General features: G+C 40.0%; 112 protein-coding genes, 4 pseudogenes and 1 riboswitch (1 of these 117 running past the window's edge). Of the genes and pseudogenes, 77 read left to right on the top strand and 39 right to left on the bottom strand.

What is annotated here, in order from left to right; translation table 11 throughout:
* The 10 genes from pgfS to I1J71_RS01425 all read left to right on the top strand — a co-directional run.
* Positions 1-319: the 3' end of a glycosyltransferase PgfS gene (pgfS, locus tag I1J71_RS01470; RefSeq protein WP_195183467.1), read on the top strand. It extends 641 nt beyond the left edge of the window; 319 of the gene's 960 nt are visible here — the last part of the coding sequence; the start codon falls outside the window, past its left edge; its stop codon occupies positions 317-319.
* Positions 320-341: 22 nt separating this feature from the next.
* Positions 342-3,305 (top strand): glycosyltransferase PgfM1, encoded by a 2,964-nt coding sequence (gene pgfM1 / locus I1J71_RS01465; protein WP_195183466.1) that lies wholly within the window; start codon positions 342-344, stop codon positions 3,303-3,305.
* 165 nt (positions 3,306-3,470) lie between these two features.
* A complete protein-coding gene (locus I1J71_RS01460) occupies positions 3,471-3,674 on the top strand; it encodes a helix-turn-helix transcriptional regulator (RefSeq protein WP_000916944.1) in 204 nt (67 codons plus the stop codon).
* Positions 3,674-3,877 (top strand): hypothetical protein, encoded by a 204-nt coding sequence (locus I1J71_RS01455; protein ID WP_006154979.1) that lies wholly within the window; start codon positions 3,674-3,676, stop codon positions 3,875-3,877. Before I1J71_RS01460 ends, I1J71_RS01455 begins: the two co-directional genes overlap by 1 nt.
* Positions 3,874-4,224, top strand: coding sequence for a PspC domain-containing protein (locus I1J71_RS01450; RefSeq protein WP_195183465.1), 351 nt, complete (start codon positions 3,874-3,876; stop codon positions 4,222-4,224). The genes I1J71_RS01455 and I1J71_RS01450 overlap by 4 nt, the downstream gene beginning before the upstream one ends.
* Positions 4,225-4,238: 14 nt before the next feature.
* Complete coding sequence (locus I1J71_RS01445) at positions 4,239-4,940, top strand: DUF3169 family protein (RefSeq protein WP_195183464.1); 702 nt, start codon at positions 4,239-4,241, stop codon at positions 4,938-4,940.
* Between the two features lie 9 nt (positions 4,941-4,949).
* A complete protein-coding gene (locus tag I1J71_RS01440; RefSeq protein ID WP_195183463.1) occupies positions 4,950-5,591 on the top strand; it encodes a CPBP family intramembrane glutamic endopeptidase in 642 nt (213 codons plus the stop codon).
* Between the two features lie 18 nt (positions 5,592-5,609).
* Positions 5,610-5,825 carry a hypothetical protein gene (locus I1J71_RS01435; protein ID WP_049496767.1) on the top strand — a complete coding sequence of 72 codons (216 nt, stop codon included), beginning with the start codon at positions 5,610-5,612 and terminating at the stop codon, positions 5,823-5,825.
* 137 nt (positions 5,826-5,962) lie between these two features.
* Positions 5,963-7,726 carry an aspartate--tRNA ligase gene (gene aspS / locus I1J71_RS01430; protein WP_195183462.1) on the top strand — a complete coding sequence of 588 codons (1,764 nt, stop codon included), beginning with the start codon at positions 5,963-5,965 and terminating at the stop codon, positions 7,724-7,726.
* A complete protein-coding gene (locus I1J71_RS01425) occupies positions 7,704-8,645 on the top strand; it encodes a YitT family protein (RefSeq protein WP_006149650.1) in 942 nt (313 codons plus the stop codon). The genes aspS and I1J71_RS01425 overlap by 23 nt, the downstream gene beginning before the upstream one ends.
* A 54-nt stretch (positions 8,646-8,699) precedes the next feature.
* Here the strand turns inward: I1J71_RS01425 and I1J71_RS01420 are convergent, their stop codons facing one another.
* From I1J71_RS01420 to I1J71_RS01400, 5 genes are all read right to left on the bottom strand, one after another.
* On the bottom strand, positions 8,700-9,686 hold the full coding sequence (locus I1J71_RS01420) for a LacI family DNA-binding transcriptional regulator (protein WP_195183461.1): 987 nt from the start codon (positions 9,684-9,686) through the stop codon (positions 8,700-8,702).
* A 9-nt stretch (positions 9,687-9,695) separates the two neighbouring features.
* Positions 9,696-10,496 (bottom strand): DUF1189 domain-containing protein, encoded by an 801-nt coding sequence (locus tag I1J71_RS01415; RefSeq protein WP_195183460.1) that lies wholly within the window; start codon positions 10,494-10,496, stop codon positions 9,696-9,698.
* A 205-nt stretch (positions 10,497-10,701) separates the two neighbouring features.
* A complete protein-coding gene (locus tag I1J71_RS01410) occupies positions 10,702-11,544 on the bottom strand; it encodes a sugar ABC transporter permease (protein WP_195183459.1) in 843 nt (280 codons plus the stop codon).
* 1 nt (position 11,545) lies between these two features.
* Positions 11,546-12,835, bottom strand: a complete 1,290-nt coding sequence (locus I1J71_RS01405; RefSeq protein ID WP_004250464.1) for a carbohydrate ABC transporter permease — start codon at positions 12,833-12,835, stop codon at positions 11,546-11,548.
* Between the two features lie 138 nt (positions 12,836-12,973).
* Positions 12,974-14,242, bottom strand: a complete 1,269-nt coding sequence (locus I1J71_RS01400; RefSeq protein ID WP_045613885.1) for an extracellular solute-binding protein — start codon at positions 14,240-14,242, stop codon at positions 12,974-12,976.
* A 417-nt stretch (positions 14,243-14,659) separates the two neighbouring features.
* On the opposite strand from I1J71_RS01400, the gene malQ reads away from it, so the two are divergent.
* Together malQ and glgP are read left to right on the top strand one after the other, a co-directional pair.
* Positions 14,660-16,177, top strand: coding sequence for a 4-alpha-glucanotransferase (gene malQ / locus I1J71_RS01395; RefSeq protein ID WP_195183458.1), 1,518 nt, complete (start codon positions 14,660-14,662; stop codon positions 16,175-16,177).
* A 23-nt stretch (positions 16,178-16,200) separates the two neighbouring features.
* Positions 16,201-18,459, top strand: coding sequence for a glycogen/starch/alpha-glucan family phosphorylase (gene glgP / locus I1J71_RS01390; protein ID WP_195183457.1), 2,259 nt, complete (start codon positions 16,201-16,203; stop codon positions 18,457-18,459).
* A gap of 53 nt (positions 18,460-18,512) precedes the next feature.
* Here the strand turns inward: glgP and I1J71_RS01385 are convergent, their stop codons facing one another.
* Together I1J71_RS01385 and tyrS are read right to left on the bottom strand one after the other, a co-directional pair.
* The gene (locus I1J71_RS01385) at positions 18,513-19,361 is read right to left on the bottom strand and encodes a putative RNA methyltransferase (protein WP_195183456.1); all 849 of its coding nucleotides are present in this window, start codon (positions 19,359-19,361) and stop codon (positions 18,513-18,515) included.
* Between the two features lie 52 nt (positions 19,362-19,413).
* Entirely contained in the window at positions 19,414-20,670 is a 1,257-nt protein-coding gene (gene tyrS / locus I1J71_RS01380; protein ID WP_195183455.1) for a tyrosine--tRNA ligase, read from the bottom strand.
* A 183-nt stretch (positions 20,671-20,853) separates the two neighbouring features.
* Between tyrS and mutL the strand changes: the two genes are divergently transcribed.
* The 4 genes from mutL to I1J71_RS01360 all read left to right on the top strand — a co-directional run bounded on the left by mutL (position 20,854) and on the right by I1J71_RS01360 (position 24,763).
* The gene (gene mutL / locus I1J71_RS01375) at positions 20,854-22,803 is read left to right on the top strand and encodes a DNA mismatch repair endonuclease MutL (RefSeq protein WP_195183454.1); all 1,950 of its coding nucleotides are present in this window, start codon (positions 20,854-20,856) and stop codon (positions 22,801-22,803) included.
* A gap of 119 nt (positions 22,804-22,922) precedes the next feature.
* Positions 22,923-23,516 carry a Holliday junction branch migration protein RuvA gene (gene ruvA / locus I1J71_RS01370; RefSeq protein ID WP_195183453.1) on the top strand — a complete coding sequence of 198 codons (594 nt, stop codon included), beginning with the start codon at positions 22,923-22,925 and terminating at the stop codon, positions 23,514-23,516.
* A 9-nt stretch (positions 23,517-23,525) separates the two neighbouring features.
* Positions 23,526-24,089, top strand: coding sequence for a DNA-3-methyladenine glycosylase I (locus tag I1J71_RS01365; RefSeq protein WP_195183452.1), 564 nt, complete (start codon positions 23,526-23,528; stop codon positions 24,087-24,089).
* Positions 24,086-24,763 carry a CPBP family intramembrane glutamic endopeptidase gene (locus I1J71_RS01360; RefSeq protein WP_195183451.1) on the top strand — a complete coding sequence of 226 codons (678 nt, stop codon included), beginning with the start codon at positions 24,086-24,088 and terminating at the stop codon, positions 24,761-24,763. The genes I1J71_RS01365 and I1J71_RS01360 overlap by 4 nt, the downstream gene beginning before the upstream one ends.
* A 57-nt stretch (positions 24,764-24,820) precedes the next feature.
* Here I1J71_RS01360 and I1J71_RS01355 read toward each other — a convergent pair whose 3' ends face one another.
* The 6 genes from I1J71_RS01355 to I1J71_RS01330 form a co-directional block, all read right to left on the bottom strand.
* The gene (locus I1J71_RS01355; RefSeq protein WP_049496815.1) at positions 24,821-25,084 is read right to left on the bottom strand and encodes a SemiSWEET family transporter; all 264 of its coding nucleotides are present in this window, start codon (positions 25,082-25,084) and stop codon (positions 24,821-24,823) included.
* 199 nt (positions 25,085-25,283) lie between these two features.
* On the bottom strand, positions 25,284-25,958 hold the full coding sequence (locus I1J71_RS01350) for a DUF1129 domain-containing protein (protein ID WP_195183450.1): 675 nt from the start codon (positions 25,956-25,958) through the stop codon (positions 25,284-25,286).
* 12 nt (positions 25,959-25,970) lie between these two features.
* Positions 25,971-26,915 (bottom strand): magnesium transporter CorA family protein, encoded by a 945-nt coding sequence (locus tag I1J71_RS01345; protein ID WP_000815631.1) that lies wholly within the window; start codon positions 26,913-26,915, stop codon positions 25,971-25,973.
* A gap of 171 nt (positions 26,916-27,086) precedes the next feature.
* On the bottom strand, positions 27,087-28,253 hold the full coding sequence (locus I1J71_RS01340) for a tyrosine-type recombinase/integrase (protein WP_195183449.1): 1,167 nt from the start codon (positions 28,251-28,253) through the stop codon (positions 27,087-27,089).
* A 344-nt stretch (positions 28,254-28,597) separates the two neighbouring features.
* Positions 28,598-29,587: a DUF3644 domain-containing protein gene (locus tag I1J71_RS01335; protein ID WP_195183448.1), complete on the bottom strand. Its 990-nt coding sequence runs from the start codon at positions 29,585-29,587 to the stop codon at positions 28,598-28,600.
* A 231-nt stretch (positions 29,588-29,818) separates the two neighbouring features.
* Complete coding sequence (locus tag I1J71_RS01330; RefSeq protein ID WP_195183447.1) at positions 29,819-30,361, bottom strand: helix-turn-helix domain-containing protein; 543 nt, start codon at positions 30,359-30,361, stop codon at positions 29,819-29,821.
* Between the two features lie 206 nt (positions 30,362-30,567).
* Here I1J71_RS01330 and I1J71_RS01325 point away from each other — a divergent pair, with 206 nt between their 5' ends.
* The 26 genes from I1J71_RS01325 to I1J71_RS01200 all read left to right on the top strand — a co-directional run bounded on the left by I1J71_RS01325 (position 30,568) and on the right by I1J71_RS01200 (position 50,316).
* Positions 30,568-30,768, top strand: a complete 201-nt coding sequence (locus I1J71_RS01325) for a helix-turn-helix transcriptional regulator (protein ID WP_195183446.1) — start codon at positions 30,568-30,570, stop codon at positions 30,766-30,768.
* A 14-nt stretch (positions 30,769-30,782) separates the two neighbouring features.
* Positions 30,783-31,409 (top strand): Rha family transcriptional regulator, encoded by a 627-nt coding sequence (locus tag I1J71_RS01320; protein ID WP_195183445.1) that lies wholly within the window; start codon positions 30,783-30,785, stop codon positions 31,407-31,409.
* 295 nt (positions 31,410-31,704) lie between these two features.
* Positions 31,705-31,905, top strand: a complete 201-nt coding sequence (locus tag I1J71_RS01315) for a hypothetical protein (protein ID WP_195183444.1) — start codon at positions 31,705-31,707, stop codon at positions 31,903-31,905.
* A gap of 15 nt (positions 31,906-31,920) precedes the next feature.
* Complete coding sequence (locus I1J71_RS01310) at positions 31,921-32,229, top strand: hypothetical protein (protein WP_195183443.1); 309 nt, start codon at positions 31,921-31,923, stop codon at positions 32,227-32,229.
* A gap of 11 nt (positions 32,230-32,240) precedes the next feature.
* A complete protein-coding gene (locus I1J71_RS01305) occupies positions 32,241-32,441 on the top strand; it encodes a hypothetical protein (protein ID WP_195183442.1) in 201 nt (66 codons plus the stop codon).
* Positions 32,442-32,783, top strand: coding sequence for a DNA-binding protein (locus I1J71_RS01300; RefSeq protein ID WP_195183441.1), 342 nt, complete (start codon positions 32,442-32,444; stop codon positions 32,781-32,783).
* On the top strand, positions 32,776-33,051 hold the full coding sequence (locus I1J71_RS01295) for an XRE family transcriptional regulator (RefSeq protein WP_195183440.1): 276 nt from the start codon (positions 32,776-32,778) through the stop codon (positions 33,049-33,051). Before I1J71_RS01300 ends, I1J71_RS01295 begins: the two co-directional genes overlap by 8 nt.
* Positions 33,044-33,199 (top strand): hypothetical protein, encoded by a 156-nt coding sequence (locus I1J71_RS01290; protein WP_195183439.1) that lies wholly within the window; start codon positions 33,044-33,046, stop codon positions 33,197-33,199. The genes I1J71_RS01295 and I1J71_RS01290 overlap by 8 nt, the downstream gene beginning before the upstream one ends.
* 3 nt (positions 33,200-33,202) lie before the next feature.
* A complete protein-coding gene (locus tag I1J71_RS01285; protein ID WP_195183438.1) occupies positions 33,203-34,432 on the top strand; it encodes an AAA family ATPase in 1,230 nt (409 codons plus the stop codon).
* Between the two features lie 462 nt (positions 34,433-34,894).
* Positions 34,895-35,356, top strand: coding sequence for a hypothetical protein (locus I1J71_RS01280; RefSeq protein WP_229026598.1), 462 nt, complete (start codon positions 34,895-34,897; stop codon positions 35,354-35,356).
* Between the two features lie 110 nt (positions 35,357-35,466).
* Positions 35,467-35,976: a hypothetical protein gene (locus I1J71_RS01275; RefSeq protein WP_195183436.1), complete on the top strand. Its 510-nt coding sequence runs from the start codon at positions 35,467-35,469 to the stop codon at positions 35,974-35,976.
* A 614-nt stretch (positions 35,977-36,590) separates the two neighbouring features.
* A complete protein-coding gene (locus I1J71_RS01270) occupies positions 36,591-37,019 on the top strand; it encodes a hypothetical protein (RefSeq protein WP_195183435.1) in 429 nt (142 codons plus the stop codon).
* 288 nt (positions 37,020-37,307) lie between these two features.
* A complete protein-coding gene (locus I1J71_RS01265) occupies positions 37,308-37,460 on the top strand; it encodes a hypothetical protein (protein WP_229026597.1) in 153 nt (50 codons plus the stop codon).
* Positions 37,461-37,956: 496 nt separating this feature from the next.
* Complete coding sequence (locus tag I1J71_RS01260) at positions 37,957-38,148, top strand: hypothetical protein (RefSeq protein WP_195183434.1); 192 nt, start codon at positions 37,957-37,959, stop codon at positions 38,146-38,148.
* A gap of 27 nt (positions 38,149-38,175) precedes the next feature.
* On the top strand, positions 38,176-38,391 hold the full coding sequence (locus tag I1J71_RS01255) for a hypothetical protein (protein WP_195183433.1): 216 nt from the start codon (positions 38,176-38,178) through the stop codon (positions 38,389-38,391).
* Between the two features lie 62 nt (positions 38,392-38,453).
* Positions 38,454-38,681: a 16S rRNA processing protein RimM gene (locus I1J71_RS01250; protein ID WP_195183432.1), complete on the top strand. Its 228-nt coding sequence runs from the start codon at positions 38,454-38,456 to the stop codon at positions 38,679-38,681.
* A gap of 288 nt (positions 38,682-38,969) precedes the next feature.
* Positions 38,970-41,801 (top strand): excinuclease ABC subunit UvrA, encoded by a 2,832-nt coding sequence (gene uvrA / locus I1J71_RS01245; RefSeq protein ID WP_195183431.1) that lies wholly within the window; start codon positions 38,970-38,972, stop codon positions 41,799-41,801.
* Positions 41,794-42,855: a M24 family metallopeptidase gene (locus I1J71_RS01240; protein WP_195183430.1), complete on the top strand. Its 1,062-nt coding sequence runs from the start codon at positions 41,794-41,796 to the stop codon at positions 42,853-42,855. The genes uvrA and I1J71_RS01240 overlap by 8 nt, the downstream gene beginning before the upstream one ends.
* Positions 42,856-42,908: 53 nt before the next feature.
* Positions 42,909-43,062: riboswitch (M-box (ykoK) riboswitch) on the top strand.
* 298 nt (positions 43,063-43,360) lie between these two features.
* Positions 43,361-46,021: a magnesium-translocating P-type ATPase gene (gene mgtA, locus I1J71_RS01235; protein ID WP_195183429.1), complete on the top strand. Its 2,661-nt coding sequence runs from the start codon at positions 43,361-43,363 to the stop codon at positions 46,019-46,021.
* Between the two features lie 135 nt (positions 46,022-46,156).
* Positions 46,157-46,555, top strand: a complete 399-nt coding sequence (gene spx / locus I1J71_RS01230; protein WP_000591164.1) for a transcriptional regulator Spx — start codon at positions 46,157-46,159, stop codon at positions 46,553-46,555.
* A gap of 60 nt (positions 46,556-46,615) precedes the next feature.
* A complete protein-coding gene (locus I1J71_RS01225; protein WP_195183428.1) occupies positions 46,616-47,188 on the top strand; it encodes an SP0191 family lipoprotein in 573 nt (190 codons plus the stop codon).
* Positions 47,189-47,285: 97 nt separating this feature from the next.
* Positions 47,286-47,552, top strand: coding sequence for an IreB family regulatory phosphoprotein (locus I1J71_RS01220; RefSeq protein ID WP_004250500.1), 267 nt, complete (start codon positions 47,286-47,288; stop codon positions 47,550-47,552).
* A gap of 3 nt (positions 47,553-47,555) precedes the next feature.
* Positions 47,556-47,975: a Holliday junction resolvase RuvX gene (ruvX, locus tag I1J71_RS01215; RefSeq protein ID WP_195183427.1), complete on the top strand. Its 420-nt coding sequence runs from the start codon at positions 47,556-47,558 to the stop codon at positions 47,973-47,975.
* A gap of 15 nt (positions 47,976-47,990) precedes the next feature.
* Positions 47,991-48,296, top strand: coding sequence for a DUF1292 domain-containing protein (locus I1J71_RS01210; protein WP_004250503.1), 306 nt, complete (start codon positions 47,991-47,993; stop codon positions 48,294-48,296).
* Between the two features lie 257 nt (positions 48,297-48,553).
* Entirely contained in the window at positions 48,554-49,804 is a 1,251-nt protein-coding gene (locus I1J71_RS01205; protein WP_075565486.1) for a bifunctional folylpolyglutamate synthase/dihydrofolate synthase, read from the top strand.
* 86 nt (positions 49,805-49,890) lie between these two features.
* On the top strand, positions 49,891-50,316 hold the full coding sequence (locus tag I1J71_RS01200) for an SP_0198 family lipoprotein (protein WP_195183426.1): 426 nt from the start codon (positions 49,891-49,893) through the stop codon (positions 50,314-50,316).
* A gap of 123 nt (positions 50,317-50,439) precedes the next feature.
* Here the strand turns inward: I1J71_RS01200 and I1J71_RS01195 are convergent, their stop codons facing one another.
* The gene (locus tag I1J71_RS01195) at positions 50,440-51,252 is read right to left on the bottom strand and encodes a Cof-type HAD-IIB family hydrolase (RefSeq protein ID WP_195183425.1); all 813 of its coding nucleotides are present in this window, start codon (positions 51,250-51,252) and stop codon (positions 50,440-50,442) included.
* Between the two features lie 196 nt (positions 51,253-51,448).
* Here I1J71_RS01195 and I1J71_RS01190 point away from each other — a divergent pair, with 196 nt between their 5' ends.
* The 6 genes from I1J71_RS01190 (at position 51,449) to recA (ending at position 57,513) form a co-directional block, all read left to right on the top strand.
* Positions 51,449-52,870, top strand: coding sequence for an NCS2 family permease (locus I1J71_RS01190; protein WP_195183424.1), 1,422 nt, complete (start codon positions 51,449-51,451; stop codon positions 52,868-52,870).
* Positions 52,871-52,959: 89 nt separating this feature from the next.
* Positions 52,960-53,403 carry a tRNA (adenosine(37)-N6)-threonylcarbamoyltransferase complex ATPase subunit type 1 TsaE gene (gene tsaE / locus I1J71_RS01185; RefSeq protein ID WP_195183423.1) on the top strand — a complete coding sequence of 148 codons (444 nt, stop codon included), beginning with the start codon at positions 52,960-52,962 and terminating at the stop codon, positions 53,401-53,403.
* The gene (locus tag I1J71_RS01180; RefSeq protein ID WP_195183422.1) at positions 53,393-53,914 is read left to right on the top strand and encodes a GNAT family N-acetyltransferase; all 522 of its coding nucleotides are present in this window, start codon (positions 53,393-53,395) and stop codon (positions 53,912-53,914) included. Before tsaE ends, I1J71_RS01180 begins: the two co-directional genes overlap by 11 nt.
* A 4-nt stretch (positions 53,915-53,918) precedes the next feature.
* On the top strand, positions 53,919-54,977 hold the full coding sequence (gene brpA, locus I1J71_RS01175; protein ID WP_195183421.1) for a biofilm formation/cell division transcriptional regulator BrpA: 1,059 nt from the start codon (positions 53,919-53,921) through the stop codon (positions 54,975-54,977).
* A 76-nt stretch (positions 54,978-55,053) separates the two neighbouring features.
* Positions 55,054-56,310, top strand: a complete 1,257-nt coding sequence (locus tag I1J71_RS01170; RefSeq protein ID WP_195183420.1) for a competence/damage-inducible protein A — start codon at positions 55,054-55,056, stop codon at positions 56,308-56,310.
* A gap of 54 nt (positions 56,311-56,364) precedes the next feature.
* The gene (gene recA / locus I1J71_RS01165) at positions 56,365-57,513 is read left to right on the top strand and encodes a recombinase RecA (RefSeq protein WP_195183419.1); all 1,149 of its coding nucleotides are present in this window, start codon (positions 56,365-56,367) and stop codon (positions 57,511-57,513) included.
* Between the two features lie 46 nt (positions 57,514-57,559).
* On the opposite strand, the gene I1J71_RS01160 is transcribed toward recA, so the two are convergent.
* Positions 57,560-58,114: a GNAT family N-acetyltransferase gene (locus I1J71_RS01160; protein ID WP_006149229.1), complete on the bottom strand. Its 555-nt coding sequence runs from the start codon at positions 58,112-58,114 to the stop codon at positions 57,560-57,562.
* A gap of 108 nt (positions 58,115-58,222) precedes the next feature.
* Here I1J71_RS01160 and I1J71_RS01155 point away from each other — a divergent pair, with 108 nt between their 5' ends.
* Both I1J71_RS01155 and I1J71_RS01150 read left to right on the top strand, forming a co-directional pair.
* Entirely contained in the window at positions 58,223-59,593 is a 1,371-nt protein-coding gene (locus I1J71_RS01155; protein ID WP_195183418.1) for an MATE family efflux transporter, read from the top strand.
* A gap of 96 nt (positions 59,594-59,689) precedes the next feature.
* A complete protein-coding gene (locus tag I1J71_RS01150; RefSeq protein WP_195183417.1) occupies positions 59,690-60,406 on the top strand; it encodes a YebC/PmpR family DNA-binding transcriptional regulator in 717 nt (238 codons plus the stop codon).
* 44 nt (positions 60,407-60,450) lie between these two features.
* Here the strand turns inward: I1J71_RS01150 and I1J71_RS01145 are convergent, their stop codons facing one another.
* Positions 60,451-61,134 carry a hypothetical protein gene (locus tag I1J71_RS01145; RefSeq protein ID WP_195183416.1) on the bottom strand — a complete coding sequence of 228 codons (684 nt, stop codon included), beginning with the start codon at positions 61,132-61,134 and terminating at the stop codon, positions 60,451-60,453.
* A gap of 210 nt (positions 61,135-61,344) precedes the next feature.
* Between I1J71_RS01145 and I1J71_RS01140 the strand changes: the two genes are divergently transcribed.
* The 4 genes from I1J71_RS01140 (at position 61,345) to I1J71_RS01125 (ending at position 65,926) form a co-directional block, all read left to right on the top strand.
* On the top strand, positions 61,345-61,806 hold the full coding sequence (locus tag I1J71_RS01140) for a MarR family winged helix-turn-helix transcriptional regulator (RefSeq protein WP_195183415.1): 462 nt from the start codon (positions 61,345-61,347) through the stop codon (positions 61,804-61,806).
* The gene (locus I1J71_RS01135; RefSeq protein ID WP_195183414.1) at positions 61,790-63,559 is read left to right on the top strand and encodes an ABC transporter ATP-binding protein; all 1,770 of its coding nucleotides are present in this window, start codon (positions 61,790-61,792) and stop codon (positions 63,557-63,559) included. The genes I1J71_RS01140 and I1J71_RS01135 overlap by 17 nt, the downstream gene beginning before the upstream one ends.
* Positions 63,549-65,309 carry an ABC transporter ATP-binding protein gene (locus tag I1J71_RS01130; protein ID WP_195183413.1) on the top strand — a complete coding sequence of 587 codons (1,761 nt, stop codon included), beginning with the start codon at positions 63,549-63,551 and terminating at the stop codon, positions 65,307-65,309. The genes I1J71_RS01135 and I1J71_RS01130 overlap by 11 nt, the downstream gene beginning before the upstream one ends.
* A 113-nt stretch (positions 65,310-65,422) precedes the next feature.
* A complete protein-coding gene (locus tag I1J71_RS01125; protein ID WP_195183412.1) occupies positions 65,423-65,926 on the top strand; it encodes a phosphatase PAP2 family protein in 504 nt (167 codons plus the stop codon).
* Positions 65,927-66,680: 754 nt separating this feature from the next.
* Here the strand turns inward: I1J71_RS01125 and I1J71_RS01120 are convergent.
* The 3 genes and pseudogenes from I1J71_RS01120 to I1J71_RS01110 form a co-directional block, all read right to left on the bottom strand.
* Positions 66,681-66,956, bottom strand: a pseudogene (locus I1J71_RS01120) (IS3 family transposase); the annotation flags it as partial.
* Between the two features lie 272 nt (positions 66,957-67,228).
* Positions 67,229-67,615, bottom strand: a pseudogene (tnpA, locus tag I1J71_RS01115) (IS200/IS605 family transposase); the annotation flags it as partial.
* Positions 67,616-67,897: 282 nt separating this feature from the next.
* Positions 67,898-70,447 (bottom strand): SEC10/PgrA surface exclusion domain-containing protein, encoded by a 2,550-nt coding sequence (locus I1J71_RS01110; RefSeq protein WP_195183411.1) that lies wholly within the window; start codon positions 70,445-70,447, stop codon positions 67,898-67,900.
* Positions 70,448-70,647: 200 nt separating this feature from the next.
* Here I1J71_RS01110 and I1J71_RS01105 point away from each other — a divergent pair.
* The 12 genes and pseudogenes from I1J71_RS01105 to I1J71_RS01050 form a co-directional block, all read left to right on the top strand.
* Positions 70,648-70,821, top strand: a pseudogene (locus I1J71_RS01105) (phosphatase PAP2 family protein); the annotation flags it as partial.
* A gap of 118 nt (positions 70,822-70,939) precedes the next feature.
* Positions 70,940-71,386, top strand: coding sequence for a LytTR family DNA-binding domain-containing protein (locus I1J71_RS01100; RefSeq protein WP_004250544.1), 447 nt, complete (start codon positions 70,940-70,942; stop codon positions 71,384-71,386).
* A 4-nt stretch (positions 71,387-71,390) separates the two neighbouring features.
* Complete coding sequence (locus I1J71_RS01095) at positions 71,391-72,065, top strand: LiaF transmembrane domain-containing protein (protein ID WP_195183410.1); 675 nt, start codon at positions 71,391-71,393, stop codon at positions 72,063-72,065.
* 105 nt (positions 72,066-72,170) lie between these two features.
* Positions 72,171-72,359 (top strand): 50S ribosomal protein L28, encoded by a 189-nt coding sequence (rpmB, locus tag I1J71_RS01090; protein WP_001140948.1) that lies wholly within the window; start codon positions 72,171-72,173, stop codon positions 72,357-72,359.
* Between the two features lie 153 nt (positions 72,360-72,512).
* On the top strand, positions 72,513-72,878 hold the full coding sequence (locus I1J71_RS01085; RefSeq protein WP_000216443.1) for an Asp23/Gls24 family envelope stress response protein: 366 nt from the start codon (positions 72,513-72,515) through the stop codon (positions 72,876-72,878).
* Positions 72,879-72,880: 2 nt separating this feature from the next.
* Positions 72,881-74,548, top strand: a complete 1,668-nt coding sequence (locus tag I1J71_RS01080) for a DAK2 domain-containing protein (RefSeq protein WP_049496888.1) — start codon at positions 72,881-72,883, stop codon at positions 74,546-74,548.
* Between the two features lie 141 nt (positions 74,549-74,689).
* Entirely contained in the window at positions 74,690-74,881 is a 192-nt protein-coding gene (locus I1J71_RS01075) for a hypothetical protein (RefSeq protein WP_006146174.1), read from the top strand.
* On the top strand, positions 74,878-75,072 hold the full coding sequence (locus I1J71_RS01070) for a hypothetical protein (RefSeq protein WP_004250555.1): 195 nt from the start codon (positions 74,878-74,880) through the stop codon (positions 75,070-75,072). Before I1J71_RS01075 ends, I1J71_RS01070 begins: the two co-directional genes overlap by 4 nt.
* Positions 75,059-75,943 carry an ABC transporter ATP-binding protein gene (locus I1J71_RS01065; protein ID WP_195183409.1) on the top strand — a complete coding sequence of 295 codons (885 nt, stop codon included), beginning with the start codon at positions 75,059-75,061 and terminating at the stop codon, positions 75,941-75,943. Before I1J71_RS01070 ends, I1J71_RS01065 begins: the two co-directional genes overlap by 14 nt.
* Position 75,944: 1 nt before the next feature.
* On the top strand, positions 75,945-76,682 hold the full coding sequence (locus I1J71_RS01060; protein WP_195183408.1) for an ABC transporter permease: 738 nt from the start codon (positions 75,945-75,947) through the stop codon (positions 76,680-76,682).
* On the top strand, positions 76,682-77,779 hold the full coding sequence (locus I1J71_RS01055; protein WP_195183407.1) for a sensor histidine kinase: 1,098 nt from the start codon (positions 76,682-76,684) through the stop codon (positions 77,777-77,779). Before I1J71_RS01060 ends, I1J71_RS01055 begins: the two co-directional genes overlap by 1 nt.
* Entirely contained in the window at positions 77,780-78,379 is a 600-nt protein-coding gene (locus tag I1J71_RS01050) for a response regulator transcription factor (protein WP_195183406.1), read from the top strand.
* Positions 78,380-78,439: 60 nt separating this feature from the next.
* Here the strand turns inward: I1J71_RS01050 and I1J71_RS01045 are convergent, their stop codons facing one another.
* From I1J71_RS01045 to I1J71_RS01005, 9 genes and pseudogenes are all read right to left on the bottom strand, one after another.
* Entirely contained in the window at positions 78,440-80,014 is a 1,575-nt protein-coding gene (locus I1J71_RS01045) for a hypothetical protein (protein WP_195183405.1), read from the bottom strand.
* Between the two features lie 70 nt (positions 80,015-80,084).
* Positions 80,085-81,305 carry a DNA cytosine methyltransferase gene (locus I1J71_RS01040; RefSeq protein WP_195183404.1) on the bottom strand — a complete coding sequence of 407 codons (1,221 nt, stop codon included), beginning with the start codon at positions 81,303-81,305 and terminating at the stop codon, positions 80,085-80,087.
* A 250-nt stretch (positions 81,306-81,555) separates the two neighbouring features.
* Positions 81,556-82,581, bottom strand: a complete 1,026-nt coding sequence (locus tag I1J71_RS01035; RefSeq protein ID WP_195183403.1) for a DUF4435 domain-containing protein — start codon at positions 82,579-82,581, stop codon at positions 81,556-81,558.
* Positions 82,568-84,013, bottom strand: coding sequence for an AAA family ATPase (locus I1J71_RS01030; RefSeq protein WP_195183402.1), 1,446 nt, complete (start codon positions 84,011-84,013; stop codon positions 82,568-82,570). The genes I1J71_RS01035 and I1J71_RS01030 overlap by 14 nt, the downstream gene beginning before the upstream one ends.
* 60 nt (positions 84,014-84,073) lie before the next feature.
* On the bottom strand, positions 84,074-86,725 hold the full coding sequence (locus I1J71_RS01025) for a valine--tRNA ligase (protein WP_195183401.1): 2,652 nt from the start codon (positions 86,723-86,725) through the stop codon (positions 84,074-84,076).
* A gap of 12 nt (positions 86,726-86,737) precedes the next feature.
* Positions 86,738-87,700: a ribosome-binding factor A gene (locus I1J71_RS01020; RefSeq protein ID WP_195183400.1), complete on the bottom strand. Its 963-nt coding sequence runs from the start codon at positions 87,698-87,700 to the stop codon at positions 86,738-86,740.
* Positions 87,697-88,260, bottom strand: coding sequence for a GNAT family N-acetyltransferase (locus I1J71_RS01015; RefSeq protein WP_195183489.1), 564 nt, complete (start codon positions 88,258-88,260; stop codon positions 87,697-87,699). The genes I1J71_RS01020 and I1J71_RS01015 overlap by 4 nt, the downstream gene beginning before the upstream one ends.
* A pseudogene (locus tag I1J71_RS01010) lies at positions 88,261-88,824 on the bottom strand (flavin reductase family protein); the annotation flags it as partial.
* A gap of 287 nt (positions 88,825-89,111) precedes the next feature.
* The gene (locus I1J71_RS01005; protein WP_004250587.1) at positions 89,112-89,507 is read right to left on the bottom strand and encodes a helix-hairpin-helix domain-containing protein; all 396 of its coding nucleotides are present in this window, start codon (positions 89,505-89,507) and stop codon (positions 89,112-89,114) included.
* Positions 89,508-89,720: 213 nt separating this feature from the next.
* Between I1J71_RS01005 and I1J71_RS01000 the strand changes: the two genes are divergently transcribed.
* The 5 genes from I1J71_RS01000 to I1J71_RS00980 all read left to right on the top strand — a co-directional run bounded on the left by I1J71_RS01000 (position 89,721) and on the right by I1J71_RS00980 (position 95,922).
* The gene (locus tag I1J71_RS01000; protein WP_195183399.1) at positions 89,721-90,473 is read left to right on the top strand and encodes an isoprenyl transferase; all 753 of its coding nucleotides are present in this window, start codon (positions 89,721-89,723) and stop codon (positions 90,471-90,473) included.
* Between the two features lie 9 nt (positions 90,474-90,482).
* Positions 90,483-91,286, top strand: coding sequence for a phosphatidate cytidylyltransferase (locus I1J71_RS00995; RefSeq protein ID WP_195183398.1), 804 nt, complete (start codon positions 90,483-90,485; stop codon positions 91,284-91,286).
* Between the two features lie 21 nt (positions 91,287-91,307).
* A complete protein-coding gene (gene rseP, locus I1J71_RS00990; protein WP_195183397.1) occupies positions 91,308-92,564 on the top strand; it encodes an RIP metalloprotease RseP in 1,257 nt (418 codons plus the stop codon).
* A 16-nt stretch (positions 92,565-92,580) separates the two neighbouring features.
* Positions 92,581-94,434, top strand: a complete 1,854-nt coding sequence (locus I1J71_RS00985) for a proline--tRNA ligase (protein ID WP_195183396.1) — start codon at positions 92,581-92,583, stop codon at positions 94,432-94,434.
* 108 nt (positions 94,435-94,542) lie between these two features.
* Entirely contained in the window at positions 94,543-95,922 is a 1,380-nt protein-coding gene (locus I1J71_RS00980) for a glycoside hydrolase family 1 protein (protein ID WP_195183395.1), read from the top strand.
* A 79-nt stretch (positions 95,923-96,001) separates the two neighbouring features.
* Here the strand turns inward: I1J71_RS00980 and I1J71_RS00975 are convergent, their stop codons facing one another.
* From I1J71_RS00975 to I1J71_RS00925, 11 genes are all read right to left on the bottom strand, one after another.
* Positions 96,002-96,676 (bottom strand): rhomboid family intramembrane serine protease, encoded by a 675-nt coding sequence (locus tag I1J71_RS00975; protein WP_195183394.1) that lies wholly within the window; start codon positions 96,674-96,676, stop codon positions 96,002-96,004.
* Positions 96,660-97,199, bottom strand: coding sequence for a 5-formyltetrahydrofolate cyclo-ligase (locus I1J71_RS00970; RefSeq protein ID WP_195183393.1), 540 nt, complete (start codon positions 97,197-97,199; stop codon positions 96,660-96,662). The genes I1J71_RS00975 and I1J71_RS00970 overlap by 17 nt, the downstream gene beginning before the upstream one ends.
* A 3-nt stretch (positions 97,200-97,202) precedes the next feature.
* A complete protein-coding gene (locus I1J71_RS00965; RefSeq protein ID WP_195183488.1) occupies positions 97,203-98,333 on the bottom strand; it encodes an N-acetyldiaminopimelate deacetylase in 1,131 nt (376 codons plus the stop codon).
* A gap of 71 nt (positions 98,334-98,404) precedes the next feature.
* Positions 98,405-99,103 (bottom strand): 2,3,4,5-tetrahydropyridine-2,6-dicarboxylate N-acetyltransferase, encoded by a 699-nt coding sequence (gene dapD, locus I1J71_RS00960; protein WP_036758082.1) that lies wholly within the window; start codon positions 99,101-99,103, stop codon positions 98,405-98,407.
* 63 nt (positions 99,104-99,166) lie between these two features.
* Positions 99,167-100,099 carry a DMT family transporter gene (locus I1J71_RS00955; protein WP_195183392.1) on the bottom strand — a complete coding sequence of 311 codons (933 nt, stop codon included), beginning with the start codon at positions 100,097-100,099 and terminating at the stop codon, positions 99,167-99,169.
* A gap of 9 nt (positions 100,100-100,108) precedes the next feature.
* Positions 100,109-102,652 (bottom strand): penicillin-binding protein PBP1B, encoded by a 2,544-nt coding sequence (pbp1b, locus tag I1J71_RS00950; RefSeq protein WP_195183391.1) that lies wholly within the window; start codon positions 102,650-102,652, stop codon positions 100,109-100,111.
* A 124-nt stretch (positions 102,653-102,776) separates the two neighbouring features.
* A complete protein-coding gene (galU, locus tag I1J71_RS00945) occupies positions 102,777-103,673 on the bottom strand; it encodes a UTP--glucose-1-phosphate uridylyltransferase GalU (protein ID WP_195183390.1) in 897 nt (298 codons plus the stop codon).
* A 21-nt stretch (positions 103,674-103,694) separates the two neighbouring features.
* Positions 103,695-104,711, bottom strand: a complete 1,017-nt coding sequence (locus I1J71_RS00940; RefSeq protein WP_195183389.1) for an NAD(P)H-dependent glycerol-3-phosphate dehydrogenase — start codon at positions 104,709-104,711, stop codon at positions 103,695-103,697.
* Positions 104,712-104,859: 148 nt separating this feature from the next.
* The gene (locus I1J71_RS00935) at positions 104,860-106,518 is read right to left on the bottom strand and encodes an ABC transporter permease (protein WP_195183388.1); all 1,659 of its coding nucleotides are present in this window, start codon (positions 106,516-106,518) and stop codon (positions 104,860-104,862) included.
* Positions 106,508-107,599: an ABC transporter ATP-binding protein gene (locus I1J71_RS00930; RefSeq protein ID WP_195183387.1), complete on the bottom strand. Its 1,092-nt coding sequence runs from the start codon at positions 107,597-107,599 to the stop codon at positions 106,508-106,510. The genes I1J71_RS00935 and I1J71_RS00930 overlap by 11 nt, the downstream gene beginning before the upstream one ends.
* A 12-nt stretch (positions 107,600-107,611) precedes the next feature.
* Positions 107,612-108,652, bottom strand: coding sequence for an ABC transporter substrate-binding protein (locus tag I1J71_RS00925; RefSeq protein WP_195183386.1), 1,041 nt, complete (start codon positions 108,650-108,652; stop codon positions 107,612-107,614).
* A gap of 319 nt (positions 108,653-108,971) precedes the next feature.
* On the opposite strand from I1J71_RS00925, the gene leuS reads away from it, so the two are divergent.
* The 6 genes from leuS to I1J71_RS00895 all read left to right on the top strand — a co-directional run bounded on the left by leuS (position 108,972) and on the right by I1J71_RS00895 (position 115,305).
* A complete protein-coding gene (leuS, locus tag I1J71_RS00920) occupies positions 108,972-111,473 on the top strand; it encodes a leucine--tRNA ligase (RefSeq protein WP_195183385.1) in 2,502 nt (833 codons plus the stop codon).
* Positions 111,474-111,648: 175 nt separating this feature from the next.
* Entirely contained in the window at positions 111,649-112,062 is a 414-nt protein-coding gene (locus I1J71_RS00915) for a YjdF family protein (RefSeq protein WP_195183384.1), read from the top strand.
* Positions 112,063-112,183: 121 nt separating this feature from the next.
* Complete coding sequence (locus I1J71_RS00910) at positions 112,184-112,876, top strand: GNAT family N-acetyltransferase (protein WP_195183383.1); 693 nt, start codon at positions 112,184-112,186, stop codon at positions 112,874-112,876.
* Between the two features lie 12 nt (positions 112,877-112,888).
* Entirely contained in the window at positions 112,889-113,311 is a 423-nt protein-coding gene (locus tag I1J71_RS00905) for a GNAT family N-acetyltransferase (RefSeq protein ID WP_195183382.1), read from the top strand.
* 276 nt (positions 113,312-113,587) lie between these two features.
* Positions 113,588-114,451, top strand: a complete 864-nt coding sequence (locus I1J71_RS00900) for an ABC transporter ATP-binding protein (RefSeq protein ID WP_060955161.1) — start codon at positions 113,588-113,590, stop codon at positions 114,449-114,451.
* The gene (locus I1J71_RS00895; protein ID WP_195183381.1) at positions 114,451-115,305 is read left to right on the top strand and encodes an ABC transporter permease; all 855 of its coding nucleotides are present in this window, start codon (positions 114,451-114,453) and stop codon (positions 115,303-115,305) included. Before I1J71_RS00900 ends, I1J71_RS00895 begins: the two co-directional genes overlap by 1 nt.
* Positions 115,306-115,343: the final 38 nt, after the last annotated feature.

Below are 115,343 nucleotides of genomic sequence, written 5' to 3'. Positions count from 1 at the left end.
TATGAACTATGCTTTCCAGGGGATTATCTCATTTAATGACCGACCGCTTAGAATTTGTATCCAATTTGGATTTGTCAGTATGGCTCTGTCTCTTCTCTATATTGTTTATGAATTTTGTAAATTTATCTTTTCTTCCGACTATACAAGTGGCTATTTCACGACAATAGCAGCTATCATCTTGTTTAGTAGTGTGCAGCTGATCTTCATCGGTGTGCTTGGAGAGTATATCGGAAAGATTTATTACGAGGTGAAGCAACGTCCTCACTTTATCGTCGCGAAAAGTAATATTGACCAAGCTGAAAAAGATAAGATTGGTTAAGAAGACATAGGAGAAAACAAACATGGATAAGTGGTTAACGCGTTGGCAAGAGTTAAAAGGGAAACACCCTAAAGCCTTGCTTTATACGATAAGTACCTTACTACCGATGACCATCATGCTGGTTGTTTGGTTTTTCATGGGTAGCTATCCTTTTGGAAATAAAAGTCTGATGGCAGTTGACTTTGGTCAGCAGTATATCAGCTTTTTTGGCTTACTTAAACATGCGGTACTTACTGGTGATTTGAGTAGCCTGACTTACTCTTTTACTAAATCTCTCGGTGGAGACATGATAGGGGTTTTGGGCTATTACTTGATGAGTCCCTTTAATATTTTTTATATTCTTATTCCCTTCAAACACTATGGTTTAGCAGTATTTCTGACTATTTGGCTCAGATATGGAGCAATCGGCCTTTCTTTCTCTTACTTCCTGATTAAGCGCTATAAGGGAGCAGAATCTCGTGTATGGTTGGTGCCTTTGTTTGCAACAGCCTATGCTCTTTCAGGGATGCTCGTTTCCTATCAGATGAACGTCATTTTCTATGATGCCATGATTATGCTACCGCTCGTTATCGTTTATCTGGAAGAGCTCTTGGATGGAGGAAGACCCTATCGTTATGCCTTTATTTTAGGGCTAACAGTCTTTCTGCAGTTCTATATGGGGTATATGATTTCGATTTTTATCGTCCTATACTCTTGCTATTATGTTTCACCACGCCTCTCTATCCAGGGAACTCTGAAACAGAAGCTGAAACACTTCTTGAGTCCTTTGATAAAAACATTTGCCTTCTCTGTCATTGGGGTTGCTACGGCATCGGTCTTGATTGTGCCAGTTTTCTATAATCTCCTTGAGAGTAAGGGGCAGGTTGGAGATGCCATGAAGTTCTCCTTCGCCTTTCAGATCAATCCTGTGGATATCCTGTCGAAATTAGCTATCGGTGGTTTTGATACTGCCTCAGGCTGGTCGGCTGGACCTAACCTTCCAAATATCTACATTGGTGCTTTAGGATTTCTAGGTTTTATCCTCTACTTTACATCGAAGCAGGTAGCCAAGGAAAAACGTTGGGCTGCAGGTGCGGTCACCCTTGTCTTCTTGATTTCCTTTGTCAATGAATTTGTAAGTAAAATCTGGCATATGGGACAAAACCCAGCTGGATTCTTCTTCCGTTTCTCATGGTTATTCTCGTTCTTTATGCTCGTTTTAGCCTATCAGGTAGTTAAGGGACAAGTAGAAATTTCTCGCAGAGGGAAGTTGCTTTCGGTGGTATTGCTTGTTTTATCAGCAATTTATCTCTATACAAAGAAATTCACCTACCTTCCAAAAACCCAACCTGAAGCTTTGACTCAATTTCTATCAAAGAATGTTCTTGTGTTTTGGGTTTTACTAATAGCTATCACTGCAGCCTGCTCTTATCTCTATTGGAGTCGTTCTCGTAAAGCTCCTCAAGTGAAAAAAATGGTACTATTGATAGCTGGTGCTATCGTCCTTCTTTTAGGAATTCTTCTCCAAACAGGATATTTCTTATCTCAGGTTGTATTAACCTTGCTTGTCTACTTAGCGGTTATATTCTTATTGGGCTCAAGAATGACCAGACTAGCCATTCTTGCCGTGTCTGCCCTAACAATCTTTGAGTTAGGCTATAATGCCTATCTATCTCAAGTGACTTTTGGGTATGCAGATGTAGATAAGTTTGTAGATGCGACGGTATCTGTAAAACAAGTGACAGACGATGTTCAGAAACAAGCAGACCAACCATTCTATCGAATTGCAACAACCTTTGCCTATTCAAAAACAGTGCCATCGCTTGTTTCCTACCCAGGTTTAAGTACCTTCAGTTCGAGCTTAGAGCGTACGACCATGGATCAATTTGCCTTTATGGGTGACCAAGGGATTAATGCAGCGACAGAGTATGAAAATGGGACCTTGTTAACAGATGCCTTATACGGTGTTCGCTACTATATAGATGTCAAAGACCTGGATCCTACTGAGAAAGAAGCTCATCCTGAGAGAATGTATTTCACACGTTTTGCCAGTCGTTTTGATATGCAGCGTTATTTCACGCAGAAGGTCTACGAAGATGAACGTTATATCGTGTACGAAAATCCAAATTCTTTCCCATTAGCCTATGGAACAAATGATTTAGTAAGAAACATCAACTTTGGTAGAAACAACGCTATCCAAAATCAAAATATCATCCTTAACTCTATGGAAGGTGTGAAAAAAGGCGAAGAGAATTATCTCGACTACTTCAAACCCCTAGCCTACGGAGATGTTGAAACAGAAAATCTTACTGAGGAAAATGTCGACAAAGAAAAAGGAACTGCAGTCTACAAGCGAGTGGACTCCTCTAAGGATGCAGTCGTTCGCTACCACATTACTCCGCGAACAGATTTGACTTACTATTTCTTTGTGCCTGCAGGTCTCAATTCAGAGAAAGATTACTCCGTCCTTCTGAATGGCAAGTGGTTTACTCATTCCAAGAGAAATACGCAACGCCAACTATGGCAAATCGCAGACAAGGCGGAGAATCAAGAATCTGTGCTTGAGTTCCGCTTTAAAACAGATAAGGTTGACCTTTCAAACGCAGGTGTTTATCGTGCAGAAATCAGTCAAATTCAAAGTGCATTAGAAAAACGAAAAGCACAAGGCCTGCAAGTTGAGAAATTTACGAACACTCATATCGTAGGTTCCGTGAATATTACTGATGACAGCAAATTTATGATGACTTCTATCCCTTATAGTGAGGGTTGGAAGGTGAAAGTTGATGGTAAGGCTGTCCCAGTGACAAAAGCATGGAATAGTTTTATTTCCTTCCCGATTACTTCTGGACAACACAAAGTAGAATTTACCTTCTCTCAAAAAGGGACGATTACAGGCGCTATTTTGACTCTAATCAGTCTATCAACGCTCTATATCATCCGAAAAGATTACAAAAAGGATGATAAAAAGCAGTTGAAAGAAAGTCAAGAGGCTGCGTCAGCTGAGTAAGCAATCTTCTATCATATATAAGAAAAAATACGGTCAGGATACCATTCCTGACCTTTTTCTTTTGAAAAATGACAAAAATCTTAAACTTTTTGACAAATATACTTGTCAAAAATAAAAAGATGTGTTACAATGAAATCAAGATAAGAACAAAGGAGAAAAAAAGACATGCTAAAAAATCGTCTAAAAGAGCTTCGGGCTCGCGATGGCCTGAATCAAACAGAGCTGGCCAAACTAGCTGGCGTGTCCAGGCAAACCATCAGCTTGCTTGAGCGGGATGAGTATACCCCATCCATCGTCATTGCCCTGAAGATTGCTCAGATATTCCATGAGCCAGTCGAGTCGGTTTTCCGCTTAGAGGAGGACGAGTGATGAACAAGTATAAAGTGATTTATTATCTATCTATAGTTGTGTTTATCGTAAATCTTTTGGCTATGATTGGAAGCCTATTTGGTTGGTTTACAATTGTTGAAAGTAAATACCTCTTCTGGATTAACATAGTTTTACTATTAGTCTTTAGATGGGTAGAGAAAAAGATAAAGTTTAAAGAGATCCTAAAAGGAGAAAAGTTATGAAAGAATTTTTAGCAGGTTTTCAAGTCGATACTGAGAACAAAGCACTTGCAGGTGTTTGTGCAGGTTTAGGAAACTATTTTAACATTCAAGCCAACATTGTTCGTTTGGTGACAGTCTTCTTGTTTCTCTCTTCGACGGAGATTGGGATTATAACCGTGACTCTCTATGCTTATCTAGCAGGTTGGCTTGGGAATGAGCCCTTGGGAGATGGAGCGAAGAAAGCAAGAAACCAAGCTATTCTCTTACTTGTTGTTTGTTTGCTTTTGGTGTCGCTTGGAGCAGAAGGTTTGACAGCTATTTTTGAATCGGGGAAATCCTTTGGTCAATGGTTGTCTGGCTTGTTTTAGAAAGAGGTTAAAATATGGAAAAGAATCACATAATTTTTGCACTGAAACTTTTTATTATAGGAGCTTTATTAGGAATACTTGCCGGAGCTCTTGGAGTTAAACCTTTAGGTATTAGCCAAGAGCAAGTAATCCCTGTCTTGTTCTCAATCTTTTTTGGTCTAGGGCTGATTACGGTAATTCTAACCTTTTATTTCATTAGAAAAAGCCATCAGGCTTATCAGAGTTATCAAAGAGAAGAAGAGGACGAAGAAAACGAACAAGACTATCTTGCTATGTATCGTTTCTTAGATTATGGTACGGTAGCTTGGAATGTTTGCCAAATTAGTATGCTATCCTGTCTACTTATAGATTTGGGAGCTTTGGGCCCATCAGTAGCATCCTTACTTTTGATAGTTTTAGGTATCTGGGCAGGTGCTTACTGTCTCAAAATCACCAGCAAGATTCGTAACTACAAACTTTCTATTACGGCGACTCCCAAGGAAGTTTTAGACTACCTCGATACTTATGATGAGGGAGAAAAACAGGCTGAGATGGAAGAAGCTTACTTGATCTTGTTCAAGGTTAATCAGCTCCTCATTCTTGGTATCTATGTTGTCTTAGTAGTTTTATCTGTGGTATTGGGGCAAGTACAATTGGTTGCTCTACTCGTGGCAGTTGTCATCCATATGTATACGAATGTGGCACTATTGCGAAAAACAAAACGTTATTTCAAATAGGAGAATATTATGAAAACACTTCAAAACATTGGCTGGTATAGCCTTACTTTCTTATCATTTATTATGGTCTATAGTTTTATTCAGGGCGTAGGTTTAGTGGCTATGAAAATGGGTGCGCCTGAATATGTTGCTGTCCCAATTTATGTCTTATTGGCAGGAATTTTCACCTTCGTTACTTACAAGTGGTATAAGACAGGAACCGTTACGATTGAAAAAACAGCCCTTAACAAATACATCTGGTTGCCTGCCTTGGTATTGGTTCTTGTCATAGCAGCACAAAATTTCTTACCAAATGATCCATCAGTCAATCAACAGATGTTAGAACAAATGACTCATAATCAACCTCTTTTCTCTTTCTTTATGATAGTGCTCTTTGCGCCTCTTACAGAAGAATTGACCTTTAGAGGAATGTTAGCTCGCTATGTCTTTCCTCAACAAGATAACGTCAAGCAGACAGTTCTCTTTCTTCTTGTAAGCACCATCATTTTTGCACTTGTTCATTTCCCTGGGACTCCTCAACAGTTCCTGGTCTATGCTTCACTCGGCTTTAGCTTGGGACTGGCTTACATCAGCAAGGGTGGTCTGGCCTATAGTATAGCTCTACATGCCTTGAATAATTTAATCGGATTTTTAATGATTATCATGCTATAATAGACTCAGGAGGAAGTCATGAAACGAGTGATATTATTAGCAGTGATTCAGGCAGTTGTTCTCTTCCTTATTATTGGAGCGCTTGCCTATGCTTTTAAAGGGGATTTCTTTTATAATCATCTAGCAGTTATCTTTGCACCAATTGCAGGTATTATGCGATTTGCGACAGCCTATGCAACGGAGATTGTTCTCCCTAAAAAGGCAGCGGAGATTGCTGAAAAGCGAAAAAAATAAAGAAAACCCAAATCCAGCGAAAGACTTTGCTGGATTTTTTCATTTATCGCAGGAAACTCTCAACTTTTCTGATGATTTTCATGAAGAGCCTGCGCTTTTATGGTAAAATAGTAACAGAATACAAGAGGAGAGAAGAAATGAAACGCAGTATGTATGCTGGTCGTGTTCGTGAGGAACACATCGGACAAGAAATTACCTTGAAGGGTTGGGTTGCCCGTCGTCGTGACCTGGGTGGCTTGATCTTTATCGACCTTCGTGACCGTGAAGGGATTATGCAGTTGGTTATCAACCCTGAAAAAGTATCAGCAGAGGTGATGGCAACAGCTGAGAGCCTTCGTAGTGAATATGTCATCGAGGTGACTGGTCAAGTTGCTGCACGTGAGCAAGCAAATGATAAGTTGGCGACTGGAGCGGTTGAACTGAATGTAACAGCTCTTGCTGTACTCAATACAGCTAAGACAACACCATTTGAAATCAAGGATGGCATTGAAGCAAACGATGATACGCGTCTACGTTACCGTTACCTTGATCTTCGTCGTCCAGAGATGTTGGAAAACCTTAAACTTCGTGCCAAAGTAACACATTCTATCCGCAACTATTTGGATGAGTTAGAATTTATCGATGTGGAAACACCATTCCTTTCTAAGTCAACACCAGAAGGAGCGCGTGACTATTTGGTGCCTTCTCGTGTCAATAAAGGGCATTTTTACGCACTTCCTCAAAGTCCGCAGATTACAAAACAGTTGCTGATGAATGCGGGATTTGACCGTTACTACCAAATCGTCAAATGTTTCCGTGATGAAGACTTGCGTGGTGACCGCCAGCCTGAATTTACCCAGGTCGACTTGGAAACTTCATTCCTTACTGAGCAAGAAATCCAAGACATCACAGAAGGCTTGATTGCTCGCGTGATGAAGGAGACAAAAGGCATCGAAGTAACTCTGCCATTCCCACGTATGAAGTATGATGATGCCATGGCGCTTTATGGTTCTGACAAACCTGACACTCGCTTTGAGATGTTGCTTCAAGACTTGACAGATCTTGTCAAGGGTGTAGACTTCAAAGTCTTCTCAGAGGCTCCTGCGGTTAAAGCCATCGTCGTTAAAGGTGCAGCAGACAACTACTCCCGTAAAGACATCGACAAGATGACAGAAGTAGCCAAGCAGTATGGGGCTAAAGGTCTTGCTTGGGTCAAGGTTGTTGACGGTGAATTAAACGGTCCGGTTGCTAAATTCTTGACTGGCATTCAAGCAGACTTGACAGCAGCGCTTGGTCTTGAGGACAAAGACTTGGTACTCTTCGTGGCTGATACACTTGAAGTAGCCAATGCAACTCTTGGTGCCCTTCGTGGACGTATCGCCAAAGAGCTTGGCTTGATTGATAACGGCAAATTTAACTTCCTCTGGGTAGTTGACTGGCCAATGTTTGAATGGTCTGAAGAAGAAGGTCGTTATATGAGCGCCCACCATCCATTTACTCTTCCTCAAGCAGATACTACTCATGAGCTTGAAGGTGATTTGGCTAAGGTTCGTGCTATTGCCTACGACATCGTCTTGAACGGTTATGAACTTGGTGGCGGTAGCCTTCGTATCAACCAAAAAGAACTTCAAGAACGTATGTTCAAGGCCCTTGGATTCTCAACAGAAGAAGCAAATGACCAGTTTGGATTCCTTTTGGAAGCCATGGACTATGGATTCCCACCACACGGTGGCTTGGCTATCGGACTTGACCGCTTTGTAATGCTCTTAGCAGGCGAAGAAAATATCCGTGAAGTGATTGCTTTTCCTAAGAACAATAAAGCAACTGACCCAATGACCCAAGCACCATCAACAGTAGCTCTTAAACAATTAGAGGAACTCAATCTACAAGTAGAACAAGATGAAACAAACGAAACTAACTAAAAAGTGGTACCATTATCTGCGCCGCTTTGCTTATCGGGTGAAGATTTTACGTGTTTTGCAAGGTATCTCCCGAGAAAAATACGATGAAAAAATTTCAGCTTCTCTGGTATATGGTTTTCTATCAGCAGTAGCCGTCAATTTCTTCTTCCAACCAGGACACGTTTATTCAAGTGGAGCAACAGGTTTAGCTCAGATTATCTCAAGCCTTAGTAACTACTGGTTTAATTTCCATATTCCAATTTCTGTAGCTTTCTATTGTATCAATATACCACTCATGATTTTAGCTTGGCGCCAGATTGGGCATAAGTTCACGATATTTACCTTTATCACGGTATCCATGAGCTCGCTCTTTATCCAATTTGTGCCAGTGGTGGTCTTGACAGAGGATCCCATCATCAATGCTCTCTTTGGTGGGGTAGTCATGGGACTTGGTATCGGCTTTGCTTTACGCCATAACATTTCCAGTGGTGGAACGGATATTGTCAGTCTTACCATTCGTAAGAAGACAGGACGAAACGTCGGAAGCATCTCCTTCCTAGTGAACGGGACAATCATGCTGATTGCAGGCTTGACCTTTGGTTGGAAATATGCCCTTTATTCCATGATTACGATCTTTGTCTCAAGCCGTGTAACAGATGCAGTTTTCACCAAACAGAAACGCATGCAGGCCATGATCGTCACTAGCAATCCAGATGCAGTGATTGAGAAAATCCACAACAAATTGCACCGTGGGGCAACGATGATCCATGATGCTGAAGGAACTTATAACCATGAGCGTAAGGCAGTTTTAATTACGGTTATCACTCGTGCAGAGTTCAATGATTTTAAACAGATTATGAAACAAGTTGATCCGACAGCCTTTGTATCGGTCTCAGAGAATGTTCATATTCTTGGACGATTTGTCGAAGTTGAAAACTAGTTGTTCAGGTAAATAGAATACAAAAAAACCAACTCAAAATAGAGAGTTGGTTTTTTATTTTTCAACGATTTCGTGTGCAATCACCTGACGATAGCAGATTTGACGATTCTCTTTGACATCATTAATGATTTGCAGAATGGTTTCAAATGAAGTTCGGCCAAGAGCAAGGCTATTGATATCAACATAGGCAGCTAGATTCAATCTTGGATTCACCGAATCAAAGCTTAGAACCGGAACATCAAGCTGGTGTTCGTTGAGGTAGTTACAGACACCTTCAGCTAAGAGACTATCTGTTGTGATAATAGCATCGGTCTGAGGGTCGTGTTTAAAGAGTTGTTTACTAAAGTTATAGCCCTTTTCTTCTAGAAACTCGTCTGCAAAGAAGGTACGGTGACTATCAAGAGGTAGATTGTGTTCTTGAAGAGCTTGCTCGTAACCTGTCAAACGGTCCTGGGTAACGAAGAGCTTCTTGGTACCACCAATGAAAGCAATGCGACTGCATCCTTTTTTGATGAAATATTCGGTCGCATCAAATCCGGCTTGGATGTTATCATTATCAACAAGCGGAATAAAAGGAGAAAGTGATTTTCCAAGAATGAGGAAGGGGAATTGCTCATCGACAACTAGTTGCACCAAGGGATCATTTTCTTGAGCATACAAGAAGATAAGCCCATCCACACGTTTTCCATAGACCATTTGTGAAATGGCGTTTAAACGCTCTTTCTCATCCTTACCAGTCGCAATCTGAATGGCATAGTGATTTTCCGAGGCAACCTGTGCAATCCCTCTAAGAACAGAAGGGAAGAAAGGGTTTTGGTAGAAAACGTCTGAGTCATCTGGAAGAACCAAACCAATGACTTGCGTATAACTGCTAACGAGACTTCGAGCATTTAGATTAGGATGATAATTGAGTTCTTTCATTGCTTTTCGAACTCGTTTTTTGGTTTCGTCACTAATGGTTGATTTGTTTTGAATAACACGGGTTACGGTTGAAGGTGAAACTCCTGCAGCCTTGGCCACGTCTTTAATCGTAACAGGCATAATAATCTCCTACTTTTGGTAGTCTGGATCACGATAATGAGTCTTATAAAAGATAGTGACCAGGTATAGAACAAATAAAATGTTTTGAACAGTAATCAAAGTTGCCATATTCTGTCCCAAAAGACCTAGAATCAAGGTAATTAAAGTTGGCAATCCTAAACAGTTCAAAATAAAATGATAGCACTCTTTATAGGTCTTAAATGAGAAGAGACGAGATTTTTTCGTAAAGTAGAGCAAGAGGCTAGAACCTAGAGCGACAATGAAAAAATTAAGTCCAAAGAGGAAACTAGAACCTAGCACAAGAAAGAGGCTAATATAGACACGATTCTGTTGGTACCAGTCTTTAGAAATGGCTTGCGTCAAGCTTTCCTTGCTTTGGAAACTATCAGTTGTGATAGCATGATAGCGAATGCTGGTTAGTTCTTTTCCTTGCTTACTGATGACGAGTTGCTCAGGTTCAAAGCTAAGAAGTAATTCTTCAGGGAAGTTTGAGCTAGAAGCGACTCCAATTTGAACAGAAGGTTGATGAGGAGTTGTCCCAGTATAGCTTAGTTTTCCATCTACAATCTGAGCATTGGTAGCTAGATCCTGAACAACTTCGTCCGTCAATGGAGCATAGACATCATCGATGAACGTCTCTAAAGGATAGGTTTCCTGAGAACTGTTCTGGATAGCAATAGGCACCATGGATAAGCTAATCAAGAAAATACTGGTAAAAATCAGTTGAAACCAGTTTAGACCAAAACGATGAGAGAGGGGCTTACGAAATCCCCAAATACTATTAAAATAAGAAAATGGATATGGTAACATAAATCTCTTTCTATAGGCATTTTTCTATACGAGTATTATATAGAGAAATGTTTTTTATTTCAAGCGGGGATAGTAGAATCCTTGGTAAAAGTGAATGTATGTTATGATTCGTCCACTAACTAACAAGGTAATCTCAGCAAGCTCTTGTTTCTCACCAGACAATCGATGTACAAGGTCAAAAATGAAAAAGGGTGGCGAGGGTATATTACCCCTTGTCGCCACCGCTTGTAAGTCCTGAAACGAAGTTCTTTTGCAAGAAGAAGAAAAGTGTACAGATTGGAAGAGCGATGAGGATAGCACCTGCTGAGAAGTAGGCGATCTTCATATTCTTCACATTGCTAACGAAGGTCTGGAGACCAACGGCAACTGTAAAGTATTCTTTTTCACGAAGCAAGAAACTAGAGAGGATATAGTCTCCGAAAGGTCCCATGAAGGCCCAGAGTGCTTGTACAGCAACCATTGGGCGAACAAGAGGGAGAACGATTTGCCAGAAGCGGCGGAAGTGTCCTGCACCATCTAGTTTTGCAGACTCATCAAGAGACATTGGTACTGTATCAAAGTAACCTTTCATGAGCCAAGCGTTCATCGGGATACCTCCACCAACGTAGAGGAAGATGAGGAACCAGCTATGGTTAAGGGCATTCAACATGAGAGCCATAACGAAGAAGGCAGTCAAAGCGGCCATTGTTGGCACCATTTGGATAATCAAGAAGAAGACCAAACTTTGTTTACGAGCCAAGAAGTTGTAACGGCTATAGGCATAACCAGCAAGTACGATAATACTTGTCTGGACAACCATAGTGATCAAAGCGATGATCAAAGTGTTGAGGTACCATGTGCCGTACAAGGTTTCAGTAAAGAGCCCTTTGAAGTTATCAAGACTGAAATTGACATTGCTGTCGAGCTTGAAGGCCACAACGTTACCGGCCTTAAAGGCTGACATAATCGTGATTAAAAGAGGATAGATAATAACGATTGAAAGTCCAATTAAGTATAGATAAGTAAGGGTTTGAGTCAGTCTACGTTTGATTCTGATTGAGTTATTCATCTTAGACGTCCTCCATATCAAATGCGTGTAGTTTCTTGAATGCAATCATAGAAATAGAGATGACAATGATTGAAATAATCAAGGTAACGGCAGCTGCCATAGAGTATTGAGGAGCTGTACCAGTTGTCAAACGGTAGATCCATGAGATCAAGATATCGGTTGAACCAGCTCCACCACCGACACTACCAGGACCACCACCATTGAAGAGGTACATGATAGAGAAGTTGTTGAAGTTGAAGGTGTATTGGCTAATCAAAGTAGGCGCCGCAACAGCCAAAATCATTGGGAAAGTGATGTTACGGAATTTTTGCCAAGCGTTTGCACCGTCGATATAAGCTGCTTCATACAAGTCATTTGGAATAGACTGTAGGATACCGAGAGTCAAGACGTAGATATAAGGGAAACCAAGCCATCCTTGCATCATAATCAAGGCAATTTTAGTCCAAGTTGGATTTGTCTTCCAAGGGATAAGAACGCCATCTAAGAAAGGAAGAACCTTAGCAAAAAGTGGCAAAACTTGAGTATTGATAGCACCAACACTATCGTTGAACATGTTTGAGAATGTCAAGATAGTGATGAAGGCTGGAACCGCCCAAGGTAGAAGGAAGATAACACCAAAGATACGTTTACCCTTGATGAATGGTTGGTTAGCAATAATAGCTGTAAAGATACCGAGTACGATTTGCAAAGTAGATGCAGATAAAGCCCAGATAATAGTCCAAGAAAGAACAGAACCGAAGGCTGAACGGAAGGTACTCAAGCTCCAGATATTTGTAAAGTTAGTCAATCCAACCCAATCCAATAATTTATTTGGTGGTAAGTGTTGGAAATCGTAGTTAGTAAAGGCAATCATCAAGGTTACAATAACCGGGAAGATGATGGCAAATGTCATGGCAACGTAAGATGGAATGATAAGCAAGTAAGGGAATCCATTTTCGTAGATACCTTTAATCATATCCTTAAGTGTCAATGGGACAGGGATGCCATTATTGATACGTTTTGCAATAGTGTGAGCGTCTTTAATATTGAGAATATAAAAGGCTAGATAAACAATTACAAAAATAGAGTGGAATGCACCACGAATCAACATGAAGAGAGAGTTGTCACGGCCAGGTTTTTCACCAAGCGTGATTAAGTTGCTCAATTCAGGTGCTGCAAGTACTATAAAATAGAGGACAAAAGCCACTGTTACAGCAAGGAAGATAAAACCTTTAGCTTTTTGTTTGTTGTAGATTTGTCCCAACCCAGGAATCAATGAAAGCAAGGCTGCTTTTTTTGGTTGTTGTTCCATGAGCGCTCCTTTCATAAGATACGAGCATTAAGCTCGATGCTAATCAGCAAAATTGCTGAAAACATTGTCAATGTATCTAAAAATCAAGGGAGATGTTTAAATTATCTCCCTTGAATCAATCAATTAGTTACCAAATTTTTAGTTACCAAATTTTTGTTGGATTGTTTCTTTAATCAATGTTACAGCATCATTAGCAGCTGTTTTAGCATCTTTCTTACCGCTTACAGCGTCAAAGAGCATTGTTTTAGCTGGGTCCCAAACTGTTGACATTTGAGAGATGTTTGGCATTGGTTGAGCGTTTTGGAACTGTTTGATAACAGCTGTAGTCAACTCATCGTTTTTACCTTCAGCGTAAGCACGAGCTTCAGTGTTAGCTGGGATTTCGTTAGTTGCATCGTAGAATGCTTTTTGTTGGTCAGTTGAAACAAGGAAGTCCACGAATTTTTGAGCTCCTTCAAGGTTCTTAGTGCTTGATGGGATGATCCAAGCTTTACCACCACCAAAGGCTGCGTAGTTTTTACCGTTTGGAAGAGTTGGGATAGTTGCAACACCGTAGTTTACTTTAGCATCTTTGAATGCTTGAGCTTTCCAAGGACCATCGATGATCGCAGCTGTTTTACCTTCTTGGAATTGAGTTTGGATCAAGTTTCCAGCACCTTCAGTGTCTTGCATACCTTTAGGCCATTTGTCGTACCAAGTCTTAGCGTATTCGATACCTGCGATAGCACCATCGTTAGCAAGACCGATATCTTTAGGATTTTTACCATTGTCACCAAATACGTAAGCTCCGTTACCAGCAAGAAGTCCGTATGCGTAGTAGAAGTTAGTCCAGTCAGCTAGGAAAGCAGTTGTTTTTCCGTCTTCACCAGCGAAAGCATATTTGCTATCTTTAGCAAGGTTTTCTAAGTCAGCAAATGTTTTTGGAGCTTCTTTAATCAAATCTTTGTTGTAGTACATAACAAGTGATTCGATAACGGCTGGAGCTCCGTAAACTTTACCACCAACAGTTACAAGAGATTTAGTAGTGTCATCTGTTTTAGCACCGTCGCTCAAAGTAACTTCTGAAAGTTGTCCGTCAGTACCAAGGCTACCTACACGGTCGTATGGAGCCATCATAACGTCAGCAGCTTTACCTGATTGGTTATCAAGTGAAAGGTTATCAAGTCCACCTAATTGGTCACCAGTTTTAATAGTAACTTTTACACCAGCTTCTTTTTCGTAAGCTTTTGCAGCTGATTCTGCGAAGGCTTTATATTGATCTTCAACGTAGAAAGTGATTTCTTGACTTCCTGATGCAGAAGAATCAGCAGCTTTATCAGCAGTTTTGCTTCCGCAAGCTACCAAAAGCAAGCTAGCAAGAGTAGCAGTACCAAGTACGGCAGCGCTCTTCATGAATTTAGTTGACATAGTGTATTCCTCCTAAAGAATAACAAATTTTAATTTCGAGGAAACGCAAACGTTTTCCCTTATGACCCTAGTATAGCACAAACAGAAAACGGTTGCAAGCGTTTTTTATAAAAATTTTTAAAAAGCTTAAAGTTAAGAAAAACTGAAAACTGTCCTTACAATAGGAAGAAAAGATAAATAATTAAGGAAAAAATGTTCGGAAATGGATGAATGGAAACGATTGCGCAATTTTTTTGAAAAAAATATCAAGTTAAGAGAAGAGGATATAGTAAATTTCATTTTTAATTATATAAATAAATCAAAAAAAGTTTTCTAAAAACGCTTGCATTTCTTTTTGAAATGGGTTATACTTTAGTTAGCGCAAACGTTTGCGCAAAAATTGAAGTAATTAACAATATAAACACTTGAGGTGCTAATATGAAAAAACGTCAAAGCGGTGTGTTGATGCACATCTCATCACTTCCAGGAGCATACGGAATCGGATCATTTGGTCAAAGCGCCTATGATTTCGTTGACTTCTTGGTTCGCACTAAGCAACGCTACTGGCAAATCCTTCCTTTGGGAACAACTAGCTATGGAGATTCTCCATACCAATCATTCTCAGCTTTTGCTGGAAACACTCATTTTATCGATCTTGATATTTTGGTAGAGCAAGGATTGTTGGAAACAAGTGATCTTGAAGGTGTTGATTTTGGTAGCAATCCAACAGAAGTTGACTACGCTAAAATCTACTACGCACGTCGTCCACTTCTAGAGAAAGCTGTCAAACGTTTCCTTGAAGTCGGAGATGTCAAAGACTTCGAAAAATTTGCGCAAGAAAATCAATCATGGCTTGAACTATTTGCAGAGTATATGGCAATCAAAGAGTATTTTGACAACCTTGCTTGGACAGAATGGCCAGATGCAGATGCTCGTGCTCGCAAAGCTTCAACTCTTGAAAGTTACCGTGAGAAATTAGCTGACAAGCTTGTTTACCATCGCGTAACCCAATACCTTTTCTTCCAACAATGGTTGAAATTGAAAGCATACGCCAACGATAACCACATTGAAATCGTTGGAGACATGCCTATCTATGTGGCTGAGGACTCAAGCGATATGTGGGCTAATCCGCATCTCTTTAAAACAGATGAAAACGGAAAAGCGACTCACATTGCAGGATGCCCACCAGATGAGTTTTCTGCAGACGGTCAACTTTGGGGGAACCCAATCTATGACTGGGAAGCAATGGACAAAGATGGCTACAAATGGTGGATTGAACGCTTGCGTGAAAGCTTTAAAATCTACGATATCGTTCGTATCGACCACTTCCGTGGATTTGAGTCTTACTGGGAAATCCCTGCTGGTTCTAAAACAGCGGCACCTGGTAAATGGGTGAAAGGACCTGACTACAAACTCTTTGCAGCGGTTAAAGAAGAACTTGGTGACTTGAACATCATCGCAGAAGACCTTGGATTCATGACTGATGAAGTTATCGAGCTTCGTGAGCGTACTGGATTCCCAGGAATGAAAGTCCTTCAATTTGCCTTCAACCCAGAACATGAAAGTATCGACAGCCCACACTTGGCACCAGCAAACTCAGTTATGTATACAGGAACACACGATAACAACACTGTTCTTGGTTGGTACCGTGATGAGATTGACGATCCAACACGTGAGTACATGGCACGCTATACAAACCGCAAGGAATACGAAACAGTAGTACATGCTATGCTTCGTACAGCCTTTTCATCAGTAAGCTTTATGACTATCGCTACTATGCAAGATTTGCTAGAGTTGGATGGTTCAGCTCGTATGAACTTCCCATCTACTCTTGGTGGAAACTGGTCATGGCGTATGACAGAGGATCAATTGACTCCTGCTGTCGAAGAAACTTTGCTTGACTTGACAACCATTTATCGCCGAATTAATGAAAATTTGGTAGAATTAAAGAAATAAGACATTATCAGGAGACACAAAAAATGTTACCATTAAAAGAATTTGTACAAAATCGTTACAATAAATCTATCGCAGAATGTAGCAACGAAGAGCTTTACCTTGCTCTTCTTAACTACAGCAAACTAGCAAGCAGCCAAAAACCAGTCAACACTGGTAAGAAAAAAGTTTACTATATCTCAGCTGAGTTCTTGATTGGTAAACTCTTGTCAAACAACTTGATTAACCTTGGTCTTTATGACGAAGTTAAAAAAGAACTTGCTGACGCAGGTAAAGAGTTGATCGAAATCGAAGAAGTAGAATTGGAACCATCGCTTGGTAATGGTGGTTTGGGACGTTTGGCAGCCTGCTTTATCGACTCAATCGCTACACTTGGTTTGAATGGTGACGGTGTTGGTTTGAACTACCACTTCGGTCTTTTCCAACAAGTTCTTAAAAACAACCAACAAGAAACTATTCCTAACGCTTGGTTGACTGACCAAAACTGGTTGGTTCGCTCAAGTCGTAGCTACCAAGTGCCATTTGCACACTTCACATTGACATCTACTCTTTACGATATCGATGTACCTGGTTACAAGACGGCTACTAAAAACCGTTTGCGTTTGTTTGACTTGGATTCAGTTGATTCTTCAATCATCAAAGATGGTATCAACTTTGACAAGACAGACATCGCTCGTAACTTGACTCTTTTCCTTTACCCAGACGATAGCGACAAACAAGGTGAATTGCTCCGTATCTTCCAACAATACTTCATGGTTTCAAACGGTGCACAATTGATCATCGATGAAGCAATCGAAAAAGGAAGTAACTTGCACGACCTTGCTGACTACGCAGTTGTACAAATTAACGATACTCACCCATCAATGGTTATCCCTGAATTGATCCGTCTTTTGACTGAACGTGGTATCGAACTTGATGAAGCAATCTCTATCGTTCGTAGCATGACTGCCTACACAAACCACACAATCCTTGCTGAAGCCCTTGAAAAATGGCCTCTTGAATTCTTGGAAGAAGTGGTTCCTCACTTGGTACCAATCATCAAAGAATTGGACCGCCGTGTTAAAGCAGAATATAAAGACCCAGCTGTTCAAATCATCGATGAGAATGATCGTGTACACATGGCGCACATGGATATTCACTACGGATACAGCGTAAACGGGGTTGCAGCTCTTCACACTGAAATCTTGAAGAACTCAGAGTTGAAAGCTTTCTACGACATCTACCCAGAAAAATTCAACAACAAAACAAACGGTATCACATTCCGTCGTTGGCTCATGCATGCTAACCCAAGCTTGTCTCACTACTTGGATGAGATCCTTGGACGCGAATGGCACCATGAAGCTTCTAAATTGGAAGACCTTCTTTCATACGAAGACAAGGCTGCTGTCAAAGAAAAATTGGAAAGCATCAAAGCCCACAACAAACGTAAGTTGGCTCGTCACTTGAAAGAACACCAAGGTGTGGAAATCAATACTAACTCTATCTTTGATATCCAAATCAAACGTCTTCACGAGTACAAACGTCAACAAATGAATGCTTTGTATGTGATTCACAAATACTTGGACATCAAGGCTGGTAACATCCCTGCTCGTCCAATCACAGTATTCTTTGGTGGTAAAGCAGCTCCTGCCTACACAATCGCCCAAGACATCATCCACTTAATCCTTTGCTTGTCAGAAGTGATTGCTAACGACCCAGCAGTAGCTCCACACTTGCAAGTCGTAATGGTTGAAAACTACAACGTTACTGCAGCAAGCTTCTTGATCCCAGCATGTGACATCTCAGAACAAATCTCACTTGCTTCTAAAGAAGCTTCAGGTACTGGTAACATGAAATTCATGTTGAACGGAGCTTTGACTCTTGGTACTATGGACGGTGCTAACGTGGAAATCGCTGAGTTGGTTGGAGACGAAAACATCTACATCTTTGGTGAAGATTCAGAAACTGTTATCGATCTTTACGCAAAATCAGCTTACAAATCAAGCGAATTCTACGCTCGTAAAGCGATCAAACCACTGGTTGACTTTATCGTGAGCGACACTGTTCTTGCAGTTGGTAAGAAAGAACGCTTGGAACGTCTTTACAATGAATTGATCAACAAAGATTGGTTCATGACTCTTCTTGACTTGGAAGACTACATCAAAGTGAAAGAGCAAATGCTTGCTGACTACGAAAACCGTGACGCATGGTTGGATAAAGTGATCGTCAACATTGCTAAAGCAGGATTCTTCTCATCTGACCGTACAATCGCTCAGTATAACGAAGATATCTGGCACTTGAACTAAGATTAAACAAAAACGCATCTTAAATAGATGCGTTTTTTGATATTTAAACTAATTTACAGTGCTTTCCCAACCAGAATCTCTGCTTCGATAGTAATCTCAGTCAACTGGCTCCAGTCAATCTTGGTTTGGTCAACGTGAAAGAGGAGGGGTGTCATGCTGAGTAAAGCCTGTCTTTGCTCTGCGGTGATAGGCTTGGTCAGGGAGGCTATCTGACTAGATTGGATGCTGAAATGTTCCTGGAAATGTTCCCTGATATCTTGGTTGGAATAGTCCTTCTTTGTTAGCTGGTCCTGTACTATTTGGCGAATTTCCTTGAGGTGATTTTCGGTAGGAATGACCTTAATTAAGATACCGTTTTGAGATAAAACGCGGCGAAATTCACCATAGTTAGCAGGGGAAAAGATATCAAGCAGGATATCCATGCTGGCGTCTTTTATAGGAAGTCGAGCCAGGTCGCCAACGAACCAGTTGACTGCCCAGTTGGTTTCACTTTTAGCAGCGATTTGGACTGAGTCTTTTGAAATGTCAAAGGCGTAGAAGGTCTTATCAGGATGGGCTTCTTGGAGCTTGCGAGAGTAGAAGCCTTCGCCACAACCGATGTCCAAGACAGTTTTTGCAGATGATTTAGTCGCTAGTATGTCTGAGATGCCTTCTAAGATAGCCTGATAAAAGCCAGCTTCTAGGATTTGCTGGCGATTTTGAAAGTTTTCCTTGTCGTAATTGGCCGATTGTTTGATTTGTGGTGCTAGATTGACATAGCCGAATTTTGCCAGGTCAAAAGAATGGCGGTTGCTACACTTGAGGCTAGTATCTACCAAGGTCAGATTTTCTTGGCAGATAGGACAGGCAAAGGCACTAGCAGAAGCAAAGCGCTGGAGTTTGGGTTTGAGGTTTGTATTCATAGTTTTAGTCTAGCAAAAAAAGAACTGGATAGCAAATGCATCCAGTCTGTTTTTAATATGTAAGGACGAAGTATTTTTTCTTACCACGGCGGATAACAGTGAGTTCGTTCTCTAACTTATCTGCGTCACTCAAGATATAGTCAAGGTCTTGGATACGGTCACCGTTGACGTAGATAGCTCCATTTTGCACGTCTTCACGGGCTTGGCGTTTTGAGTTAACCACGCCAGAAGATACAAGAAGTTCAACGATGTTGTGATTTTCGTCTGCCTGTACTTGGTAGTTTGGCACGCCACGAAGTCCTTGTTTGAGTTCTTTGACAGAAAGGTTTTTGATATTTCCTGCAAAGAGTTGTTCAGTGATGTTAAGGGCTTCTTTGTAAGCTTCTTCTCCATGAACAAGAGTCACAACTTCACGAGCGAGGACTTTCTGAGCCAAGCGTTCGTGTGGTGCTGCTTCGAATTGTTTACGGATGTCTTCAATCTCGTCTAATGACAAGAAAGTAAAAATTTTCAAGAAGCGAACAGCGTCAGCGTCCATGACGTTCATCCAGAATTGGTACATTTCGTATGGAGAAGTCTTTTCAGGGTTGAGCCAGACTGCATTTCCTTCTGATTTACCAAATTTCTTACCAGTTGCATCTGTAATGAGTGGGACAGTGATGACGTGACCAGTCTTATCAGCCTTACGACGAAGTAATTCTGTACCAGCAGTCATATTTCCCCATTGGTCAGAACCACCGATTTGAAGGGTTACATTGTGTTCTTGGTTGAGGACAAAGAAGTCGTACCCTTGCATGATTTGGTAGGCAAACTCAGTGTAAGAAATCCCTGTTTCAATCCGTTTTTTCACAGACTCCTTGCTCATCATGTAGTTGACAGTGAAGTATTTTCCGATATCACGGAGGAAGTCAATGAAGCTGATGCTGCCAAACCAGTCGTAGTTGTTGACCATGACAGCTTTATTTTCACCATTTTCAAAGTCAAGAAAGCGAGAAAGTTGTCCTTGGATAGACTTGACCCAGCCATCTACTGTGTCTTTTGTTTGGAGACTACGTTCAGCATCTTTGAAGGACGGATCTCCGATGAGACCTGTAGCACCGCCAACGAGCGCATATGGTTTGTGACCTGCTAACTGCAAGCGACGACTTGTCAAGATTGCGACAAGGTGACCTAGGTGAAGGCTGTCAGCAGTTGGATCGTAGCCAGTATAATAAGAAACTTGACCTTCTTCTAGGGCTTTACGTAAAGCTTCTTCATCAGTCGTTTGAAAAATCAAACCACGCTCTTTTAGCTCATCAAAAATGTGCATGTGTCTTTTCTCCTTTTTAAAATATTATTTCTACCTATTTTACCACAAACTTGGCAAATAACCTAGTAAAATCGGGAAGAAAGTTGCTACTCGGACTTTTTTGGAAACGAGTGAAATATGGTATAATAGCACTAGCTTATTTTCAGAGAAATAGATAAAAATCGTTAAGAAAGGGGCTGAAAGATGTCTCATATTATTGAATTGCCAGAAGTCTTGGCCAATCAGATTGCAGCAGGAGAAGTTATCGAACGTCCTGCTAGCGTTGTCAAAGAATTGGTTGAAAATGCTATCGATGCTGGCTCTAGCCAGATTATCGTAGAGATTGAAGAAGCTGGACTTAAAAAGATCCAAATCACAGATAATGGACATGGAATCGCCCACGATGAAGTCGAGTTGGCTCTCCGCCGTCATGCGACCAGTAAGATTAAGAATCAAGCGGATCTTTTTCGGATTCGGACCCTCGGTTTTCGTGGAGAGGCCTTGCCCTCTATCGCATCTGTCAGTGTTTTGACTTTGTTGACAGCGGTGGACGGTGCCAGTCACGGGACCAAGCTAGTAGCTCGTGGGGGAGAAGTTGAGGAAATCATTCCAGCGACCAGTCCTGTGGGGACTAAGGTTTGTGTGGAAGACCTATTTTTCAATACACCGGCTCGTCTCAAGTATATGAAGAGCCAGCAGGCAGAGTTGTCTCATATCATTGATATTGTCAATCGTCTGGGGCTAGCCCATCCTGAGATTTCTTTTAGCCTGATTAGTGATGGCAAGGAAATGACACGAACAGCTGGTACAGGTCAACTGCGTCAAGCCATTGCTGGAATTTATGGTTTAGCCAGTGCTAAAAAAATGGTTGAGATTGAGAATTCTGACCTAGACTTTGAAATTTCAGGCTTTGTCTCATTGCCTGAATTGACACGGGCTAATCGTAACTATATCAGCCTTTTTATCAATGGGCGTTATATCAAGAATTTCCTGCTCAATCGTGCCATTTTAGATGGATACGGTAGCAAGCTCATGGTGGGGCGTTTTCCGCTGGCTGTCATTCACATCCATATCGACCCTTATTTAGCAGATGTCAATGTGCATCCAACCAAGCAAGAGGTGCGAATTTCCAAGGAAAGAGAACTGATGGCGCTGGTTTCAGAAGCTATTGCAAAGAGTCTTAAGGAACAGACCTTGATTCCAGATGCCTTGGAAAATCTGGCCAAATCTGCGGTTAGAAATCGTGAAAAGGTGGAGCAAACGACTTTGCCACTGAGAGAAAATACGCTCTACTATGAAAAAAATGAACCGACAAGACCGACACAAGCTGAGGTGGCAGACCATCAGGTGAATCTGACGGAAGAAAGACAGGATTTGACCTTGTTTGCCAAGGAAACCTTGGACCAGCTGACCAAGCCTGCTAAACTGCATTTTGCAGAGAGAAAGCCAGCTAGCTATGACCAACTGGACCATCCAGAGTTAGATCTAGCTAGTTTGGATAAGGCTTATGATAAGTTGGAGCGGGAAGAGTCTTCGAGCTTCCCGGAGTTGGAATTTTTCGGTCAGATGCATGGAACCTATCTTTTTGCCCAAGGTCGAGATGGGCTCTACATCATAGACCAGCATGCGGCTCAGGAACGGGTTAAGTATGAGGAGTACCGTGAGAGCATTGGCAATGTTGACCAGAGCCAGCAGCAACTCCTAGTGCCCTATATCTTTGAATTTCCTGCGGATGATGCCCTTCGTCTCAAGGAAAGAATGTCTCTTTTAGAGGAAGTAGGCGTCTTTCTAGCAGAGTACGGGGAGAATCAATTTATCCTGCGTGAACATCCGATTTGGATGGCAGAGGAGGAAATCGAGTCTGGAATCTATGAGATGTGCGATATGCTCCTCTTGACCAAGGAAGTTTCTATCAAGAAATATCGAGCAGAGTTGGCCATTATGATGTCCTGCAAGCGGTCCATCAAAGCTAACCATCGTATCGATGACCACTCGGCTAGACAACTCCTCTACCAACTCTCCCAATGTGACAATCCATACAACTGTCCACACGGACGTCCTGTTTTGGTACATTTTACCAAGTCAGACATGGAAAAGATGTTCCGTCGCATTCAGGAAAATCACACTAGTTTACGAGAACTAGGAAAATACTAATACTCTTCGAAAATCTCTCTAAACTGCGTCAGCTTCACCTTGCCTAACTCAAGTTATGCCTACGGTTAGCTTCCTAGTTTAGATTTGATTTTCATTGAGTATAAATTGAAGGGAAAATTATGTACGAATATCTAAAGGGTATTATTACCAAAATTACTGCTAAATACATCGTTCTTGAAACTAACGGTATTGGCTATATCTTGCATGTTGCCAACCCTTATTCTTACTCAGGACAAGTCAACCAAGAAGCGCAAATCTACGTGCATCAAGTTGTTCGCGAAGATGCTCAGCTACTTTACGGTTTCCGTTCGGAAGATGAGAAAAAGCTCTTTCTCAGCTTGATTTCTGTATCAGGCATCGGCCCTGTTTCAGCTCTTGCCATCATCGCAGCTGATGACAATGCAGGCCTCGTTCAAGCTATTGAGACTAAGAACATCACCTACTTGACCAAGTTCCCTAAAATCGGTAAGAAAACAGCCCAACAGATGGTGTTGGACTTAGAAGGGAAAGTTGTTGTGGCAGGAGACGATCTCCCTGCTAAAACTGCGGCTCCATCTAGCAGTGACAACCAAGAACTGGAAGAAGCTATGGAAGCCATGTTGGCTTTGGGCTACAAGGCAACTGAGCTCAAGAAAATTAAGAAATTCTTTGAAGGAACGACAGACACAGCTGAGAACTATATCAAGTCGGCCCTTAAGATGTTGGTGAAATAGGAGATTTCTATGCCAAAACGCTGTGGCTGGGTTAAAATGAACAACCCTCTATATGTAGCCTACCATGATGAGGAATGGGGTCAACCCCTACATGACGACCGAGCGCTTTTTGAGTTGCTTTGCATGGAAACCTATCAGGCTGGTCTGTCTTGGGAAACGGTGCTCAATAAACGACAAGCCTTTCGGGAAACTTTTCATGACTATCAAGTTCAAGATGTTGCGGACATGACTGATGAAGAATTGGAAGCTTTGATGGATAATGCGGCCATCATTCGCAACCGTGCCAAGATTTTTGCGACACGTGCCAACGCCCAGGCCTTTCTACAAGTGCAGGCAGAATTCGGAACTTTTGATGCCTATCTTTGGTCTTTTGTGGATGGACAAACCATCGTCAATGATGTGCCTGACTACAGCCAGGCGCCTGCCAAAACAGCTCTATCTGAGAAATTATCCAAAGATCTCAAAAAACGAGGTTTCAAGTTTACAGGTCCCGTAGCAGTTTTGTCATTTCTACAAGCTGCAGGGCTAGTTGATGACCATGAGAATGATTGTGAATGGAAGGGTCTTAAATGATGTCTAACAAATATAAGGGAATTCTGATTTTTTCGATTCTCTATACAGTTCTTTTTGTGTTTGATGGTGATAAATTGCTGGCTTCTGTGATGCCATCTGCCATTGAGAATTATCTACAATATCTACTCTATGTAGTATTAGCTCTATATGGCTCTTTCTTGTTCAAGGATAGATTGATTCAACAATGGAATGAGATTAGAAAGCCTAAAAGAAAATTCTTCTTTGGCGTTTTAAAAGGCTGGCTCTTTCTCATTCTGATGACGGTTGCCTTTGACTTTATATCAGGAATGTTGAGGCAGTTTTTGGCGCTAGACGGACAAGGTCTAAATCAGTCTAATATTCAAAGCACCTTTCAAGAGCAACCATTACTGATAGCCGTTTTCGCCTGCATCATAGGACCTATAGTGGAAGAACTCTTTTTCCGTCAACTCTTATTGCATTACCTGCAGAAAAAACTGTCAACTTGGCTAAGCATTCTTCTGGTAGGACTTGTCTTTGCTCTGACTCATATGCATAATGTAAGTTTATCAGAGTGGATTGGTGCAGTCGGATACCTAGGTGGTGGCCTTGCCTTTTCTATTATTTATGTGAAAGAAAAGGAGAATATTTACTATCCCCTATTTGTTCACATGTTAGGGAATAGCCTCTCCTTCATCATTTTAGCCTTGTCTTAATCTTATACATAAAAAAGCAACCGCTCGATGTGGTTGCTTTTTATAGTAGTTGCATTCTTATAGAGCAGTAAGGAAGGTCAGTCCGCCAAGGACAACCCCAGCCGAGTTTGGAATGATTAGAATCCAGTCTTTCTTAGGCTCTTTTGTCCATCCATAAATGACCCAGATTAAGCAAGAGACTGCTGCTGATAAAGGTTGAAATGGTTGAGCTTTGTTTCCTTGTAAATTGGCAAAAATTTGAGGGATGTAGGCTATAAATACAATAATTCCGATAAAGGCACCAATTGAACCAACAATTTGATTAATTCTCTGTTTAGTCATATATATTTCTCCTTATTACTTTATTAGTATAACAGAAAAACAACTTGGATTCAAGGACAAAACCTCGGGATTCTAAGGAAAGACTTTACATTAGAACGTTTTTAGAAAATGTAGCTACTTTTCTTTGGAGAATAAAAAAAGCTTTGGAGCCATAATAAAAGTAGTCTGTCTGTAAAACACACTACTTTTATTGTTTATCTTAATATCTAGCAGGTCCAGCACTTGCACTCTTGATGTTGAAACGTTTTTTGAGGTAGAAACGTAGGGCAAGGAGAGCTCCTCCAATCACCAATAAAACAAGTGGTGGGAGGCTGATGTTGATGGCTTGTGGAAGGAAGTTGCTCAAGAAGAGAATGAGAACCCATGCAAACATAGTTGCTAACATAACCAAAAGTGATTTCCAGAATGGAGGGCGTTGGCTACGGTCAGTATCTGGTCCGTAGTAGCGGTAGATGAAGTGATAGAGAAGGTAAAAGGCAACTCCACCAAAGGCCCCTACACTGATAAGTGTTACCAATCCGTAAGCTACGGGTTGGTTTGAGAAGAAGCTCATCAAGGCGCTAACCACTGCAAACAGTCCTGTGATGAAAAGGGCTGAATCCAACATCATCAATTTTGGATCGTCATTTTCCTTTGGATGTTCTTTTTCGTATTGCTCTTTTTCACTAAAGCTGTGAGCCCAGTGAGTTGGTGCTCCGTAGATAGAACGAGCTGTCACTCCTTTTGGTTGCTCCTCAATGATATGAGGAATCACTTCTTCAAGGATAGCCTTGATTTCAGCATCTGTTTTTCCGTCCTTGAGAAATTGCTGGGTTGCAATATGGATAAATTCCTGGTTTTTCTTTGTTAATTCTTTTAAATCAATCTGTGACATAATAACTCCTGTTTAGAACCATTTTTTATGGATGAGGTAAAGAGTGAGAGAAACACTCATAGCAAAGGCGATAAAGACGATGAGCCAGAAAGCATGCGGCTCTCCGTTTAAAGGAATTTCATTGTCCTTAAAGTTCATTCCGTAAGCTGAGAAAATCATGGTTGGGATGGACATAACGATGGTCACGAGGGCCAAGGTTTTCATGATATTGTTCTGGTTGTTTGAAATGATAGAAGCGAAGGTCTCTGTCATAGAGTGAAGGACGTTTCCATAGATGTCCGCCATCTCGATGGCCTGTTGCGTTTCAATCAAGGTATCTTCCAGTAAGTCTTCATCTTCAAGGTATTTCTTGATATTGCTAGTTGCGCTGGTCAATTTTTTAATCACGCGCTCGTTTGTCTTAAGAGAGGCCTTGAAGTAGACGATGGTCTTTTCCAACTCCATGAGTTCAATCAATTCTTCATTTCGAGTAGATTTGTGAAGTTGACTCTCAATCTGCTCACTTTTACGTTCAATTGAACGGAGGGCGGTTAGGTAAATCTCCGCATTGCGGTAGAGAATCTGGAATATAAAGCGCGAACGCATGAAGGTATAGAAATTTCGAAGCCTACGATTGATAAAGACATCAAGAAGTGGGAGAGGCTCCAAACAAGTGGTAATAATAGCCTCTTCGGTGATGATAATCCCCAAGGGAATAGTCACATAGTAGGTCTGGTTATTTCTTTCCTCTGTGATTGGGACGTCTACGATAATCAAAGTGTACTCATCTTCGATGGTGATACGAGACATCTCTTCCGCATCGAGCGGTGCACGGAGGTCTGCGATATCGATATCAAAGGCAGAGGCGATTTCCATCGATTCGCTCTGGGTAGGATTGACGAGATTGATCCAAGTGCCCGGCTGGAGCGTATCGATCTCTTTAAATTCAGTTGTTGTTGAGAGAAAGACTTGTTTCATATCTCCTATCCTTTCCTAATCTATTCTGTGTTTAAGTGATTTTTAGCACCGTACTATTATACTACAAAATCGGCTTTTTTCAAATAAAATCTTACAAAAATACCGTTGTTATTGGCTTTTCGTTTTGTCTTGAAATGTTGCTTTTTTAATTTGCTCCCCTTTTTGCTCCCCTTATAGTGCTTTTAGTGCAGTTTCGTAGAATGATACTGCTTTTTTTGCGTTCTCTTTTGAGAGGTGGCTATATGTGTCCATGGTCATTGATAAAGTTGAATGACCTAGGCGGTGCTGGAGTTCCTTGTAAGGTATTCCAGAGTTAAGCAGTAAACTAGCGTGAGTATGACGGAAACCGTGAAAACCAATATTAGGGACACCAGCACGCTTAAAATGTGTTAGTAATCTTCTTTTAAGTTTTGAACTGCTAGGATACTCATGAATAAAATCGGAGAATACCACGCTTTCACATTGCCCTATCTTCCATGCCTCCTTAGTTTGGCGTAGCTTGTATTGTTTTAGCATATCAATAGTAGCTAAATCTATATCTATATCCCGATAACTAGCCTTAGATTTTGGGCTATTAATTTCTAATTCCCGATTTAGTGTTTTGGTAATATGCACAACGGCATTATCTAAGTCTATATCAGACCAAGAAAGGGATAAAGCTTCATTGATACGGCAACCAGTAGCTAGTAGGAACTTATAGAGCGTTGCCTCATAGTAATAACGATATCTGTTGCTATCTAAATTATCGAGATAAACAAGAAACTTTTTTAATTCTGGATTATCAAAGTGTTTTACTTTTTGTCGCTTTGCTTTCTGAGTGTTACGAGGTAAAACAACATCACGCGCAGGATTGGACGGTATCGCTTGCATAGTTACACCATACTGTAAGATACGTTTGTTTAAAGCATGTATCTTGTCATAGTGTAGAAAAGCCCCTTTTTCCCCTCTATTAGTCTTGTCAGCAAGTTTGTTGATAATTGACTGGATAAGTGGAGTAGTGAGTTTATCGAGCTTATAAGTCCCAAAATTAGGCAATATATGATTATCGATTAACTTTCTAACATTACCTTGAGTGTTTGGTTTAACTGTATTCTTATAACTTTCCAACCAGAGATTAGCTAATTCCTGATAGCTTGTTATGGCACTTGCTTTTTGTCTAGTAGATCCTGTTTTTTGAAAATCTATTTTTTCTTGAGTAGCTTTCTGCTTAACTTCCTTTTGTGTCCGACCTGTTACCTTAGTTTTAACTTTCTTTCCTGTTACTTGGTCAACTCCTAAGTAAACACTTGCTCGGTAGACTTTACTACCGTCTTTTTTTATAACTTCAGTTATTTTCATGATCTATACCTTTCTAAAATACATCAGCAGGCAAGCTATTATTAAAAAGGTTTTAGATTGTGGTTTAAATCATGCTAGGGCTTTACAGATTGCCCTGTATTCAAGTTTAACAAGTTAGATAGGTAAATTATATGCTTAATTGTTAAGTGGTAAAAACACTTATTTTACAGTGTTTTTTGAGAGTTTTTTTCTAAAGTTAGTTTACCAGTTAGCTAACAAAACACTTTACATTTCCCACGCGCGTGGTATAATAGAATTAACAAGATAACTTGCGAAGGATTAACGTTGTGTTCCCAAAGGGGAGTAAGTCGATGGACGAGAATTCACATATGCCTGGGGTTATCTTATTTTTTTTGTCTTTTTTTCAAGTTTTCTACGAACGTTTCAGGATTTCGTTCGATCTCCTCAATTATAAAATCGCAGAGGACTGGAGAGTAGCTATATCGATTACCGATTTTATAATGGTAGCAATAGCGTTCATTTGTCTTAACGTCATAAAATGTATTAAAAAGTTGAAAGTCGTTTGTTGTAAACGGCATTTTTTGTTTTTCTTTAGCGACTATTTTTGTTAATAAAATACCTTTAGATTTCAGACGTCTATTTACAATTTTGATAACTTCTCTAGTAGTTAATGGATAGATAGCATTTGGATCTTTAACCTCTCTAAGTACACCTATAGGTGTTTCAGCAGTGTTATCAAATTTAACCAACAAGTCTGCCTCTTGTTTTCGTTTAGTAATATAAAATCGTGTTTCAACAGGAACAGCATAGTCAGAATTACTAGTAGATATTTCACTTTCGATTTTAGCTTGTTCAGAAAGTAAGCGTTCTGCCATTTTGGGGGAATATTTTGCCCTGATTTCTTCTTGATTAAGTTGATCGATGCGGACTGATAAAGTCAAGAAATTTTGTGCAATTTGTTTTGTGATATCCTCATTGTGAAACTCTTGCATTTTTAAAATATAATTAGAAACACATGCTTGAAATAATGGGGCATAGATATGTTCATAATCTTCTGTTATGAAGTGGGTACTAGTATTCCTAAGTTCTATAATTCGAATTAGATTTTTTCGTAATGATCCATGTTTATCTGGAAATACTGTTTCAACTGCATTTTCTAATGATATCGTTCTATCCTTACTATCCTTAAAATATATTGCTTCTTCACCATCATTATTAATGATATAAGCCTTTAGCATTAATTCCCAGGCGTTACAGATAAAAAAACTAAAACCTTCAATTCTATATTTAATTGTTGGTTTGTTATATATTTCAAGCCCCATAATAAAAGCCTCGATGCTCTTATCAACTAATCTTTTACTTAAATCTTCCATAGGTTTCCTTTCTTATAAGATTTTCTAAATTATGGCTTATGTGCGCCTGGGTCTTATCATTAATATTCTCATTGAGCAAAGGTCGAAGCATAATAATCACGCGCTTTGTTAGATGTAATCGGCTTTTTCGGCTCCCCTAAAAGAAAAATATTAGAGCTGAGTTTCCAGGGCCTTTTAGTTAAGTCGAGAAAACACGCGCTTCAGGATTGTTGGATATTGTGGCGCGTGGATTTAGAATCCTTTCCTCCAGGTCTCTTTTTCTTGTTTCTCCTTTGTAATAGTTCTTTTTACTTTTTCAGCCATATCAAAAACCAGATTCTTTATTATCTTTTTATCTTCCTTAGGGAGTATTCCATAATTTAGTAATAACTCTTCTTCATCGGTATATGAAAGTTGATTTACTGCAGATAAGAATGAAGTAAGTTTAGAATAATCAGGATCATCATGACCAGTTACATATTGGTCTTCTAGCACCTTCATTAAATCATCGCCAAGAAGCGAATACACTTTAGCTTTTACATGGTTAAATGGATCATTAGAATCTTTTCGGTAAAGTTGATAACTTGCTTCTTGGCTATCTCTATACTCACTATACCCCAACAGATACCCAACGCTTACCCCAAAGTAGTCAGCAAGTTGCTGGGCTTTTTCTGGTTTAATTTGGCTTTCTCCGTTTTCCCAATTTTGAAGAGTCCGATAATGAACCCCAATATTTTCAGCTAACTCTTTTTGAGATAGCTTTTTTTCTTGTCTTAATTCTTTCAATCTATTCATGTTTTATAACACCTTTCAAAGATGATTATATACTATATCTTAGAAAAAGTACATTTTTTTTGTGCAAAAATTAAAAAAACAGTTGACATAGGAAAAAATATTGTGTATCATACAAGTTAAGCACATAAAAAATGTGCTAATCCCCTCCAACCTTTCACACTTTCAATCTATTCATGGAGGGGGATTTTTTAGAAAGGGGGAAAGCTATGAGCAAACTACGAGGCTATCGGGTTATGTTAGGGCTGACTCAGCAACAGATGGCGAACAAGCTAAAAATTTCTTTACAGTCATACAATAACAAAGAGACTAAGAAAACGCCTTTTAATGATAAAGAGCGCCTAGCTATTAAGTCAATGGTTGCAGAAATTAAACCAGATATAACCATAGATGAACTATTTTACAGTTAGAAAGGAGCAAATCAATGGAATTAGTCTACATAGACGGTAAGAAAGAGCTGTATACACTGAGCAGTATTGTGGCAGAATGCACGGGATTGCAACATCACACAATAACCAAGACGATCCGCAAACATCAAGCAAGGTTTGAACAGTTCGGAAAGGTTGGATTTAAAATCCAAGCTATGGAGAGTGGCCAGAATACCAAGGACTATATTTTGAACGAGCAACAAGCTACTTTGCTGATTACATTCTTAAAAAATACTGATCAAGTGGCAAACTTCAAAACCAACCTAGTAAGAGCATTCTTTGAAATGCGAGAGGAACTTTCTAAGTTTCGTATTCAGAGAGCGCTAGAAAAGCCAAAAAGAAAAACCTTACATGACAGTATAGAAACATGGGAACAAGCGCCAAAGCACGCGCATAGCACCATGAATAACCTGCTACTGAAGGCAGTAACTGACAGGAACGCTAAGCAGTTAAGGGAAGAGCGTGGGGGCTATAATGGCATTGATAGCTTGACCAGTGACGAGCTAGAGCAATACCAGGCATTTGAGGACATGGTAATAGCCATGATTGGCTTGAATATGAGTTATCAGGAAATTAAGTCCACAGTATTCAGAAATAAAAAAACACGCACTAAATGCGCGTGAGAGCAACAAAAAAGGCTTAGCAATAACCACACCGCAAAGCCTTTCACACTAACACTAAAACGAATTTAACAACGCAGGCAAGCTATTATTAAAGAGGTTTTAGTAAAGATTTATACCTAGATTATAGCATATTTAGGACATTTTGACCATACGGAGAGCGCTAACTCTTTAAACTGGTACTTTCTCACGCTTTCAAATATTGGCGAGTCTGGCCGTGGGAATTAGTCAGTATAGGAAACAACGATTAAAAGGCCCATTAGGGGAATGACACAAACATAGAAAAAGGGGTAACACCATGACTAATAATATTAAAGACATGACAAATAAAGAATTTAACAACTTAATGAGTGATATTAAGGAAAGAGAGCCAAAGCTATTTCTTGTTATTCAAGACTTTGTAAATAAGAAATTATCGTCTGAAGAAGTTGATAAGTTACTTTCAATGAATAGTGAAGATCAGTTACATTTTATCAATGGTTACCAAACTAGAGCATAAGTAAGAGGTAAAGACATGAGTACAATTATATCAGAAAACAGTATTTTTACTATTAAGAAGTCAGACTATACCCATGAACAGTGGGAAAGAATGCAAAAACGAAACGAGAGCGAAGAAAGAGCTAAGGCTCAGCTTTCTCAACTTTACGGGGAACGTGTAGCGACCATGATTTTATTTAACGTTATGGCCACTTATAAGAATACTTTTAAAAGGTTTGCAGATACCTATGAGGAGGCTTGTGATGGCCTAGGTGTTCTTGTTGTTAATGACATCATCTCAAGAGCAGTCAACGGTTTACCAGCGCAAGGGGTAGAGCATAGATAAGGGGGCAAATTATGAATGAACTAGATATAACCAATACACAGGCAATTATTCTACTTTTAGTTATCGGTTTATTATTCCTTTATTTAAAGCGAATAGAGAGCCGTAAACGCGATATTTTGGAACAGGGAATAGAAACGCCAAGCAAAGATTTAAATCCTGATTATGGGCGTTATATTCAGCTTGCAGGGATCAATGTATGGGGAGGTAATTGAATGAGTCTAACACGGAATGACAAACGAGTATTAAGGCTTATCAAGGTAGGGTCTGAGAACTCCATAACAGGGGCAGAAATCAGTTTACTCACCAAGCTGACAGAAAGAACAGTACAGGATATTATCAGCCGTTTAATCACGCGCTACGGCTTTCCTATCGTTGGGGTACGTCACGGAGCTTTTAGAGGCTACTTTATCCCAGCCAACAAAGAAGAACTACTGGATGGCGCAAAGGCATTCTATAACCAGGTACAGGAGGAGCAAAAGCGTCTGACAGTTCTGTTAAATGCCGATTTAGAGAGCTATAAGCTACTACTGAAAGGGGTGGAAGAATATGTTTAGTCTAAGTAAAGAGAGTGAATACGAGCTAGCTCATGGACTATTAAACCTGGTAGAAAAATACCTGGAGGCGCGTGATTTACTCAAACCACGCTTGACTGGTTTAATGTCAGCACAGGAAGCCATGGACGAGTTAGATATAAAATACAAAACTTTGCAGAAGTGGGAAAGCGCAGGGCTAAGACGGTATCAACCACCACTAGAAGATACCAGGAAAGTATACTATAAAGTTACTGACTTGCTGAAGTTTTTGGGGGTAGAAAATGGCTAGTTTTGAACGATATCCTGGACAAAGAAAATCTGTCCGAACTACCAACGGCTACATTTGGAAAAATAGACAACTAACCCTTGAGCAACGCAAAGAGTTACAACAATTAAAGAAAATAAAAAAGAAACGGTTGAAAAATCAGAAAGGATGACTAATGACGGAAATTAAAAAACTGGGACAAGTTCCTACTGAGACGATAGGGCCATCTGCTAGCATTTTGACAGGATTGTTAAGACGTGGCCAAATATTAGGTATATCAGCACCAAGAAGATCATTAAAGACTAGCGTGGTGATTTCGCTAGCTCTATCTTTAGCCCAGGGCAATAATTGGCTAGAGTGGAAGACTAAAAGAGCTTTCAATGTCTTATATATCAATACAAATCACAAAGAAAATGATTGTTTTTGTAAATTCATGCAAATTGCCCAACTTTTAGAAGTTGGGGAAAATGACCTTGATAATATTTCTGTCTTAACCCTCCCAAAATCAACGACTTTAGAAGATTTAGTTAAGGTTGTAAAAGATAAAGTGACTAGCGATACTTTTCAAGTGATTATTATTGATAGTATTGATAATTTAAAGTTACCGCAGTTTGGGGGATCTATGGGCGATTATTTACAACAAATTAACCAACACGTAGGTGGTGGGCTGATTTATACTCAAAGCCATAGAGATAAACCTAAAGGAATTGCAGAAAGTTTGGACTTTGCGCAGTGGTCAGAATCTCTAGCTTATTGCGATAGCTTGTTAGAATTTTTCAAGATGGAATTAGATCCTGAATTGTTACGACTGGAGAGGTTGGAAGCTGTCTGGGATTTAGCTAAAAATGTAATGACAACGCACAATAAAAGATATTTTCAACTAAATGTAACAAATGATTATATCAGCTTAAAAAACAAGCGAGCAACTAGTGAGGACTTAAGAAACCATATCGAAGTAGCACTAGAGCATTTACCCGAGGAGAAAACTCAAGAAATTCTACAACTTTTCGATAGTAAAGATTTACCATTGAAAACGCGAACTTATTGGAGGCTTGAGGCGATTACCTCGGAAGCTGATTACGATGGAGAGAATAACTTTCTTTTCTACTACCCCCGATTGGTAAATGATAAGGAAAAAATATTGGCTTACCACGAACCAGGGATCCCACTTTCCAAAGGACTAAAAGAAAAAATGTGGGCTTATGAAGAGACAAAAGAAAAAGCTACAAATAAATTAAAATCTATGATAGCAGATTTTGAACAAGCGAATAATAGTCTACCCAACAAGTCAGAGCTTTCTCGTTTTGCCAAAATCAGCAGACCTACTTTAGATAAATTGATTGATGAATCCGATAATAACATAGCGGTTATCGATGGAAAGGTACAAGAAAATCCTGCCTATTAACAATCTTAAATATGTAAAGAGTTGTAAACTTTACAAATGTAAAAGTTGTAAAAAGTTGTAAAAAAAGTGTAAAAATTTTACATGATTTTACACCTTTACAAACGTAAAATTTACAACCCTTTACAACTCATTGTAAAAGTTGTAAAACAGTTATTTTTTTACACTTGTAAATTATAAATCATGATTCAAAAGATATTGATGTTATTGGACTTTTAGGGAGTTGTAAAGAGTTGTAAACACTTGTAAATTTTACAGTTGTAAAACGAGGGACACGACTAGAATAGCCTAGCGTCAATTCTAGTTTGTCCAAGTGTCCGTGGATTGTGGAAGTAAGAACAGGTACAGGAACAGGGGCGATTGAGCTACGCCCCCTGTAACCCTGTAACCCTGTCCTTTAACACTTCCACGGTGCGCGGATATATATTGTAAAAAATGGAGTAGTGAAAAGTGGTAAAAAAGAAAATGAATAAACGAGTTATCCAGGACAAAAATTTTTTAGCTTTCAAGTCAATGCCTCCTATGGCCAATCATTCAGAAGTATATACATGGATTGGCAATAATAAGCCGATGAGATATATTTTTGATAGAGTAAGAAAGTATTTAGTATTTGATAAAGCTACTTGTAAGTGGCAAGGTAAGAATTATGGGAAGCAGCCCAGGGAGTTGCTTTCTAAAACTCCACGCTTAAGATACATTACAAAAAATATATACGAGAAGATGGAAGAAAGTGAATTGGATCTTCTTTCTCCACAAGACGGAGGTTCTGCTTCTTATGTATCAGACTGGGAAACTTTTAAAGATAGTGAGATTATTCAGACATTGAAGCGTGAAGATAAACTTCTAAAATATTTTGTTATTTTAGCTATACAACAGGGGTATATTGTCATTAATGACTGCAAAAAATTTGTTGGTATTGATTATTAAAAAATAAAAAGCTGGCTATATGGAATCTTTAAACTAAAACACAGGTTATTAATTTTCTGTTTTACCTAACAAAACAATTGTTTTGGGTTTTTCTAAATATAGGGGGAATAATGAAGAAGTTAGTAATAGAAACTATTACTAAACCAATGAAGCTAAAAGGGATATCCCAAGGGGTGGCTAGGTTAGATGGTAAAAGTTTAGAAGCTGATTTAGATAATTTAACGATTAGAATTGGTAGTGAGACTTTTAAATTAGATAAGATACCAGGTACAAAAGGTGGCTATCGATATTTCTTTTTATGCCCGGATTGTGGTAGGCGGTGTAGGTTACTTTATGAAAAAAAACATGCTTGGGGTTGTGGATCATGCCAGGAGGTACACAAATTCACACTAAACCGTAGTAAAACAGATTGCCAATACTATTGGGAGCTTGCGCTGAGGGAAGCTAGAAAGGTGGAACCAGGTTGGAGTCCAAAACGTGGCGGATATATGTTTGATAGTTTCCCTGAAAGACCAAAATACATGAAACAGAAACGATATTACAAGCATTATCAAAAGTTTGTTAAATACACCAGAAAAGGGGATAGCTTTTGGCTGAATGGTTGGGGATCCCTGAGATAATTTGTAGTAGAGTGCAATTTACAAAACAAACAAATACTACATATTAGACAACTAAAACTCTGAAATAAGTCAGCTATATCAAGATTTTTGACGGATTCGAGTGTTCCGAAAAAGGGTGCGCGTGTTTTGATAAAAAAATTACTCGTTTAGAAAAAGGAAACAGGAAATACTTAGGTTTTGGTTAGGTATTGGTAAGGTTTAAATTAGGTTTTGCATTTAATAATAGTAAGGTACAGGGATTTTTTCTAGTGATAGAATCCCAAGGTTACCACAAGGTAGAGAGGTTTACTGAGGGTTAGAAAAGGTGAGATTTTGCTTAGGTAGTGGCAGTAAATACGCCTGACAAACGGCAGGGTTATGTATGTTGAACTCCGAGCGAACGCCGAGAAAGTGGATATATCCCCCAATCATTTATCAATCAAATAAGAGCAATAATAATCCTCCTTAACTCCCTGAGAAACGACAAGTAGATAAGCGAAGAAATAACTTGCCTTAATTGCTTATCAAACCACAAGGAGATACGGGGGCTATCTACCTATCCACGCGCTTCAATGAGCTTCACACCGTCACTGTACATTTTTTTTCGTGCGAAAATAAAGAAAAGGAAAAGATGAATGACTACTAATGATATAGTTAAAAGACTAAAGAACTATAAGAAGATAGAAAAGGCAATAATCAGCTTACAAAGAAAACTAAACGAGTTGGGAAATAGTTGCTATCCAAAGTCAGTGAGTTTTGAACAGAGGGTAAAAACAAGTAAGGTAAACAATACAGAGAAAAAGCTTATTGATAACATAAAGAAAAAAGATGATGTCATAGATCAGATTATAGCCTTGACTGAAGAAAAGCTAGCAGTATTAGAGTTGATAGATCATCTAAGCGACTATAAAGAGTGGCTAGCTATAACTAAATTTTATGTACTTTGTGAACCTGTTGAGATAATTTGTAAGGAGTTAAGAGTGTCAAAAACTCAGTTATATAAAGTCAAAAATAAAGCTATTGAACACTTGGAAGCTGAGGTAAACAATACTTACGACAGATAAGAGGATAAATAAGAAATATTGTTTTTCTTATTTATGTTTGATAAAATAGAGATGTGAGGGGCTTTCGCCCCCGCCTCTTAGCGTTTACCTTTTTCTTTTGCGGGATTCGGGTTTACGCTTTTTTTAATTCTGAGGTTGATAGTAAACTAAGAAAAATCTATTTACGAGTGAATAAAGATAATATTGAAAAGTTTGCGAAAAAGGATTATACTGAAGTCATAGAATGGGAAAAGGATATTTGAATTGTTACCAGAAGTTCTAAAATCCAATTTGGAAGGATCGACTGATATGGCTAAGAAAGATATTTACGATTGGCCGGAAGGCGAAGATGACAACATTGATTTTGATGCTATCCACGAACAAAACAAGAATAAAACTATTGAGGACTTGGATCGTGAATGGGAAGAATACCTTAAAACACTAAAACTTGAAACAATCTAATTAAGCACCTAGAGAAATCTAAGTGCTTTTTTCTTTTCTTTTACGAATAATAAAGTAAGAGGAAGAAAAATGAAAAAAGAGAGTACACACCCCCCACAACCGAAGTATTTAATGTAGGAGGTAGTAACTCTCATTGCTTAGATTATAACCTAAAAAACTAACTGACGCAAGAATTAAGGGTGGGTAGTCGAAATAGTAAAAGAAGCATGACTCTCCCACAGCTCTAAGGCTTTTTGGGCGGGAAAACCACACTTCTTTCTTAATCTAATTATAACTCATTTTGACTTAAAAAACAAATAGAGGTGTCCCACCTCCTACCGCAGAATGAACTGTTTCAAGGGGAGATGAAAAACCTCTATTTACTAACTAAATTATAACTCATAATACATTTAAGTACAAGAATATTGTGGAGTAAAGTAAAAGCCAGTTATGGTATAATTAAGGAAGAACACTAACTGTAAAGCAAAGAGCTTGAACCAAGGGCGGGAGGTAAGCTATGAAATTATGGACTTTTTTAAGACAAAACGTGAAACTTGTGCTTAAAGACGGCTCGATCATTTCAGGCTTTGTCCAAGAATACTGTAACAAAGATGACAACGATGAGGAGATTGACTCAATCGGCTTGGATGTCGACGGTACTCTTTATGAGTATTTTGAGGATGAAATCCTTAGTATTTCAGTAGCGTAGCGCTTAGAACATGTGAGAGGGCTAAGAATGAGTAAACAACTTTGGAACTACCTACGCTCAAGAGTTCAGGTAGTAACTAGTGACGGTAAAGTCATAAAAGGTTTTGTCACAGATTTTATTGACGAAATGGACAATGATGAGCAAGATGAAATCACCATTCTCATTGACGATCCTAGCTCTGATGAACCAACTGAGATTTCCCTATCTGAGAGTGAGATTATCTCGATTAAAGAAATCTCATAGTACTTAGTTTAATCTAGGCGCTTTCACCTACAAAAACACTATGGGAAAGGATTTAGGTTTATATGGCAATATTAGATGATTTACAAGCGTTATATGACAATGGTTGGGATGTCTCTTTTGTTTACAAAGGGCAAGATTGTGCTATCTTACCAAATTCTGTTCATGATATTGTAGTGGTTATTGGAGATAAAGAATACCAGGTATCATCATTAAATGAACTGATTTCTTTAAAAATTGGCGATAATACTTTAATAAATATTATGGATGGAATTGAAGTGCAGTATTATTAAAATAAAAAGCACGTTTGACCGTGCTAGTTTCTTGCCTGCTGAACTCGTCAAATCTTAGCCCTTTTTTGGGGCTTTTTTGCTCCCCTTTTTGCGTACTTTGGGGGAGCAAGTAGTAAATAGTAATGTTAGTGATTTTTTATTAAAAAGCGCGTGATATAAGGGTTAGGGAACTATAAGGAAACATAAAATAGGAAGTTTTTTATTATACTACAAAATCGGCTTTTTTGGTAATAGAATTTCACTTTTTTTGGTATAATGGAAAGCAACAATGGACTAGAAAGAAGTAACATGCAAGATAAGATTGTCATCCATGGGGCACGCGCCCATAATTTAAAAAATATTGACGTGGAAATTCCACGTGACAAGCTAGTTGTGGTGACGGGGCTGTCGGGTTCGGGCAAGTCCAGTCTTGCCTTTGATACCCTTTATGCAGAAGGACAACGCCGCTACGTAGAAAGTCTGTCAGCCTATGCTCGTCAGTTTTTGGGCAATATGGAAAAGCCAGATGTGGACTCTATCGATGGTCTCAGCCCTGCCATTTCTATTGACCAGAAAACGACTAGTAAAAATCCTCGCTCAACTGTAGGAACTACGACGGAAATAAATGACTATCTACGTCTCCTCTATGCACGTGTAGGAACACCCTACTGTATCAACGGACATGGGGCTATCAAGGCTTCTTCTGTTGAACAGATTGTAGACAAGGTTTTGGAATTACCAGAGCGCCAGCGTCTGCAGATTTTGGCTCCTGTCATTCGTAAGAAAAAAGGGCAACATAAGACGCTGATTGAAAAGATTCAAAAGGATGGTTATGTTCGTGTCCGTGTCGATGGGGTTGTCTATGATGTGACCGAAGTTCCTGAACTTGAAAAGAATAAACAACACAATATCGATGTGGTGGTAGACCGTATTATCATCAAAGAAGGTATCCGTAGTCGTCTCTTTGATTCCATCGAAGCAGCCCTTCGTATCGCTGAAGGGTATGTCATTATTGATACCATGGATGATTCTGAGCTCCTCTTTTCAGAACATTATGCCTGCCCAGTCTGTGGTTTTACAGTTCCAGAACTAGAACCTCGTCTCTTCTCCTTCAATGCTCCGTTTGGTTCTTGTAGCGAGTGTGATGGTTTGGGGATCAAGCTAGAGGTTGATACGGACTTAGTCGTATCAGATGCTAGCAAGACCCTTCGTGAGGGAGCCTTAGCCCCTTGGAATCCCATCTCTTCTAACTATTATCCAAATATGCTAGAACAAGCTATGACAGCCTTCGGAGTGGACATGGATACTCCATTTGAAGCTTTGTCAGAGGAGGATAAGAATCTCATTTTCTATGGTTCAGATGGTAAGGAATTCCATTTCCACTATGAAAATGAATTCGGTGGAGTTCGCGACATCGACATTCCTTTTGAAGGTGTTATAGGGAATATCAAGCGTCGCTATCATGAAACCAATAGCGACTATACCCGCACACAAATGCGTCTTTATATGAATGAACTAACTTGTGGCACGTGTCACGGATATCGTCTCAATGACCAGGCCTTATCTGTTCGGGTAGGGGGAGAAAAAGGACTCCATATCGGAGAAATTTCAGACCTCTCTATCGCAGACCATTTGGAGGTTATTGATCAACTAAGCCTATCTGAAAATGAAGCTATCATCGCTCGTCCGATTCTTAAGGAAATCAAGGACCGCTTGACCTTCCTCAATAATGTCGGACTTAACTATCTGACCCTTTCTCGTTCGGCAGGAACCCTATCGGGTGGAGAAAGCCAACGTATTCGCTTGGCAACCCAGATTGGTTCCAATCTCTCAGGAGTGCTTTATATCCTAGACGAGCCGTCAATCGGTCTTCACCAGAGGGACAATGACCGCCTGATTGCCAGTCTGAAAAAGATGCGTGACTTGGGGAACACCTTAATCGTGGTAGAACACGATGAAGATACCATGCGAGAGGCTGATTATCTGATCGACGTCGGTCCTGGTGCAGGGGTCTTTGGTGGAGAGATTGTTGCCGCAGGAACGCCCAAGCAAGTGGCTCGCAACAGCAAGTCTATCACAGGTCAGTACTTGTCAGGCAAACGTGCCATTCCAGTGCCAGAAGAGCGTCGTGTCGGTAATGGTCGTTTTATCGAAGTGACGGGAGCGCGTGAAAACAACCTACAAAATATCACTGCTCGTTTCCCACTTGGGAAATTCATTGCGGTGACAGGGGTCTCTGGCTCAGGGAAGTCGACACTTATTAACAGCATTCTCAAAAAAGCCATTGCTCAAAAGCTTAATCGCAATTCAGATAAACCTGGAAAGTTTAAGACTATCTCAGGAATTGAGCATATCGATCGTCTGATAGACATTGACCAGAGTCCAATAGGACGAACACCGAGGTCTAATCCTGCGACTTATACAGGTGTTTTCGATGACATCCGAGACCTCTTTGCTCAGACAAATGAAGCCAAGATCCGTGGTTACAAAAAGGGTCGCTTCAGTTTCAATGTTAAGGGTGGTCGCTGTGAGGCCTGCTCTGGTGATGGTATTATCAAGATTGAAATGCACTTCTTGCCAGATGTTTACGTGGCTTGTGAAGTCTGCCATGGAACCCGCTATAACAGTGAAACGCTGGAAGTTCATTATAAGGAAAAGAATATCTCGCAAGTCTTGGATATGACCGTCAACGATGCGGTAGAATTTTTCAAACACATTCCGAAAATTCAACGCAAACTCCAGACGATCAAGGATGTAGGTCTAGGCTATGTGACCTTGGGGCAACCAGCCACGACACTTTCTGGTGGAGAAGCGCAACGTATGAAGCTGGCTAGCGAACTCCATAAACGCTCGACCGGTAAATCCTTCTACATTCTAGATGAACCGACAACTGGTCTTCATACCGAGGATATCGCGCGTCTACTGAAGGTCTTGTCTCGCTTTGTAGATGATGGTAATACAGTTCTCGTGATTGAGCACAATCTAGATGTCATCAAAACGGCAGACCATATCATCGATTTAGGTCCAGAAGGCGGTGTTGGTGGTGGTACCATCATTGCAACAGGAACTCCAGAGGAAGTAGCTGCCAATGAAGCAAGCTATACAGGACAGTATTTGAAAGGAAAGTTACATCATGAATAAACGTGTGCAAGCATTTCTCGATAAAATGCAAGAAAAAGAACTAGATGGTATCATTATCAATAACCTTAAAAACGTCTATTATTTGACAGGATTTTGGGGTTCAAATGGTACGGTCTTTATCTGTCGTGACCGTCAAATTTTGGTGACGGATGCCCGCTATATCATCGCTGCTAAGCAGGAAGTTACTGGTTTTGAGATTCTTGCAGAACGTGACGAGTTGGCTACTATCGCAAAAATTGCTAAAGACATGGGTCTTTCTCGTATCGGGTTTGAAGATGAAATCTCGGTTTCTTATTATCACCGCATGCAAGCCGCTTTTGAAGGTTTGGAACTAGTTCCACAAACTCAGTTTGTTGAAGCGCTTCGTATGATTAAGGATGAGACAGAGATTGCGACGATTCGTAAGGCTTGTTCAATCTCAGATCAAGCTTTCCACGATGCCCTTGAATTTATCAAGCCAGGGAAGACTGAAATTGAAATTGCCAATTTCCTGGACTTCCGTATGCGTGAATTAGGCGCTGCTGGTTTGTCTTTTGACACGATTCTAGCGAGTGGGATTAACTCTTCTAAACCCCATGCCCACCCAATGCACAAACCAGTAGAACTAGGCGAAGCAATCACTATGGATTTTGGGTGCCTTTATGACCACTATGTCAGTGATATGACACGTACCATCTACCTAGGTCATGTCAGTGATGAACAAGCAGAAATTTACAACACCGTTTTGAAGGCTAATCAAGCTCTGATTGACCAAGCTAAGGCTGGCTTAGGTTTCCGTGACTTTGACAAAATCCCTCGTGATATCATTGTGGAAGCAGGCTATGGAGAATACTTTACACACGGTATCGGACACGGTATCGGACTTGATATCCACGAAGAGCCATACTTTAGCCAAACTTCCAAAGAAGTTATCAAAACTGGTATGGTCTTGACTGATGAACCAGGTATCTATATCGAAGGTAAATATGGGGTTCGTATCGAAGATGATATCCTGATTACAGATACCGGTTGTGAGTTATTAACCCTTGCTCCGAAAGAATTGATCGTAATCTAAGAAAAATGAGATAAATCGTTGACTTTTACTAGTTAAAGGTTTATACTGAAAGGCGAAAACGGTAGGTGAGGCTACCATAGGGATACGGATGACTACCGCAAAGCAGTGGAGACACTACTCGTTGGTCAACAGTCCTGATCGCGAAGGTCAAGACTAAGCTCATTACATCGCCCTATGGAGTTAAAGCTTGAACGAAAACAGATAATGAGTTTTTTAGTCCTGCCATTTTATGGCAGGACTTTCTGCTGTTTTAGAAGAAAGAAGGGAGACAAACGATGCAAATTGACGATCATCCAGAACCGCACATACACAGCCAATCGCTGATTTGTGTCGTTCTGTCCTTATAAAGTGATTGGTCTCTGTGTATGATACTCTTCGAAAATCAAATTCAAACCACGTCAACGTCGCCTTACCGTACTCAAGTACAGCCTGTGGCTAGTTTCCTAGTTTGCTCTTTGATTTTCATTGAGTATGAAATCACCATTTATACAGATAGGAGAAACCAATGAAAACTACAAAAGAAAGACTAGCAGCAGCTATTCAAACTCCATTAAAAGATAGTCTAGCTTTTTACCATACAAGTCTAAAAGGCTTGGACCAAGAGCAAGTCGAAGAAAACCGTGACCTATATGGTGAAAACACCATTACCAAGGGTCAAGAGGATTCCATCTTTAAAAAGATTTATGAGTCCATTATCAATCCTTTCACAATCATTTTGCTTGTGATTGCCTTTATTTCTCTCGTTACAAACGTCTGGCTGGCCAAACCTGGTCAAGAGGATCCAACGACTTCTATCATTATCGTTGTCTTAGTTTTGATTTCAGGAGGTATCCGTTTTGTCCAAGAATTGCGGAGTGACAAGGCAACAACCAATCTTTCAAAAATGATTGTCAATACAGCAACTGTTATTCGCGATGGTCTTGAACAAGAGTTACCCATCGATGACTTGGTTGTGGGAGACCTCGTGAAATTGAGCGCTGGAGATATGATTCCAGCAGATGTCATCTTATTTGAATCACGAGACTTTTTTGTTCAACAGTCAGGTTTGACTGGAGAAAGTGATGCAGTCGAAAAACTTGCTTTAAATAAAGCTACAAATCAAAATGTAGAGAGTCTTTTAGAAGCAGAATCTTTGGCATTCATGGGGACAAACGTTATCTCAGGAAGTGCTACAGCTATGGTTTTAGCTGTTGGTGATGACACCATGATGGGAGCTATTGAACAGACTCTCAACACCTACGATGAACCAACTTCTTTTGAACGTGAAATGAACAGCATTTCTTGGCTCTTGATCCGTTTGATGCTTGTCATGGTTCCGATTGTGTTTTTCGCAAATGGTTTGACCGATGGAGACTGGCTAGAGGCTGGAGTCTTTGCCTTGAGTGTTGGTGTCGGACTTACACCAGAAATGCTTCCAATGATTATTACAGCCAGCTTGGCCAAAGGTTCTATTATCATGGCCAAGGAAAAGGTGGTTATCAAAAAACTTAATGCTATCCAGGACTTAGGAGCAATCGATATCCTATGTACGGACAAGACTGGAACTTTAACGCAGGATGAGATTGTTTTAGAATATCCTTTGGATATTCACGGTGATTTGGATATGGCAGTCTTAAGAAGAGCCTATCTAAATTCACATTTCCAAACAGGTTTGAAAAACTTGATGGACCGTGCCATCATCAGTAGAACTGAAAAAGAAGCTAAAGAACACGTTATTCTACAAAATTTGGATACTAGCTTCCAAAAAATCGACGAACTTCCATTTGACTTTGAACGTAGACGCATGAGTGTCATCGTCAAAGATGATAGCAATGTCGTTAGTATGGTTACCAAAGGTGCTTTAGAAGAAATGTTGAACATTTCGACACATGTGGAGTACCGCGGAGAGATCATTCCCCTAACCGAAGACATTCGCCAAGAAGTACTAGCAGAAGTTGCGCAATTAAACCGTCAAGGTTTGCGTGTCTTAGGTGTAGGGTACAAATCAGGTCTACGTGAAGACTATGCTTATACCGTGACTGATGAAAGTGACATGATCCTTACGGGTTATCTTGCTTTCTTGGATCCACCAAAACCATCTGCAGCACCAGCTATTCAGGCTCTGCTTGAGCATGGTGTCAAAACAAAAATTTTAACTGGGGATAATGAAAAAGTAACCCAAGCCATCTGTGAAAAGGTTGGTTTGGATGTTGAACACATCCTTTTGGGAGCTGATATCGACCAAATGACAGACCAAGAATTGGCAGAAGTTGTTGAAAGAGTTACAGTCTTTGCTAAATTGTCACCTGACCAAAAAGCGCGTATCATTCTACAGTTGAAGAGAAATGGTCATGGAGTTGGTTATATGGGTGACGGTATTAATGATGCCCCATCTATGAAGGTAGCAGATGTCGGTATTTCTGTAGATACAGCAGTCGATATCGCCAAAGAAACTGCGGATGTTATTTTGTTAGACAAGGATCTCATGGTTCTTGAAACGGGTATCGTTGAAGGTCGTAAGGTCTACGCCAACATGACCAAGTACATCAAGATGACCGTCAGTTCAAACTTTGGGAATATCTTCTCACTCCTTGTTGCGAGTATCTTCTTGCCATTTTTACCAATGGCTCCTGTTCATCTCATTGTCCTAAATCTAGTCTATGATTTGTCTTGTGTGGCATTGCCATTTGATAATGTGGATCAAGACTTTCTCAAACAACCTCATACATGGGAAGCAAAATCCATTACGCGATTTATGGTTTGGATGGGGCCAATCTCATCTATCTTTGATATTTTGACCTTTATCTTCCTCTACTTTATCATTGTTCCTTTGGTGACAGGTCATCATTATGTTCATGGTTCTGAATCTGCCCTTCAGTTTATTATCTTGTTCCAAACAGGATGGTTCATCGAATCTATGTGGTCTCAAACCATGGTCATCCATATGCTTCGTACAGCAAAAGTTCCTTTTGTACAAAGCAGACCAGCTTGGCTTGTGATTTTGACAACTTTGGTTGCAGCCCTTTTCGTAACTAGTCTACCTTATGGACCACTAGTAAATATCCTTCGTTTAGCTCCATTGGGACTGCCATATTTCTTGTTTTTGGTTGGTATTATTTTCTTGTACATGTTTAGCGTCACAGTTATTAAGAAATTTTACATTAGGAAGTACAATGAATGGTTATAGTTCGGTTTTTGTCAAGAAAAAAGATAGAAAACTGGGGAAAAAGTTAAATTTTTTTAAAAATAGGTCGCAAGTCGGATGTTTTTTATGGTATAATAGAATAAACTGATAGTAACATGTAGCGAAAGGGGTAGGTACATGATCAAAATTTATACAGTCTCAAGTTGTACTAGCTGTAAAAAAGCTAAGACCTGGCTCAATGCCCACCAGTTAAGTTATAAAGAACAAAACCTCGGTAAAGAGGGGATTTCTAGAGAAGAATTATTAGATATTCTAACAAAAACAGACAATGGAATTGCGAGCATTGTATCATCAAAGAATCGCTACGCTAAAGCTCTTGGAGTTGATATCGAAGATTTGAGTGTCAATGAAGTGCTTAATTTAATCATGGAAACACCACGCATCCTAAAAAGTCCAATTCTTGTCGACGAGAAACGTTTACAAGTTGGCTATAAAGAAGATGACATTCGTGCCTTCTTGCCACGCTCTGTCCGCAATGTAGAAAATGCAGAAGCACGTTTACGTGCAGCACTATAAAACATAAAGGCTGGGAGTGACTCCTAGCCTTATTTGATAGATAAATAAGGAAAAATAAATATGAAGAAGATAGTTATCGGTACAGTTGCCCTTCTATTTTTACTAGCTGGCTGTGGACAAAAAAAAGAGTCTGCGGAACCTTCTAAAGACACAACGACAGAAGCTCTTCAATCAACTCTACCTGTTTTAGAGAATGCCAATAACAATACAGTTGTAACCAAGACTCTTGTTCTACCTGTTGACGAAAATGGGGTTCAACAAACCCAGACCATTACCTATAAGGGCAAACAGTTCTTGACCTTAACGATTCAGCAAAAACGACAAGTTTCAGAAGACCTCAAGAACTTTATTGCAGAGCATGGATTAGGGGAAGCAAAAAAGGCCTTGAAAGAAGGTGAAGACAAGGATGAATCAGTCCAAGAAGCACGTAAAATTCCTGGATTTAGCCTTGAAACCAATCTTTTAAGTGAGACCGAGATTGAAACAAAAACAAGTTATGATTTTCAAGTTCTAGACGTTAAAAAGGCAAGCGAAAGCGAATATTTAAAAAATGTAGGTTTAGAAAATCTACTAAAAAACGAACCAGAAGAATATATTGAAAATAGAGTAGCAAGTGGCGCGACTGTCCAGTAAGGACGTTACAGAAAAACAACAAATTCAGAATGTGTTATTTGTAGAAAGGTTGTGAATGTGCTATAATAGTACTATTCTAAGGAAAGAGGGTGTTAGAATGGGATTTACTGAAGAAACCGTACGTTTTAAATTGGACGATTCCAATAAAAAAGAGATCAGTGAAACATTGACAGAAGTCTATGCTTCATTGAACGAGAAGGGGTATAACCCTATTAATCAAATTGTGGGCTATGTTCTCAGTGGAGACCCAGCTTACGTTCCTCGTTACAATAACGCAAGAAATCAAATCCGTAAATACGAACGCGATGAGATTGTTGAAGAATTGGTCCGCTACTACCTTAAGGGACAAGGAGTCGATCTATAACCAATGAGAATTATGGGGTTGGACGTTGGTTCCAAAACAGTAGGAGTAGCGATTAGCGATCCGTTAGGTTTTACAGCGCAAGGACTCGAAATCATCCAAATCAATGAAGACCAGGGAGAGTTCGGTTTTGAACGACTCAAGGAATTGGTTGATAGCTATAAGGTGGAGCGCTTTGTTGTTGGTTTACCTAAAAATATGAACAATACCAGTGGACCGCGAGTGGAAGCGAGTCAAGCCTATGGAGAAAAACTGGAAGAACTCTTTGGTTTGCCAGTAGAATACCAGGATGAGCGCTTGACAACGGTTGCTGCGGAACGCATGTTGATTGAGCAAGCAGACGTTAGTCGTAATAAGCGTAAAAAAGTTATTGATAAATTAGCCGCTCAATTGATTTTGCAAAATTATTTAGATAGAAAATTTTAAGACAGAGGAGAAACTATGTCACACGATCACAACCACGATCACGAAGAACGTGAACTTATTACACTTGTAGATGAGCAAGGAAACGAAACTTTATTTGAAATCCTTTTGACTATTGACGGAAAAGAAGAATTTGGTAAAAACTATGTTCTTCTTGTACCAGTTAATGCAGAAGAAGATGAAAACGGAGAAGTTGAAATTCAAGCTTACTCATTCATCGAAAATGAAGATGGAACTGAAGGTGAATTGCAACCAATCCCTGAAGATTCAGACGATGAATGGAACATGATTGAAGAAGTCTTCAACAGCTTTATGGAGGAGTGATACAGTCTGGGAGACTGTATCAGCCCTGCTTCTAGAAATTAGAAAAAGCAGGAACATCCGGGGAACATTTTTACCCTGACGCTAAAAAATAAAAACCGTCAGTAAGTCTGGGGAACGTTTTTAGCCCAACTCCTAGAAACTAGAAAGAGTTGGAACGTCCAGTGGACGTTTTTAGCCCGTATCGAAATAAAATATAGCTAAATCAGTAAAAAGCGAAGAAATTCTTCGCTTTTTTATTAAGGATTAAGGAGATAAGCATGTTTGAAGTTGAAAAATGGCTTCATAGTCGGATTGGCTTGAATTTTAGATCAGGATTGGGACGGATGCAAAGAGCAGTAGATTTACTGGGAAACCCTGAGCAAACCTATCCGATCATCCATGTAACGGGTACTAATGGCAAGGGTTCTACTATTGCCTTTATGAGGGAACTCTTTGTTTCTCATGGCAAAAAGGTTGGCACCTTTACTTCGCCCCACATTGTTAGTATCCATGATCGCATCTGTATCAATGGTGAACCCATATCGGACGAAGATTTTATTCGTTTAGCAGATCAAGTCAAAGCAATGGAGCAAAGACTTCTAGAAACTCACGATCAGCTATCTTTTTTTGAGTTGCTGACCTTGATTGCTTTGCTTTATTTTAAAGAGCAAAAAGTAGATTTGGTCCTACTGGAAGTTGGGATAGGTGGACTTCTTGATACTACCAATGTCGTGACAGGAGAAATTGCAATCATCACATCAATCGGCCTCGATCACCAGGAGACCTTGGGCGATAGTCTGGTAGCAATTGCAGAGCAGAAAGCAGGAATTTTTAAGCCCGGGAACTCAGCTGTGATTGCAAATTTAGCACCGGAAGCCCAACTCGTTTGTAAAAAAACTGCTACTAATTTGGGTGTAAGTCTCTACCAAGCTAATAAAGATTTTTCTTTCCGAAGTGGGAACTTCTATTCTTCTCTAGCTGACTTTAATCACCTAATATTGGGATTAGAGGGAGCCTATCAGGAGGAAAATGCAGCTCTTGCCTTGCAGGCTTTTCTACTATTTATGGCACAAAGAAACGAGAAAGTAGATCAAGAAGCGGTACGTGCTGCCTTGCAAGCTACTAAATGGGCTGGAAGGCTAGAAGCTGTCACTGAGCACATCTATTTGGACGGCGCTCACAATTTACCAGCTCTAGAGCGTTTGGTTGAGTTTATCCAAGAAAAAATCCAGCAAGGGTATCAGCCTCAAATTCTTTTTGGTGCGCTAAAGCGGAAAGATTACAGTGGGATGCTTGCTTATTTAACAGAGCATTTACCTGACGCGGATCTCTATGTTACGAGTTTTAACTATCAGGGCTCCTTAGGCGAGCAAGACTTGAGTGGTTATAGAATAGTTAGTTCCTATCAAGAATTTATAGATACTTTTGAAGCTTCTGCAGGAGATAAAGCCCTGCTATTTGTGACAGGATCTCTCTACTTTATATCTGAGGTTCGCGCTTGTATTATGAAACAAAAGTCATTTGATTGACCCTCCTATCTTTATTTGTTATAGTAAAGGTGTGGTGGCTCAGCAGGGTTATTCTGATTTTAAGCCACTAAAAGAAAGGAGACATTATGTCACTAAAAAAATTCACACTTTCTCTTGCTTCTTTGGCAAGTCTTAGTCTCTTAGTTGCATGTTCGCCAAAAAAGCAGGCAACTCCTTCAACTCAAGCAAGCACCAGTACGGAAGTAACAACTGGTCAGCAAGCGGAAACGACTATTTCTAGTTCGACGGCTAGTTCAGTAACTAACATTGATGGAACCTATAAAGGGCAAGATGAGGGAGACAGCATTACTCTCGTTGTTACTGGTAATACTGGAACATGGACGGAAGTAGAGCCTGATGGTGATCAGGAAATTAAAAAGGTCACCTTTGAACCAGAAAGTCAGAAAGTCATCATCGGAGATGACGTCAAGATTTATGTAGCTGAGGAGAATCAAATAATCATCGATGACATGGACCGTGAGGTTTCTGATCGTATTGTCTTAAAAAAATAGATATTTTTAAGGATTTGGATCTAGTTAAAATAGATTCAAATCCTTTTTTATCGGTTTTTGGTATAAAAAACTCCATACTGTTAAGGTAGTTATTTTCTACCAAAAAGTATGGAGTGGATGGAGTTAAAGGAATCGTTCTTGTAAAAAGTGAGCAACTCCGTCTTCTTCGTTGGTTAGTGGTAATTGCTCGTCTGCGAAAGAAAGTAGAGCGGGATTAGCATTTTTCATGGCATATCCTCTACCTGCAAAGGATAGCATTTCTTGGTCATTGTGTTCGTCACCAAAGGCAATCAGGTTCTGTCTGTCTATATTCATGACATTGAGGAGGTATTCAAGGGCAAAGGCCTTGTGAACTCCCTTTGGAGTACATTCGAGGATGTTCAAAGGACCACCCCAAGTGTTAATATTGAGTTGATGCTTGTAAAAACGGTTCATCTCTTCTGCCAGTGCATATTTATCGTCGGCCCTAGTTTGTAATAAAATACAGTTAGGCCCCTTGGTCACTAAGTCGGAGTTGAATTGATTTTCAGGGCGAAAGTTTTCAACGCCAAACAATTTAGGATTGGCAATTTCCTTGTCTGGGGCTGTAATGTAAAACTTTTTACGGTATTCACCTGCAATAAAGTCTGCCTCAATCTCCTCTTTTCGTTTTACGATATCCAAGAGATATTTTTTGTCCACAGTAAGGCATTTTTCATGTTTCCAAGCCCTACCAGGTAGGTGAGTGAGCGAACCATTGAAGTTGATCATTGGGGTCTCAAGTTCAAGTTGGTCATAAAAATCTTTGGCCATACGATATGGGCGACCGGTTGCAATAATGACTTTGTGGCCTTTTTTAGAGATTTTTTTAATTGTTTCAATAGTAAAGTCAGAAAGTTTACTTTCAGAGTTGAGTAGGGTTCCGTCTAAATCAACGGCAATCATTTTTTTAGTCATAAAATCCTCCCGAATCTAGTTTCAGATAAGATGTTTTCTATTATATCAAAAAGCTAAGAGAAAAGCTGACAATAAGCAAAAACGAAAAGAATAATATCTGATAAGATTTTTATAATTCAAGAAAAATACCTTGAAAATATGAATGATTGATGATATAATAGTCATATTGTTCGTAAAATGACAAAGGAGATTAAAAATGGACAAACTATTTAAACTAAAAGAGCACGGGACAGATGTCCGTACAGAGGTTCTTGCTGGTTTAACAACTTTCTTTGCAATGAGTTATATTCTCTTTGTAAACCCTCAAATGCTTTCACAAACAGGAATGCCTGTTCAGGGTGTATTCTTGGCAACAATCATCGGTTCTGTTGTGGGAACTTTGATGATGGCCTTCTATGCTAACTTGCCATATGCTCAAGCCCCAGGTATGGGACTTAACGCCTTCTTTACCTTTACAGTCGTATTTGGGATGGGTTATACTTGGAAAGAAGCTCTTGGGATGGTCTTCATCTGTGGAGTTATTTCACTGATTATTACATTGACCAATGTTCGTAAAATGATCATTGAGTCTATTCCTACAACACTTCGTTCAGCAATTTCAGCTGGTATTGGTGTTTTCCTTGCTTATGTTGGTATCAAGAATGCTGGCCTTTTGAAATTCTCAATTGACCCCGGTACTTATACTGTAGCAGGTGAAGGAGCAGATAAGGCTCAAGCGGCTCTTACTGCAAACTCAGCAGCTGTTCCAGGTTTGGTAGATTTCAATACTCCAGCTGTATTAGTAGCTCTTGCAGGTCTTGCTATTACGATCTTCTTTGTTGTTAAAGGTATCAAAGGTGGGATCATCCTTTCTATCTTAACAACGACAGTCCTTGCTATTGCGGTTGGTCTTGTTAATTTGTCAGGAATCGATTTTGCTAGCAACAATCTTTCAGCAGCAGTTAACGACCTAGGAACTTTATTTGGTGCAGCCCTTGGTTCAGAAGGTTTGGGTTCTCTGATTTCAAATACTTCACGTTTACCTGAAACCTTGATGGCCATTCTTGCCTTCTCATTGACTGATATTTTTGATACAATTGGTACTCTTATCGGTACAGGTGAAAAAGTTGGTATCATCGCTACAAGTGGTGAGAACAATGAATCAGCTAAATTGGATAAGGCTCTATATTCTGACTTGGTGGCGACATCAGTTGGTGCCATTGCAGGTACTTCAAACGTTACAACTTATATTGAGTCAGCAGCAGGGATCGGTGCTGGTGGACGTACTGGATTGACAGCCTTAGTTGTTGCTATCTGTTTTGCCCTATCAAGCTTCTTTAGCCCACTTCTAGCGATTGTTCCTTCAGCTGCGACAGCACCAATTTTGATTATTGTCGGAATTATGATGCTCTCTAACTTGAAAAATATCCCTTGGGACGATATGTCAGAAGCAGTTCCAGCCTTCTTCACTTCTATCTTTATGGGATTCAGCTACTCAATCACACAAGGGATTGCCGTTGGTTTCTTGACTTATACTTTGACAAAGATTGTTAAAGGTCAAATCAAAGAAGTGCATGTCATGATTTGGATTTTGGATGCTTTGTTCATCTTGAACTACATTAGCATGGCTCTAAACTAAAGACAAAATCTTTAAAAAAGAAGGAGGAAACTCCTCTTTTTTTATTACTAGAAATGTCGCAAAAGAAAACTTTTTGGTATAATAATAACATGCACACAAAAAATGAAGATGAACTAATCGCTCTTGGACAAGAGTTGGGTAGTCTACTTGAAAAAAATGATGTATTGATTTTGACTGGTGAATTAGGTGCTGGAAAAACCACATTAACAAAAGGTCTAGCTAAAGGACTAGGGATTCATCAAATGATCAAAAGTCCTACTTATACCATTGTTCGAGAATATGAAGGACGCCTACCCTTATATCACTTGGATGTTTACCGCATCGAAGGAGATGCAGATTCAATCGACCTTGATGAATTTCTTTTTGGTTCAGGTGTGACGGTTATTGAGTGGGGACACCTATTAGGTGAGGCTCTTCCAGCCGACTATCTGGAATTAGAAATTCTTAAAGATGGTGAGGGCCGTGAAGTTGTCTTTCATGCTCATGGTCAACGAGCGACAGAACTTTTGAAGAGGCTTACGAATGGAGTATGATTTATTAATTCGTGAAGCAGAAGCCCAAGATGCTACAGAACTTATTGCACTTTTGGATCAGATTGGTCATGAGTCTAGTTTTACCAGTCTGGATGAAAATGGAATTGCAATGAGTGAATCCGAAATGCAGCGTTTTATTGATAAGCAGGCCCAGTCGGATAATCAGATTACTTTACTAGCTTATTTGAATGAAGAATTGGCAGGAGTGATCAATATAACGGCTGATCAACGTCCGCGAGTGCGGCATATTGGGGATATCTTTTTGGGTATCAAAAAAGCCTATTGGGGAAATGGTCTTGGTAGTATCTTGATGGAAGAAGCTATTGAGTGGGCCCAGTCGAGTGGAAGTATTCGACGTTTACAATTGACAGTTCAAAAACGAAATCTGGCAGCTGTTCATCTATATAAAAAGCTGGGCTTCATCATTGAAGGTCAGCAGGAACGCGGTGCTTGTATAGAAGGAGGAGAGTTTCTTGATGTTTACCTGATGGGTCGACTGATAGACGAATAAATGTATGGCAAAAAAAATAATCGGAATGTTTTTAGGCTTTGTTCTTGTGACAGTGCTTGGTGTAGGAGCTTATGCCTATACTATCTACCACCAAAGTACACAGACTTTAGCCAAAACTTATAAACAAATCGGAGAAGAAACCAAGGTTATCGAGGCAACTGAACCATTGACAATCCTATTGATGGGGGTAGATACGGGGAATGTTGAACGTACAGACCCATGGGCAGGAAATAGTGATTCAATGATCTTGGTAACAGTGAATCCTAAAACCAAGAAAGTCGTTATGATGAGTTTGGAACGTGATATTCTGACACAAATCCAACAACCAGATGGTAGTGTTAGAGAAGCTAAACTCAACGCTGCCTATGCTGATGGTGGGGCAGAGCTTGCCATATCGACCATTCAAAAAATGATGAATATCCATATCGACCGCTATGTGATGGTCAATATGCACGGTCTTCAAAGAATGGTTGATGCTGTCGGAGGTATCACAGTAAACAACACTCTAGGTTTCCCAATCTCTATCCAAGACCAGGAACCATTTAACACGATTTCTATCGGGGTTGGAGAGCAAACATTAAATGGTGAAGAGGCTCTGGTGTATTCACGCATGCGCTATCAGGATCCAGAGGGAGACTACGGCCGTCAGAAACGTCAGCGCGAAGTCATTCAAAAGATTGTCGAAAAAATCCTTAGTTTGAATAGTGTCAGTCACTACCAAGAAATTCTGAAGGCTCTTAGCGACAATATGCAGACAAATATCGAGATTACGACTACAACAATCCCTCAATTGATGGGTTATCAAGATTCCTTTAAAAATATTGATTCTCAGCAATTGCGCGGAGAAGATGCAATGATTGACGGGATATCATACCAAATCGTGACATCTGAGCATATGTTAGAGATGCAAAATCTTTTACGTCGTTCATTGGACAAACCAGAAATTACCGAATTGGAGACAAATGTAGTCTTGTATGAAAATATTTATGGTCGTTTGCCGCAAACGGATGGTTCTGTTGCAGTTCAGGAACAACAAGGACTACAAGGACAACAAGAACAATAAGAAATGAATACTCAAATCGTAGGAATTTTCCTGCGATTTTTTCAAAGAAATCCGAATAGATAAGTAGGAGGAAAAAATGAAAGCGGAAATAATAGCTGTTGGGACAGAAATTCTAACAGGTCAAATCGTCAATACCAATGCTCAGTTTTTATCTGAAAAGTTGGCTGAAATCGGTGTTGATGTCTACTTCCAAACGGCTGTAGGAGATAATGAATCTCGTCTCTTATCCTTGTTGGAAATTGCTCAGAAACGGAGTGATTTAGTTATCCTAACGGGAGGACTAGGTCCAACAGAGGATGACTTGACCAAACAAACCTTGGCACAATTTCTAGGGCGTGATTTGACTTTTGATGCTCAAGCACAGGCTAAATTAGATGATTTCTTTGCTCATCGCCCAGACTATGCTCGAACTCCAAATAATGAACGCCAAGCTCAAATCGTTGAGGGTTCAACTTCGCTACCCAATGAAACGGGACTAGCAGTCGGAGGCATGATTGAGGTGGCTGGCGTGACCTATGTTGTCCTACCAGGGCCACCAAGCGAACTAAAACCCATGGTTTTAAATGAATTGCTTCCGAGATTGACAACTGGAGCTAAGTTGTACTCACGTGTGCTTCGTTTCTTTGGCATTGGCGAGAGCCAGCTAGTAACGATTCTGTCAGATTTGATTGAAGAGCAGACTGATCCAACTTTGGCACCTTATGCAAAAATAGGAGAAGTGACTCTGCGCTTGTCTACAAAGGCTCGCAGTGAGAGCGAGGCTAGAAAAGCTTTGGATAATCTGGAGGATCAAATTCTTGCCCGCCAGACTTTTGAAGGTGTTGCTTTAAAGGATATCTGCTATGGTTATGGTGAGGAAGCGAGTCTAGCTAGTGTAGTTGTTGAGGAGTTGAAAAAGCAGCATAAAACCATAACGGCTGCGGAAAGTTTGACAGCAGGGCTTTTTCAAGCAACTTTGGCAGACTTTTCGGGAGTGTCAGCTATCTTCAAAGGTGGTTTTGTCACTTATAGTCTGGAAGAAAAGGCTAAGATGTTAGATATTCCACAAGTAGAGTTGGAAAAACATGGAGTTGTTTCAGCCTTTACGGCGGAAAAAATGGCAGATCAGGCACGGCTTAAAACTCAATCAGACTTTGGAGTTAGCTTGACAGGAGTGGCTGGTCCGGATAGTCTAGAAGGCCATCCTGCTGGTACAGTTTTTATCGGTTTGTCTCAAGTATCAGGCACAGAAGTTGTTCAGGTCAATATAGCTGGAAGAAGTCGAGCAGATGTTCGTAAAATTGCGGTTATGCATGCGTTTAACTTAGTTCGCAAAGCTTTATTAAGTGACTGACTTTTGATATAATAGAAGAAGGTTCTTAGAATCATTAAAATATAGGAGAACAAAATGGCGAAAAAACCAACAAAAAAATTAGATGAAATTGGGAAAAAATTTGGAGCTGATCGTGAAAAAGCTTTGAATGATGCTCTTAAATTGATTGAAAAAGATTTTGGTAAGGGTTCAATCATGCGCTTGGGTGAGAGAGCAGAGCAAAAAGTGCAAGTGATGAGTTCAGGCTCTTTGGCACTTGATATTGCACTCGGTTCAGGTGGTTATCCAAAGGGGCGTATCATCGAAATCTACGGTCCAGAGTCATCAGGTAAGACAACAGTTGCCCTTCACGCTGTAGCGCAAGCACAAAAAGAAGGTGGAATTGCAGCCTTTATAGATGCGGAACACGCTCTTGACCCAGCCTATGCAGCAGCTCTTGGGGTTAACATTGACGAATTGCTCTTGTCACAACCAGACTCAGGTGAGCAAGGTCTTGAAATTGCAGGGAAATTGATCGACTCAGGTGCGGTTGACCTTGTGGTTATTGACTCAGTTGCAGCTCTTGTACCTCGTGCGGAAATCGATGGAGATATCGGAGATAGCCACGTTGGTCTTCAAGCTCGTATGATGAGCCAAGCTATGCGTAAACTCGGTGCTTCTATCAACAAGACAAAGACAATTGCTATCTTCATCAACCAGTTGCGTGAAAAAGTAGGGGTTATGTTTGGAAATCCAGAAACAACTCCTGGTGGACGCGCCCTTAAATTCTATGCTTCAGTCCGTTTGGATGTGCGTGGAAGTACACAAATCAAGGGAACTGGTGATCAAAAAGATACGAACGTTGGTAAAGAAACTAAGATTAAAGTTGTGAAAAACAAGGTGGCTCCACCGTTCAAAGAAGCTCTTGTTGAAATCATGTATGGTGAAGGGATTTCTAGAACTGGTGAACTCTTGAAGATTGCTAGTGATTTGGATATTATCCAAAAAGCAGGTGCTTGGTACTCATACAAGGGTGAAAAAATCGGACAAGGTTCTGAGAATGCTAAGAAATACTTGGCAGATCACCCAGAAATCTTTGATGAAATTGACCACCAAGTCCGTGTTCAATATGGTTTAATTGAAGAGGAAGAAGGTTCTAAAGCAAGTGCAGCAGCTGATGCAGAATCTAACCAAGAAGTAACACTTGATTTGGGCGATGCTCTTGAAATTGAAATTGAAGAATAAAAAGAAAAGTAGCAGTAAAACTGCTACTTTTTTTATTTCGTGTTGACTAGTGGTCACTAAAGCGTCGGTATTCGATACGAAAGTCGAAGTAGTTCTCTTCTTGCAATTTTTGAAAGATGTTCCGATAGGCCTCTTCATCAAAGTGGTCGCCACGATAGAGAATTTCGAAACTCATTCCCTCGTATTCCAAGAAGGCGTTGGCAGTTTTAAAGCCATTTTGTAAGTAAAAGTCCATGCGGGATTTTCTTTGTTCAAGATTGTCACAGTCTTCGTCTAATCGCTCCACTTCAAGAATCATGGTACGCTGGTAAAAATCAATGAGTTTTTCAATGATTTCTCTCCCGTACCCATGACTGCGGAGATGGGGCATAATGGCAAAGAAACTAATGTAGAAAGCTTTTTGATTAGAAATGGCAAAAGCGAAGCCGACAAATTCTTCTTCGTTATAAAAGGCGAAAAAGTGGGCGTCATCTCTATCCTGGTAACTTAAAAATTCTTCCAAAGAGACGCGTTCTTCTTCAGGGAAGGCCTCCTTGTTTAATTGTTCCACTTTCTCAAGGTCTGGGAATACATCTGTAATTAACTGACTTGTTAAGCTCATACATACCCTCCTTTTCTGTCACGATTATACCAGATTATTTACATATAGGCAACGCTTTCTTAAGGAAACTCCCTTGTTCCTCAACTTGAAAGCTGATATAATAGCCTTATGAATAAAAAATCAACGGTGGACTTGATTCATGGGCCCATTCTTCCTTCACTGATTAGTTTTGCATTACCGATTTTACTATCCAATATTTTTCAGCAACTTTACAATACAGCTGATATTTTGATTGTTGGACGTTTTTTGGGACAAAATTCCTTGGCGGCAGTCGGAGCTACGACAGCCATTTTTGATTTGATTATTGGCTTTGCTCTCGGAGTCGGAAATGGGATGGGAGTTGTTATTGCTCGGCTTTATGGCGCTCGTAATTTTACAAAGATTAAAGAGGCTGTCGCAGCGACTTGGATTTTAGGTGCAATCCTGAGTGCTCTTGTCATGCTGATGGGTTTCTTCGGTCTTTATCCGCTTTTACAATATCTCGAAACACCTGCAGAAATCCTCCCCCAATCCTATGAATACATCTCAATGATTGTTAGCTGCGTGGGAGTTAGCTTTGCCTATAATCTCTTTGCAGGATTACTACGCTCGATTGGTGATAGCCTTGCGGCGCTTGCCTTTCTTATCTTTTCAGCCATTGTTAATGTCATTCTAGATTTATATTTTATTACACAACTGCAATTGGGGGTTCAGTCTGCAGGTCTTGCAACTATCATCTCGCAAGGTTTGTCCGCTATTCTCTGTTATTTCTATATCCGAAAGAATGTTCCAGAGCTTCTTCCAAGCTTGAAGCACTTCAAATGGAATAAGGATCTCTATATTGATCTCTTGGAGCAGGGACTAGCCATGGGGCTGATGGGGTCAATCGTTTCTATCGGAAGTGTTATTTTGCAATCCTCTGTTAATGGCTTTGGAGCAGTTATTATCAGTGCTCAAACGGCAGCACGTAGAATCATGGCCTTTGCCCTATTGCCAATGACGGCAATTTCGGCTTCTATGACGACTTTTATCTCTCAAAACTTTGGGGCAAAACGTCCAGATCGTATCGTCCAAGGTCTTCGTTTAGGGAGCTATTTGAGTATGGCTTGGGCAACCTTTGCTTGTGTGTTCCTATTTTTTGCAAGTCCTAGCCTAGTTTCTTTCTTAGTGAGTTCAACAGATGGTTACTTGATTGAAAATGGGACCTTGTACCTACGTATTAGTTCAGTTTTCTATCCATTTTTGAGTCTTTTATTGATTTATAGAAATAGTTTGCAGGGCCTCGGTCAAAAACTCTTACCCCTCATATCTAGTTTTATCGAGTTTATCGGGAAAATTGTTTTTGTCGCTTGGATTATTCCTTGGGCAGGTTATACAGGTGTGATTCTATGTGAACCACTACTTTGGCTTGTTATGACTGCACAACTTTATATCTCACTCTCTCAGCACCCTTGGATAAAAGAAGGCAAGAAAATCTTGGCAGTCGGTGGAAAATCCTAGCTTAATTTACAAAAGAAAATCCATTTCCTCTAGTGAAAATCAGCTAGACTTGTGTTATAATAAGAAAGATTAAAATGTGAAAAAAGGAGATTCCTAATGGGACGTAAATGGGCCAATATCGTAGCCAAGAAAACGGCTAAAGATGGAGCTAACTCTAAAGTATATGCAAAATTTGGTGTAGAAATCTATGTAGCAGCTAAAAAAGGGGAACCAGATCCAGAACTCAACACTGCTTTGAAATTCGTTATCGACCGTGCTAAACAAGCGCAAGTGCCAAAACACGTTATTGATAAGGCTATCGATAAAGCAAAAGGAAACACAGACGAAACATTTACAGAAGGTCGTTACGAAGGTTTCGGACCAAATGGTTCAATGCTCATCGTGGATACCCTGACTTCAAACGTCAACCGTACAGCTGCCAATGTACGTGCTGCCTTTGGTAAAAATGGTGGAAACATGGGAGCTTTAGGTTCAGTATCTTACCTCTTTGACAACAAGGGTGTCATCGTATTTGCTGGTGACGACGCTGATGCTATCTTTGAACTCTTGCTTGAAGCAGATATCGATGTAGACGATGTAGAAGCAGAAGAAGGAACAATCACTGTTTATACAGCTCCAACTGACCTTCACAAAGCTATTGTGGCTTTGCGTGAATCTGGTATCGAAGAATTCCAAGTAACAGAACTTGAGATGATTCCTCAATCAGAAGTTGAGTTGTCAGGTGAAGATTTAGAAACATTCGAAAAACTATACAGCGTTCTTGAAGACGACGAAGACGTACAAAAAATCTACACAAACGTAGATGGATTCTAATAAAAAAGCGAGCAGCTATTAAGTCTGTTCGCTTTTTAGTTATCTTAGACTCTTACTCCATCATCAGTTTGCTCTGTTCTGTCTAATCCTAGGGCAAATTTACGGATGAGAAGAAACTGACCATTTTCCTGTTTTACGAAAGTCAGTACAACTGTCTTAGTATTAGAACCGAGTGAGACATAGGAGATTTTTTTAATCTCATAGTCGCCTGAAGTTGACTCAATTTCAGAATCTGGCTGTCCATGCTTGCTGATAATATCTTTGTAGTTGGAGCCACCTTTTCCTCTGTTTGCAGTATCACCTTCTATCAAAGCATCGAATTGTTCCTTGGTCCAAGTGAAGGAATCGGTATCTTCCGTATCCTCTTCATCATTATCCTCATCGGTGCTATTATCTGGTAGCGTTCCGAAATCGTCATCCTCTGTTAAAGAGGTTAAACTTCTGTATGGGTGACGAAAATTTCTAGCCAGGTCGGTAAAAACACCAGAAGGGAGTACTTGCGTTGTCAAAACAAGGAAAATGGATCCAATGCCTAGGGCGGTTCCAATAATCGCCAATATTTTACGATTTTTGAGATTAAGGCCAATACCAAAAACTCCTAGGGCTATAGCAATAATGGCAAAGAAAAAGGCTAGAATGCTAATGATTGGTAGCCAGGAACCAAGAAGGGCCAAGGCTCCAAAGATAATGGCAAAGATTCCTAAAATTTTCTCTTCTTTATGTTTCATTTGTGATTTTCTCATTTCTAGTCAGGCTAAGATTTTCTCCGTGTGAGATAGTGTTTATTATAGATAAAATGAGAACTAATGTCAATTCTAAATAAAATAGTTCTCGTAGAAACTTTTTTTCTTGACATCTTATTTGAAAATGATAAAATAGTTCTCATGGAAACTTAATTGTTCTCTAGAGAACTATTTTTTATTTAGAAGGGAGAAAGCATGGATAAACCGATGTTGGTCTTTAAACGTTTTGGTCACCAGTTACATCTGCTGGTACAAAAGGAAGCCAAGCGTTGTGGTATTGAATTTATGGGGGGACCGCAAGGGCAGGTCATTCGTTTTTTAGAACGTCGTGAGCATGAACAAGAATTAACACTCATCAAAGATATTGAACAAGAACTCAATATTACCAAGTCAGTTGCTAGTAATTTGGTCAAGCGTATGGTGCAAAATGGTTTGGTGGAATTGGAGGCGAGCCCAAGTGATAAACGGGCAAAATTTGTTCACTTGACCGAAAAATCACACTCTCAAATGAAGCAAGTTAAGTCTTTCTTTGATCGGATTGACCGTAGTTTACTTGATGGTATTTCTGAAGAGAATCTCGTTATCTTTGAAGAAGTCCTTGGAAAACTACAAGCAAATGTAGAAAAAATAGGAGGTAAGAATGAAGAAACTCGCTAAGCGTATCACAGGAAAAGAGTGGGGCATGATTCTAATAACTGTTCTATTTACCTGTTGCTCGGTCTATCTAGAGTTAGAAGTACCGACTTACGTTTCAAAAATAACAGAATTACTCGGAACTCCAGGTACGGAGTTGGGAGACCTTTGGTCGCCAGCAACTAAGATGATAGGTTTGTCATTCTTAGCCTTCCTATCATCTGTAACAGTTGGATTTTTTGCCGCTCGAGTTGCAGCATCCTATACGGCTCATCTACGAAGCGATATTTTTAATCGTGTTTTGGATTACTCCCAGACAGAAATTAAACGTTTCTCAATCCCCAGTCTATTGACTCGGACGACTAATGATATCACGCAGATTCAGATGCTCTTTACCATGGGACTCCAAGTGGTCACTCGTGGACCAATCATGGCGCTTTGGGCTATTGGGAAAATCCTTGGCAAGTCAGAATACTGGATTTGGGCAGTAGTGGTGGCAGTCATTGTCAATGTTCTGATGACAACTGTCTTGATGACTTTGGCCTTTCCTAAACAATCTGTCATTCAAAAATTGACAGATAAACTGAACAGTATTACTCGTGAAAGCTTGACAGGGATTCGGGTTGTTCGTGCATACAATGCTGAGGAATATCAAGATAAGAAATTCGAAGAAGCCAATGATGAAGTCACACGACTCAATCTCTTTGTTAGTCGCTTAATGGCCATTATGAATCCTATTATGATGGCGATTTCTAGCGGCTTGGTCCTTGCCATTTACTGGATTGGGGCCTATCTCATCAACGATGCTAGCTTGACAGAGCGTCTACCCCTTTTTAGCGATATGGTGGTCTTCATGTCCTATGCTATGCAAGTGGTAATGGGCTTCTTACTCATGGGTGCTCTCTTTATCGTCTTGCCTCGTACCTTGGTTTCTGCAGGTCGTATCAATCAAGTCTTGGACCTTCATTCCTCTATTGAAAATCCTGGTCACCCACAGACAGCAAACTCTTCTGTAATTGGTCAAGTGGAATACCGCGACGTAACCTTCCGCTACTCTAAAAACTCAGAAGCAGTTGTGGAACATGTCAGCTTCAAGGCAGAAGCAGGGCAAACCATTGCCTTTATCGGCTCAACTGGTTCTGGTAAATCTACGCTTGTGAACCTCTTACCCCGTTTTTATGATGTATCAGAGGGAGAAATTCTAGTAGACGGCGTCAATGTTCAGAATTATGACTTAGAAGATTTGCGTAATAAAGTTGGCTATATTCCTCAAAAAGCTGTGCTCTTTTCTGGAGATGTTAAGGGCAATCTCGACTTTGGTAAGAGTCAAGAAACACCACTAAGTGATACGGCCATGTGGCAAGCTCTGGAATTGGCTCAATCTAAAAACTTTATCGAGGATAAGGAAGCTGGTCTTGAATCAGAAGTGGCTCAAGGTGGGACCAATTTCTCAGGTGGACAGAGACAACGTCTGGCCATTGCACGCGCCTTGGCTCGTAAACCAGAGATTCTTATTTTTGATGATTCATTCTCAGCCTTGGACTACAAGACCGATCGTATCTTGCGTCAAGTATTAGCTGAAAAAACACAATCCATGACCAAGTTAATCGTTGCCCAACGCATTTCAACCATTATGGATGCAGACCTTATCTTAGTCTTGGATCAAGGTAAAGTCGTAGGACAAGGCACCCACAAGGAACTTCTTGCAAGCAATGAAGTTTACCAAGAAATTGCCTATTCACAACTATCGAAGGAGGAATTGGAACATGGAAAATAAGAAAATGTCCTTATGGAAACAGTGTAGACCTTTTCTAGCAGGTCTCCAACTTCCCCTACTAATCGCAGTTGTGGCGGCTATATGTTCAAGTATTATCACGGTTTATGGACCAACTAAGATCAAAGAAATTACCAATTTGATTTCAGATGGGTTAATGACAGAGATTGACCTAGAGGCTGTCTCAAGTATTGCTAGCTTTTTGGTTATCCTCTATGTGATTGGGATTATCCTGAACTATACGCAAGCCTACATTTTTTCAACTAGTATCCAACATTTCTCAAAACGTTTGAGGACAGCTATTGCTGAGAAAATCAATCGCTTGCCACTTGCTTATTTTGACCGTCATTCTCAAGGGGACACTCTTTCTCGTGTAACCAATGACGTCGATACGGCGGCTCAGTCACTCAATCAAAGTCTAGGGACAGTTATCTCAGCTAGCTTCTTGCTGATTGCTGTTTTGATTACCATGTTTGGTATGAACTGGATTTTGGCACTAGTAACCGTTGTTTCAACCCTTGTTGGATTTACGGCGGTTTCCGTAATTATGGCCAAGTCGCAGGGCTACTTTAAAGCTCAACAAAATAACCTAGCAGCTGTAAATGGCTATGTGGAAGAAATGTACTCTGGCCACAATGTGGTGACCAGCTATAATGCTGTGGAGCCAACAAAAGAAACATTTGCTAGTCTAAACCAAGATTTACATGATAGTATATGGAAATCTCAGTTTATTTCTGGTATCATGATGCCTGCTATGTTCTTTGTTGGAAATTTTAGTTATGTTTTGGTCATTATCGTCGGTGCTGCCTTGGCTCTTGAAGGTCATATCAGTATCGGGATTATCGTAGCCTTCATGGTCTACGTACGTACCTTCTCACAACCCTTATCACAGATTGCCCAAGGAATTACCAGCTTACAACAAGCTAGTGCAGCTATGACTCGTGTCTTCGAATTTCTAGGTGAAGAGGAAATGGAAGATGAATCTCATAAGGAAAGACAATTGACCAACATGAAGGGTGAAGTAATCTTCGACAGAGTTTCATTTGGCTACACACCGGAGCGAACGATCATTCACGACTTTTCCGCGACAGCTCATGCAGGTCAAAAGGTTGCTATTGTTGGACCAACTGGAGCTGGGAAGACGACCATTGTTAACCTCTTGATGAAATTCTATGAGATTGATAAGGGAAGTATTCGCATTGATGGTATGGATACCAAGGCTATGAAGCGCTCAGAAGTGCACGATGCCTTTTCAATGGTCTTGCAGGATACCTGGCTCTTTGAAGGAAGCATTCGTGACAATCTCATCTACAATCAAACAGGTATCAGTGATGAACGTGTGATTGAAGCTGCCAAAGCAGTCGGAATCCACCACTTTATCACAACCTTACCTGATGGATACGATACTGTTTTGGATGATACAGTAACCTTGTCAGTCGGACAGAAACAACTCTTGACTATTGCTCGTGCCCTGCTCAAGGATGCTCCGCTCTTGATTCTGGACGAAGCAACATCCTCAGTCGATACTCGTACGGAGGAATTGATTCAAAAGGCTATGGACCGTTTGATGGAGGGGCGCACATCCTTTGTCATCGCCCACCGCTTGTCAACTATCCGCAATGCTGACTTGATTCTGGTCATGAAAGAAGGAAACATCATCGAGCAAGGCAATCATGATGAGCTAATGGCTCAGGGTGGTTTCTATGCAGACCTCTACAATAGTCAATTTACAGAAGACCAAGCAGAAGAATAAATCAAAAGAAGGCTTGACGGCCTTCTTTTTCTGCACTATACTAGAGTAGGAGATGCTTGCAGACTCGTTCTGTCAGGCTTCTTGTGTAAAATCTAGAAACAACGAGAAAACAGATGAAAAACTATCAAGAGTGGTACGATAAGAGGAAATCAAGTCTTCTTCGACATCCACAACTATTGCAATTGATGCGAGTCTTTAATCGCATGATGACAGTTCTGATGCCCTTAGCTTACTTGACCTTGTTGGGGATAAACTTTGTAAGTAAAGGGGTTGGGAAAGAACTTTCTGCCTATATTTTAGTTCCAGCTTTAGGATTTGTCCTATTGACGCTAGTTCGTAAGTGGATCAATCAACCACGTCCTTATGAGACTTGGGAAATTATTCCGCTACTAGACAAGGACAGCTCTGGGAATTCAATGCCTAGTCGCCATGTCTTCTCAGCAACCATCATTTCCATGGCTTGCTTGCATGCAAATCTTCCTGTGGGGTTGGTTTTGTTGGTCTTATCAGCTCTTCTCGGCTTTGTGCGGGTCTTAGGAGGCGTTCATTATCCCAAGGATGTTTTAGTTGGCTACGCCTGTGGTCTCCTTTTGGGAATTCTTTTCTTTATTTTGTAAGAAGCAAAGCAAGTGGGCTTGGCCTCGTAACCACTTACGGGTCAAGCCGTAAATTCAAACAACATGGAATTTGTGGGAACATTCTTGGTATGGTCGCAGTAACATTAGCAATGAACTATGGAACAACTTATGCAGATGAAGCTAAACAAGTAGAAACACTTGATAAGAAAATAGCTGAAAAGAAGGAAATAATCAAGAAATTGTAAAAGTAAAAAAACCAATGAAGAACCAGTTGCTGACATTAAGGCAGAATACCAAAAAGCAACTGCTTAAGAAATTCCAAACACTCCTACTTCAACTAAGAAAGTATGATCAAATACTAGTGCTGAAGTAAATGTGTTAGGTGTGATTATGGCGGGTATTACTTATGCTCTAGGAGTAATCGGTCTTAAACGTAAATATGACTAATAACTTTTAAAAAGAGCATACTGTAGAGTCAATGTCATAAGTTAGTGAACTAACCATTTGAATAGGAGATAGGATTGAGGTTATCAAAGTGATCCTCTATCCTATCTCCTATTTTTTGCATCACAAATAAAGGTTTTTTCACCTTATTTTTTGAGATTTATGTTACTCTATAGATGAAATCAACCACCCACATATCAAGGTATTTGATAAAAAATAGTTTGAGTTCCATAGTCAAACTAAGGAAATTGTCTTTTTTGAATTAAAGTTTAGTGTAAAAATTCTATACAAAACCAACACCTTACCTAGTGATTTTTTTGATAAGGTGTTACAATCATATGGCGTAAACAATTTTGCCGATTTTGGGTAGAGCATAATCTAAAGATACTCTTTTTCGTGAAAGACCTTCAAGTAGGACTTTATCAATCATTTCTTGCTTTAATTCAGGGGAATAATAACGATTTTTCCCCTTTTTGACGATTTCTATTCCATAACGGTCAATTAATTTCACCATGCACTTTAGACCAGAAACATCCACATAAAATTTTTTTGAAAGTTGTTTGAAGCTTTGACCTTGCTTTCTAAGTTCATAGATCTGAACCTTATCTTTATAAGTTAATTTCATAATCATAACCACCCGTCTAACGGGTGGTTTGTACCGGGGCTATAAGCCCAAATTACCAGCCAGCGCCTAAAGACGCTGGCTTTCACTTTGTTCAAGCCTTACTGCTCTTGACTCGTCACTTGCCTCTCAAAGAGGCTTTTGTATTACTTACCACTATCCCTAAAGGGATTCTCATATTCTTTTACACTCAATTTATCTAGTGCTATATCATGCTTTACTCGTTCTCAAATTTTCATACTCGTGAAGAAATCATCCACTGGATAATTTCTTTAATCTTGAATATATTTCTTAATTGTAGTTTCATTTAGCCCTACTGTACTCACATAGTAACCTTCCGCCCAGAAATGTCGATTACCAAACTTATACTTGAGATTTGCGTGTTTGTCAAACATCATGAGTGAACTCTTACCTTTTAAATATCCCATGAAACTTGCAACGCTAATTCTAGGTGGAATGCTTACCAACATGTGAACATGATCTAGCATTAAATGGCCTTCGATAATTTCAACACCTTTATAACTACACAAGCGATGAAATATTTCGCCTAAACTACTTCGATATTGATTATAGATGACTTTTCGTCTATACTTAGGGGTGAACACAAAGTGATACTTACAGTACCACTTTGTGTGCGATAAACTATGAGCCTTTTGTGCCATATTTTTCTCCTTTCGCTTTACAATTGGCTTGAACACCCTTATTGTATTGCGTTTGGAGTTTTTTTGGTATAACCTTCGACGCGCACCCGCATAGCGGGTGGTTTTTTTGTCTCGCACCTAGCGGAGCGAGACGGACTAATAGTCGCATAATAAAACACCCCAAAAGTTAGATTTTTTCTGTCTAACTTTTGGGGTGCAATTCAATACAGAATCGTATTTGAATTTCTTAACTTAATGACATTGGCTAAACTTGTCTTCTCTTTTTTAAATTGTCAGAATGGATTAGTCTTCTTTTTTCTTTCTTGCCAAAGCATAACCTGCAGTAGCTAAACTTATAAGTGCTGAATATGTCATGAATGATTGTTCAACTGAACCAGTATTTGGTAATACTGATTCATTAGAAGAGTTAGTTGCTGGTAGAGTGTGATTAGAATTTTGATTAGCTGTAGTATTTGTTCCGTACAATACTTTATCGAACATTCTATTGTATTTTTCAAGTTTTCTTTGTTTTTGTACTTCACGAGCTTTTTCTGATTTCAATGATTCTAAATAAGTAACCGCAGCTTCATGTTTAGATTTAAGTTCATTGATTTTAGCACGTTCTACATCAGCAACTCCTTTAGCTTTCAAGTAGATCTCTTCTTTTTCTTTTTGAACTTTTACTTTTTCTTTAAGAATAGTTTCTTGGTCTTTAAGTTGTTCTTTTAATTCTTTAATAGAATTTGTTAATGTTTCAATTTCTTTGTTGTTTTCAGCAATAGATTTTTCAGTGTTAGTAACTTTATTATTTGCTTCTGTCAATTTAGCATTAAGTGCTTTCAATTGAGCCTCAATTCGTTTAACTTCGGCTTTAGCACGTTCTATATCAGCACTTACTTTATCATATTCAGCTTTCGCTTTGTTGTAAGTTTCAGTTGCTTTAGTTAAATCAGATTCAGCTTTAGGTAGAGCAATATTTAATTCTTTGCTTTTGTTTTGAACAGCAGTAAGATTGTTATTCTTTTCTGTTAATTGGTTTGCTAATTGAGTTTGTTTAGCAACAGCACTGTCGTAAGCAGTTTGTGCTTTAGGAGTTTGAATTTCAATTGCTTCTAAACGTTTCAATTCTTTTGTTGAAGCATCAAGCTTATCAGTCGTTGATTTAACATTCTTAGTAGCTTGGGCCAATTCGGCTTTGTTTGTTTCAATTAGTTTGTCAAGAGAATTTACACGAGTAACCGTTTTGCTGTAATCTGTTGCTGGAATTTCATACTCTTTAGTTTTCAAATTGCTATCTTGAGTCTTAAAGGCTGTTTCATCAGCTCCAATTGTTACATATGAACCATCTTGAACAACAAATGTATGCAATTCTGTTTTCTTGTATTCCCATTCCAAACCTGAATGAATTAGAGCATGACCCCAATCACTTAAATAATCATCATACATCCAACGAATCATACTGTTATATAATTCAGCTTTCAATTCACCCATTGTAGTCATATTTGTTTCATAAGAATACGCAAGAGTTTCCATACGAACTGGGAGAGCGTCAGTTTTATAACCAGCTTTAGCCATGTTTGGAGCAATAGTTACATTACTTTTCACATGACCTGTATCATATGCATCATCTACAGTTGGATTTGTAGTATTAGCATGTTTACGAACAGCATCCTTATATGTTTCACCGATAAGTTTTGATAAGTTAACTGATTCTTCACTCACACGAACCATAGTTGGAACAAATGTTCCAAATTTAGTACGTACATCTTCAATGAATTGGGCCATACGGATATTCAATTCTTTTAATTGTTCTGTTGTTAGATTTGCTGGGTCAACAGTACGTGTATCGCTTTCTTTAAGCAATTCTTTAGCAGCTTCTACTTCTTTTGATGCTAAGATTTCTTTTGCAATTTTAAGAACAGCTGCATCATTTGCTTTTGATTTGTTTTGCTTATAAGCTTTAAGAGCAGAAATGTAATCAGTTGTTACTGGAATTTCCACATTATCTGCTAAAGATTTCTTAGCCGAAGTTAACTCGTTGGCCAATTTTTCTTTTTCAGATTTTTTCGCTTCTTCAGTTTTGATAGCATTATCTTTATTTGTTTGGTCTTTTGCTACAACTGTTTTTTGTGAAGCAATATTATCAGCACGAGTTTTATCAGCTTTTTTAGCGTCTTGTAATGCTTTATTTGTGTTCGTTACATTTTTATCAGCTTCTTGTTTAGCCGAAGTTAAATCTTGAACATCTTTAGTTAAAGCAGTTTCTTTTGCTTGATTGTTTTTCAAATCTTTCTTGATAGAATTTACTTTATCTTGAGCAGAGTTTTTAGCAGAAGTAGCTGCATTTAAAGCATCAACTTGTGGCTGAATTTTAGCTTCTTCATTTTTTTGTTTTTCTTTAGCAGGAGTCAATTCATTCTCTTTGTTAGAGATTTCATTTTCTGTATTAGTTACGTCGTCTTTATTAGATTGTAATTCTTTTGCTAATTTTGGAGCTTGTTCTTTATCTTTAGCTAAAGTAGCTTCAGCATTTTTTAATTTTTCGTTAGTTTTATTAACTGAATCTTGAGCAGAGTTGACTTCATCTGTTGCTTTGTTGTAATCAGATTTAGCTTGAGTTTCTTTATCGAAAGTTTCTTTTGCAGAAATTTCAGCGTTAGTTATATCTTTTGAAGTTTTCGCAACTTCTTTTTCTGCTTTCTGAATAGGAGTAGCATTTTCTGCTGTTGGAGCTACTTCAGTTGCTTTAGTAGGTTGTGCTACAGAAGTTGGTTCAGCTTCCTCTGCGAATACAGTCGTTCCAGTGGTTGCGGCTAGGATTGCGGCCCCAACAATAATAGTTTGTTTTTTCATATCAGATCCCTCTTTATCTTTTTCTAAATTAATTGCACAAAATTTCTTTTGTTCTTTACTATAATATCATAAAATGTTTTTTTTGACTTAATTCTATATTTAAATTACTTCAATTTTAAAATTTAGATAAAAAGAGCAAAGAAGTTTCTTTGCTCAAACTGATTTTGATATGTGTTATTTCGTAACTAACGAAAGCAAAAACCATCATTTCCATGGCTTGCATGCATGCTAGTCTACCTATGGGGTTGATTTTATTGGTCTTATCAGCTCTTCTAGGTCTGGTGCGAGTCTTGGGGGGAGTGCATTATCCCAAGGATGTTTTAGTTGGCTACGCCTGTGGTCTCCTCTTGGGAATTCTTTTCTTTATTTTGTAAGAAGCAAAGCAAGTGGGCTTGGCCTCGTAACCACTTACGGGTCAAAAGTGACCACTTGCTTTTTTGCCCTTGTAAAGTCTTCTGGCCTTTGGTATAGTAGATGCAGAAAGGAGATAGGATGAAGTTACGAATCGAGATTGATAGTGAATTAACTGAGACAGAGATTGTCATCAAGGCTGCAGCCCTGACAGATGAAATAGCTGACTTGCAACGACTCTTGCAAGAAACCAAGGCTCCTAGGTTGATCTTTTACAAGGGGACTGGTGAGTACTACTTAGACTTGGCAGAAATCCTCTTTTTTGAGACGGAAGGTAGCAAGATTTACGCCCATACCCAGAAAGAAGCCTATGAGGTTCGGCTCAAGCTTTATGAGTTGGAGTCCATCCTGCCCCGTTATTTCAGTCGGGTATCCAAGTCGACCATTGCTAATATTCGGCAAGTTTACTCGGTTGACAAGTCCTTCTCAGGGACAGGCACTATTTCCTTTTATCAGACCCACAAGGAGGTTCATGTGTCACGACACTACCAATCCCTCCTAAAAGAAAATCTAAGAAACATGAGGTAAGAACATGAAAAAGAAAGCATTTGGTATTGTGTTGCTAGTGTTGGCAGCTTTAGTATTGTTACAGGGAAGTTTTGGAATTCCTTCATTTGGAGGGCAGATTTGGCCCTTGATTGGTATTGGATTTTTTGCCTATCAATCAGTTGAAGCCTTGCTTCGTCGTCATTTCAATTCAGCCACTTTTACAGCCCTAGTGGCCCTCATGATTGCTAATCATTTTTATGACATTTTACCGATTCCCAATCAATCACTGTTCTGGGCGGGAGTGCTAATCGTTCTCGGAGTTGGCATGTTGACTAATTCGAACAAAACATGGAACGAGAAAAAATGGTGGTATGACGCTGAAAAGACCATTCTAACAGAAAAGGAAGTTTCCTTTGGTAGTGGAACTTTTTACAAACAGGACCAAGACTTGGTAGAAGACCAGTTTGAAGTTAGCTGTGGAAATGCCAAGATTTATTATGACAATGCAGAGATGTTAGGCGATAGTGCAACCTTGAAGGTAGAAGTCAGTTTAGGGAATGCAGTTATCTATGTGCCCCAACACTGGAGAGTGGACCTGAAGGTGGAGACTTCTTGTGGAGTAGCTAAGGCAGATGCTCCTGTAGCCCCAACCAGCAAAACCTTGATTATCCGAGGAGAGGTAGCTTTTGGGAAATTAGAAGTTGTCTATGCTAAATAAAAAAGTCTTCCAATTCCCTTGCCAAAATGGAGAAAGTGTGATAACATAGTACGGTATGTGGTGCTAGCACATCCGCTATATTAGATCTAATAGGAGGAAAACACAATGGCTAAAGTATGTTACTTTACAGGTCGTAAGACTGTATCAGGAAACAACCGTTCACACGCGATGAACCAAACTAAACGTGCCGTAAAACCAAACCTTCAAAAAGTTACTGTTCTTATCGATGGTAAACCTAAAAAAGTTTGGGCTTCAGCTCGTGCTTTGAAATCAGGAAAAGTAGAACGCGTTTAATAAACATGAAAAGACCTACAGGGTCTTTTTTGTTTTGCTCGACAGCTGAAATCATTTGAAAAATCAAGCAAATATCCGATGATACATCATTCTGCTTTTACAGTTGGGCTGAAATATGATAAAATAGAGTATCAACTATTTGAGGTAAAAAAAATGACTGTAAAAATTAATACAAAAGATGGTCAAGTCGAACTGACAGATGATGTAATCGCTACTGTCGTAGGTGGTGCAGCAACTGAAATTTTTGGTGTAGTCGGTATGGCTAGTAAAAATGCCCTCAAAGATAATTTCCAAGCCCTTCTTGGTAAGGAAAATTATTCAAAAGGTGTAGTCGTTAAAGCAGCTGAAGACGGTAGTATTGCAGTTGATGTATATACTGTATTGAGCTACGGTACAAAAATCAGTGAAGTTTCAAAAAACATCCAAGAACGTGTTCGCTTTAGCCTAGAGAACCAACTTGGAATCACTGCTCAAACTGTGAATGTCTACATTCAAAATATCAAAGTTGTAGGAGAATAATCGTGTCAAATATTACTACAAGCTTATTTCAAGAAATGGTACAGGCTGCTTCAACTCGTTTGAACAAGCAAGCCGAATATGTCAATTCATTGAACGTCTTCCCAGTTCCAGATGGAGATACAGGAACAAACATGGGAATGACAATCGAAAATGGTGCTAAAGAAGTAGCAGACAAACCAGCTTCAACTGTTGGTGAGGCTGCAAGTATCTTGGCTAAAGGTCTTTTGATGGGTGCGCGTGGAAACTCAGGAGTTATCACTTCTCAGCTTTTCCGTGGATTTTCACAAGCTATCAAGACAAAAGAAGAGTTAACAGGGAAAGACCTAGCTCTTGCTTTCCAATCAGGTGTTGAGGTTGCCTACAAGGCTGTTATGAAGCCTGTTGAAGGGACAATCTTGACAGTATCACGTGGTGCTGCCATCGGTGCTAAGAAAAAAGCAGAACAGACAGATGACGCAGTTGAAGTTATGCGTGCAGCCTTGGAAGGAGCTAAAGCAGCCCTTGCTAAAACTCCAGAAATGCTTCCAGTATTGAAGGAAGTTGGAGTTGTGGACTCAGGTGGTCAAGGTTTGGTCTTCATCTATGAAGGATTCCTTTCAGCTCTTACTGGTGAATACAGTGCATCTGAAGACTTTGTAGCGACTCCAGCCAATATGGGTGAGATGATTAATGCAGAACACCACAAATCTGTAGCCGGACATGTAGCAACTGAAGACATTACCTTTGGTTACTGTACGGAGATCATGGTTGCCCTCAAGCAAGGTCCAACTTATGCTAAAGAGTTTGACTACGAAGAATTCCGTAACTACTTGAACGAACTTGGGGATTCTCTACTTGTTGTCAATGATGACGAAATCGTTAAAGTTCACGTCCATACAGAAGATCCAGGACTTGTTATGCAAGAAGGTCTCAAATATGGTAGCTTGGTCAAGGTTAAAGTCGACAACATGCGTAACCAACACGAAGCGCAGGTAGAAAAAGAAGAAGCTCAAGTCAGCAAGCCAGTTGAAGAAAAAGAATATGCTCTTATCGCAGTAGTGGCTGGACAAGGATTGGCAGACATCTTCCGTGCTCAAGGTGTGGACTATGTCATCGAGGGTGGACAAACCATGAACCCTTCGACAGAAGACTTTGTTAAGGCTGTTGAGAAAGTTAATGCTCGTAACATCATCTTCTTGCCAAACAACAAAAACATCTTCATGGCAGCTCAATCTGCAGCTGAAGTATTGGAACAACCAGCTGTTGTGGTAGAAGCTCGTACAATTCCTCAAGGATTGACTAGCCTTCTAGCATTTGACCCAAGCAAGTCTATCGAAGAAAACCAAGAACGCATGACTGCAGCCCTTGGCGACGTTGTCAGCGGTAGTGTAACAACAGCCGTTCGTGACACAACTATCGATGGTCTAGAAATTCATGAAAATGACAATCTTGGTATGGTGGATGGTAAGATTCTCGTATCAAACCCTGATATGCACCAAACATTGACTGAAACATTGAAACATATGTTGGACGAAGACAGTGAAATCGTAACCTTCTATGTTGGAGAAGACGGAAGCGAAGAATTGGCAAATGAAATTGCTCAAGAAATCGCAGAGGAATTCGAAGATGTCGAAGTAGAAATCCACCAAGGTCAACAACCGGTTTACCCATATCTTTTCAGTGTGGAATAAAGATTAAATAATAGAAAAAGAAAGTTGAGAAATCAACTTTCTTTTTTTTGTGACATTTGTCATATTTCCTCATGACAGAAGCTTCTAGTGATTCTACCTTCAAAGAATTATACTAGATGTATCAAATGGAGGAAGAAAAAAATGAAACATAAAGTAATTGTCGCAATGAGTTTAGTAGCAGCAGGAGTCATGACTTATCTCATGTTCTCAGGATTGGATGAAGGCTTCTATCATTTTCCTTGGGAGCTATTTGCAGGTTTTGGAATCATGTCTTGGTTGATCCGAGAAGGTTTGAAATTGGTCTCAGATGTGAAAAAGGAGTTTGAAAAATGAAAAAAGCGATTCTCTATCTTTTTATTGGACTATCACTAGTGGTATGGTTGGTCGAAATGTTTACAGGTTGGTTTGATCAAGCCTTCCTTCATCAAGTCATTCGCGGTGCCTGGGGTCTAGGATTTATGATTTTTATCGCCTTTCCGATGGGAAAGGAGTGGCTGAAAGGAGAATATCATGAACATGATTAAGGTAGAAAGCCTAAATAAAAACATCAAGGGCAAGGCTATTTTGAAGGATATTTCCTTTGAGGTAGCTGAAGGTGAATGCGTCGCCTTGATTGGGCCCAATGGTGCTGGAAAGACAACACTCTTGGACTGTTTGCTTGGAGATAAACTGGTCACTAGCGGTCAAGTATCCATCCAAGGCTTGCCAGTGACGAGCTCTCAGTTAGACTATATTAGAAGCTACCTGCCTCAAGAAAATGTCATCGTTCAGAAATTAAAGGTCAAAGAGTTGATTGCATTCTTTCAAAGCATTTACCCAAATTTTTTGAGCAACCAGGAAATCGATCAGCTATTGCAGTTTGACCCGCAACAAAAAGAACAATTCGCAGAAAAATTGTCAGGTGGGCAAAAGCGTCTCTTCTCTTTTGTCTTGACCTTGATTGGCCGACCAAAGCTTGTCTTTTTGGATGAACCTACTGCAGCCATGGATACCTCAACTCGTCAACGTTTTTGGGAAATTGTTCAGGAGCTAAAAGCTCAGGGAGTTACCATTCTCTATTCGTCCCATTATATCGAAGAGGTAGAGCATACAGCGGACCGAATCTTGGTCTTAAATAAGGGAGAGTTGATTCGTGATACGACACCTCTAGCCATGCGCAGTGAGGAGATTGAAAAGCACTTCATCCTACCTCTGGCTTACAAGAAAGTCATTGAGCAGTCTAACTTGGTTGAAAACTGGTCACAAAAACAAGATGCTTTGCAAGTAGTCACACGTGAAGCGGATGCTTTTTGGCAACTGTTAGTGCAAGCAGGGTGTAGGATTCAAGAAATTGAAGTCAATAATCGTAGCTTGTTGGATACAATCTTTGAAGAAACACAAAAGGGAGATGACTAAGATGAAACGATGGATTGCACTAAACAAGATAGAATTTCTATTGACCAAACGTCAATTAGTCTATTATCTATTATCCGTAGGGATGCCGACGGCCTTCTATTTATTCTTTTCAGGCATGTACCAGGACACACCAGATGGGCCAGCAAATTTTATGCGCGACTACCTCATCTCTATGACAGCTTTTTCTATGATGTCAACAGCTATGTTTTCATTCCCAGCTGTTTTACATACCGATAAAATCAACAACTGGCAGAAAACATTGCGCCATACTCCAGTAAATATGGTAGAATATTATCTATCAAAGATAACAAGTATGATGGTTGATTATTTGGTCTCAATCCTGGTTGTTTTCTCAGTTGGGCACTTGGTCAGAGGTGTAGATATGCCTCTAGGAAGCTGGATTGGGGCTGCGTTCTTGCTGATAGTAGGAAGTATTGCCTTTGTAGCGCTTGGCTTGACCTTGACACTCTTGCCTTCTAGTCAGCTGATGTCTGTCGTGGGCAATCTTCTCTATCTAGGCTTGGCTGTGTTAGGCGGACTCTGGATACCCATCTCTTTATTTCCAGACTGGATGCAAGCAATCGGGAAGTGTCTGCCAACCTACCAGTTGATGGAGTTGCTCAAGACCTTCTTAAACGAGGGTGGCATCAATTTATCAGCCACAGTTTATCTACTTGTTTTTTCAACAGTTTTGTTTGGTTTGACCATTTACCTTCAAGGTCATAAGGAGAATGCTTAATGCTTGAAAGACTAAAAAGCATACACTATATGTTTTTGGCCAGTTTGATTTTTATGGTTTTCCCTATCCTCTCTGCAGTAGTTGGGGAAATTCCTAGCTGGCATTTACTAGTTGATATTCTATTTGTGGTGGCTTATTTAGGCGTTTTAACAACCAAGAGTCAGCGCTTATCCTGGCTCTTTTGGTTCATCATGTTAGCTTATGTGGCTGGAAATACCGTCTTTATTTATGGGAACTATGTGTGGTTCTTCTTTTTCCTTTCCAATCTCTTAATTTATCATTTTGGTGTACGTAGTTTAAAGTCTTTTCATGTCTGGACTTTTCTCCTTGTTCAAGTGCTTGTTGTGGGCCAACTTTTGATTATTCAGAGAATCGAAGTTGAGTTTCTATTCTATCTACTTGTAATTCTTGCTTTTGTCGATTTAATGACATTTGGTATGGTTCGGATTCGGATTGTGGAGGATTTGAAAGAAGCTCAGGCCAAGCAAAATGCCCAGATAAATCTATTGCTAGCTGAAAATGAACGCAGTCGTATCGGTCAAGATTTGCATGATAGTCTGGGACACACTTTTGCTATGCTGAGTGTCAAGACAGATTTAGCCTTGCAATTATTTCAGATGCAGGCCTATCCACAGGTGGAGAAGGAATTAAAAGAAATTCACCAGATCAGCAAAGATTCCATGAATGAAGTGCGAACCATTGTGGAAAATCTGAAATCACGGACCCTAGCTTCAGAACTTGAGACTGTTAAGAAGATGCTGGAAATTGCTGGGATTGAGGTCGAGGTTGAGAATCAATTGGACAAGGCTAGTTTGACCCAAGATGTAGAGTCGACAGCCGCTATGATTTTGTTAGAACTTGCGACCAATATCATCAAGCATGCCAGCGCTGAAAAAGCCTATCTAAAACTGGAACGTACAGATCAGGAATTGCTCCTGACAGTTAGAGATGACGGGAAAGGATTTGTCACTGTAAAAGGAAATGAACTCCATACAGTCCGTGACCGTGCAGCAGCCTTCTCAGGTCAAGTAGAGCTGGTTAGTTTGAAAGATCCCACAGAGGTGCGTGTGCATCTGCCTTATAAGGAGAGAAAGTAGATGAAAGTATTAGTCGCAGAAGATCAAAGTATGCTTAGAGATGCCATGTGCCAGCTCTTGAGCTTTCAACCAGATGTGGAGGCTGTCTTGCAGGCAAAAAATGGAGCCGAGGCTATCGAGGTTTTGAGGAAAGAAGCAGTAGATATTGCCATCCTTGACGTCGAAATGCCAGTCAAGACAGGACTAGAAGCGCTCGAGTGGATCAAACAAGAAGTACCTGAAACAAAGGTGGTTATCGTTACGACCTTTAAACGTCCAGGCTATTTTGAACGAGCTGTCAAAGTAGGAGTAGACGCCTATGTCTTGAAAGAACGAAGCATCGCCGAGCTCATGCAAACTCTGCATACGGTGTTAGAGGGACGCAAGGAATATTCTCCAGAGCTGATGGAAGTCATGATGACCCATCCCAATCCCTTGACTGAGCAAGAAATCGCTGTTCTACATGGAGTAGCCCAAGGTCTCTCCAACCAAGAAATTGCAGATAAGCTCTACCTCTCAAACGGCACCGTCCGTAATTACATGACCAATATCCTCTCCAAACTAGGCGCAAGCAACCGAACCGAAGCAGCTAAAACTGCCGAAGAAGAAGGATGGTTGTGAGGGGGAGAAAGAAAAAATCTCTTAGAAATGGATCTAAGAGATTTTTTGTGCTATTCAGAGCTATTTTGCTACCCAGCCGATGGCATCACTTGGTGGGTTTTCGGTATCAATCCAGATGAATTCAATCCCGATTTCCCCGTTTTTAAACTTGGTCAATCGAATTCCGTTGATTTCTAGTTCATTGAGTCTTTGACCTGTCAAAACTTCTCGTTCCTTCAACTGGAAAACACCACGCAAGATCCAATTCCCAAGAATTTCTTGCTTATCAGTTGACTGAATCGCCTTTCCGGCTTCTTGATTGATATAGGCGTTGATGACATCACCTGAAGGTAAAAAGCGTAGTTTAAAGGTTCTTTCTTCTTTGGATAGTGCTAGTTTTTTAGTGTCAGGTTCAAAAGTCCCAAATCCAGGACCAAAGAAGTCTGGCCTTTCGTCGTGGAAATTTTTGGAGTCAGGTAGGGGAATGTAAACTTCACTAACTGGACGATAGACGAGTTGTTCAATTTCTTTTATGAGTTTTTTATTGCCAGTATTGTGGACGAAGTTAATCAAGTCCTCACGAATCGCCTTCATCTGAGCTTTTTCATCCCTGCTGGTCCACTTTTTCAAGAGGATTTCTTCTAAGGAGAAGGTCACAAAAGCTAGTTCTTCTGGAGCTAGACTGTTCTTAAATTTATCCTGAATCTTTAGAATCCGTGGCAGACGATCTTTTTTGGCTAGTTTTGAACCACCGTTAAAGGCATTAAAACCAGAGTTTTCTTCTACATTTCCATGTTTGTCTGTGATTACCCAAGACACCGTTTCTAAGATATCGGATTGTTGCTTTTCAGCTGTTAGCAAATGAAGATTTTCAAAGAGAGAAAAAGGATCTTCGATGTAATGGACATCCCAAGTGTCTACAACAATGTCTTTATTGTTAAAAGTCATGTGGAGTTGGCTGTCAGCTGCCGTGTACTTGTAGTGGTGTTGTCCATCCGTAAATCGAAAATTAGTAGGATTGTTTTTGGTAGTTGATCCTTCAATGACCAGATTATCAATATCAACTGGTAAATAAGATGTTTCACCAACAAAAATCTTAGGATTTTCTCCTTTTGGTGTTGGCATAAGGACGTGATAAACAGCTTCAACATTGACCGAGTCAGAGTTGAATCCCTTGATTTGCGCCTTGGAAGATTCGATTCTCTGATTTCTTAAGGTCGCAATCTTTCGTGCTAACTCTTCATATCGTTGATAGTTTTCCTTGTCTGCAGCCTCTTTATCAGCTGAAATATCCGCATGAAACTTGATGTCACCCAATAAGTCCGTCCAAGATTGAGAATCTTTCTTGAACTGGGCAATTTTTTGGTCTCCTGAATTAATCCCAAAAGACTTGATACCCACTAGGTATTTATGATTTTCATCCACAATGACGGAAGCATCATAGGAAGTATTGGCGATATCTTCCCCAACGGCATTAAAGGCTTTTTGAAAAACAGTCTCCTGAAATTTGGAGTTGACGATAGGAGCGACAGATTGTTCTGTTTGTCCCTCGTCTTCGGATTCTGCCTTTTGAGAGAAAGCTTGGCTCAAGCTAGCGAAGTTGGTAATTAAGGTTTTGTATTTGTCTTTTTGTTCAGACTTTAGATGTTCCCACATAAGCGCCCTCTTTTCTATTTTCAGTATATCAAAAGAAGATTAGTTTTTCACTAATCCTCTTATATATTCGTTAATTAATACTGTAAAATTCGAGTTTGCCTTGTTTTTTTACAAGTCTCAAATACTCTTCATCTGACAGAACCGCTAAACCATCGTCATAAGCCTTGATTTTTTCAAGAGCTTGCTCATAGCTATCTACAAAGTCCTTGACATAGGATTGCCCTTCAAATTGACCGTTCATTTTGGTGTAGATAATGGCAATTTTTCCTGACCGATCAAGTTGAGATTGCCCTTGACTCTCGTTCAAGGCCTTGGCAACATTCTTCGCGATGCGTTTAATCACGGGAACGACTACGCTGTTTCCAGCCTGCTTGTAGAGCTGACCGTTAGAAACCCCCTCTGGGATTTTAAAGGATTTAGGGTAGCCTTGTACATTGAAGGTTTCCTTCGGTGTCAGCTTACGAATCTCACCACTGTCCGTCAAAATCAATGGAACGTTATGTCCACCTGTTCCCATATTTGCTGTTAGGGTAGGTACGACGCCGTTTTTATTTTCACGGACATATTGACGGCGCCACTGGTAGACCGTATCTTGACTAGTCACTTCAAACTTCAACTGGTCGTAGAAATTTTGCTTGCCTTCACGATAGTAGTAGACTTCGTCTAGCTTATCGCCAAAGCTAATCACATCCTGAAGGGTAGTAGTCAGTTTGATTTCCTCTGGGAATTCAAACAAGTCATAAGCTTCCTTGGTATCAAAACCAACAATGTAAATCCGCTCACGGTTTTGTGGGATATTTCCATAATCTTTTCCGTTGAGAACCTTCCACTTGATAAAGTAGTTATTCTCCGTCAAGGCTTCACGAATGACCTTGAAGGTATTGCCATGGTCATGACCGACCATGTTCTTGACGTTTTCGATGAAAATAGCCCGAGGTTTACGCCCTTCAATCATGCGAAGCAACTCAAAGAAAAGATCGCCACGGTCATCATCAAAGCCCTTGCGATAACCCGCAATACTAAAGGCTTGGCAAGGGAAACCTCCCATAATCACATCCACGCGCTCAGCTGGAATATCCTCTGGCTGAACATCGTGAATATCACGACCATCCAAATAGGTATCTGGATGGTTTAACTGATAAGTCTGACGCGCATACTTATCAAATTCATTGGCATACACCACTCTGAACTCGTTGGTCTGTTCAAATCCCAACTCAATTCCCCCAACACCTGAGAAAAAGGCTGCAATGTTGTACTTCTCAGGTCGGTTCGAACTTACAGAATTTGTCATGTAGTAACCTGCTTTCTAAAAACTTATCATTTAGTGTAAAATCTTGTTAAAAAGTAATGATTTTCAAAATATATTGTATTCTTTTTTGTTGTAAACTTGTATCTAAAATTTATATAATCAACTTATATACTAAGTTTAGCTTTATGAGCAATAATGTCCGTTATGAATTACTTTAAATAATTATTAAATTAAGATCTTTAGTAAAACATATACATTTGTTAACGACTTTATTTTATATTATTAAAAAATATTAATTGGATATTTTTTCTTCAAAATAAGATAACAAACTAGGAGAAGTAATTGCATGCTTTGCTAGATGAGACAATAATGTTTTTTCAGGAGAATTTAAAGATAAATTTGTTTTACATCCGTAAGAAAATTCTATTTGTCTAAGAAAATTAACTAAAAATTTGAAATCTTCTTTTCCTCTAAAAAAGTAATTAATATCAAAAGATTCCGTTTGTTTATAACACTGGATAAATCTTTTAATATCTCTTTTTTTACTCTTAAAAAGATTTAATAGATCTATGAAATGACTAACATCATTACCTTCATTTTTTAACTTACGTATTTTTTTTTCTAACTGAAATTCATAACGTGTAATTAAATAGTCAATATCTATATCATATAATGGTTTTCCATCGATACCCGCATTAATAAGTTCTATAGAAAAATCTTTTATGATTATACAATTAATAATATTGAATTCTTCAAATTTCAACTGAAAATTATATTTTATGCACAACATGCTGAATAAATTATAGTCAGTTAATTTAACAATAAAACTCTGGTGCAATTTTTCATATTTAGATACTAGTTCATCAAACTCTGCACTTCCTCGATTGTATCCAATTTCTTCCTCTATAATTCGCTCAATGACTTCAGAGGAAGTATAAAAATTCTCTATTGAATAAAAATCAGTTTGATAGACTCCTTCATAACAAGGTTGCAATGGACCTACATTATCGTAATCTTTATCTATAAAAAATAATAATTGATTTTTAGGAATCAATGATTCTTCTCTACAAATTTTTTGATGTATTTTTAAAACTTCACTTTTCCCACCACATTCATACTGATTACACAAAGGATAGCTTTTCAACAAACTATAATGAACCTCTTTAAATTTATTAAAGTAATAGAATCTATCATAACCTTCAAAAAAGAAATGATAGGTATCCATATTCTTATTTTTTCTTTGAGAAAAATCAAGCCATGCAGATGCCGCATTTTTAGATTTTTCTCTCATCTCCTCTGCTCGACTATTCTTCGTCATAATTCTTATCTCCACTAAAAACTTCAAAATCAGAAACATTATCAAATAGGTTTTCAAATATGAAAGGAGAATGTGTCACTGCAACTAGAAAGAATAAGGAATTAGAGTTGGAGATGTCTACTAGGAATTCTTTTTGCCATTCAATTGACAATGACAACTCTGGTTCATCAAATAATACAATAGTTTCTTTATCTTCTAATAGTATTTTTGAAAAAATAGATACCAATTGTTTTTCACCAGAAGATAGTTGATTTAATTCAATTTTTTTCTTCTCTCTGGAATAAATAGCTATGTCTAAAGAGGACTGATCGTAAACAAACTCTTTGTTAATGAAGTATTTGTTTACGACATCAACAAATCGTTTAATTCTATTATCTATATCACTTAATTTTGAATAATTTTCCAAAATTTTGTTTAATAGATTCATAAGATACTTATCTTTATCCTCTGATAAACCATCTTTTTCAAATTTATCTATAATAATATCAATTGTTCTCTTTTCAACTTTACTCCCTAAACGACTCAATGCAATTCTAACTGTTTCGGAATCAGATTTTTTAAGTTCTGAAAATTCAAAAGCATTGTCAGTAGTATATTCATTTAACAAACCTGTTGTCATTTGTTCATAGTTTTGGCTTGTAACTGTTTTTATACCATATAAAATATTATCAATCTGTTTTTTTACATCTTCCATTCCAAAATTTATCAAATTTTCTTTTATTTCTTCACGGAATGGCAGGTCGGTAATATCATTGCTTGCAAAAATCTCTTCTTCAATTCGCCTATAAGTTGGGAAGTACAATATTTTTTTATCTTTTTTAAAAGCCTCTATTCTACTAACAAAAGTTTTAAAAGGATTCTCATACTCACCATTATGTGAATGAGTTAGATGAGAATCGTCATAAATAGCTGCTAGAGAATACAAAAAATAATTATAGGGAATCCTATTATTAATCCTATTTTTCTTATACAGACTCTCATGATTTAACTTTTTAAAATCGGTCGCATTTTTCACGTCATGAATAATTGATTCATCTATATCTTTCATCCATCGTTCATACACAACATTGTTACCATATAATTGTTTCTGTTTAAGCACCCTATGGAAATCTAATTCACCTCTGCGATTAATATCATTAAACTTCCATAATGAATACTTCAAATAAATCTCATCCTCATTAGGGAAATCAATGTAATCCATTACTTCCTCTTTTGAGAATTCAATTATCTCATTGTCATTAAATTCAATAGAGATTTTTGTAAAATCAATTTTTTTAAGTTCAACATAGTTACCACTTAGTAAATAGTATAAAATATTTAAAACAGTAGTCTTACCAACACCATTCTCTCCTACAAAAATATTAACAGCATTATTAAAATGTATACTTACCGTCTTAGAATCATGTAACCCTTGTATTTTAAAGCTTCTCATATAAACCTCCATTCGCCCTATTATACCACACAAACACGGCATTACACCGTGTTTTTGTGTTTATTTCACCAACTTCTTCATCTCATCAATACGTGCGACAGTCGCGTCGTATTTCGCTTGATAGTCGGCTTGTTTGTCGCGTTCTTTTTGGACGACTTCTGGTTTAGCATTGGCTACGAAGCGTTCGTTAGAGAGCTTCTTGCCGACCATATCCAGTTCTTTTTGCCATTTAGCCAGTTCCTTGTCGAGACGAGCCAGTTCTTCTTCGACATTGAGGAGGTCTGCCAGTGGCAAGTAGATTTCTGCTCCTGTGATGACGCTTGACATAGCGAGTTCAGGTGCAGGGATGTTTGATGCGATTTCCAAGTGTTCTGGATTTGTGAAGCGTTTGATGTAGTTGACATTGCTGTTAAAGAAAGATTCCAAGTCGCTATCGCTAGTCTTAACAAGGATCGTGATTGGCTTGCTTGGTGCTACGTTCACTTCTGCACGCGCATTACGAACAGCACGGATCAAGTCTTTGAGGCTTTCGACACCAGTATGAGCCGCAAGGTCTTCAAAGGCTGGGTTGACAGTTGGGTATTCTGCTGTAACAATAGAACCTTCTGAGATTTGTCCAAAGATTTCCTCTGTCACAAATGGCATGATTGGGTGAAGGAGACGAAGGATCTTGTCCAAAGTGTAAAGGAGAACAGAACGTGTGATAACTTTCTCTTCTTCGTTATCGCTATAAAGGACTTCCTTAGTCAACTCAACATACCAGTCCGCAAACTCATCCCAGATGAAGTTGTAGAGGATGTGACCAGCCACACCGAATTCAAACTTGTCAAAGTTTTCAGTGACTTTTCCAATAGTTTCGTTGAGGTTGTGGAGAATCCAACGGTCTGTCACGTTTCCTGCTTGACCAGCAGCCACTTTAGCCACATTTTCACGCGCCGCATCCAGGGTCAAGCCTTCATTGTTCATGAGGATATAGCGAGAGATGTTCCAGATCTTGTTAATGAAGTTCCATGAAGCATCCATTTTCTCGTAAGAGAAGCGTACGTCTTGCCCTGGCGCAGAACCGTTCGAAAGGAACCAACGAAGGGCATCGGCACCATATTTCTCGATGACATCCATCGGGTCAATCCCGTTACCGAGAGATTTAGACATCTTGCGTCCTTGCTCATCGCGGATAAGACCGTGGATTAGAACGTTTTGGAATGGCTGACGTCCAGTGAATTCCAAGGATTGGAAGATCATACGAGACACCCAGAAGAAGATGATGTCGTAACCTGTTACCAAGGTTGAGGTTGGGAAGTAACGTTTGAAGTCTTCTGAGTCAACATCAGGCCAGCCCATGGTAGAGAATGGCCAAAGGGCAGAACTGAACCACGTATCCAAGACGTCTTCGTCCTGAGTCCATCCGTCGCCTTCTGGAGCTTCTTCACCGACGTACATTTCACCCTCAGCATTGTACCAGGCAGGGATTTGGTGACCCCACCAGAGCTGACGAGAAATAACCCAATCGTGGACATTTTCCATCCATTGAAGGAAGGTATCGTTGAAACGAGGTGGGTAGAATTCTACTTTGTCGTCTGTATCTTGGTTTGCGATAGCATTTTTAGCCAATTGGTCCATCTTCACGAACCATTGCGTAGACAAGCGTGGTTCAACCATAACTCCTGTACGCTCTGAGTGACCAACTGAGTGGGTCATCTTCTCAATCTTAACAAGCGCACCGATTTCTTCTAACTTCTTGATAACAGCCTTACGAGCTTCAAAACGGTCCATGCCGTTGAATTCACCAGCCAATTCATTCATGGTACCATCATCGTTCATGACGTTGACTTGTGGCAAGTTATGACGTTGACCAACCAAGAAGTCGTTAGGGTCATGGGCAGGAGTGATTTTCACCACACCAGTACCGAATTCAGGGTCTGCGTGTTCGTCCCCAACAATTGGGATTGGCTTGTTCAAGATTGGTAAGATAACATTTTGACCAATCAAATCTTTATAACGGTCATCATGTGGGTTAACCGCTACGGCTGTATCCCCAAACATGGTTTCAGGACGTGTTGTTGCCACTTCAAGGGCACGTGAACCATCTTCCAACATGTAGTTCATGTGGTAGAAGGCACCTTCCACATCCTTGTGGATCACCTCGATATCAGAAAGGGCTGTACGAGCTTTTGGATCCCAGTTGATGATAAATTCACCACGGTAAATCCAGCCCTTCTTGTAAAGCTCTACAAAGACCTTACGAACAGCTTTTGATAGACCTTCGTCAAGGGTGAAACGCTCACGAGAATAGTCTACAGAGAGCCCCATCTTGCCCCATTGTTCCTTGATAGTCGTCGCATATTCGTCTTTCCATTCCCAGACTTTCTCAAGGAATTTTTCACGACCCAGATCATAACGAGAGATGCCATCTTCAGCCAAACGCGCTTCTACTTTAGCTTGAGTGGCAATCCCAGCATGGTCCATCCCTGGAAGCCAAAGCGTATCGAAACCTTGCATCCGTTTTTGACGGATGATGATATCTTGCAAAGTAGTATCCCAAGCGTGGCCAAGGTGAAGTTTACCAGTTACATTTGGTGGTGGAATGACGATAGAATAAGGCTTAGCCTTTTGATCGCCTGAAGGCTTGAAAACATCGGCATCAAGCCATTTTTGATAACGACCAGCCTCAACCTCGGCTGGATTGTATTTAGGTGAAAGTTCTTTAGACATGTGTGTTCTCCTTTAATTACTTTTATTGATAATTTTAACCAAACCAATTTTTGAAAGTTCAATATAAATCTCTTCAATTTCAGCAAATGCTGCAAGTGGTGACATAGTATAATTTCCAGGATTATATTTGAGATCGTACTTGCTTATCTTTGAAATATAATACCTAGAGTGTTTCAATTTTAATGATTCCAACTTTGATTTAATATCTACTAATGTATTATGGTTTAACTTTAAAAACAATTTATTATAATTACCATAGAGCTCTGTGAGAGCATTAAAGTATTCTTTCACTAGAGCTATAGCATCAATCTTAGATGTCTTTTGATTTAGTTTTATCAACTCCGCTTTCAATTTTTTCCATTTAAAGTTGGAATTTAAAAGATAATCTAAATCAATATAGAAATCGATTATAACAGTTTCATCATCTGGGCTAATAGCTTTTACTTCATTTATTGGCAAGTCAATATGTTGTGAATAATTCCTCAATGAATGACAAAATCGATAAGCAAAATTGGTATCATACTGATAGCTTGCAAAACCATGTATACAATCAAACTCCTCACTATCCTTGGAATATTTTTGTTTAATTTGGTTTTCATTAAAATCGACAAACAATTTTCCACTGGATAATAAATGAATCATGAAACGATTTACGTCTGCTTCTTCAATTTCTAATTCCTTTGACTCAAGTTTATTCTTAATACTTAAAAAATCTGAGACATCTGAAATAAACAATTCGAACATATTCTTGATTTTTTGAAAATCCTTTTGAATCTCAAAAATTTGGTTCGAGACTGACATTATTTCTTTGGTTGGTTCAATATCAGAGATGATAATACGTTTTTCATTGTTGTTAATTTCTAAATAAGCTAATCGCTCGATAATATCACTATCATTTAATTCAGCGTACTCCACATCAATTTGACGTAACTGTTCCTCAGATAAAGAGCTTATTTCCTCTTTTACATCGCTCATCTTATTCCTTCCCACTCACTCTTCAGCAAGCCGTATCTCAAATCATCACAGCGATTGCCTTGGGCATCTTTGCGGTCTCTTATGCGAGCTTCAAGGGTGAAACCAAGTTTCTCAGCGACTCGTTGACTTTGGACATTGTAACCAAAGCAAGACAATTCTACCTTGTGAAGCCCCAGTTCTTTAAAAGCTAGGTCAATCAAGGCACGCGCTGCTTCGGGCACATAGCCTTGGCCCCAATAGTCTGGGTGCAAGGTATAGCCAATCTCCAGCACATCATCTTCGTGGCGATGGTTGAAATCAACAGAGCCGATGATTTTATCAGTCCCTTTGACCACAATTCCATAGCCTGCTGGGAGATTGTCCTTTTCATTACGCTCGGGAAGGATATGCTTTAGGTAATAGACCTCGTCTTCCAAGATCTTGACAGGTGGAAAACCTGCTGGGTAAGAAACTTCTGGGAGACTGGCGTATGCATGAATATCCTCTGCATCCGCTACTGTACGGACTCGCAAGACCAGTCGCTCCGTTTCGATTCGTTCTGGCAGTTCAGCTCTTGTCATTCTTTTTTTCGCTTTCTTAATAAAGCTTCCCATGAGATCGACTCGGTCATCTAGATAACGGTAAACGCGCTGATGGCCGTCCCCCATAAAGTAAGTCGGCGCAAAGCGGTCATTTTTAAAATGGCCCTTGTCATCTAAGAGCTCTGGATCAGCCAGTCGCTCGAGAATCTTGGCAAAAATATGACAGATGCCATCTTCCTCGATAATCCGATCAACCTGGCAATCCAAAACGACTGGACAGGCCTCCAAAATCGGAGCCTGAGTTCGTTCAGAAATCTCGTAGTCAAGCCCTAGGTGTTTCAATTTCTCCCGATGGCTGATAAAGCCAGCCTGTTCCATCTCAAGCATGAGGTTTTCGTCAGGGATATTCACAGTGAACTGTTGATAATGCTTAATCTGGTCAGCCGCATTTTCCTCAGCACCAACCCCGATGACTAGCCAATCGCCAAGGCTATAAGAGGAACTGCAGGTCGTGATATTGTGCCCAAAGTTCTGGTCCTGATAGCCTAAAATGAAGATAGGAAAACCATAGTAGAGCTTACTTGTTTTAAAAGATTGTTTCATGACAACCTCCTTTGGCTAGGGGTGCAAAATAAAAATCGCCCCTGTCATCAATCTGACAGGGACGAATGTGTTTAATCCGCGGTACCACCCAATTTCGGGCAGATGCCCGCATCTCTCGTCTTTAAAACAAAAAGACATTATTATTTCATTGTTATCCATTAGCAACCAGTTTTGACACATTTGTGGACTTCTCAGCACCGCCACTTTCTGTAAAATGTGGGACTCAAAACACCTCTAATGGCTTTATTTTAACAAGTTTTTGACGGAAATGCAAGGGACAAGAAAGATTACTTGAACTTGATGCCGTTTTCTTTTAATTTCTTGATAGTAGCTGGACCGATTCCTTTCAAGGCAAGGAGTTCTTTTTCTGTCCAGTTTTTGAAGTCAGCAGCAGACTTGATCCCTTCATCGTAGAAAGTTTTAGCACGGTCAAGTGGAAGTCCACCTAGGTCAGCTGCGAAATCTTCAACAGAAGTTGTAAGCTTGTGGGCTTGCTCTTTAGTTGCTTCTACAGCTTTTTCTACTTGCTTAGAGACAGCTTTTCCTGCTTCACTTGCTGCTTTTTCAGCATGCTTCACAACTTTTTTTGTTTCTTCGACAACCTTGTTTACAGCATTTGAAAGTGCACCTGAACGACGAAGGCTGTTTCTTAATTGTTTTTTACGTTGTAGTTTTTTTGACATGATAAGATCCTTTCAATAAAAAACCCCTGTGATTGAACAAGGATAAATCTTTATGTTTTATTGTATCAACTTTCTTTGGGAAATGCAAGGCTTGTTAGTTTAGAAAGATAGGAGTCCTATAGGGAATTCCGCCTTAGAATAAGAGAATATGATAGAAGAAAAGCGAAAAATATGGTATAATGAAACGATAGATTTTTGAATAGGAATACAATCATGTTTGGATTTTTAAAAAAAGATAAAGTAACAGAAACACCAGCAGTGGTGCCAGCACATATCGGAGTTATCATGGATGGCAATGGTCGTTGGGCTAAAAAACGGATGCAGCCACGTGTCTTTGGTCATAAGGCTGGGATGGATGCTCTGAGAACGGTAGCTATTGCTGCTAGTGATATGGGTGTCAAGGCTATGACTGTCTATGCCTTCTCTACTGAAAATTGGACACGTCCAGACCAGGAAGTCAAGTTTATCATGAACTTGCCTGTTGAATTTTATGATAAGTATGTCCCCGAATTGCACCAAAAGAACATGAAGATCCAAATGATTGGGGAAACCGATCGCTTGCCAAAACAAACTTTTGAATCTTTGAAAAAAGCGGAAGAGTTGACCAAGTTGAATACAGGTTTGATTCTTAACTTTGCCCTTAATTACGGTGGACGAGCTGAGATTACACAAGCGGTCAAGTTGATTGCGCAGGATGTTTTGGATGCCAAGGTGAATCCAGACGATATTACAGAAGAGTTGATTGGGGAATACCTCTTTACTGGACATTTGCCTAAGGTCTTGCGTGATCCGGACTTAATTATCCGAACTAGTGGGGAGCTTCGCTTGAGCAATTTCTTGCCTTGGCAAGCAGCTTATAGTGAACTTTATTTCACAGATGTTTTGTGGCCTGACTTTGATGAGGAAGCTTTGAAAGAAGCTATTGCAGAGTATAATCGCCGCAATCGTCGATTTGGAGGAGTTTAGGAAGAAGTTATGAAAAAGGATTTATTAAAGAGAACCATATTTGCCGCTCTGGCCTTAGCAATCTTTATCCCGCTCTTGGTGATTGGTGGGCTTTGGTTACAGATTGCTATGGGACTTCTAGCTATGCTAGGGGTGCACGAGTTGCTTCAGATGAAAGGGTTAAACACCATGACACCTGAGGGTTTGCTGACCTTGTTAGCGACTTTTGCACTGACAATCCCCCTAGAAAACTACTTGACATTTTTACCTGTAGATGGGAATGTTGTCGCATATGGTGTTGTGATTTTTATCATGTTAGGTTGCACTGTTTTTAGCAAGAATTACACCATTGAGGATGCTGTATACCCGATTGCCATGAGTTTCTATGTTGGTTTTGGCTTTAATGCTTTAGTGGATGCTCGAATCGCAGGTTTGGATAAAGCCCTCTTGGCCCTCTGTATCGTATGGGCAACTGATAGTGGTGCTTACTTGGTCGGAATGAATTTCGGTAAGAGAAGATTGGCTCCGAGAGTCTCTCCGAACAAATCAATCGAGGGAGCCTTTGGTGGAATTTTAGCTGCCATGCTTGTCACTCTTATCTTTATGTTAGTGGATAGTACGGTTGCCCTTCCTTACGGCATTTACAAAATGATGCTCTTTGCTATTTTCTTTAGTATTGCAGGGCAATTGGGTGACTTGATTGAGAGTGCTATGAAACGCCATTTTGGTGTCAAGGATTCGGGCTTCTTTATCCCAGGCCATGGTGGAGTACTGGATCGCTTTGACTCTATGTTGGCTGTTTTCCCTATTATGCACCTCTTTGGCTTATTTTAAGGAAAGGTGAACAAATATTAAATGTTAGGATTATTAACCTTTATCCTTGTTTTTGGAATTATCGTGGTGGTTCACGAGTTCGGCCATTTCTACTTTGCTAAGAAGTCTGGAATTCTGGTTCGTGAATTTGCCATTGGTATGGGTCCGAAAATCTTTGCCCATATCGGGAAAGACGGGACTGCTTACACGATTCGTCTCCTACCGCTTGGTGGTTATGTCCGCATGGCAGGTTGGGGAGAGGATACCACAGAGATTAAGACAGGAACTCCTGTTAGTTTGACCTTGGCCGAAGATGGTAAGGTGAAGCGCATCAATCTTTCTGGTAAGAAGGTCGACCAAACGGCTCTTCCTATGCAGGTAACCCAGTTTGACTTTGAGGATAAACTCTTTATCACAGGTCTGGTTTTGGAAGAGGAAAAAACTTTCTCCGTAGACCATGATGCGACCATTGTAGAAGCTGATGGGACGGAAGTTCGTATCGCTCCGCTAGATGTTCAGTATCAAAATGCGACTGTCTGGGGCAAGTTGATTACCAACTTTGCAGGTCCTATGAATAACTTTATTCTAGGAGTCATCGTTTTTTGGATTTTGATTTTCATGCAAGGTGGCGTTCGTGATACACAAAGTAATAACTTTAGTATCATCCCTGATAGCGCGATTACAAAGGTCGGTGTTGAAAATACGGCCCAAATCACTAAAGTCGGTTCACACGAAATCAGTAACTGGCAAGATTTGATTCAGGCAGTTGAAGCAGAGACCAAGGACAAAACAGCACCTGTTTTGGATGTGACAATCTCTGAAAATGGGACTGACAAACAAGTTAGTGTGACACCTGAGGAAAGCCAAGGGCGTTATATTCTAGGTGTTCAGCCGAGACTCAAATCGGATATCTGGTCTATGTTTGTAGGTGGATTCACATCTGCAGCGGACTCAGCCTTGCGCATTCTTAATGCCTTGAAAAACTTGATTTTCCAGCCTGACTTGAATAAATTGGGTGGACCTGTTGCTATCTTTAAGGCAAGTAGTGATGCTGCTAAAAATGGTCTTGAGAATGTTTTGTTCTTCTTGGCTATGATTTCCATCAATATCGGGATTTTCAACTTGATTCCTATCCCGGCACTAGACGGTGGAAAAATCGTGCTCAACATCATTGAAGCAATTCGCCGTAAACCGCTGAAACAAGAAATTGAAACCTATGTTACTCTAGTTGGAGTTGTGATTATGGTTGTCTTGATGATCGCCGTGACTTGGAACGACATCATGCGTACCTTCTTTTAAGAATTAGAGGAAAAATATGAAACAAAGTAAAATGCTTATTCCAACGCTTCGCGAAATGCCAAGCGATGCTCAAGTTATCAGCCACGCACTTATGTTGCGTGCTGGTTATGTTCGTCAAGTATCAGCAGGTGTTTATTCTTACCTACCACTTGCTAACCGTGTTATCGAAAAAGCCAAGAACATCATGCGTCAAGAGTTTGATAAGATGGGTGCTGTTGAAATGTTGGCTCCTGCCCTTCTCAGTGCTGACCTTTGGCGTGAATCTGGCCGTTATGAAACCTACGGTGAAGACTTGTACAAATTGAAAAATCGTGAGAAGTCAGACTTTATCTTAGGTCCAACTCACGAAGAAACGTTTACAGCGATTGTCCGTGATTCTGTCAAGTCTTACAAGCAATTGCCGCTGAACCTCTACCAAATCCAGCCTAAGTATCGTGATGAAAAACGTCCACGTAATGGACTTCTTCGGACCCGTGAGTTCATCATGAAAGATGGCTACAGCTTCCACGCTAACTACGATAGCTTGGATGTAACCTATGATGAGTACAAGGCGGCTTACGAGCGTATCTTTACTCGTAGTGGCTTGGACTTCAAAGCCATCATCGGTGACGGTGGAGCTATGGGTGGTAAGGATAGCCAAGAATTTATGGCCATCACACCTGCTCGTACAGACCTTGACCGTTGGGTTGTTTTAGACAAGTCTGTCGCATCATTTGATGAGATTCCTGTAGATGTACAGAAAGAAATCAAGGCAGAATTGCTCAAATGGATGGTTTCTGGTGAAGATACCATTGCCTACTCAAGTGAGTCAAGCTATGCAGCTAACTTGGAAATGGCAACTAACGCCTACAAACCAAGCAACCGTGTTGTAACTGAAGACCAATTAGCTCGAGTGGAAACACCAGGTGTTAAATCGATTGATGAAGTTGCTGCTTTCTTGAATGTCTCTGAAGAGCAAACAATCAAGACCTTGGTTTATATCGCAGACGAGGAGCCAGTTGTTGCCCTACTCGTTGGCAATGACCAACTCAATGAAGTCAAATTGAAAAACTACCTTGGTGCAGACTTCTTAGAACCTGCAACCGAGGCGGAAGTGAAAGAATTATTGGGAGCGGACTTTGGTTCACTTGGCCCAGTCAATCTTCCAGAAAATGTTAAAATCATCGCTGACCGCAAGGTCCAAGATAGTCGCAATGCTGTTGCAGGTGCTAACGAAGATGGTTACCACTTAACTGGTGTCAACCCAGGTCGTGACTTCACTGCTGAGTATGTCGATATCCGTGAAGTTCGTGAGGGTGAAATCTCTCCAGATGGACAAGGTGTGCTCAACTTTGCACGTGGTATCGAGATTGGTCACATTTTCAAACTTGGGACTCGCTACTCAGCAAGTATGGGAGCAGATGTCTTGGATGAAAATGGTCGTGCTGTGCCAATCATCATGGGATGTTATGGTATCGGTGTTAGTCGTCTCCTTTCAGCAGTTATGGAGCAACACGCTCGCCTCTTTGTTAACAAAACTCCAAAAGGTGAATACCGTTACGCTTGGGGAATCAACTTCCCTAAAGAATTGGCGCCATTTGATGTGCACTTGATTCCAGTTAACGTCAAGGATGAAGCAAGCCTTGCATTGACAGATCGTATCGAAGAAGCCTTGGTCAACAAAGGCTACGAAGTCTTGACGGATGACCGTAACGAACGTGTCGGTGTTAAATTCAGTGACAGCGACTTGATTGGTCTTCCAATCCGTATCACTGTCGGTAAAAAAGCAGCTGATGGCATCGTAGAAGTCAAGATCAAGGCGACTGGTGATACGATTGAAGTTCACGCAGATAGCTTGCTTGAAACCCTTGAAATCCTAACAAATAAATAAAATCTATAATCAGAAGAAAAACAAGACAAAAATGTAACTAGTTTTTGCCTTGTTTTTTCTTTATAATGAGAGAAAGTAAACATTAAAATCGTAAAAAGAGGTAGAGCTATGCTAAAATTTCCAAAGGATTTTGTCTGGGGTTCCTCAACTTCTGGGCCACAGACAGAAGGGCGAGTGCCTGGTGACGGAAAGGGAGATAATCTCTGGGATTATTGGTACCAAGTAGAACCAAATCGCTACTATAATGGGATTGGACCAGACAAAACATCGACCTTCTATGAAAATTGGGAAAAAGATATCGAACTATTGTTAGAAACAGGGCATACAGCCTTTCGGACCTCTATCCAGTGGTCTCGTATTTTCCCACAAGGGCGTGGAGAAGTCAATCCTCAAGGGGTGGCTTTCTACCGTCAGGTATTTGAAGCCATCAAGGCTAAGGGCATTCGTCTTTTAGTCAATCTCTATCACTTTGACTTGCCTTTCGCCCTTCAAGAAGATGGGGATGGTTGGGAAAATAAAGCAACTATTAAGGCTTATGAAGACTATGCTCGTTTCTGTTTTGAGACCTACGGTGACCTTGTGGACCAATGGATTACCTTCAATGAGCCTATCGTTCCTGTAGAGTTTGGCTATTTCTATGATGCCCATTATCCTCATAAGGTAGATGCCAAAGCAGCGGTTCAGGTAGCCTACAACACCCAGCTAGCAAGCACTCTTGCGGTGAAGGCCTGCCATGAGGTTTTGCCTGATTCTAAGATTGGGATTGTCCTCAACTTGACTCCGGCTTATCCACGTAGTCAGCATCCTGCGGATGTCAAAGCTGCACGCATTGCTGATCTATTTCAAGCTCAATCTTTTCTAGATCCATCTGTCTTGGGAACTTATCCAGAAGAATTGGTGGAGATTTTAGCTGAGCATGATTTACTGCCAGATTCTACAGCTGAGGAGTTGGAACTTATTCGTGAGCACACAGTAGATTTTCTTGGAGTCAACTACTACCAGCCTTTGCGTGTCATGGCGCCGCGTTTTGCTAAGCATCCTGATAGTCCGCTCTTGCCAGAGCATTTCTATGAACATTACGTCATGCCTGGTCGTAAGATCAATCCCCACCGTGGTTGGGAAATCTACGAGCAAGGAATTTATGACATTGCTCAAAACATCAAGGAAAACTATGGGAATATTGAGTGGATGCTGACCGAGAATGGGATGGGTGTTGAAGGTGAGGATAAATTCCGTGAGAATGGAATGATTCAGGATGATTACCGTATTGACTTTGTCAAAGGGCATCTGGCTGAACTTCATCGCGCCATTGAAGACGGTGCTAACTGTAAAGGCTACTTAATCTGGACCTTTATCGATTGCTGGTCATGGCTCAACAGCTATAAAAACCGCTATGGTTTGGTCGAGCTTGACTTAGAAACACAAGAACGCCGCTTGAAAAAATCAGGCCACTGGTTCAAAGAACTCAGTGACAATAATGGATTTTAAGCTACTTTTCAAATAGATTCAAAAAAACCATTGGAAATGAACTTCTCAATTTGAGAACTTCCAATGGTTTTTCTTGTTCTTAGAATAGTCCGATAAAAAGTAGTAGAGCTGATAAAGCAATAAAAGCTAGGGTTGCAAGACCACGTTGGCCTGGGCTGTAAATCTTTCGTTCTCCTCGAACTGGGAAGACGATAGCCAGTAATGCACCCCCGACAGCACCCCCGACATGCCCAGCAAGGCTGATACCAGGCATTAAAACGCTACCTACTAGGTTGATGACTAAGAGGGAGAGGTAAGATTGACCAAGTTGTTGGAGATAGGGATTGCGTGAAGCATATCGGAGAACAACAATAGAGGCAAACATACCGTAGAGGGCAGTTGAAGCACCTGCAGTAATAGCATTGGGACTAAAAACTAGGACAAAGAGATTTCCCATCATACCTGATAGAAGGTAGATAAAGAAAAACTGTTTGGAGCCAAAGATTTGCTCCATCTGACGTCCCAAAAAGTAGAGGGATAGCATATTGACTAAAAAGTGCTGCAAGCCAATGTGGACAAAGGTTGCGGAGAATAAGCGCCAGATTTGTTCAGGCATGGCCTTGATAGCAGGGGGATACACAGCTCCGAATTTATATAAGGTGGCTGCGCTGGTATAGTTGAAACCACTGGTTAGAAACATGAGTACAAAAACCAGGGTTGTCACGAGTAGAAAGAAGCTCGTGACAGGATAACGACGATCAAAAATTTCTTTCATAGATGAGTACCTCCTCAATAGGAATATCGTAGTGCTCAGGTTGAAAATTCTGAATCTGACATGGATAAATCGTACTAATAGTAGGACCTGGGAAATGCTCCAAGTAGCGGTCGTAATAGCCACCACCGTAGCCAATTCGATAACTAGAAGGATTGAAAGCTAAACCAGGAACATGGATCAAGTCAATCTGAGACGGCTCAAAGACAATAGTTTTCCCCTGTGGTTCAAGAAGTCCAAAAGAATTTCTTTCGAGTTTCTCTGGTTCATATAGAACAAAGTCCATTTTCCCATGTGGATAGGTTTTGGGAATGAGGATAGTTTTCCCATCTTTTTGAGCTTCTTCAATGAGTCTAGCTGTCTGAAATTCATGAGGAAAAGACAGGTAAGTGGCGATGTTTTTTGCTTCCTTGTAGAAGGGATGTAGAAGTAGTTGCTCAGTCAACCAAGCGCCCATGACTTCCTTTTCTTCTTTAGAAAGAGCTTTGAGTTCTTGCAAGACCTGCTTGCGTAAGCTTTTTTTCATAGTTTACTCCGCAGCTTTCTTTGCTAAGAAGCTTGATACAGCTTCGACACCAATTGCCAGAGCTTCTTCTTTAGGACTCATCTGTGGATGGTGAAGAGCATAGGGACTATCAATACCTAGCCAGAACATAACCCCAGGAACCTTGGAGAGAAGATAACCAAAGTCCTCTCCTGTCATGGCAGGCTCGATATCGATGAGTTCAATTCCCTCTTTTTCATCAAAGAAGGTCATCAATTCCTGAGCTAATTCAGGGTTGTTTTCGACAGGTAGGTAACCTCCCTGCTTGAGTTCAACTTCCACATCCATATCAAAAGCAGCTGCGACACCTTCAGCGATGGCTTTGACACGCTTTTGAACTAAGAGACTCATGCTATGTGTGAGAGCTCGAATGGTTCCATGCAAGAAAGCTGTATCAGCGATGACATTATTGGTTGTTCCAGCTTGAAAGACACCGAAAGTGACGACAGCTCCCTCGATAGGATCGACATTACGGCTGACAACTGACTGAACTTGAGTGACAAAATAGCTAGCTGCAACCAGAGCGTCGTTTGCTTGATGTGGAAAGGCAGCGTGACCACCTTTACCCTTGAAGCGAATCTTGACTTCGCAAGTTCCTGCAAAGAGTGTATGGGTATTGGTCGCAATCTGACCAACCTTTAGGTCTGGACGGACATGAAGCCCATAGAATTGGTCAGGCAACCAGTCGCCAAAGGCCCCATCTTCATACATGAGCATGCCACCTGCTTCATTTTCCTCGGCAGGCTGGAAGAGAAAGAGGAGATTGTTTTTAGGTTGGTTTTCTAGAGCACGTTCGAGACTTCCTAGGGCAATGGTCATGTGAAAATCATGCCCACAAGCATGCATACGGTCTGGGTGCTGAGAGGCAAAGGCAAGACCTGTTTGTTCAAGGATTGGGAGTCCGTCGATATCTGTCCGCCAACCGATGGTACGTTCTGGCTGACTTCCCTGTAAATACACTAAAATACCTGTTCGCCAAGTGCGAATTTGAACAAAATCCTTACCAGCTGTTAATTTCTCAATGACATTGAGCAAATAAGCTTGAGTCTTGACTTCTTCTAAACCGATCTCAGGGATTTGGTGAAGATCGCGTCGAGTCTGAATCAAATCTAACATATCTAACATATCTAATTTCCTTCTATGTAAAACGATAAAGAGGCTGGAAACATTTCCGCCTCTGTTACTAATTACAAGGTGCGAAGCGCATCCTCTAGCGCTGTTTTTTGTTGAGTTTGGCTATCAATTTCTTTGATGATACGAGCCGGAACACCTGCCACCACAACATTTTCTGGAACATCTTGAGTGACGATGGCACCTGCTGCGACAACAGATCCGCTACCGATTTGAACACCTTCGATAACCACAGCGTTAGCACCGATGAGTACATTATCACCGACACGGACAGGCTCTGCACTAGCTGGTTCGATAACACCTGCAAGAACAGCTCCCGCACCCACGTGACTATTTTTACCGACAATAGCACGTCCGCCTAGAATAGCACCCATGTCAATCATAGTGCCAGCACCGATTTCAGCACCAATATTGATCACAGCTCCCATCATGATAACAGCGTTGTCGCCAATCTCAACCTGGTCACGGATGATAGCCCCTGGTTCGATACGAGCATTGATGTCGCGTTTATCAAGGAGAGGTACAGCTGAGTTGCGAGCGTCTTGCTCAACAACATAGTCTTTATTTTCTGTTAGTCCTTCAAGAAGAGGTGCGATATCCTTCCAGTCTCCAAAGAGAACATTTCCAAGCTTGGTAACAGAAGCAGGAATAGATCCAGTAAGCTGCCCCTCAAAGGTCACTTTTACACTTGTCTTTTTCTCAGCATTGGCGATAAATTGGATAATTTCTTGTGCATTCATTTTTGTAGCAGTCATAGATGTCTCCTCACTCTTTGTAATGCTTACTATTCTACCAAAAAAGGCTTCAAAATTGAAGCCTTAAGTGTTAAAAGAAGATTCTTTCAGTTTATCTTTTGATTCTTCAATGGATAAGAAGATCATGGGAATAATAATCAAAATCATAGCTAATAGCAGATACCCATCCAAGACCAGACCTAGAAATAGAACGCTTAGAATAGCAGAGGATAGAGGTTCGCTAGCACTGACGACCGATACTACCAATGGGGATACCAGGGAGACAGCCTTCATGGATAGGAAAAAGGCAAAAGCTGTTCCCAAAAAGGCAATGGTCAAACAAATCAAGATGCTCACCCAATCCAGTTGAAAGCTAATTCTATAAACGGGGTAGAGAAAATTACTAAAGAGTCCAGCCAGCATCATTCCCCAGCCAACAGTTGGGACAAAACCGTATTTTCGAGCAAATGGTTGGGGTAAGATGACATTAAACATAACCCCCAGCGCACTGAGAAGCCCTGTCAGCAATGCGAGAGGAGTGATGGATAGTTTAGACAGATCGCCTTTAGTAGCCATCAGAAAGACTCCAAGCATAGCAGTTAAAACATAGAAGATCGCTTTTTTAGAAGCTTTTTTCTTGTAGATGATACGGTTGTATATAAGAATGAAGACAGGACTGATAAATTGGAGGATGGTTGCCGTTGTCGCATTAGAGTATTCTACGCAGAGATAAAAGAAATACTGAACAGAGAAGATTCCTAAGATGGCATAAGCCAGAAAAGGCAGGTAGTTTTTGCGTTTTCTCCAGATATCGAATAGCTGTGAGCGAAACTTAAAGCTAGAGAAGATAAGCACGAAACCACCTGCAATACTTAATCGCATGGAAGTAATCCAGCCAGATGATACTTGATAATGCGTAAAGAAGAATTCTCCTAAAATGCCACAAATACCCCATATTAATCCGGAAAGGAGGGAATAAATGGTTCCCTTAAAAATATTCTTTTGATACTGATTCATATAGAAAGGTTAACGTTGTAGTCTATTTGAAGATGAGTCGTTGCTATCACTGGTAGTATTATTGTTATTATTACCGTTATTACTGTTGTTGCTATTATTATTGTTGTTATTATTTCGATTATTGTTATTATTGCTATTGTTGTTTGAGTTATTATTGTTGGAATTAGATGATTTTGGTAGACTTCCCAAAATCGTATTCCAAGCTTTTTGGTAATCAGAGTCACTTCCACCGATGGCAAATTTGTAGGTAGTAGTTGGAGCACCAGCTTGGTTAGCCCAGTAACTTGTTACCATTTCTCCAGTAACGTCAATCTCTTTGCCGTTGATAGTGACCTTGCCAGGCTTCTGTCCAGTCGACTTAAGGACTTGAGAAGAGGTGACACTCGAATCAAGGCTGAAACGCTCAGTTCCCCAAGCAGAAGGAGAAGCTTGTTGAATAGCATTTACCAGATTAGCCATGTACTTAGCATTACGGAAGTATGCGCCGTTAGCTAGGGGACTATTATCATCGTGACCGACCCAGCCTCCAAGAGTCAATTTTGGAGTTGAAAGCATGAGCCACATATCACCTTCTTCGTTGGTTGTACCAGTTTTACCAATCCAATCAGCACCTGCTAGACTGGAATTTATGCTATAAAGATCGCTTTGGAAGCTTGTAGTTATCCGGGATGAAAGTACATCTCTCAGTAGACTTTGCATAATGGTTGCAGTAGCTTTTGAGTAGACCTGAACAGGTTCGTTCTTATGTTCATAGATCACTTCGCCACTACTTTTTTCAATTTTTGAAATCATATATTTCTTATTGTAAATACCATTATTGGCTAGTGTTTGATATCCGTTTGTATGTTGAGCTACAGTAACTTCAATTCCTCCTCCCATAGGAAGACTTTCAATACCATATTCTGGGATTTCATACCCCATTTTTTCCATGTAGGAGCGGACATCAACTCCTTTTTCACGAAGCATACGATAGGTCCAGTAGGCAGGGATGTTCCATGAATAATTGAGGGCTTCCTTAAGGTTTATCATAGCTGTTCCTGGACTGTTGACGTGCATAATCGGAGTTCCGTTGGCAAAGTTGGTAGGATAGTTTGATAGGATACTAGCACTTCCCATCAATCCTTGGTCAATAGCAATACCATAAGCTAATAGTGGCTTAGTAGTAGAGGCAGGAGAGCGTTTAGTATCAAAAGCATGATTATTTTGATTGTTTTGGTAATCTCGTCCTCCTACAAATCCTATGATGGCTCCTGTTTTATTATCCATTAAGACATTTCCGACTTCAGGTTGACCACTACTATCATTTAGAAGGTAGCCATAATTTGCCACAGCATCTTGCATGGCAGCATGGATTGTTTTGTCGATTGTAGTAGTGATACGGTAACCACCATTTTGAATTTCTTTTTCAGCTAATTCACGATAAGATTTTTGAATAGATTCGTTCTTGAGTTCTTGGGCAGAAACATTATCTTTTTGTACCAAATAATCATACATGAGGTTAGTTGCTTCATCGAGAGCAGTAAAGTAGAGATAGCCCTTAGCAGTTATGTTTACATTTTCTGCTGGCAAGAAGTCTTGCTTAATGTCATATGCCTTATAGGTTTCGTAGTCTTCTTGACTGAGCACTCCAGTTCTGTACATATTGTAAAGGACATCTTTTGAACGTTTGATACCTAGTTCCATATCCTCTTCGCTCTTCATTTCCCCAGTTGATTCATAAGGTGAGTAGGAGATAGGACTTTGTGGCAATCCTGCTATGAAGGCTGCTTGAGGAATCGTTAGCTGATTGGCGTCAACCCCGAAAATACCCTTGGCTGCTTGTTGAGCTCCTGCGATGTTTTGACCTTTATTGTTACGACCAAAAGGAGCAACATTGAGATAGGTTGTTAGGATTTCGTCCTTGCTCATAGCTCTTTCTAAGGCCAAGGCATCCACGATTTCACTGGCTTTACGAGCAAGTGTAGGAGCATCACCAACCACTTGTTGTTTGATGAGCTGTTGTGTTAGGGTAGATCCTCCACTGGAAGAACCAAGTCCGATGAATTTTCCTAGACTGGCGCGAATAACCGCTTTAGGAACGACACCGTTGTGCTCTGCAAAGTGTTCATCCTCAGTCGCAACGATAGCTTGCTTGAGATTATCTGAAATGGCGTCTGATGACACAGAAGTGCGAAGTAGATCGCTTTCGATAGCGCTAATCATGGAACCATCTGCATAGCGAATTTCAGAGATGGATGAAATATCGTTCACTTGTTTGACTAAATCTTCTGTTTGAGGGACACTTACTTTATCAAACAGGGAAACTGCATAACCGAAAACAACTCCAGTACCTAAAAGTCCACCAAGAAAGGCGATAATGAATAGGGTATTAAAGGTTGCCTTGATTCCCAGTAAGATATTGGCAAAGATAGTCCAAATATTGGTTTTGGTTTGCTTTTTCTTTTTAGATTTTTTAGGACCACTTTTTCCTAAATGTACATTTTTTAACTTTGTTTTTAGGGACTGAAGGAAAGCCAGTCCTTTTTCTTTAAGTTCTAACAATTTATTCTTCATTTCTTTCCTCACTCTTATTATTATACCATAAAAGCAATGATTGCAAGAAATTAGTCTTGGACGAGCTTTAGAGGGGGTTGGGCAACAAAAAACCAGGTAAATTCAACCTGATTTTAAGGGTTTGTTATTCACCTGAAAGTTCTTTTCCAAGATCAATCAAGTAGTCTTTCAAGTGATCTTTGACTTGAGGATGTTTGAGGGCGTATTCGATAGATGTCTTCATAAATCCAAATTTGTCTCCGACATCGTAACGAGAGCCTTTAAACTCACGAGCAAATACACGTTGAGTTTTGTTGAGTGTGTCGATAGCGTCTGTTAGTTGGATTTCATTTCCGGCGCCAGGTTTTTGATTTTCAAGAATACCAAAAATCTCAGGTGTGAGGAGGTAACGACCGATAATCGCTAAATCACTTGGTGCATCCTCAGGTGCTGGTTTTTCAACGAAGGTCTCAACGCTGTAAAGTCCGTCTTTTCCTTCGCCTTGAGGCGCGATAACACCATAGGCAGAAACTTCTTCGTGTGGGACAGGCATTACGGCGATAGTAGAGGCATGAGTTTCCTCGTAATCATTCATGAGTTGCTTGGTCAATGGGATAGCATTGTCATCAGTGATATCCATGAGGTCATCTCCCAGCATCACCACAAAAGGTTCGTTCCCGACGAAAGCTTTGGCTTGTAAAACGGCATCTCCGAGGCCACGTGGGTGTGCCTGACGGATGAAGTGAAGGCGCATACCAGTTGTTTCATCAACTAATTTTAAGAGATCCGTTTTTCCTTTTTCCCTGAGGTTGTATTCTAGTTCAAAGTTTGAGTCAAAGTGGTCTTCGATAGAACGTTTTGACTTCCCTGTTACAACAAGAATGTCCTCAATTCCAGACTTGAGAGCTTCTTCAACGATGAATTGAATGGTTGGCTTATCCACGATTGGCAACATTTCTTTGGCCAAGGCTTTGGTTGCTGGGAGGAAACGAGTTCCAAGTCCCGCAGCAGGGATAACAGCTTTTCTAACTTTTTGCTTCATGAGCATCCTTTCTAACGGTGATTATGACCACTCGTTTTCTGCCTTGAACTCGTTACTCATGAGTTCAGAAACAGCATCCTTAATATTAACATTTTCATAAATAACTTGGTAAATAGCCTGGGTAATAGGCATATAGACTCCAAGCTCTTGCGCCAATTCGTAAGCAGCTTTGGTTGTTGAAATTCCTTCGATGACCATTCCCATGTTGGCTTCGATATCTGCCAAGGCTTCACCACGCCCAAGAGCATCACCTGCTCGCCAGTTACGTGAGTGGACAGAAGTTCCTGTAACGATTAAATCCCCAACTCCAGAAAGACCACTGTAAGTTAATGGATTTGCTCCAAGCTTGACTCCTAGACGAGTGATTTCCGCAAGCCCGCGCGTGATAATAGCTGCTTTTGCATTATCTCCAAATCCAAGTCCATGAAGGGCCCCTGCACCAACAGCGATGATATTTTTAAGAGCACCAGCCGTTTCCACTCCGATCACATCTGTATTGGTATAAAGACGGAAGTAGTGGTTACTAAAGAGTGCTTGAACATACTGAGCTGTTTGTAAATCTTTAGAAGCGGCAGTAATCAAGGTGATGTCGCGTACAATTGTTTCTTCTGCGTGACTAGGACCAGATACAACCACAATTTCACTACGGAACTCTTCAGGGATTTCTTCTTCAAGAATAGTTGAAAGACGTTTGTGACTATTTGGCTCGAGACCTTTTGAAGCATGCATAATAACTACTTTATGATCAAGAACAGCAGCTACCTGTTGAGCTACCAATCTTGTCACCTTAGTTGGAACTACGAACAAAACAGCGTCAGCGCCCTTCAAGACTTCTGCTAAATCATGGTAGGCAACAATCTTTTCGTCTAAAACAGTATCCTTAAAATAGCGTTTGTTGGTATGTTGTGTATTGATTTCGTCAATTTGGTCAGGAATATTTCCCCAGATACGTACTTCATGTCCATTGTCATTTAAAACTTGTGACAGAGCAGTACCCCAAGAACCAGGCCCTAAAACAGCGATGGTTTGTTTGTTCATTTTCCCCTCCTTCTGAGAAAGCACTTTCCTATATTCTACCATAAAAAGCCCTATCTTGCATCTATATTATTTATGAAGAGTTAATTGAATGATAGAGTATAAATAAAAAAACAGCCAATGAGTAATTTGGCTGTCTTTAGGAGAAAAACTAGAGGGTAATGCTATTGTTTTTAGAAATTTTCATAAATAGTAATAATGAAGTAACTGTCAAGACAGTGAGTATAGTTGACAAAGCAGCTGCCACACCATAATTTCCTCTGAGAACCTCTGTATAGATTGCTACGGTCATAGTTTTTGTTTTGGCATTATATAGCAGGATAGAAGTAGATAGTTCTGAAATCATTGTTACCCATGATAGAATAGATCCAGAAATAATACCGGGTAACATCATTGGAACAGTGATGTTACTGAAAGTATTGAGACGGCTACTTCCTAAACTCTCAGCTGCTTCTTCAATACTAGGTGCTATTTGTTGTAAGCTAGCAACAGATGAGCGGATTGTATAAGGGAGTCTTCTTACAGATAAGGAGATAATCAAGATGAAGGTTGTTCCTGTAATCATAAGGAAGCCACTTCCGAAGATACCTGTATTGAATGAAGAGATAAAGGCAATACCGAGAACTGTTCCTGGTACGATATAAGGTACCATACTAAGGCTATCAATTAAGTTTGTAAACAAATTTCGTTTTCTAACAGCTAGGTAGGAGATAAATGATGCAAATAAAACAACTAGAATCAAAGCAATCAAAGGAATGCGAATCGTATTAAAAATAGTAGCTCCCATACGATTGAAGGCAATCTTGTAACTGTTTAGAGAATAGCCTTTGACAAATACCATACCTGATGTTTTTAAGAAAGAGGTATAAATCAAAAATAATTGAGGTAGAACAGAAAATAAGACAATTCCGTAAACTGTTGCATAAATTGCTGCCATTTTCCCTTTTGTAGTTTTTTTCGGCTCAATTGGATGGAGAGAATTCATGCTGAAACTATAGCGATTGGAAATATATTTTTGAATAAGAAAGATTGTTAAAGCAATGATAATCGCCATGATTGCTAAAGCAGATGCAAAAGCAGAATTTCCGCCAACCTCACTAATGAATTGATTATAAATTAAAACAGGGAAAGTTCGATATCCTTCACCAATTAACATAGGAGTTCCGAAGTCGGAAAATGCTCTCATAAATACGAGTAGGGCAGCGGCAAGTAAAGTTGGAACTAAAAGGGGCAAAATAACTGTTATCATACGTTTGAATCCAAATACCCCCATGCTTTCAGCGGCTTCAAGAAGAGAATGGTCAATTCTTTTCATGGCTCCAGCCACGTATAGAAAAACTAATGGGAATAGCTGGAGTGTAAACACAAGTACAATTCCTTTGAAGCCATAAATATCAATAGCTGGAAGATGAAGGGCATTTGTCAAAAATTTAGTGATGACACCATTTCGTCCCAACAAGAGAATCCAAGAGTATGCCCCTACGAAAGGAGCTGACATGGAAGCGATGATAATCAATATCTGTAAAAATTTCTTTCCTTTGAAGTCATATATAGAAAAGAGGTAAGCCAATAAGGTCCCTAAAACTAGGGAAGTTACAGTAGAAGTAATGGAGACGTTAAAACTGTTTACTAGTGTCTCAGAGTAATAGGATTTACTAAAGAAATCCTCAAAATTAGCTAGTGAGAATTGACCTTCATGTATGAGTGCTTGCTTGAGTACAATAATAATTGGATAAACAAGAAAAATAAGATAGGTAAGAAAGATGAAGAACGAGGAGGCTGTCCAAATATTTAGTTTTTTACCTTTCATAGCCAACTCCTGTAATAAGATTTTGGGAACCATCTGCAGAAAAAACATTTAACTTTTGAGTATTGATTCGTAGACGAATTCGATCCCCTTTTTGAAGATCTTCTTCAAAAGTTGATTCTTCGCTGACCTGTATTTTTGAAGAAAATGCAGTCTCTACAAAATATTCAGTGGTGAGTCCAAGATAAACACTATCGGTGATTGTTCCATCGATTGGACCATTTTCATCACGGATAAATTCTTCAGGACGGATGCTAACACGGATGTTTTGCTCGTCAACTTGGTCAAGAGTTGGCATACGAAGAGAATAGCCGTCTTCGAAGACTATGTAAGCTCCATCAGCTTGTTTTTCTAAACGAGCAGGGATTATATTTGTTCTACCAATAAATGTTGCAACAAATTCATTTGCTGGTTTGTGGTAAAGCTCTTTTGGACGACTAATTTGTTGAATAACACCGTCTTTCATAACAGCAATTTGGTCAGAAATGGCCATCGCTTCTTCTTGGTCGTGGGTCACATATACAGTTGTAATTCCCACTTCGTGTTGAATTTCTCGAATAACTTGGCGCATATCTAAGCGAAGTTTCGCATCCAGGTTACTAAGAGGCTCGTCCATGAGGAGAACACTTGGATTAACAGCTAAGGCACGTGCCAAGGCGACACGTTGTTGTTGTCCACCACTGAGTTTATCGGGCTTTCGATCTGCGTATTGATCAATTTGCATTAGTTCCAGATATTTATTAGTTTGTTGAACTAATTCATCTTTTGGAACCTTTTTTTGTTTAAGGCCAAAAGCAACATTATCTCGAACAGTCAAATGTGGGAAAATAGCGTAGTTTTGGAAAACCATACCGATGTTGCGTTTGCTGGGTTCTATGTTATTGATTTTAGTATCATCGAAGTAAAATTCTCCGCCTTCAATACTGTTGAAGCCTGCAATCATTCGAAGTAGAGTCGTTTTTCCACAACCTGAAGGTCCAAGAATAGTGAAAAGACTTCCTTTTGGGATCGTAACATTTAAATTCTCAATGACAGGAATGTCATGGTAGATTTTTTTTGCGTTAATAATTTTGATCTCACTCATAGCGAACCTCTTTTACTGTTTCGATTGAATATTAGTGAAAATATCATTGTACTTTTTAAGAATAGCTGATTTATTTTGGATGACGTACTCAGAATCTTCAGTGGCGATATTGATTTCGGTCATTGATTTCATATTTTTATTGGTTTTAGCATTTTTTCGAATGGGTCTAATGGTTGTTTCAGTTCCTAGTTTATCCTGAATGTCTTGAGAAAGAAGGAAATCGATAAATTTTTTAGCGTTTTCCATGTGTTTGGCATTTTTGATAATAGCTGCGTTACCAGGCAAAAAGACGGTTCCTTCTTTTGGATAAATGACTTTTACATCAACGCCATCGTTTAAGAGTTTCAAGGCAGGATCTTCATAGGTAAGTCCTACAGCCATTTCTCCGTCAGCGACAGATTTGTAGACATTTGAAGAACTAGAAGCAATTTTACCGTCTACTAAGCTAAATAGATTTTTCACATATGTCCAAGCTTGCTCATTTTCATAGCCACCTTGATCCACAAGCATGTTTGTTAATTGAGCAAAGGCGCTAGAAGAATTACTTGGATCAGCAGTTGCGATTTTTCCTTTTAATTTAGGATTGAGTAGATCATTGTAGCCTTCAATTTTAATATCTTTTGTAAGAGCTGAATTGGCAATGATGACACTGACATCAAGTGTATAAGGCGTGTAGAATCCAGTTTTATTTTGATATTCAGGGATTATCTGGTCGTTCTCTTGAGAAATATAAGGTTCAAAAAGATTTTCGTTAGAAGAGAAGAGGGCGTAGGAGCCTCCGAAAATGACATCGGCTACAGGGGATTCTTTTTCAGCCTCAGCTTTTTTGAACAATTCACCAGTGCTGGCTTGTACTAAGTCAACCTTAATACCATATTTTTCTTCGAAGGCTGGGATTGTTTCTTCGATAAGGTCTTCAGGGTTAGGCGAGTAGATAACCAAGGTGTTATCTGAATCTTTTTCAGAGCTAGTTTCCGCTTCTGTTGTTGAAGAACATCCTGATAAAGTAAGAAATATCCATCCACAAGAGAGAAATAATAGTAGTTTTTTCATAAAAGTCTCCTTTTTTACGAACGTTTTTACTCTACGACTTGCTTAATGTTTATAATTTGCAGAGTTCTATAGGATATAATAAAAACCTTAAAGAAATCTAAAACGGGGAATATGAGTCAAAGGCGTTAGGGGAAAAAGATGGAAGAGATAAATAATCGATATAAGTTAATTTCAAGTGTTAGCTAATTTTTTATACTGCTAAATAAGCTGGATTTGCGATTCAGTCTTTCTTTCCATCCAAGCCCAAAAGAACATTTCTCATCTTTCAAATTCCCTCAAAAATGGTATAATAGTAACATCACAAAATTGGAGAGAGACCATGAGTTTTTACAATCATAAAGAAATCGAGCCTAAGTGGCAAGGCTATTGGGCCCAACATCATACATTTAAGACAGGAACAGATGCGTCAAAACCGAAGTTTTATGCATTGGACATGTTCCCTTATCCATCTGGAGCAGGTCTGCACGTAGGGCACCCAGAAGGCTATACAGCGACAGATATTCTCAGTCGTTTCAAGCGTGCCCAAGGCTACAACGTCCTTCACCCAATGGGATGGGATGCCTTTGGTTTGCCTGCAGAGCAATATGCTATGGATACAGGGAATGACCCAGCAGAATTCACAGCGGAAAACATTGCCAACTTCAAACGCCAAATAAATGCGCTTGGATTCTCTTACGACTGGGACCGTGAAGTTAATACTACAGACCCAAACTACTACAAGTGGACGCAATGGATTTTTACTAAGCTTTACGAAAAAGGCTTGGCTTATGAAGCTGAAGTGCCAGTAAACTGGGTGGAAGAGTTGGGAACAGCTATCGCCAACGAAGAAGTCCTTCCTGACGGAACTTCTGAGCGTGGAGGTTATCCAGTTGTCCGCAAACCAATGCGCCAATGGATGCTTAAAATCACTGCTTATGCTGAGCGCCTGCTCAATGACTTGGATGACCTTGATTGGCCAGAGTCTATCAAGGACATGCAACGCAACTGGATTGGTAAATCAACTGGTGCCAATGTCACTTTCAAAGTCAAAGGGACTGACAAGGAATTCACCGTCTTTACCACTCGTCCTGACACCCTTTTTGGTGCTACCTTCACTGTTTTGGCGCCTGAGCATGAACTAGTAGATGCCATCGTAAGTGCGGAACAAGCTGAAGCTGTAGCAGACTACAAACACCAAGCAAGCCTCAAATCAGACTTGGCTCGTACAGACCTTGCCAAGGAAAAAACAGGAGTTTGGACGGGTGCTTATGCGATTAACCCTGTAAACGGCAAAGAAATCCCAATCTGGATTGCCGACTACGTTTTGTCTAGCTATGGTACAGGTGCTGTTATGGCTGTACCTGCCCACGACCAACGTGACTGGGAATTTGCCAAACAGTTTGGTCTTCCAATCGTAGAAGTGCTTGAAGGTGGAAACGTTGAAGAGGCTGCTTACACAGAAGATGGTCTTCACGTCAACTCTGACTTCTTGAACGGTCTTAACAAAGAAGATGCTATTGCCAAGATTGTGGCTTGGTTGGAAGAAAAAGGTTGTGGTCAAGAGAAGGTAACTTACCGTCTCCGCGACTGGCTCTTTAGCCGTCAACGTTACTGGGGTGAACCAATCCCAATCATCCATTGGGAAGATGGGACTTCAACAGCCGTTCCAGAAAGTGACCTCCCACTTGTCTTGCCGGTAACCAAGGACATCCGCCCTTCAGGTACTGGGGAAAGCCCACTAGCCAACTTGACAGACTGGCTGGAAGTGACTCGTGAAGATGGCGTCAAAGGTCGTCGCGAGACCAATACCATGCCACAATGGGCAGGTTCAAGTTGGTACTACCTCCGTTACATTGATCCACATAACACAGAGAAATTGGCCGATGAGGACCTCCTCAAACAATGGTTGCCAGTCGATATCTACGTGGGTGGTGCAGAACACGCTGTTCTTCACTTGCTTTACGCTCGTTTCTGGCACAAATTCCTCTATGATATCGGTGTCGTTCCAACCAAAGAACCATTCCAAAAACTCTTTAACCAAGGAATGATCTTGGGAACAAGCTACCGTGACCACCGTGGTGCACTTGTGGCAACTGACAAGGTTGAAAAACGTGACGGTTCCTTCTTCCATGTGGAAACAGGGGAAGAATTGGAGCAAGCACCAGCTAAGATGTCTAAATCCCTCAAGAACGTTGTAAATCCAGACGACGTAGTGGAACAATACGGTGCCGATACCCTTCGTGTCTATGAAATGTTCATGGGACCACTCGATGCTTCCATCGCTTGGTCTGAAGAAGGTCTGGAAGGAAGTCGTAAATTCCTTGACCGTGTTTACCGTTTGATTACAAGTAAAGAAATCGTTGCGGAAAATAATGGCGCTCTAGACAAGGTTTACAACGAAACCGTTAAGGCTGTCACAGAGCAAATCGAGTCCATGAAATTCAACACAGCCATTGCCCAACTTATGGTCTTTGTCAACGCTGCTAACAAGGAAGACAAACTCTATGTGGATTACGCCAAAGGCTTTATCCAATTGATTGCCCCATTTGCCCCTCACTTGGCAGAAGAACTCTGGCAAACAGTGGCAGCAACAGGCGAGTCTATCTCTTACGTAGCTTGGCCAACATGGGATGAAAGCAAATTGGTTGAAGACGAAATTGAAATCGTCGTTCAAATCAAAGGAAAAGTCCGTGCTAAACTCATGGTCGCTAAAGATCTTTCACGCGAAGAATTGCAAGAAGTTGCTCTCTCTGACGAAAAAGTCAAAGCAGAGATCGATGGTAAGGAAATCGTGAAAGTGATTAGTGTACCTAACAAGCTTGTAAATATTGTTGTGAAATAAATTTAAAAGTCCTTCAGAGCTAAGTTCTGGAGGATTTTTGTATTGCTATATGCTATAATAGTTCCAACTAAGATAAAAACACAGTTCTGGTTGGTAGTCCAGACGTAGGCAAGCCTATCAGTAACCTTCCTCCTTGGTTGTCCATTCTTAGGGATAGATTTAAGGAGGTGCTGTCGTGGAAACAATTTCAATTGGATTGACAGTTTATTTTGAAGATGGATTTTGGCATGGTTTGTTCGAACAAGTGTATCGAGAAACTTATCAAGTTTGTCGTGTGACATTTGGTAAGGAGCCAAAAGATGATGAAATTCTAGAGATTTTACAGACTCAGTTTACTCAATTATCTTTTAGTCCAGAAACTACAGTTAAGCAACATGTAAAAATCAAGAATCCTAAACGATTACAGCGAGCTGTGAAGAAACAAGTAAAGCAGAAAGTTTCTTCCAAGTCGAAAGAACTATTGCAGTTGCAGTATGAGGAAAGGAAAAAGATTTCAAAACATCAATCTAGTGTCCAAAAACAATTGCTCAAACAAGAGAAATTCGAACGCAAACAGCAAAAACGTAGAGAGAAGCACAAGGGGCATTAACTCACTCGTTTCCATATTTGATCAATCCTCCATAATCTGGAGGATTTTTTGTAGATTACCTGTGAGATGTGATATACTATTCACATCTTTAAACTTATAAGTGTGAGACAAGGAGAAAGCTATGCCAGTAAATGAATACGGTCAGATGATTGGTGAACCTGTAGATGATACACCTGGAGTTTTGCCTTCACTTGTACGGATAGAAGGGCGATATACGATTATAGAAGCTCTATCGGTGGAAAAGCACGCGAAAGATTTGTTAGCTGTTTATGGCCCAGATAGCCCTCGTGACATGTGGACCTATCTCTTTCAACCACCAGTAGAAAATCTCGAAGAATTAATCGTCGCTTTAAAGAAGATGATTGAGCGCAAGGATCGCTTCTATTATACGATTATCGATAAAGTGACTGGAAAGGCGTTGGGGACTTTTTCTCTCATGCGTATTGACCAAGCCAATCGCACCATTGAAGTTGGCGCGGTGACCTTTTCTCCAGCTCTCAAACAGACTAGGATGGGAACAGAAGCTCACTATTTGCTAGCCCGTTATGTCTTTGAAGAGCTCAATTATCGACGTTATGAGTGGAAGTGTGATGCCCTCAATCTTTCATCTAGAAAAGCAGCAGAACGTTTGGGCTTTGTCTATGAAGGAACCTTCCGCCAAGCTGTTATCTATAAAGGTCGCACCAGAGATACGGATTGGTTGTCCATGATCGATAAGGACTGGGCTCAAGTCAAAGCTCGCTTGGAAGCGTGGTTGCATCCTGAAAATTTTGATGAAAATGGGCAACAGTTGAAATCTCTTAGAGAATGTTAGAAAGGTTCTACTATGATAAAATTTACAAAAGAATCCTCTGTTTCAATTGATGACGTTTTACATCTCTATCAGGCAGTTGGTTGGACAAACTATACCAATCAGCCACAGATGTTAGAGCAGGCCTTGTCTCATTCGCTAACGACTTATCTTGCGCGTGATGGTGAGGAAATCGTTGGTTTAGTGCGTCTGGTTGGAGACGGTTTTTCATCGGTTTTTGTCCAGGATTTGATTGTTTTGCCTAGCTATCAGCGCCAAGGAATTGGTAGTAACTTGATGAAAGAAGCCTTAGCTGACTATAAGGATGCCTACCAAATACAACTAGCGACTGAACAGACAGAAAAAACCTTGGGTTTTTACCGTTCTCTGGGGTTTAAAACCTTATCTACTTATGATTGTACAGGAATGATTTGGGTGGATCGAAAAAAATTAAAATAATTCTTTTATCTTAAGTTAACTTTAAGTTTACTCATGTATCATGTAATCATTAAGTAAAGACCTCCTAACTTTATTTAATAGAAATCCTAAACTTTTCTTTTTCATAATAATCTCCCTAAAGAAGCCACCAAATCAGGTGGCTTTTTTTATGTTCAAATGCAGAAGTTTTAAGGTGGAATTGACCACATAATCATCCATTTCGACCACATAGTACCAAACTATATTTTTTCTTTTTCCTTTTTGTTAAACTGAAGGTGTAAAAAGGGGGAAGGAAATATGATTTTACAAGCAAAAGGCCTCACTAAGAACTATGGAGACCATACAGCAGTAAAAGATATAAATTTAGAGTTTAAAAAAGGAAGTTTTAACGCAATCTTAGGACCTAATGGAGCTGGCAAATCGACCACGATTTCAATGTTAATCGGACTTAAAAGAGCAACTAATGGTCAAATCATCTATGCGCCCAATACTAGGATTGGAGTTGTTTTTCAAGCAAGTGTATTGGATGAAAAGTTGACGGTCAAAGAAAACCTAGCCATTCGCGCCCAGCAGTATAAGGGGATTAAAGGTGGTCGTGTGGAAGATTTAATCAATCAACTAGGGTTGACTGCTTTTCAGAAACAACTTTATGGAACTTTATCAGGAGGACAGAAACGTCGAGTTGACATTGCTCGGGCTCTCCTATCCAATCCCGATATTTTATTTCTAGATGAGCCTACGACTGGACTAGATATTCAGACTCGCAAATCCATTTGGGATTTATTGTATCGTCTACAAAGAGATGAAGGGATGACTATTATCTTAACGACTCATTATCTGGATGAAGCAGATGAGGCAGATCAACTTTATATTATAGATCATGGAAAGGTTATTGCCCAAGGTTCTGCTGCTGAAATTAAAAGTGAGTACGCTTCCAATCTTTTAAAAATTTGTTTTAAAGACAAGCAGGTGGAGAAATTCTTACCTAAAAATATGCCTGTGGAAAAGGAAAATGAGTTTGAGTATAGTCTTTATCCTAAGAGCCAATTGGAAGCTATTGATTATTTGACCCAAGTTCGTGAGAAGATTGCTAGCTTTGAATTTCGTCCAGGAACTATGGATGATGCCTTCATAGCCCTTACAGGAAGAGAGGTGCGCTAATGTTAGCCTTATTAAAACGTGATTTTTTGTTGTATTTTCGAAATCGTTCAGGAGTCTTTTTCTCATTACTGGGAGCTTTGATTTCCTTTCTACTCTATATCATTTTTTTGCAGAAAAATTTGATGGATGCCTGGTCCCAACTTCCTGATAATAAGAGTCTATTAAATAACTGGCTGATGGGTGGAACCTTGGCTGTGACTGGGATTACAACCAGTTTTACAGCTTTGACCCAGATGGTACAAGATCGTGAAAATCAAGTGGATCAGGATCTCTTTTTGACAGACTTAGGGAGCTGGGGCTTGCAACTGTCTTATCTTATTAGTAGCCTTATCATTTCCTTTGTTATGCAAGCCTTTATGCTTATTGTTATGAGCCTTTATTTTCAAGAAATTCCAGCTATGAGTAAGCTATTTGAAATAAGTTTAATCATGCTGCTAAGTAGTCTCCTTTCAACATTGGTAAATGTACTCTTGATTTATCATTTCCAGTCAGTAGATAGTCTGGGTAAATTGGCTACAATTGTAGGTACAGTTTCAGGATTTTTAGTAGGAACTTATGTACCAATGGGAATTCTTCCTAACTTCGCTCAAGTTCTCATGAAGTGCACACCGGCTACCTATCTTGCTTCTCTCTATAGACAGGTCTTAATGAAGGAGCAATTAGAAACTACATTTATGGGGAATAGTAGCTTATTAGAAGAGTTTCAAGAAAAATTAGGAATCCGGCTTAATTGGCAGAACCTTATAACAAAGGAAGAAACATACTTAATAGTGGTGAGTATCTGCCTCCTAACTTTTCTGCTTTGGCTGGTAGTAGTTAAAATCTCTAGCAAAAAAATAAAAATTATAGGTTAAGTTAACTTTAAGTCTTCTCTTGTACCATATAATTATTA

The sequence above is a fragment of the Streptococcus infantis genome (assembly GCF_015546995.1).
Classification (GTDB): Bacteria; Bacillota; Bacilli; order Lactobacillales; family Streptococcaceae; genus Streptococcus; species Streptococcus infantis_J.
The sequence above is the reverse complement of the archived record's forward strand: the minus strand, read 5'-3'. Positions and strand labels throughout refer to the sequence as shown.

What these genes read in the sequence shown, in the direction of transcription:
- pgfM1 (WP_195183466.1), top strand. Translation starts at nt 342, where the DNA reads ATGGATAAGTGGTTAACGCGTTGGCAAGAGTTAAAAGGGAAACACCCT.
- I1J71_RS01460 (WP_000916944.1), top strand. Translation starts at nt 3,471, where the DNA reads ATGCTAAAAAATCGTCTAAAAGAGCTTCGGGCTCGCGATGGCCTGAAT.
- I1J71_RS01455 (WP_006154979.1), top strand. Translation starts at nt 3,674, where the DNA reads ATGAACAAGTATAAAGTGATTTATTATCTATCTATAGTTGTGTTTATC.
- I1J71_RS01450 (WP_195183465.1), top strand. Translation starts at nt 3,874, where the DNA reads ATGAAAGAATTTTTAGCAGGTTTTCAAGTCGATACTGAGAACAAAGCA.
- I1J71_RS01445 (WP_195183464.1), top strand. Translation starts at nt 4,239, where the DNA reads ATGGAAAAGAATCACATAATTTTTGCACTGAAACTTTTTATTATAGGA.
- I1J71_RS01440 (WP_195183463.1), top strand. Translation starts at nt 4,950, where the DNA reads ATGAAAACACTTCAAAACATTGGCTGGTATAGCCTTACTTTCTTATCA.
- I1J71_RS01435 (WP_049496767.1), top strand. Translation starts at nt 5,610, where the DNA reads ATGAAACGAGTGATATTATTAGCAGTGATTCAGGCAGTTGTTCTCTTC.
- aspS (WP_195183462.1), top strand. Translation starts at nt 5,963, where the DNA reads ATGAAACGCAGTATGTATGCTGGTCGTGTTCGTGAGGAACACATCGGA.
- I1J71_RS01425 (WP_006149650.1), top strand. Translation starts at nt 7,704, where the DNA reads ATGAAACAAACGAAACTAACTAAAAAGTGGTACCATTATCTGCGCCGC.
- I1J71_RS01420 (WP_195183461.1), bottom strand. Translation starts at nt 9,686, where the DNA reads ATGCCTGTTACGATTAAAGACGTGGCCAAGGCTGCAGGAGTTTCACCT.
- I1J71_RS01415 (WP_195183460.1), bottom strand. Translation starts at nt 10,496, where the DNA reads ATGTTACCATATCCATTTTCTTATTTTAATAGTATTTGGGGATTTCGT.
- I1J71_RS01410 (WP_195183459.1), bottom strand. Translation starts at nt 11,544, where the DNA reads ATGAATAACTCAATCAGAATCAAACGTAGACTGACTCAAACCCTTACT.
- I1J71_RS01405 (WP_004250464.1), bottom strand. Translation starts at nt 12,835, where the DNA reads ATGGAACAACAACCAAAAAAAGCAGCCTTGCTTTCATTGATTCCTGGG.
- I1J71_RS01400 (WP_045613885.1), bottom strand. Translation starts at nt 14,242, where the DNA reads ATGTCAACTAAATTCATGAAGAGCGCTGCCGTACTTGGTACTGCTACT.
- malQ (WP_195183458.1), top strand. Translation starts at nt 14,660, where the DNA reads ATGAAAAAACGTCAAAGCGGTGTGTTGATGCACATCTCATCACTTCCA.
- glgP (WP_195183457.1), top strand. Translation starts at nt 16,201, where the DNA reads ATGTTACCATTAAAAGAATTTGTACAAAATCGTTACAATAAATCTATC.
- I1J71_RS01385 (WP_195183456.1), bottom strand. Translation starts at nt 19,361, where the DNA reads ATGAATACAAACCTCAAACCCAAACTCCAGCGCTTTGCTTCTGCTAGT.
- tyrS (WP_195183455.1), bottom strand. Translation starts at nt 20,670, where the DNA reads ATGCACATTTTTGATGAGCTAAAAGAGCGTGGTTTGATTTTTCAAACG.
- mutL (WP_195183454.1), top strand. Translation starts at nt 20,854, where the DNA reads ATGTCTCATATTATTGAATTGCCAGAAGTCTTGGCCAATCAGATTGCA.
- ruvA (WP_195183453.1), top strand. Translation starts at nt 22,923, where the DNA reads ATGTACGAATATCTAAAGGGTATTATTACCAAAATTACTGCTAAATAC.
- I1J71_RS01365 (WP_195183452.1), top strand. Translation starts at nt 23,526, where the DNA reads ATGCCAAAACGCTGTGGCTGGGTTAAAATGAACAACCCTCTATATGTA.
- I1J71_RS01360 (WP_195183451.1), top strand. Translation starts at nt 24,086, where the DNA reads ATGATGTCTAACAAATATAAGGGAATTCTGATTTTTTCGATTCTCTAT.
- I1J71_RS01355 (WP_049496815.1), bottom strand. Translation starts at nt 25,084, where the DNA reads ATGACTAAACAGAGAATTAATCAAATTGTTGGTTCAATTGGTGCCTTT.
- I1J71_RS01350 (WP_195183450.1), bottom strand. Translation starts at nt 25,958, where the DNA reads ATGTCACAGATTGATTTAAAAGAATTAACAAAGAAAAACCAGGAATTT.
- I1J71_RS01345 (WP_000815631.1), bottom strand. Translation starts at nt 26,915, where the DNA reads ATGAAACAAGTCTTTCTCTCAACAACAACTGAATTTAAAGAGATCGAT.
- I1J71_RS01340 (WP_195183449.1), bottom strand. Translation starts at nt 28,253, where the DNA reads ATGAAAATAACTGAAGTTATAAAAAAAGACGGTAGTAAAGTCTACCGA.
- I1J71_RS01335 (WP_195183448.1), bottom strand. Translation starts at nt 29,587, where the DNA reads ATGGAAGATTTAAGTAAAAGATTAGTTGATAAGAGCATCGAGGCTTTT.
- I1J71_RS01330 (WP_195183447.1), bottom strand. Translation starts at nt 30,361, where the DNA reads ATGAATAGATTGAAAGAATTAAGACAAGAAAAAAAGCTATCTCAAAAA.
- I1J71_RS01325 (WP_195183446.1), top strand. Translation starts at nt 30,568, where the DNA reads ATGAGCAAACTACGAGGCTATCGGGTTATGTTAGGGCTGACTCAGCAA.
- I1J71_RS01320 (WP_195183445.1), top strand. Translation starts at nt 30,783, where the DNA reads ATGGAATTAGTCTACATAGACGGTAAGAAAGAGCTGTATACACTGAGC.
- I1J71_RS01315 (WP_195183444.1), top strand. Translation starts at nt 31,705, where the DNA reads ATGACTAATAATATTAAAGACATGACAAATAAAGAATTTAACAACTTA.
- I1J71_RS01310 (WP_195183443.1), top strand. Translation starts at nt 31,921, where the DNA reads ATGAGTACAATTATATCAGAAAACAGTATTTTTACTATTAAGAAGTCA.
- I1J71_RS01305 (WP_195183442.1), top strand. Translation starts at nt 32,241, where the DNA reads ATGAATGAACTAGATATAACCAATACACAGGCAATTATTCTACTTTTA.
- I1J71_RS01300 (WP_195183441.1), top strand. Translation starts at nt 32,442, where the DNA reads ATGAGTCTAACACGGAATGACAAACGAGTATTAAGGCTTATCAAGGTA.
- I1J71_RS01295 (WP_195183440.1), top strand. Translation starts at nt 32,776, where the DNA reads ATGTTTAGTCTAAGTAAAGAGAGTGAATACGAGCTAGCTCATGGACTA.
- I1J71_RS01290 (WP_195183439.1), top strand. Translation starts at nt 33,044, where the DNA reads ATGGCTAGTTTTGAACGATATCCTGGACAAAGAAAATCTGTCCGAACT.
- I1J71_RS01285 (WP_195183438.1), top strand. Translation starts at nt 33,203, where the DNA reads ATGACGGAAATTAAAAAACTGGGACAAGTTCCTACTGAGACGATAGGG.
- I1J71_RS01280 (WP_229026598.1), top strand. Translation starts at nt 34,895, where the DNA reads ATGAATAAACGAGTTATCCAGGACAAAAATTTTTTAGCTTTCAAGTCA.
- I1J71_RS01275 (WP_195183436.1), top strand. Translation starts at nt 35,467, where the DNA reads ATGAAGAAGTTAGTAATAGAAACTATTACTAAACCAATGAAGCTAAAA.
- I1J71_RS01270 (WP_195183435.1), top strand. Translation starts at nt 36,591, where the DNA reads ATGACTACTAATGATATAGTTAAAAGACTAAAGAACTATAAGAAGATA.
- I1J71_RS01265 (WP_229026597.1), top strand. Translation starts at nt 37,308, where the DNA reads ATGGCTAAGAAAGATATTTACGATTGGCCGGAAGGCGAAGATGACAAC.
- I1J71_RS01260 (WP_195183434.1), top strand. Translation starts at nt 37,957, where the DNA reads ATGAAATTATGGACTTTTTTAAGACAAAACGTGAAACTTGTGCTTAAA.
- I1J71_RS01255 (WP_195183433.1), top strand. Translation starts at nt 38,176, where the DNA reads ATGAGTAAACAACTTTGGAACTACCTACGCTCAAGAGTTCAGGTAGTA.
- I1J71_RS01250 (WP_195183432.1), top strand. Translation starts at nt 38,454, where the DNA reads ATGGCAATATTAGATGATTTACAAGCGTTATATGACAATGGTTGGGAT.
- uvrA (WP_195183431.1), top strand. Translation starts at nt 38,970, where the DNA reads ATGCAAGATAAGATTGTCATCCATGGGGCACGCGCCCATAATTTAAAA.
- I1J71_RS01240 (WP_195183430.1), top strand. Translation starts at nt 41,794, where the DNA reads ATGAATAAACGTGTGCAAGCATTTCTCGATAAAATGCAAGAAAAAGAA.
- mgtA (WP_195183429.1), top strand. Translation starts at nt 43,361, where the DNA reads ATGAAAACTACAAAAGAAAGACTAGCAGCAGCTATTCAAACTCCATTA.
- spx (WP_000591164.1), top strand. Translation starts at nt 46,157, where the DNA reads ATGATCAAAATTTATACAGTCTCAAGTTGTACTAGCTGTAAAAAAGCT.
- I1J71_RS01225 (WP_195183428.1), top strand. Translation starts at nt 46,616, where the DNA reads ATGAAGAAGATAGTTATCGGTACAGTTGCCCTTCTATTTTTACTAGCT.
- I1J71_RS01220 (WP_004250500.1), top strand. Translation starts at nt 47,286, where the DNA reads ATGGGATTTACTGAAGAAACCGTACGTTTTAAATTGGACGATTCCAAT.
- ruvX (WP_195183427.1), top strand. Translation starts at nt 47,556, where the DNA reads ATGAGAATTATGGGGTTGGACGTTGGTTCCAAAACAGTAGGAGTAGCG.
- I1J71_RS01210 (WP_004250503.1), top strand. Translation starts at nt 47,991, where the DNA reads ATGTCACACGATCACAACCACGATCACGAAGAACGTGAACTTATTACA.
- I1J71_RS01205 (WP_075565486.1), top strand. Translation starts at nt 48,554, where the DNA reads ATGTTTGAAGTTGAAAAATGGCTTCATAGTCGGATTGGCTTGAATTTT.
- I1J71_RS01200 (WP_195183426.1), top strand. Translation starts at nt 49,891, where the DNA reads ATGTCACTAAAAAAATTCACACTTTCTCTTGCTTCTTTGGCAAGTCTT.
- I1J71_RS01195 (WP_195183425.1), bottom strand. Translation starts at nt 51,252, where the DNA reads ATGACTAAAAAAATGATTGCCGTTGATTTAGACGGAACCCTACTCAAC.
- I1J71_RS01190 (WP_195183424.1), top strand. Translation starts at nt 51,449, where the DNA reads ATGGACAAACTATTTAAACTAAAAGAGCACGGGACAGATGTCCGTACA.
- tsaE (WP_195183423.1), top strand. Translation starts at nt 52,960, where the DNA reads ATGCACACAAAAAATGAAGATGAACTAATCGCTCTTGGACAAGAGTTG.
- I1J71_RS01180 (WP_195183422.1), top strand. Translation starts at nt 53,393, where the DNA reads ATGGAGTATGATTTATTAATTCGTGAAGCAGAAGCCCAAGATGCTACA.
- brpA (WP_195183421.1), top strand. Translation starts at nt 53,919, where the DNA reads ATGGCAAAAAAAATAATCGGAATGTTTTTAGGCTTTGTTCTTGTGACA.
- I1J71_RS01170 (WP_195183420.1), top strand. Translation starts at nt 55,054, where the DNA reads ATGAAAGCGGAAATAATAGCTGTTGGGACAGAAATTCTAACAGGTCAA.
- recA (WP_195183419.1), top strand. Translation starts at nt 56,365, where the DNA reads ATGGCGAAAAAACCAACAAAAAAATTAGATGAAATTGGGAAAAAATTT.
- I1J71_RS01160 (WP_006149229.1), bottom strand. Translation starts at nt 58,114, where the DNA reads ATGAGCTTAACAAGTCAGTTAATTACAGATGTATTCCCAGACCTTGAG.
- I1J71_RS01155 (WP_195183418.1), top strand. Translation starts at nt 58,223, where the DNA reads ATGAATAAAAAATCAACGGTGGACTTGATTCATGGGCCCATTCTTCCT.
- I1J71_RS01150 (WP_195183417.1), top strand. Translation starts at nt 59,690, where the DNA reads ATGGGACGTAAATGGGCCAATATCGTAGCCAAGAAAACGGCTAAAGAT.
- I1J71_RS01145 (WP_195183416.1), bottom strand. Translation starts at nt 61,134, where the DNA reads ATGAAACATAAAGAAGAGAAAATTTTAGGAATCTTTGCCATTATCTTT.
- I1J71_RS01140 (WP_195183415.1), top strand. Translation starts at nt 61,345, where the DNA reads ATGGATAAACCGATGTTGGTCTTTAAACGTTTTGGTCACCAGTTACAT.
- I1J71_RS01135 (WP_195183414.1), top strand. Translation starts at nt 61,790, where the DNA reads ATGAAGAAACTCGCTAAGCGTATCACAGGAAAAGAGTGGGGCATGATT.
- I1J71_RS01130 (WP_195183413.1), top strand. Translation starts at nt 63,549, where the DNA reads ATGGAAAATAAGAAAATGTCCTTATGGAAACAGTGTAGACCTTTTCTA.
- I1J71_RS01125 (WP_195183412.1), top strand. Translation starts at nt 65,423, where the DNA reads ATGAAAAACTATCAAGAGTGGTACGATAAGAGGAAATCAAGTCTTCTT.
- I1J71_RS01110 (WP_195183411.1), bottom strand. Translation starts at nt 70,447, where the DNA reads ATGAAAAAACAAACTATTATTGTTGGGGCCGCAATCCTAGCCGCAACC.
- I1J71_RS01100 (WP_004250544.1), top strand. Translation starts at nt 70,940, where the DNA reads ATGAAGTTACGAATCGAGATTGATAGTGAATTAACTGAGACAGAGATT.
- I1J71_RS01095 (WP_195183410.1), top strand. Translation starts at nt 71,391, where the DNA reads ATGAAAAAGAAAGCATTTGGTATTGTGTTGCTAGTGTTGGCAGCTTTA.
- rpmB (WP_001140948.1), top strand. Translation starts at nt 72,171, where the DNA reads ATGGCTAAAGTATGTTACTTTACAGGTCGTAAGACTGTATCAGGAAAC.
- I1J71_RS01085 (WP_000216443.1), top strand. Translation starts at nt 72,513, where the DNA reads ATGACTGTAAAAATTAATACAAAAGATGGTCAAGTCGAACTGACAGAT.
- I1J71_RS01075 (WP_006146174.1), top strand. Translation starts at nt 74,690, where the DNA reads ATGAAACATAAAGTAATTGTCGCAATGAGTTTAGTAGCAGCAGGAGTC.
- I1J71_RS01070 (WP_004250555.1), top strand. Translation starts at nt 74,878, where the DNA reads ATGAAAAAAGCGATTCTCTATCTTTTTATTGGACTATCACTAGTGGTA.
- I1J71_RS01065 (WP_195183409.1), top strand. Translation starts at nt 75,059, where the DNA reads ATGAACATGATTAAGGTAGAAAGCCTAAATAAAAACATCAAGGGCAAG.
- I1J71_RS01060 (WP_195183408.1), top strand. Translation starts at nt 75,945, where the DNA reads ATGAAACGATGGATTGCACTAAACAAGATAGAATTTCTATTGACCAAA.
- I1J71_RS01055 (WP_195183407.1), top strand. Translation starts at nt 76,682, where the DNA reads ATGCTTGAAAGACTAAAAAGCATACACTATATGTTTTTGGCCAGTTTG.
- I1J71_RS01050 (WP_195183406.1), top strand. Translation starts at nt 77,780, where the DNA reads ATGAAAGTATTAGTCGCAGAAGATCAAAGTATGCTTAGAGATGCCATG.
- I1J71_RS01045 (WP_195183405.1), bottom strand. Translation starts at nt 80,014, where the DNA reads ATGTGGGAACATCTAAAGTCTGAACAAAAAGACAAATACAAAACCTTA.
- I1J71_RS01040 (WP_195183404.1), bottom strand. Translation starts at nt 81,305, where the DNA reads ATGACAAATTCTGTAAGTTCGAACCGACCTGAGAAGTACAACATTGCA.
- I1J71_RS01035 (WP_195183403.1), bottom strand. Translation starts at nt 82,581, where the DNA reads ATGACGAAGAATAGTCGAGCAGAGGAGATGAGAGAAAAATCTAAAAAT.
- I1J71_RS01030 (WP_195183402.1), bottom strand. Translation starts at nt 84,013, where the DNA reads ATGAGAAGCTTTAAAATACAAGGGTTACATGATTCTAAGACGGTAAGT.
- I1J71_RS01025 (WP_195183401.1), bottom strand. Translation starts at nt 86,725, where the DNA reads ATGTCTAAAGAACTTTCACCTAAATACAATCCAGCCGAGGTTGAGGCT.
- I1J71_RS01020 (WP_195183400.1), bottom strand. Translation starts at nt 87,700, where the DNA reads ATGAGCGATGTAAAAGAGGAAATAAGCTCTTTATCTGAGGAACAGTTA.
- I1J71_RS01015 (WP_195183489.1), bottom strand. Translation starts at nt 88,260, where the DNA reads ATGACAAGAGCTGAACTGCCAGAACGAATCGAAACGGAGCGACTGGTC.
- I1J71_RS01005 (WP_004250587.1), bottom strand. Translation starts at nt 89,507, where the DNA reads ATGTCAAAAAAACTACAACGTAAAAAACAATTAAGAAACAGCCTTCGT.
- I1J71_RS01000 (WP_195183399.1), top strand. Translation starts at nt 89,721, where the DNA reads ATGTTTGGATTTTTAAAAAAAGATAAAGTAACAGAAACACCAGCAGTG.
- I1J71_RS00995 (WP_195183398.1), top strand. Translation starts at nt 90,483, where the DNA reads ATGAAAAAGGATTTATTAAAGAGAACCATATTTGCCGCTCTGGCCTTA.
- rseP (WP_195183397.1), top strand. Translation starts at nt 91,308, where the DNA reads ATGTTAGGATTATTAACCTTTATCCTTGTTTTTGGAATTATCGTGGTG.
- I1J71_RS00985 (WP_195183396.1), top strand. Translation starts at nt 92,581, where the DNA reads ATGAAACAAAGTAAAATGCTTATTCCAACGCTTCGCGAAATGCCAAGC.
- I1J71_RS00980 (WP_195183395.1), top strand. Translation starts at nt 94,543, where the DNA reads ATGCTAAAATTTCCAAAGGATTTTGTCTGGGGTTCCTCAACTTCTGGG.
- I1J71_RS00975 (WP_195183394.1), bottom strand. Translation starts at nt 96,676, where the DNA reads ATGAAAGAAATTTTTGATCGTCGTTATCCTGTCACGAGCTTCTTTCTA.
- I1J71_RS00970 (WP_195183393.1), bottom strand. Translation starts at nt 97,199, where the DNA reads ATGAAAAAAAGCTTACGCAAGCAGGTCTTGCAAGAACTCAAAGCTCTT.
- I1J71_RS00965 (WP_195183488.1), bottom strand. Translation starts at nt 98,333, where the DNA reads ATGTTAGATTTGATTCAGACTCGACGCGATCTTCACCAAATCCCTGAG.
- dapD (WP_036758082.1), bottom strand. Translation starts at nt 99,103, where the DNA reads ATGACTGCTACAAAAATGAATGCACAAGAAATTATCCAATTTATCGCC.
- I1J71_RS00955 (WP_195183392.1), bottom strand. Translation starts at nt 100,099, where the DNA reads ATGAATCAGTATCAAAAGAATATTTTTAAGGGAACCATTTATTCCCTC.
- pbp1b (WP_195183391.1), bottom strand. Translation starts at nt 102,652, where the DNA reads ATGAAGAATAAATTGTTAGAACTTAAAGAAAAAGGACTGGCTTTCCTT.
- galU (WP_195183390.1), bottom strand. Translation starts at nt 103,673, where the DNA reads ATGAAGCAAAAAGTTAGAAAAGCTGTTATCCCTGCTGCGGGACTTGGA.
- I1J71_RS00940 (WP_195183389.1), bottom strand. Translation starts at nt 104,711, where the DNA reads ATGAACAAACAAACCATCGCTGTTTTAGGGCCTGGTTCTTGGGGTACT.
- I1J71_RS00935 (WP_195183388.1), bottom strand. Translation starts at nt 106,518, where the DNA reads ATGAAAGGTAAAAAACTAAATATTTGGACAGCCTCCTCGTTCTTCATC.
- I1J71_RS00930 (WP_195183387.1), bottom strand. Translation starts at nt 107,599, where the DNA reads ATGAGTGAGATCAAAATTATTAACGCAAAAAAAATCTACCATGACATT.
- I1J71_RS00925 (WP_195183386.1), bottom strand. Translation starts at nt 108,652, where the DNA reads ATGAAAAAACTACTATTATTTCTCTCTTGTGGATGGATATTTCTTACT.
- leuS (WP_195183385.1), top strand. Translation starts at nt 108,972, where the DNA reads ATGAGTTTTTACAATCATAAAGAAATCGAGCCTAAGTGGCAAGGCTAT.
- I1J71_RS00910 (WP_195183383.1), top strand. Translation starts at nt 112,184, where the DNA reads ATGCCAGTAAATGAATACGGTCAGATGATTGGTGAACCTGTAGATGAT.
- I1J71_RS00905 (WP_195183382.1), top strand. Translation starts at nt 112,889, where the DNA reads ATGATAAAATTTACAAAAGAATCCTCTGTTTCAATTGATGACGTTTTA.
- I1J71_RS00900 (WP_060955161.1), top strand. Translation starts at nt 113,588, where the DNA reads ATGATTTTACAAGCAAAAGGCCTCACTAAGAACTATGGAGACCATACA.
- I1J71_RS00895 (WP_195183381.1), top strand. Translation starts at nt 114,451, where the DNA reads ATGTTAGCCTTATTAAAACGTGATTTTTTGTTGTATTTTCGAAATCGT.